Raw genomic sequence first — 115,343 nt, 5'->3', positions numbered from 1 at the left:
TGAGCGTGGCGACCATGTCGCCGTCCGCGTCGAGGCCGCCCGCCCGGGCGGTGACCCCCAGCGGATCCAGGCTCTTGTTCAGCGTGGCGACGTAACCGGAGACGTCGGTGCCCGACGTGAGCGCGATGTGATGGCTCGTCTCCGTCGGGTCGGGGTGTGCGGCGGCGAGGGTCGAGGCGTCGGTGAAGACCTGCATGCCGTTGTTGCGGGGGTCGAGGACCTCGCCGACGATCCGGACCGTGACCGGTTCGGCCAGGCCGTCGAGGGTGATGGTGTCGCCGACGCGGGTGCCGGTGGCGGCCAGGAAAGGAGTGGGGACCACGGCCTCGCCGGTCCCGTCGAGCCAGCGGCCCGAGACCAGGGTGAAGCCGCCCCAGGAGGCGTCGCCGGTGAAGGCGACCGCGTCGACGGTGCCGGTCAGGCCGGACACGGTCGTCCGGACCTTCGTCGCGCTGTAGTACTTCCCCGTCCCCTCGGCGGACTTGACGGCCACGGCCACCTCGGCGGGGTCAGGACCCGGCCGCTGCTTCTCGGCGCCGGGGGCTCGGGGGCCGAAGTCCGGCATGGGCGCGGGTACGACGACATCGGCGGCGTCGTGGGCCTTGGCCTTCATCACCTCGCCGAGCGTGGCGCCCATCCCCACGGTGAACGTGACGGCGATGGCGCCGAACAGGATCGCCGCGCCCATGCCCAGTGCGCGGGCGGGCCGCGCGAACGGCCTTGCCAGGCCCAGGGCGACCGGCTGCGGCAGCGGCAGCCGTCCGGCCAGGCGGGCCGCCCGTCGGCCGCGCCCCGCCGACGCGGAGCGCCCGACGGCGAGCGCGTCGACCGTCCGGAGCCGCCCGGCCCGCAAGGCGCTCGCCCACGCGGTCGCCGCGACCAGTCCGAGCACTCCGGCGATCACCGTCAGATCGACCCAGGGGGCGATGCCCAGGGACGAGGTGCCGTAGACCTCCCCTGCCTCGGCCAGTACGGGGACGGCGAGCAGGTGGCCCGCGAAGAGGCCGAGGACCGCCCCGGCGGCGGCGGGGATCAGCGCCTGGCCCACGTAGGCCCGCACGACCAGGGCCGGGGTGAAGCCGACGGCCTTGAGGATGCCGATGCGGCGCGTGCCCGCGCCGACGGCCGACGCGACGACATTGCCGACGATCAGCACCGACATGACGAGGCTCAGGGCGCCGAACGCGATGAGGAAGGGGACGTAGACGGCGGTGTCGCGCTCGGCGGTCTTCTTGACGGTGAGCCAGGACTGTTCGCCGACGGCCGCTCCCGCGGGCAGGGACCGCGTCACGGCCTTGCGGCCCGCGGTGATCCGCGCGGCGGTGTCCGCATCGGTGAAGCGGTAGAGCATCTGGTAGCCGCCGCTGCCGGGCGCGGTGAGCGCCGCCATCTGGGACGGCACCACCCAGGCGTCGGCGGTCCCCGTGACCGAGCGGGCCACGCCCACCACCGTCAGCGCCGGATCGCCGGGCAGTTGGGCGAAGGTGACCTCGCTGCCCATGGTCGGGATGCGCGCGGAGTCGGTGGACAGCACGATCTCGCCGGAGCGCGCGGGCCATCGCCCGTCGAGCAGCTTCACCTCGTCCACGGCTCGTCCTGGATCGCCCCGGCCGACTACGGTCATCGGCCACCCGGGGCCCGACTCGTCCGCCCGCGGGGAGAGCGTCGCCGTACGGAACGGTCCGGCCGAACCGCTCACCCCCTCGGCGTCCTTGGACTTCGACAGCTGTCCGGCACGCACCTCGGACGCGTCGAACGCCACGGACAGATGCGCGCCGTGCTGCTCGGCGAAGGCGTCCTCGAAGGGCGCACCGGACACCACGAGCAGCGAGCCGCCGAGGACGGACGCGGCCACCGCCATCATCGTGGCGAGCCCGATCACCAAGGTCTGCACCCGGCGGCGGCCCACCCCCGAGCGCACCACGTTGCCGAGCGCGCTCATCGGACGGACTCCGGGGCGGGGGCCTGCGTCCTGACGTCTTCGGTGATCCGGCCGTCGGCGATCCTGACCGTGCGGTTCGTGCAGGATCGGGCCAGCGCCAGGTCGTGGGTGACCACCAGGATGGTCTGGCCCTCGGCATTGAGGTCCCTGAGCAGCCCGCTGACGTCGTCCCCGGCGGCGGTGTCCAGCGCACCGGTCGGCTCGTCGGCGAGGAGCAGCGGCGGCCGGTTCATCAACGCCCGTGCCACCGCGACCCGTTGGCGCTCGCCGCCGGAAAGGCACCCCGGGTAGGCGCGGGCGTGCCGGTCGATGCCCAGGCCTTCCAAGAGCTCGGCGGCCCGACGGGCGGCCTCGGCGCGTGCCATGCCCGCGAGCCTGGCGGGCAGGACGACGTTGTCGGTGACGGTCAGATCGTCGAGCAGGTTGAAGAACTGGAAGATCATGCCGATCCTCGACCGCCGGTAGAGCGCCGATCCGGCCTCGCCCAGCTGGTCCACCCGCACCCCGGCCACGGTGACGGTCCCCGTGTCGGGCCGGTCCAGGCCCGCGATCAGATGGAGCAGCGTGGACTTGCCGCTGCCTGAGGGGCCGAGGATCGCGACGGCCTCGCCTGCCCGCACGGTCAGCGATGCCTCGTGCAGGGCGGGCGGCCCTTCGTCGTATCGGCGGCTCACCTCGCGCAGTTCGATCACCGGCATGGTCATGAAGGGCTCCTCGGTCATGGGTGGCTGACGGCGTGAACGCTAGGAGCGGGTCCGGCCCGTACGCGTCGGCCGCGCGGACCCCTTGTCGTACCGCGCTTCGATCAGCGCCGGGAAGGTCATCCCTACGATGTAGGCGGCCGATGTAGGCGTGCGGTGCGGATGACCGCCGAGACGGATTCCGCCGGTCCGCGCGGCGGCGACAATGACCTGGTGATGAACGTTCGTACGACGCTGGAGTGGCTGCGGGGAGCCGCGCGCCGGGCGGTCCGCGACGCCAGGTACCCGAGCGGGCCATCGCCGCAACCCACGCGGCGCGCCTGGCAGTTCGACGTTCTGGTGGCCCTGGTCCTGGGCATCGCGACCGTCTACTACGGCATCGACAACGCGGGGAACATCGTCAGGCGGGAGATCGCACCCGGCGTGGAGGTCGTGGTTCCGCGCCCGTCAGGACCCGGCGGTCTGGCCTTCATGGTGACCCTCGCGGTCATCGCCTCCGGCGCGCTGGCGCTGCGCCGCCGGTACCCGCTCGCGGTGCTGTGCGTCGTGACGGCCGCGACGCTGGCGACCCCGCACAGCGTCATGCGGCTGACCTTCTACGCGTTCGTCATCGCCGTGTACAGCGCCGCCGTGTACAGCCCCTCCCGGGTGGTGACCCTGGCGGCGCTGCCGGTGGCGGTCGTCCTGGTCGGCACCTCGGGGAACTCGGTGACGCCGATCGTCCCCAACGAGTACATCGCCCTGCTGATCCTGGTCCCGATGGCCGTGGCCGCCGTCGGCCTGCGCACCTGGAAACTCCGCACCGACGAGGGCCGCACCCGGCTCTCCGCCCTGGAACGCGAACAGGCAGAGGCGCTGCGCGGGGCCGTCGAGCACGAGCGGGCCAGGATCGCCCGCGAACTGCACGACGTCGTCACGCACAACGTCAGCGTGATGATCATCCAGGCGGGCGCCGCACGCAAGATCATGGAGTCCTCCCCCGGGCAGGCGAGCGAGGCGCTGCTCGCGGTCGAGGCGGGCGGACGGGCGGCCATGACCGAGCTGCGCCACGTCATGGGCCTGCTCACCATGGCCGACGAGGGCCCGGCGGCGGACGACGGCGCGGACCCGGCCGACGCGGCGGTGGACCTCACCCCGCAACCCGGCCTGGACCAGCTCGAATCGCTGGTCGGACGGGTCCGGGACGCCGGGCTCCGCGTCGGCCTGACCGTGACGGGCTCGCCCAGGCCGCTGCCGCCCGGCCTCGAACTCGCCGCCTACCGCGTGGTCCAGGAAGCCCTGACCAACACCGTGAAGCACGCGGTCGGCGCCAGCGCAGCCGTGACCGTCGACTACGGCCCTGAACTGCTCCGGGTGGAGGTCATCGACACCGGCGGGCCGCCGGGCGCGGGCACCGGCGGCGGCCGGGGCCTGATCGGCCTGCGCGAGCGCCTCGCCGTCCACGACGGGACCCTGCACTCCGGCCGCCGCTTGACCGGCGGCTACCGTGTGGAGGCCCGCATCCCCTTGGAGACACCGTGACCGAGCCCCTGCGTGTGCTCCTCGCCGACGACCAGACCCTGGTCCGCACCGGATTCCGGATGATCCTCGGTGCCGACGGCATCGACGTCGTCGCCGAGGCGACGAACGGAGTCGAAGCGGTCGAAGCGGCCCGGCGCACCCGCCCCGACGTGGTCCTGATGGATGTCCGCATGCCCGAGATGGACGGCCTGGAGGCCACCCGCCGCATCCTCGCCGCTCCCGAAGCTCCCCGCTCCGTTCCCGAAGTTCCCTGCTCCGTTCCCGAGGCTCCTCACTCCGTTCCCGAGGCTCCCCACTCCGTTCGAGCAGCTGAGACTCCGCTGCCCGACGCGCCCCGCGTCCTCATCCTGACCACCTTCGACCTCGACCGGTACGTCTACGCCGCGCTGTCCGCCGGGGCCAGCGGCTTCCTCCTCAAGGACGTCACCCCCGAGCAGCTGACCGCGTCCGTCCGCACGGTCCGCACCGGCGACGCCCTCCTCGCGCCCGCCATCACCCGCCGCCTCGTGCGGCGCTTCGCCGGCGGCGAGCACCGGCACGGCACCCAGGGCGGCAGCGACGCCGCCGCCCTCCACCGCGACCTCGCCCCGCTCACCCCGCGCGAGTTGGAGGTCCTCGGCCTGCTGGCCCGCGGACTGAGCAACGCCGAACTCGCCGCCCGCCTCCACCTGGCGGAGGCGACCGTCAAGACGCACGTCGCCCGCATCCTCGCCAAGCTCGGACTCCGTGATCGCGTCCAGGCCGTCATCGTCGCCTACGAGACGGGGCTGATCAGCGCGGGCGAACACGAGGACGCGCAGGCGTAGGGCCGAAGGGCGGCAGCCGGGCCCGGCCCTACCCCTCAGCGGCGGCGTCCCGGCCCGCGGCCGAGTCGTCGACGTCCGTCACGCTGGACACCGTCATCGCGACGGGGAGGGCTCCAGCCGTGAGGAGCGCGGCCAGTTCACGGGCGGACGAGCGCGTGAAGCTGCCCGAGATCTGGACCTTCCCGTCGGGGATCGTCGCCTGCACCGCGGGGGCGGAGAGCACCGATCCGTCCAGGACGATCGCGACTTCGTTCGCGGGGACCTGCCGCCTGGACAGGTCGGTGGTGAGGTCGGCGAAGCGCTTCGCGCCGCGGGACGTGAAGGTGAGGTCCACGAGCCAGCCGCTCGCGGACTGTTTGTCGAAGTGGGCGCGGGCCGCGGAGACTTCGGTGCCCCGGACGGCCGCGGGGCCCAGGTCGTACCGGTTGGCCGGGGTGTTGGTGGTGCTCGTGGAGCAGGCGGTGAGCGGCTGGGTGGGCGGTGCGGTGGTCGCCGGACACCGGTCCGCGGTCGCGGCGCTCTCGCCGCGGACCGGCCGGAACTCGAGCCGGGCCTGTTCGCCCAGTGCCGTGAGCTTCTTCTCGGCCTTGCCGGGCGCTGTCGCCGTGATGCCTCCGCCGAAGACCGCGACATGCGCTTTCTTCAGGCCCAGCAGGTCGGCCCGGTGGCGCATGAGGTCGGCCGTGGTCTCAAGTACGGCTTGTTTCTGTGGAGTCGCCGGGGTGAACACCACACTGGTCCTGGTGGACCGGGTGGCGGAGGACGCCGACGGCCGGGGAACGGGGGCGGCCGAGCCGTCGGGTTCCGCCGTCGAACTCCCCATGCCCTGCGCGGTGTCCTGCGCACTCTTCGTGCTTCGCGCACTCCCCGTACTCTCGGTGTCCCCCGACGAACCACCGCACGCGGCCAGTCCCACGATCGCCGCCCCCGCCACGGCGGCGCACCGCACCGCTCGTAATCGGACCGCTATCGGCCCAACCCTCTTCGCCACGGCCTCTCCCTGCTGTAGTCACCGCGTCATCCTCAGTAACTTATGCCCAACCCCGTCCGCGGAGTCGCGTATCCGGCCATACAGCGGCGCTGAAGGGCCTTCGGTCAGGCGCAGCAGTTCGTGCCCCGGCTCTATGCCGAGTTCGGCACGGAGCGTCCTGCGGTAGCGGTCCAGCGCGCGGCGCGCCTCGTGCCAGTTGCGCTCCGCGATGTGCGCCTCGATCAGCAGGCGCTGCGCGGTCTCCCGCAGCGGTTCGGCGCTGACCACGGTCAGCGCCACGTCGACCGCCTCCGCGCACCGGCCCCTGACGAGGAGCGCGCGGCTCAGGGCCTCAAGGGCGTGCAGCAGGCGCTGGCGCACCCGTTCGCGCTCCATCAGGGCCCAGTCGTCGTAGCAGCCGGGCAGGAAGTCCAGGTCGTCGAGGCGCCAGGGCAGCGGCGCGAGGTCGCAGGGGCGCAGTTCGTCGCGGATCAGCCGCTGGGCCCAGTTGCAGACGAGACCCACGTCGACGGAGACACCGGGGTCCAGGCGCAGGAAGGTCTTGTCCGCGTCGATGAGGTTCAGGCGCATCTGGCGCAGCCGCCACAGGGCCGACCGCAGATTGCCGCAGGCGCGCGCTTCGTCCCCCAGCGGCCACAACGACGCGGCGACGTAACGGCGTTCCACCTGTCCGGACTGCAGGGCGACGAACACCAGCAGTCGCTTGCTGCCCTCGGGCACCTCGATGTGCTCCCCCGCGAGCGTGACGAAAGGCCCCCCGAAGAGATGGACCATGTTGTCGCAGCCGCTTTCGGCCCGTGCCAGCGATTCGACCAGTGAAGAGACCACTGCGACCCCCCGTAGGGCGGAGCGGATGACAGTTCCACATCATGCCCGCAGTTGGCGTCACCGCCTCGTCACGGGACGGGGTGAACGCCGGGGGACGCCGTCACCACGTCGAGTGGGGCTTCTCCTCGCGGTCGGCGCTCTGCCCGGTCTCGGCACGGGGCTCCCCGACGCTCCCCTTCTCTTCCTTTTCCCCCTCGGACTCGTTCTCCACTTCCTCCCTTTCTCCCTTACCTCCCCCTTCGGGGTGGCACGCCCGTGCGCACGCCTCGAGGATCTCCTCCACCACATGCGCCCGCAGCATCGCGCAGCGCTGGTCCGCCGCGTCCTTGCGGCACGTGAGTACGCCGAGCCTGCCGGTCAGGATGCCGAGCACACGGCGGCCGGTGACCGAGCACGTCAGCGCCTGGCAGAGGCAGTTATGGAAGTCGTGCACGCGCGGGAAGCCCCACCAGATGTCGTCGTACCGGTGCCAGAGCCACCGCAGGGTCGCGTAGGCGTGCCTGAGGTCGGCCGTCGTGGGGTCCGAGACCGCCGCGAGCAGGGCGGTGACGGCGGCCTTGAGGTCGGCGACCCGCTGGGTCAGCGCGCCGGGTTCGCCCGCCAGCACAGTGAAGCAGGCTTCGGCGGCGGTCACGATCCGGTCGACGCGGGCGATCCTGGCCGTCAGTTCGTCGAGGTCGTCGTCCTCGCAGCTCTCGCGCTCGTCGTCGAAGTCGCACTCCTCGACACAACAGCCGGTGCGCGGTTCCCCGCAGTGTTCGAGGCGCTCGGCGACGTCGTGCCACGCCTCGTCCAGACACTCGACCGTGTGCCGGTCGAGTTGGCAGCGCAACTGCTCACGGAGCTGGTGCAATTCCTTGCGGATGTTCGCCACATCCGCCGTAACCGCGGTACGCGCCGTCGTGTAGGCCGCCCGCGCCGTGTCGTACGCGGCCCGGCGCTCCTTCAGCGCGTCCGCGTACCGGGCGAGGTAGGCGGCCCGGTCCGCGACCCCCTTGGACTCGCAGGCGAGGTCGTCCATGCCGCTCAGGTCGCACTGCTCGCACGGTGGGGCGTGGTGCTCGCGGCGCTCCCGCCGGGACTGTCCCGGGTAGCTGCTGTCCATCGTGTCTCCTCGGTCGGTGCCCGCCGCCGTCCTGTTGCCGTTGCGGAGTGCGGTGCGGCCGCAGTATCGAAGGCGTGCTGTCACCGGGGCGTCGCCGCCGATGGCGTGACCTCCGGCGGCACAACGCCGCGGTGACGCGCCGGGGCCCACCATCGCCGCCATGGCCGGATACCGGGCCCTGGCCGCCGTCGGGCGCAGCATCGTCGACCTGCTGAACCGCAGGTTCGACGAGACGCTGCCGGGTCCCATCCGGCCCACCGCCGTGCTGGCCACGACCCGCGACTTCGACGAGGTCAACAGCAGCCCGAACGCGGTGATCCAGTTTCCCGCCGTGTCGGTGTACTGCTACCGGCTCTCGGTCGACCGGGAGACGCGGCCGGGACTCGCCGGTGCGGCGAACCAGGACGGTGTCGCCCGGCTGCCGCTGCGCATGCATCTGCTGATCGCCGCCTGGGACACCTTCGCCGAGAGCGAGTTGGAGTGGCTCGGTCTGGTCGGGCAGGTGCTCGAGTCGGAAGGGCTTCTCGCGGGTCCGCTGCTGCATCCTTCCGGCGACTGGGACCCCTCCGATCTGGTCTCCGTGGTGCCCGACGACGTGGCGCTCGACTCGATGAGTGAGGCGTTCCAGGCGCTGACCACCGACTACCGCGTCTGCCTGCCCTACTTGGCGCGGGTGATCCGCATCGACGGCAGGCGCTCGGACGTCGCCGAGCGGGTCACCACCGTGGCCGCCGGGCTCGGACCGAGGTCGGCACGGCCCGGGCCGGTGGCACCGTGAGCGCCCTTCCCGGCGGGCAGCGGGTCCTGCACCGCCTGGCACTCGCCCTTGAGGTGCGGGACGCCCTCACCTCGCGCCCGGTCACCACTCCGCTGGTGGTGCGCGGGGAAGGGGTGGGCCGCCGGTTCGTCGGCGATGACGGATCCGGATCCCGTGGCAGCGACGGACGCTTCCTCCTTCTCTTCGGCCCGCACATCGGGGACCTCGCGGACCTGCGGATCACGGACGCCGCCCGGCGCCTCGTACCCCGTCGGCTGCGGATCCCGCTGTGGAGCCAGGACGACGCCGCGGCCGATGAGCAGGTGCCGCCGGGGCCGCATCTCCCGGCGCTGTCACGGACGTTGAGGGTCTGGCTCGCGCCGGGGAGCGCCGGTGGTCCCGGGCCGGGGTTCACCGTGATCCGGGGCCGCGTCGCGCACGGTTCGGTGCCGGTCCGCTGGCCGCGGATCGCGGCGCTCGGCCCCGGCGGGATCGTCGTCGGCCGTGCGCACGGCGACGAGCGGGGCGAGTTCCTGCTGCCCGTCACGGGCGTGGGCACGATGCCGCCGCCCGTCCTCTCCCGCATCCGGGTCGATCTCCTGGTGCACGCGCGCGGCCCCGGCGGTCCGCCACCGCCCACCGAGCGGGAGCTGGCCCTTGATCCCCTCGCGGATCTTCCCCAGGAGAGCGTCCCGCGCTCCTCGTCCCCGCCGCTGCCCGCCGACCTCGACAACCCGCTGCTGCGAGGCGCCGCGCCACCCCCGGGCTACGTGCCGTCGACCGCACCCGTCTCCTCGGTGGACGTGCCCGTCGGTGACCTCCTGCTGCTGCGGAGCCCCCTGCAGTTCAGCCCCTGAACGCCCGCGACCCGCATCGGCCCGAAGGAGCCCGCACATGCCCGAGTACCTGACTCCCGGCGTCTACGTCGAGGAGACGAGCTTCCGGTCCAAGTCGATCGAGGGCGTGCCTACCAGCACCTTCGGCATGGCGGGCCTGACCCGCTACGGGCCGCTCCCCTACGCCCTGCCGGACACCCCGCCGGTGCCCGTGCGGCCGGTCCTCGTGACCTCGTACAGCGAGTTCGAGCGGGCCTTCGGCGATCTGTCGTCCCCTTCGGACGACGGCAAGGCCAACTACCTGGCGCACGCCGCCCGCGCTTTCTTCGCCAACGGCGGCCGACGGCTCTACGTAGCCCGGGTCTTCCCCTGGGCACGTGATGACCAGAGCGGCGAGATCGACATGGCGCAGGTGGACGCCGCGTTCGCCCGGCGTGCCGTGACCGCTCCCGGGGCCGCCGGTGCGGGCGCGCCCGTGGCGATGCCGACGTGGCGGGCCCGCTGGCCGGGGTCCGCCGGGCGCCGGATCAGGGTCGCGGTGGCGCGCAGGCTGAGCAGGGACCGGATCGTCGTCGACCCGGTCCTGGGGCGGGCCCGCCTCGTGGGGGTCAGCGAGCTGGCCGCCGTCGTCGTGCTGCCGCGCGGCACCGTGCCGAAGCGGGGTGAGCCCATCGATCCGGCGACCGTGTTCGTCGCGCGCCGCGGCGCCGACCGGGTGCTCGGCCTGGACGACGGACACGGCGGCGTCACGGCGATCGACCCCCAGACGTCGGGCTATCAGCTGGAGTTGGACGTCATGGTGGCTTCCGCCGACGGCCGCACGGACACCTACACCCAGCTGGCCCCGCACCCGGACCATCCGCGTTCGGTGTCTCGCGTGCTGCGCGCCGTGGACCCCGCCGACGAGCTGGCGCAGGTCTACCTGCTGCCGGGGTCCACCGAGCCGCCGCCCCCGCCCGCCCCCGCCCCGGTCGAGCCGACGGCCGGGCAGCTCGCGGCGGCGCTGCTCGCCGCGGGCAGCCAGGGTTATCTGACGGACGGGACCGAGGGCAATGACGGCGTCCCCCTCGCCCCCGAGGACCTGCTCGGCGCGGAACCGGACGACGAGGACCCCGCCCGCCCCGGAACCGGTCTGAACGCCCTCGCGGAGCTCGACGACATCGCGCTGGTCGCCACGCCCGACGTCGTCCGGATGACCGACGTCGCCTCGGTCAAGACCGCAACGGACAACCTCATCGGACACTGCGAGCGGCTCCGCTACCGCATGGCCGTCGTCGACCCGCCCGCCGAGAGCAGTCTGTCCCAAGTGCGGGCGTTCCGGGCCGCGTTCGACACGTCGTACGCCGCGCTCTACTACCCGTGGATGCAGATCATCGATCCGACGCAGCGGCCCGATCCGGGCTCCGCGCCCGCCACGCTGATGCTGCCGCCCTCGGGATTCGTCGCGGGCGTCTACGCACGCAGCGACGGCAACCGCGGTGTGCACAAGGCGCCCGCCAACGAGGTGGTGCTCGGGCTCACCAAGTTCGAGACGGCGGTCAACAGCGGGCGGCAGGCCGTGCTCAACCCCGAGGGCATCAACGCGCTGCGGTTCTTCCCCGGCCGCAGCAACCGGGTCTGGGGCGCACGGACGATGAGCTCGGATCCGGAGTGGCGCTATGTGAACGTGCGCCGCCTGTTCATCTATCTGGAGCACTCCATCGACCACTCCACCCAGTGGGCGGTGTTCGAGCCGAACAACGAGCGTCTCTGGCGCGATCTGCGGCAGACCATCGAGGACTTCCTGCTCGTCGTGTGGCGGACCGGGGCGCTGATGGGCGGCAAGCCGGAGGAGGCGTTCTTCGTGCGCTGCGACCGTTCGACGATGAGTCAGAACGACCTGGACAACGGCCGGTTGATCTGTGAGATCGGTGTCGCCCCGACGTATCCGGCCGAGTTCGTGATCTTCCGCATCGGCCAGTGGACGGCCGACGCGCGTCGCCCCTAGCCAGCCACTGTCCGCCCCCGCCACTTCCACCCGGAGGAGACCATGCCCACCAGGGACAATCCGTACGGCGCGTTCAAGTACCGGGTGAAGCTCGGCGACGACACCGACGAGGGGTTCGCCGCCGGTTTCTCCGAAGTCAGCGGCATCGCCTCCGAGGTGAAGTTCTCCGAGTACCGCAACGGCAACGACCTGGAGAACCACGTCCGCAAGATCGCCAACGTCAACAGCACCGAGGACGTGACGCTCAAGCGCGGCGTCATCGGCGATCTCCGCCTGTTCCAGTGGCTCGACGCCACCCGGGACGGCGACTTCGATCCCCGCACGGTGGTGATCGTGCTGATGGACGAGCGCAACGTCGACGCCTGCTCGTGGACGCTGCACAACGCCCAGCCGAAGAAGTGGGTGGGCCCCACGCTCACCGGCAAGGGCGGCGGCGACGTGGCCATGGAGGAACTGCACCTGGTCGCCGAGTCCATCGACTTCCGGAACACCTGACCGCGATGACGGCGGGCATGGGCACGGGTCCCCCGCTCGGCGCCCCCGGCGTCTACCACGTCCCGCCGGGCGCCGAGCGCACGGAGCCGCGCCCGGTAGCGCTGGACGCGGCGGGATTCGCCGGGGTGGCGCCGCGCGGCCCGGTCGACGAGCCGCTGGCCGTGGGCAGTTGGCCGGAGTACCTGGCGCGCTTCGGCCTCGGTCCCGGACTGCTGCCGCTGGCGGTCTCGGCGTTCTTCGCCCAGGGGGGCCGCCGGGCCTACGTGCTCCGGGTCGGGCCCCCACCGTCCACCGAGGCACACACGCTGTTGGGACAGGGCGCGTACGACACGGGCGCCCACTGGATCCCGCTGTGCGCGACCGGGAACGGCCGTGCGCTGCCCGTTCGTTGGCAGGCCCGCGACGAGGGCGCCTGGGCGAACGGACTGACGGTCACCCTCACGGCGGTCCCCGGCCGCCGCTTCGCCGTCGAGTCGACGGCGCCGTCCCCCCGCACGCTCGCGGCGGCCTCCGGCGCCGACGCGGACCGCCTGGTGCTGCCTCCGGCGGGTGTGCGAGCACCCGCCGGTTCACTGCTGCACGTACGTACCGCCCGCGGGCACGGCGGGATCCGTTGGATCGAAGCGACGTCCGACATCGAAGTGCCCAATGGAGTACGCCGATTGGCCTGGACCCTGGACGCTCCCCTGCCCGAAGCGGCCCGCTCACTGGTCCTCGTGCACGCCTCGGTCACCGTGGACGACCACGCTCCCGAGGGGCCGACGGTCGAATCCTTCGACGTCGGCCTCAGCCCGCGCCATCCGCGCTGGCTCGCGACGGCGGTGGCGGACGGCTCACTGCTGATCGCACCGGACCCCGCCTGGGCCGAGGACGCGGCCGCCGGCGACCTGCGCATCGCCCTCACCGACCCCCTGCCGTCGCCGGTCGGTTCCCGTGTCGAGCGGCACGGCGAAGACCGGTACGGCGACATCGGTGAAGAGGACCTGCTGGGACGCCCGTTGAGCGAACCCCCGGACGACGACGACCCGGCAGGAGAGCGGGAGTACCGCGGCGTCGAACGGCTCGCCCAGGTGGCGGACCTCGGCCTGCTCACCGTCCCCGACCTGGCCTGGAACGGCGTCGTACCCGCCCGGGAGACCGAGGAGCCGCCCGACCCGCCGCCCGAGGGCTTCGCACCGTGCGTCCCGCTGCCGCGGCCCGCCCTGCTGCGCACCGCAGGTGCGGACGCCGCCTACCTCGACGCGCGCGTTCCTGACGAGCTCGCCACGCTGCGGGCCCGACAGCAGCGGGTGGTCCAACTGGCCGACGCCGCACAGCGGTTCATCGCCCTGACCGATGTCCCTCAAGGGCTGAGCGCGCAGGCCGCCGCCAACTGGCGGTCCGGTTTCGACAGTGGCTACGCCGCCGCCTACCACCCCTGGCTCGGCCTGCTGCCGCCGTCCCCGGGGCTGCCGCCGACCGCCAGGCTCAGCCCGCCTTCGGCCTTCGCGGCGGGCATCATCGCGGCCCGCGAGATCGCCGCGGGGCTGCCCGCGGGGCCCGCGAACGAGCTCGCCGCGGGCGCGGTGACGATCGCCGACCGGATCAGCGCGGCCGAGCACGACCTCCTGCATCCGCTGGGGATCAACGTCTTCCTGCCCGAGCGCGACGGTTTCCGGCTGACCGCGGCGCGGACCCTGTCCCATGACCCCGCCTACCGGCAGCTCACCGTGCGGCGGCTGATGACGATGCTGCGCCTCACCCTCGACCGGGAGAGCCAGTGGGTGGTGTTCGAACCCCACACGGTCGCGCTGCGGGCCGTCCTCGTGCTCCACGTCGAGGACCTGCTGCGCGGCCAGTTCCGGGCGGGCGCGTTCTCCGGCGCGACCGAGGCCGAGTCCTTCTTCGTACGGGCCGACGCGGACCTCAACCCGCCCGAGTCACTCGCGCTGGGCCGGATCGTCCTTGAGGTCGGTGTGGCGCCGAGCAGCCCGCTGGAGTTCCTCGTGCTGCGGCTCACGCGCGGCGACGATTCCCTCGACATCCAGGAGGCAGCCCGTGGTTAGCACGCCCCAGGCCAGGCCGCACGCGCGCGACGTCCTGCAGACCTTCCGCTTCGAGGTGACCCTGACCGACAGTCCCGGCACCCGGGCGCCCGCCGCCACCGACGTACGCAACGGCAGCACCCTGGGCAACGGCTCCTTCCAGGAATGCGGCGGACTCGACCTCCAGGCCGACGTGCGCGAGTACCTGGAGGGCGGCCGCAACGACGGCGTGATCCGCCGCGTCGGCAGGGTGAAGCTGGAGCCTCTCGTGCTCAAGCGCGGCATGTTCGCCAGGAGTCCCGGCGAGCGGATCGACCCGGCCCTGTGGACGTGGCTGCAGGACATGGTCGCCGGGAACCTTCCCGTACGGCGGATCGACGGGACCGTCCACGTCTTCGCGTCGCTCCACGAAGCACGGCAAGCCCCCCTGGCCACCTGGCGGTTCGTCCGCGGGCTCCCTTCGCGGATCACCGGGCCCTCGCTGAACGCCCGCACCGGCGAGATCGCCGTCGAGGAGCTGCACATCGTGCACGAGGGTCTGAGGCTGGTGTCCTGATGGCGCAGTTCGCGAAGGCCTCGCTGGCCGTCATCACCCTGCTCGCCGCGGCGGGACCGCGCGAGAAGGCCCGGTTCTCCGAGCCCAAGGACGTGCTCGACGTCCAGTTCAATCCGACGTCGCTGAAGATCCAGTACTCGAACAACGCGGACGCGGGCGGCGTCACGGCCAGGGCGCAGCCCCGCCAGAACGCGTCCGTGCAGCCCGCGGTCCTCTCCTTCGACCTCGAGTACGACACCGCGGAGGAGACCGGCGTCGACGTCCGGACCCTCACCGCGGCCGTACGCCGGTTCGTGCGGCCGCCCAGGAACGAGCCGAAGAGCCCTGCCCCACTGGTGCGGTTCCACTGGGGCACCTTCCTCTTCGACGGCCGGGTCACCCAAGTCACCGAGGACATCGACTACTTCAGCCCGGAAGGGCGCGCGCTGCGGGCCAGGCTCAGTCTCAGCATCACCGAGCAGGACCCGGCCCTGGAGGCCAACGCGATCGGTCCCGGCGCCCGCACCGACGACCGGGCCGCCGACACGGGCGGCGCGGCCCCGGTCAGCCCTTCGCCCCGGCCGCTCGCCCCGCCGCCGGGACCCGCCCCCGGCCAGCGCGGCACCGCCGCCCCGCAGCGGGTGGTACCGGCGCTCGAAGGGGAGAGTCTGCAGGGCCTCGCCGCCCGCGTCGGCGGCAGCCCGGCGGCGTGGCGGGCCCTGGCCGACGGCATCGACGACCCGCTGAATCTGACGGCCGGGCTCGCCGTGCGGGCCGGTGCGGAGATCGAGGCGTCGGCGGGGCTCGGCACCAGCGCGGGGTTCGCCGCGGGTGCCACCGTGGACGCGCGGTCCGGCGACGCCGAAGCGACCGCCACCGCGAGCGGGTCCGCGGCGGCGCTGCTCCCCGCGGGGATCCGGTTGACCGCGGCGGGCGGGGTGGCCGCGGCGGCCGCACGGCTCGCGAGCGCGCGGGCGCGCGCCGACGACGAGGCGGCGCGGACCTCGTTCGCCGTGCCGCAGGCACCACTGGGTCCGCCGTCCGACCCCGTGGATCCGCGGTCCCTCGCGTACGGCCGTGCGCTGCCGCTGCGGGCCCGCCCCCAGGTGTCCACCGCCGCCGCGAGCCGGGCCGGTGGCGCGACCGGCCTCACCGCGCGGGCCAGGCCGCGCGAGGCACCGGTGTCGGCGCGGACCGGTGCCCCCTGGGAGCAGCTCACCCCCGGCGCGCCGGGGCGGGCGGCGGCGGACGCCGCACAACGCGCCCGTGACGCCCGCCCCAGCACGATGCGGTGGCGACCAGGAGGTGACTGCCGGTGAACTCCATGAGCACCGCGGCGAGCACGGTCAGCGTGGACGAGGTGCGCACCCAGGTGAGCACGGTCGGTGCCCCGGGCGCCGGTGCCACGCGGCCGCCCGGCATCGTCCCCGGCGCGGCCGAGGCGGGCTGGTGCGAGCTGCGGGGCAGGCTCGCCTGGGTCGAGGCACGCACGCACGCCGACGGCTTCGACGACTGAGACCGCCATGCCTGATACCGCAGCGCCCGGGACCTCCGTGCCCGGGGCCGCCACGCCCGGGACCTCGACAGCCGAGATCACACCGGCGATCGCCACGCCGGTGTTCCGGGTGCGCGGCGCCCTCGTGCCGGACCTGGCCCGCGACTGCGTACGCCTGGAGGTCACCGAGAGCACGGAGGGCCTGCGCACCCTGCGCGTCCACCTCGTCGCCACCGACTCCGGCGCGCCGGGTCCCCCGGGGCGGCTGCGCCACCTCGACGGCCGGGACGTCGACCTCGGCCGGGACATCCAGGTCGCTCTCGGCCCCGACCAGCGCCAGCGGCACGTCTTCGACGGGACGGTCTCCGCCGTCGAGGCCGAGTTCCGCGACGGCAGCGCGCCCGTGGTGGTCCTGTACGCCGAGGACCCGTTGATGCGGCTGCGCATGACCCGTCGTATGCGCACCTACGAACGGACCACGGACGCGGACATCGCCCGCTACCTGGCCCGCGCGCACGGCCTGGACGCGGACGTCGACGCCGCGGGGGCGCGCTACGACGTCGTCCAGCAGTTCAACCAGAGCGACTTGGCGTTCCTCAGGGAGCGGGCCCGGCTGATCCAGGCGGAGTTGTGGTGCACGGGCGGCACGCTGCACTTCCGCACCCGCGACAAGCGCGAGGGCACCAAGGTCGTCGCCGTCCAGGGAAACCACCTCCTGTCCGCGCGGATCGGCGCCGACCTGGCACACCAGCGCGGCAGCGTGACGGTCACCGGCTACGACGCGCACACGCAGCGGACGATCGAGGCGCAGGCGGGCCCCGAGGTCGTCGACGCGGAGATCTCCGGCGGGCGCACGGGGCCGCGCCTGGTCCGCGAAGCGCTTGCGGAGAGCGCCAGTTACCGGGTCCGCGAGGCGGCCCTCACGGTCGGGGAGGCCAGGTCGTACGCGCGGGCCGAGATGCTCCGCAGGGCGCGGCGCTTCGTCACCGTGAGCGGCGTGCTGCGCGGCAACGCCGACCTTTCCGTGGGCAGCCGTGTCGAACTGACCGATGTCGGCGGGCCGTTCGAGGGCGGCGGCTACTACGTGACGTACGTACGGCACTCCTTCGACCAGGTCGCCGGTTTCCGCACCTGCTTCCACGCGGAGCGGGCGACCGTGAACGAGGTGGTGTGATGGCCGGTGCGACGGCAGCGCACACGTCCGCGGACGGATCGGCGCCGGGCTACTTCGGGGTCTACCCGGCCGTGGTCACCGACCTCGTGGATCCCGAGCGGCTCGGCAGGATCCAGGTCCGATTCCCGTGGCTCGGGGCCGCGGGCGACCGGGACGTACGCGCCTGGGCCACGCTCTGCTCCCCCTACGCCGACGGCGACCAAGGCCTGCAGATCCTGCCGGAGAAGGAGAGCCAGGTCGTGGTGGCGTTCGAGGCGGGCCACCTGCGCAGGCCCTACATCGTCGGCTGCGCCTGGAACGGCACGGCCCCGCTGCCCACACCGGCGACCCGCGCGAACGACCTGCGCACGTGGAAGACGAGATCGGGCAGCCGCATCGAATTCGACGACGGGTCGCCGCCCAAGGTCACGGTGCGCACCGCGAGGGGCCACCAGGTGACGCTCGACGACGCGGGCACGGGCACGGTGACCGTACAGATCGCGGGCGGCGCGTCGGTCCGTGTCACGGCGACGTCCGTGGACATCAGCGGGATGACGTCGGTCTCGGTGAAGGCGGCCAAGGTGGACGTGACCACGCCGGTCGCCACGTTCAGCGGGGTCGTCCGGTGCGAGGTGCTGCAGGCGAACGCGGCCGTGGCCTCCCCGGTGTACTCCCCCGGGGTCTGCAACCTGCTCTGAGCTCGCAAGGCCCCCTCCGAGACGACCACTGGCAGGTGATCGGCATGGACCACGCGTACGCGCTGCGCGCCCCCTGGTACGTACGCGCCAGGGAGGGCCTCACCCCCTTCGACGCCGCCGCGCGCCGTCCCGCCCTGCAGAAGTACGGCGGCACGGACTTCGTGGACCGGCTCCTCGCGGACCCGCGCGACAGCCTCGCCTTCGTGGCGGAGGACCGGTGGGGCTTCCCGGTCCCGGTGTCCATGGGTGGCAAGGGCAGCGGACGGCTGCGGTTCGTGGACCGGGCGATGGTCCGCTCCCCGCTGCGCAAGCTGTACCAGCCGCTGCACGAGCGGTTCTACACCGTCGTGGTCGAGCTCTTCTGCGACGAGCCGGGGCTGCCGAGGGCGGGTGGGACCGAGGGCGTGGACCTGTCGTTCGTGATCAGGCGCGAGCGGACCCTGGTGCACGACACGCGGGCGCTGCGCGAGCTGGCCCGCGGCCTGGCCCTCGCGCTGTACACGGCGCAGACCAACTCCACGGCACCGCCACCGACCGTTCCGGAGAGCGACGACCTCGACGACGTGGCGTTCGTCGGCCAGGCGGCGCAGCTGCCGCTCACCCCAGCGCAACAGGCTCTGCTGGCCAAGGTGCGTCCCCGGCGCGTGGTCGAGGCCTGGGTGCCGGGTCCGGTCGGCACGGGGCTGTGGCGCCGCGTGGACGAGAGCGCGCCCGCGGCACTCCTGGACGGCGAACTGGAACTGCCGATGTGGCAACTGCCCCCGAACGAACGGGACTGCGCCGCCGCACGCACCCGCTCGCTGTGGTTCGGCGTCGTCCCCACGCACTCGGCGGACATCGACGAACTCGGCCTGCCGCGGCTCGACGACCGGACGATCTACCGCGTGCGGTGCCTGGCGCGACAGCATCCGGGCGCGGGCCACGAACAGTGCCCCGACCGGCTGTCCTGGAGCGAGCCGACCGCGCCCTACCGCCTGGCCCCGCACGCCGACCCGGAAGGGACCAAGAACCACCGGGTGACGATCACCATGCCGGACCTGCGGGCGGTGGCCGCGCGTGCGGCGCGCCCGCCGGGGCCCGGTGGCGTGGAGATCGTCCAGCCCCCCGGCTCACAGCTGCGGATGAACCCCGGCTCGTTCCCGCCGACGCCCGGACCACCCGACCACGGGTCCGTGACCAGTCGCTGCACGTTCGCCATCGAACTCTTCATGATCGTCTCGATGTTCGTGTTCAGCCTGTTCCTGCCGGTGGTCGTCTTCGTCTTCCAGCTGTGGTGGCTGTTGCTGCTGCGGTTCTGCCTGCCGAGTGAGGCGACAGCGCTGGAGACGCTCGAGAGCTACCTCGACGGCGGGGGCACGCTGGGCGATCTGCTCATCCCCAAGGCCGACAAGGAGGCCGAGGAGAAACGTCGGGCCCAACTGGCCACCCTGGACGACGTGTTCGAGACCACGGACGCGGCGACCCAGCTCAATGCGGTGCCGACGTTCAGGGACGATCCCTCCCAGGTCGGCGACTTGGTCGCGGGGCTCGATCCGGCGGGCGCGGCGCTGCCGGGGACGGACCTCCCCGAGACGAAACCGGACGATCCGCTGTGTCCGCGATGAGTGCCCTGGCCACCCGTGACAGGAGTCCGGGCAGGCGGCCACAGAGCGAGGGGCCATCCAGGGAGCTGGCCACCGGCATCGCCGGAACGCGCGAGTCGGGCGCGCCCTCCGATCACTCGGCGAAGTCCCCTTCCCCTTCCCGGTCCTCTTCTTCGGATCTCGCCTACGAACTGGCGCACGTCGTCCAGGGACCTGCCACCCCTGCCGCGCAGAAGCCCGCCGTCGGCCTCCCCCACCTGTTCGGCCTGTTGGGCTCGGGCCTGTACGGCGGATTCGACAGCACCTGCGCCGTGCTGCGAACACTCGGACTGCTCCCCGCACAGCGCGGCGTCTACTGGAAGGGCCATCCCGCGCCGCGGCATCCGACGCCGTGCAACACCCATCCCACCGCGCCGCACTTGATGGACCCGATGATCGCCAGCGGCGCCAAGTGCCGCGGCGTCTGTGGTCCCGACTGCGCGCAGAGCTGCCGCGCCGAGCCCGACGAACACCGCTGCGTCCCCGACTCCACCGGGCTCCGCCATCACATCTGTGTCTACCAGGGAGTTCAGAACTGCGGCACGCACCGCGGCTGCCGGGACCACGACGCCTGCTACGACTGGTGCTCCGAGAAGGGGCACAACTCCCTCGCCGACGGCTGTCACCGGTGGTGCGACCTCGGCTGCGTCTGCGACTTCGGCACGCTCCAGTGCATCGGCTGGGCATTGGGGAAAGGCCCCTTCGACGGCCGCCTGAGGTTCTACGACGAAAGCGTCTCGCAGATCATCGGGCCCTTCCCCGGGACGTGCCCGACGGCCGCGCTCGTGGTCACCGCCCGATTGCGGCAGTACCTCGACCTCAAGGACCCGACGGCGATGCTCGACATGCTCGCCCGGGCCCCGGCGGACGAACGGCTGCACCTGTCGGCCGCTCCGGCGGAACGCGATCAACTCCTGGCCACGATCGGCCTCCCGCACCGGCAGACCGCCCTCGCGATCCTGGCGGACGCGCCTTCCTGGGCGGTTCCCTCCCTCGACGCCGCGACGGTCCACCTCGCCGACCGGGCGATACAGGACCAGCACCGGGACGTCGCGCTCTCGACGCTCCTGGTGGCCCTGCGGCGCCGCGGCACCGTCGATCCGCGCCTGGCCGGTTTCCTGTACGTGGGCGGCGCGCACGCGGAGGACGCGCTGACGTCGTTCCGCCTCGTCCAGGACCCGGTCACCCGAGCGCGACGGGCCGTTCCGCCCGTGCGCGTCGAGATCTACGACAAGGCCTTCGTCGACACCGGATGGCTGTTCAGCACCGTGATGCACGAGCACGTCCATGTGCTGCAGGTGCTGCACGGCTACCCCGCCCGTGAGTTCCGCCAGGGTCAGCAGCGGAGCCGCTTCGTCGAGCGTGACGAGGTCGAGTCGTATCTGTGGGAGGTGGAGCACGCGGTCGGCACCGGGCTGATCCGGCACGCCGCGCAGCTGACCGATATCGGCAGGCGCTTGACCACGCACTTCACTGCGATGCCGGGGAGCCTTCAGGCCCGCTACCGGGTTCGCGTCCGGGCGGCGCTGGCCCTCGTCGCCCAGGTGGCGGCCGGTGTGCCGCAGCTCGGCATCGACGACGCCCGGCGGGAGTTGGTGAGGACGAGCCGCGCGATCGCCGAGCTGCTGAGCCGGCGTCGGGGCCGGGACGACGCCGTCGACGCGCAGATCGAGGAGCTGCGCCACAGGCGCGCCAAGGCCTTGGTCACGGTGGCGCTGGTGGACAATCCGGCGCTCCAGGTGGTGGGTCCCGGCGACCCCGGCACGTACCGGGTGGCGACCCCTGACGCGGCGGGCGGCATCCGCTATCTGTACGGCGGGATCTCCGTCGGGTGGCACCTTGCCGCGGCGTCGACGTCCGCCCACACCCTCGGGGGTGCGCTGCGGGTCGGCGGGCAGATGGCGGTCGCCGGGACCGCCATCCAGGGGCGGGTGCACCCCTTCCCGCCCGACATCGACTTCGACGAGCACGTGCACGTCGTGGCCGACGACAAGGAGGAGGCGGCGCGGCGGGCCGCGCGGCGGATCGTCGCCGGAGTCTTCCGGATCAGTACGGGCCCCCGCCCGGGCCGCGACGACCTGGAGTTCCGGCATCTGGTGGCCTATCCGGTCGGCCGGGGCAGCACCGCGATGAGCCTCGGGCAGTTGCAGCGGCCCGACGGGGTGTCGAAGCTCGCGAAGCTGATAGCCACCCTCGACGGCGGCAACCTCAACACCTTCTGGCGGGGGTTCCTGGCCGACGGCCGGTTCATCAACCTCACCCGTGTGGTGTTCGTGACCGCCCGGCGCCCGGACGGCTCTCCGCTGCTCACGGCGCGGGGAAGCGCCGATTTCAACCTGGCCCAGCTGGCGGATCCAGGAGCGATCCCGGCGACGCCCCTGGCCCGGTTCGCGTGGGACATGTGCTGCGACGCCCGCCGCCGGGCCCGTCAGGGAAACTGGCTGAAGGCCGCCAAGCGCGCCTACAACTACTTCTCGACCATCGGCGACACCCCTCATATGGCGGCGCTGGAACCGGTGTTCAGCCGACCCGAGGCGGAGATGGAGATGTACGCGAGCGTCGTCGAGGCCCTCCGGTACGCGCTGCTCGAGTGGGACAGGGACACACCGGAACCACGTACCCGGATCCTCTCCGCGACGATGGCCCGCAAGCAGGCGGAGAACGTGGCCCAGAAGGTTCTGGAGCTGCTCCCGGACGCCGGTGGCGGCCGTGGCCCGCACGCCATCGCCGAGGAACTGCGCGCGATCGCCGGGCAGTTCCGGGGCAGGGACCGCTGGGACAACCTGGAACAGGCGCCTTGGCTCGCGCAACGATTGCAGGCCGTGCTGAAGGACATCCGGCGCCACGTCTCCGCGAGCCTGGAGTACCGGGTGCGCCCGGTCATCGAGGCGCCGCTCGCCGCGGCGTGCCGTCACTGCGGCAGCCGATCCGGGGGTGGCGGGCCATGAGCGGACCGTTCGAGGAGGCCAACCGGCTGTGGTTCGAGGAGGGCAGGACGGCCCGCGCGCTGCGGCTGTACGAGTCGGCGCTGCGGGAGCGGCCGGACGACCCGGCGGTGCTGCTCCAGTACGGCATCGCGCTGTGGTCGGTGGACCGGTTCGACGAGGCCACGGCACTGCTGGAACGGGCCAGTGACCTGCGAGAGCCGCTCGCCGAGCCCGGTCGGCTCACCCTTGAGGCCTGGATCCCTCAGTTCGTCGGCGCCCCTGCTCCCCGGCACTACCCGGAGTTCACGCCGGAGGAGCTGGACCGCGACGGCTTCGGGGCGGTCCCGGCGGGCGCCGACTGGCGGCTGATCGCGGACTGCGCGGCGGAGCGCCGGATGTTCGGCGTGGCCGAACACGCCCTGCGGCGCTGGGGCGGAGTGCCCCTCGACGGGGCGGACGCCCGCGAACTGGACGAGATCCGCACCGACCACGAAGCCCAGCTGGGGGCCGTCCGCCTCGTCCAGCGCTCGGCGCACGGGACAGCGGGACCGATGGCCGGGCAGGACGCGACCTTGCGTCTCGAGGTCCGTGTGACCCCGGCCGAGGCGCCGGTCGGCACCCCCACCACGCTCGACGTGCGCCTCGGCAACACCGGCCCGGGCACCGCCACGGTGAACACGCGCCTGCTGCTCGTTCCGGCCGGAACGGTCGGCGGCGAGCTCCACCTGGTCGTCGTAGGACCGCCCGGGTACCGAAACGACGCGGGCTTCCGGGTACGGGCGGGTCCTCCCGAGCCGGAGCACTTCGTCGAGCTGTCCCCGGGCGAGCGGGCGGCCCGCAGCTGGACTCTGGAGAACTACCAGAGCCTGCACCTGCCCGGCGACTACCGGCTGACGCTCACCTACCGCAACGAAGTGGCGCGGGCCCCGGACGGACGGCCCGTCGCCGTCGCGAACCTGTCGGCCGGGACCGTCTTCCATCGCAGCGCGCCGGAATCCGCCGAGGAGACGACATGAGCGACGAGATGCCCATCGACGCGTGGATCGGGCAAGGGCCCGCCTTCCCCTTCCGCCCCGGGCCCGAAGGCCGCCTCGCCTACGCGACCGGTGACGCAGTCATCCGGCAGTCCGTCGAGACCGTCCTGGACACCGAGCCCGGTGAGCGGGTCATGCTGCCGACCTTCGGCTGCGGGTTGCGGCGCTTCCTGATGCGGCCCAACACGCCTGCCACCAGGGCCTCCATGCAACAGGAGATCAGCGGCTCGCTGGCCCGCTGGGAACCCCGCATCCAGGTCACCGACGTCTCGGTGTCGCCGGGCGACGATCCCGCCCTGGTCTGGATCACCATCCGGTACACCCAGCTGGCGGACCGGCGCGAGGACGATCTGGTCTATCCGTTCTACCTGCGCTAGTACCGGTGACGTAGGACAACGCCCCCGTGACGCCCGCGCCCGACGATCGCCCCATGCAGAATCGCCTCCCGCACGCCCCGGACGGCAGGCCATGAGCCTCATCGGACCCGTACTCGACGACCGCGACTTCGAGCAGCTGCGCGCCGAGCTGATCCAGCGCATTCCCACGTACGCACCGGAGTGGACGGACCACAACGCCAGTGATCCGGGCATCGCGCTCCTCGACCTGTTCGCGTTCCTCGGTGAGTCCGTGCTGTTCCGGTTCAATCAGATTCCGGATGCCACCAAGGTCGCGTTCCTGAGCCTGCTCGGTGTTCCCGCGCTGCCCGCACGGCCCGCCCATGTGCTGTCGGCGTTGCGCACCGAGAACCCCGCAGGGGTGCGGGTACCGCGCGGTGGTGAACTGCGGGCCGGTGACGTGTCGTTCGAGACCGAGGGCGAGGTGTCCGTCTGGCCGGTCGAGGCGCTCGGGGTGGTCAAGCAGGGCGTGCCGCCCGCGGCCGAGGACGACGCCGCGGAGCAGGCCCGCAGGTGCGACGCCCTGCTCCGGCTCGGTCTCGGCAGTGGCGGACGGGTGCGGTTCTTCCGGTCGCGCCTGCTGCCGCCCGATCCGGCGGCGCCCGGCGCGGAGCCCGCCGATGTCGCCGACGCGGTGGACCGCGCGCTGTGGATCGCGGTCCTGCACGGGGAAGGCATCGAACGAGACGTACTGGCACGGGAGTTGAGCGGGCGCAGCCTGTTCATCGGCGTCGCCTTCGACGAGAGCGTGGACCGGCCGTTCCTGCTCTCGAAGCTCGACGCGGCGGGCGCGGACCGCTACCGGTCGGCGAGCCTGGACCGTACCGTGCCGCCGACGCTGTGGCGGCTGTGGAGCGCGGACCGCACACCGCCGCTCTCGCTCGCCGTGGCGGGCGACACCACCGAGGGTCTGACCACGACGGGGGTCGTGGAGCTCACGCTGCCCGACCCGCTGCCGCTGCCCGACCCTTCGGCGCCGCCGTCCGGCGGCAAGGACAGCCCGCCCCCGCTGGACGATCCCGGGCAGGCCGCCCGGGTGATCGCCTGGCTGCAGGCGACCCGTCCGGAACCGGCCGCCGACGGCGCGGCGGCGAGCGGCGATCCGATCCACCGCGTCCGCTGGGTGGGGGCCAACGCCGTGCGCGCGGTACAGGCCCGTTCGATCGTCGCGCCCGAGCTGCTCGGTACGGGGACCGGTGGCGCCGGGCAGACGTATCCGCTGGTGCACAGCGGCGTCCTCGCCCGCACGCTCGTCCTGGACGTCGAGGAGGCGGGGCGCTGGCGGCAGTGGAGCGAGGTCGACGGCTTCACGACGTCCCGCACCGGCGATCGGCACTACACGGTGGATCTCGCGGCGGGCGAAGTGCGGTTCGGCGACGGCGGGCAGGGGCCGCGGGTCCCGCAGCTCGGGGAGCGGATCCGGGTGCGCACCTACCGGTACGGCGGCGGGGCGGCCGGGAACGTGGCGGCCGGTGCGATCACCCAGGTCGCCGACGCCACCGGCGTCGACGTCGGCAACCCGCTGCCCGCCACGGGCGGCCGCGACGCGGAGCCGCTCGACGCGGCCCTGGAGCGGATCCCCGGCGAGGTGCACCGCCGCGACCGCGCCGTCACCGCCGACGACTTCCGTGAACTGGCCCTGCGGGTACCGGGAGTGGCCCGCGCCGAGACGCTGCGGTTGCTGCACCCCGCCGTCCCCGACGTGCCCGCGGCGGGCGTGGTCAGCGTGCTCGTGCTGCCCGCCGACGACATCCGCGATCCCGCGGCGCCGCTGCCGGACCGCGCCCTGTTGCGCGAGGTCACCCGCTATCTCGACCCGCGTCGGCTGATCACCACCGAGCTGTACGTGATCCCTCCGGAGTACCGGCCGATCGGCCTCGCCGCGGGCATCGTCGTCCGTGCGGGGTTCCAGGTCGACGCCGTACGTCGCTGGGTCGAGTTGATCCTGCGTCAGTTCCTGGCTCCGCTGCCCCCGTTCGGGCCCGAGGGGCAGGGGTGGCCGCTCGGCCGTACGGTACGAAGGGCCGAACTGGAGGCCGTGGCCGTCCAGGTCGACGGTGTCGAGTACCTGGAAGGACTGCTGCTCGCCGTGCCCGATCCGGTGGCACCCGGCGGCATGCGTGCGGTGCCCGTGGTCGAGCTGGCACGCCATCAACTCCCGCAGGTCGTCGGCCTGACCGTCGTGTCGGGTGCTCCGCTGGCCCCCGGCAGCGACTACCGGCCGCTGCCGCCCGACGCCCCGGACGTGGTGATCGCGCCGCTTCCCCGAGACGTCTGCTGAGCGCGCCCGCCATGGACACCGCCGCGTACAGCCTGCTGGCCCATCCCGATCAGTGGGCACGCTGCCGCCACGAGAACACCGCCCTGGTACCGGCCGGGGGCGTGCAGTTGAACTGGCTGGACGCCGAACCGCCGGACGCCGCGCGGCCACCGCTGCCCGCCCTGCCGCCCGGCCTCGCCTTCGACCGGTGGGGCAACGCCTACCGGAGTTGGCCCGACCAGGACCGGGTGAGCGTCAGGGCGCCGGACGCGGGCCCGTCGGCCACGACCGACCTCGACTGGGCCGGGACGTTCACGCGGCCCTCGGCGCTGGCGGTCGACGCCGATCAGCGGCTCTACGCGGTCCAGGACGGCGGCGCCCGTGTCGCGGTCGTCGACCTGTGGGCGCACGGGGTGCTGCGCCGGATCACGGTCGCGACGCGGCGCCACCCGCGCCGCGCGGCGGTGGACGTCGCGGCGCGCTGCCGCGAGGCCCTGGTCCTGACCCGGCGGCCCGCCCGGCTGATTGCTCTGACAGGATGTCAAGGTGTGGTGTCTGGACCTCCGTTGGTACGACCACGGTGTCGCGGCGCCGTGGCGGCGGTGCGGGTCACGGTCGCACCGGACGGGACGGTCCTCGTCCTGTGGGACCGCGCGGAGCTGCCCTCGCTGATCGCCGACTCCGACGGGCACCCGGTGGTCGAGGTGCCGGGCGCGGTGGACCTGGTGGCCCGCGCCGACGGCACGCTGGCCGTGGCCTGCCGACCGGGCATGTCGCTGCGCCGTTTCGCACCGCTAGACGGCGCGCCCCTCGGCGCCGGGCTGCTCGAACTCGACCCGCTGGCACAGCCGGGCTTCGACGGCGGCTCGGTGGCGGAGTCGTACGGACGCCTCTCGTACACGACGGACACGACGGACACCACGCGCGCCACGGACACCACAGTCGTCGCAAACACCACGGACCCCGGTAACGCCTGGACCGGTGGCCCCAGCATCCGTCACCTGCCCGCGGGCCGCGTCGTCACCTACCGCCTGGACAGCGGCGCCTACCGCACCCGTTGGGGCCGCGTCTTCCTCGACGCGTGCCTGCCTCCTGGCACCGACGTCACCGTGCGCGGCCTCACGACGGACGACGACGAGGTCGCCGATCCCGTCGCCCCCGCTCCCCCGGCCCACGGCGACGTCACCGTCCGACGGCCCGACCTGACGCCGCCGCTGCCCGGCGTGGCCGCGCTCGCCGCCGTGAGCGCGACGGCCGCCGCGCCCTTGTTCCGGCGGCCGACGGGACGGGAGCGGCCGTGGACGCAGATCCCGGCCGACGACCGGTTCGAGACCTACGAGATCCCGGTGACCGCCGCCCCCGGCCGTTATCTGTGGCTGGTCATCGACCTCGCAGGGACGACCGGACTCACCCCGTGCGTACGGGAGTTGCGCGTCGAGCACCCCGGACACCGCCTGCTCCAGCACCTCCCCAGGGCCTGGTCGCGGAACGACGCCGACGCCGACTTCCTGCAGCGCTTCCTCGCTCCGCTGGAGGGGCTGTTGCGCGAGCTGGACGGCCGCGCCGTGCGCCGCGCGCTGCTCGTCGACCCGTCGGCCACCCCGCAGGAGGCGCTGGCCTGGCTCGCCGGGTTCGCCGGGCTCGCCCTTGACCGGCGCTGGCCCGAGGCGGCCCGTCGGGAACTCATCGCGCAGGCGTACGTCCTCTTCGCCCGGCGCGGCACGCTGACCGCCCTGACCCGGATCCTGGCGATCTACCTCGGGCATCCGCCGGTCCTCGTGGAGAGCTGGCGGCTGCGCGGCGTCCCCGGCGCCGTGCTCGGCGCCGGGCCCGGGAGCGGCGCGCCCGCCCGACTCGGCGCGACCATCAGGACCGGCGGGGCACTCGGCGACGGCACCGCGCTCGGGGCGATGGGCTCGCCCGATGGATACGCCACCGCGGCCCACCGGTTCAGTGTGCTGATCCCTGCCGACCTGAGCCGCGAACAGCGGGACGTCGTGGAGCGGATCCTCGCGGATCAGCGGCCCGCCCACACCAAGGTCGAGATCTGCGAACTCGGCTTCGGCATGCGGATCGGCCGCCATCTCCACCTCGGACTCACGTCGCTGGTCGGGGCGGGTGCGCGGTGGGGGCCCGCCGTGGTGGGGAGGGTCGCGGTGGGCGGGGACGGCGTGGTGGGCGTGGCGCCGGTACGGGAAGAGGGACGTGTCGCCGCCGGTACTGATGCGTGGGTTCCTGCCCCGGCGAGGGAAGGCTGAGGCGTGGGCACGCGGTTGTCGATCGGCCGCTTCGTCGCGGAGGCACCGCTCGCCGACGAGCGCCGCGTCGCCCGGCTCGCGGAGTCGGTCGTACGACATGACCTCGCGCGGGCCCTCGACTCCGCCGACGTCCCGGCCGGGATCTGGTGCCTGCGCCGCCTCGACGTCCAGGTCACGCTCGACGGCGACGCCACGGACGCCGCGCTCCGCCGGGCCTGGGCCACGGCCCTGGCCACCCGCCTTGTCGAGACTCTGACCAGCCCTGGCCCCGACGTCGTCCACTACGACGGCCCCGTGCAGGCGGTCGCCGACCTGATCGCCTCGACGTCGCTCGGGCGGATTGAGCGCGCCTGGGCCTGGGAGAAGGCAGGCGTGCGGGGCCGGGGTGACCCGGACCCGGTAAGGGCGCCCGGCGCGGCGATCGTCGCGGCGCTGCGGCGGCTGTGCACGCAGAGTCCCGGCGCCGGTCTCGCGGCGCTGCTCGACGCGGTGCGTCAGGTGGGGCTGGCCGCGCCCCACCAAGCCCTGGGCGGGCCGCACTCGCGCGCCCGCTGCGGTGGCTGGCCCGCGATCGCGGCGCTGCTCGCCCCGGTGCCCGGTCCGCCGGGCGGCCTGCCGTCTCCCGTGGCCGGGCCCGGGAGCCGGAGCACCCCGCGCGGCGACGCCGAGCATGGGAACGGCAACACCTTGCCTGCCGACGCCGACCGCAGGAGCGGTAACACTCCGCCCACCGACACCGAGCCCGGGATCGTCACCACCCCGCCCGCCAACGCCATGCCCACGAACGGCACCACCCCGCCCCCCGGCGCCGAGACGCCAACCGGCCAACAGCAGAGTTCACCGCATCGCACCGCAGCCGCAGCTCCCCCAGACAGCCCCGTGCCGACCGGGCCGACCGGCCACCAGGTGCTGACCCAGGCCCTGTTCAGCCGCTCGGTGCTGGCCAGGGCGGTCGGTGGGTCGCGGCTGCGTCCGGACGCGAGCGACGCCATGGCCTGGGCGGCGCTGATCGTGGCCGAGACCGACCCCGCCGCGCTCGCCCGCCCCGACGCCGACGAACTACTGCGTGCGGTGGCCGCGCTGGGGGACGCGTCGTTTCCCGCTGCCCGCGCCGACCGTGCGTACGCCTCCACGACCGCCGAGCCGCGCTCGGCGCACCAGGAACCAGCGGGAACCACACCGGATGACACCAGCACCGGCAGGGAACCAGCCCCCGCCGCCCCCGGTCTGCCCACCCGGTGGGCCGGGCTCCTCTTCCTGCTCTCCCTCGCCCCCGCGGTCGGTCTTCCCCACGCCGTGCTCGCCGACGCCGACCTCGCCCGCCACCCCCTGCCCTGGGTCCTGCGGGCGGTGGCCGTCTCCCTCCTTCCGCTGGCCGATGACGACCCTGCCCTGGCGGCCTTCTCCGGTCTCGATCCCGTAAAGCCCCTGCCCTGGCCGCACGTTGACCACCCGACGGCCGAGGAGACGCGGGCCGTCCTTCGGCTCGGTGAGCGCTGGTCGCGGGCGGCGGCGCAGGCGCTCGGGCAGCCCGAGCGCGAGAAGGCGGCGGTGGTGCGGGGGCTGGCCGCGCGCCGGGGCACCGTCTTCCTCTCCCCCGGCTGGATCGAGGTGGTGCTCGCCTTGGACGAGGTGGACGTCGGCGTACGGGTCGCGGGTCTGGACCTCGACCCCGGCTGGATCCCCTGGCTCGGCCGCGTCATCTGCTTCCGCTACGTATGAGGCCCGCATCACGCACGGGTGACGGCCGACGGCCAGTCTTGCGGTCATGACGATCCTGGAGAGCGCGTACTCGGTGGCACCGGGTACGGAGCTGTCGCAGGAGCGCGCGAGCCTGCGCCTGTCGGCGCGCGCCGCGCGGGTCGCCCTGCGCGTCGCCGACCTGGTCGAGGCCCACTGCACGGCGGAATCCGCAGGCCCCGCCGTGGCGTTCCTGCGGTCCTGGGCCGAGCACGCCCGGCAGGCCGGTGGTACGGAGGCGCTCGACCCCGCCGAGCCTGCCGACCCCGCCGACCCGCTGGAGCGCATCCGCGCGCGGTACCGGCTGAGCCCACTGGCCACGGACCTGCTTCTCCTCGCGGGGCTCCCCGAGGAACACGAGGGCCTCGCCGCCACCTTCCGCGCGCTGCACCCGCGGGACGAGCCGCGCCCGACGCTCGGCCTGGCCGCGCTCCTGGTGGGCCCGGACGGCGAAGGGCGCCTGCTGGTCCGCCGTCAGTGCGCCCCGTGCGGAGTGATCGGCGAGGGCCTCGTGCGGCTGGGCGAAGGCCCGCTGTTCGAGCGTTCCTTCACCCTGGCCCCGGAGCTGTGGCAAGCCCTGCACGGCGTGGACACCTGGCCCGCCGAACCCGCCCGCGTGGCCGTCGACGCCCCGCCGCCCGGCCTCGACGGCTGGCTCGAACTGCCCGCCGTACGACGGGCGGTGACCGCGCTCACCTCGCCGGTGGCACGGACGGTCGTCCTCACCGACGAGGACGAGAACGTCGCCCTGAGCCGGTGTGCCGCCCTGGCGGACGCCGCCGACGTGCGCCTGGTCGCCGCGCGGGTCGCCCCCGATGCCACCGCGGCCGCGCGGCTCTTCGCGGCGCACGCGGCGGCGCGCGGTGCCGTCCCGGTGTTCTGCGGAGCGGCCACCGCACCGAACGACGCGGCGGCCGCCCCTCCTTCGCTGGATCTGGGCTGGTTGCCCGGCCCCGCCCTGGTACCCGGCCGACCGGGCGCGCTGCGGCCGACGGGGCTGCGTCCCGTCCTGACGGTCCCGTTGGGGCCGCTCACCCTCGCCGACCATCGCCGCGCCTGGTCGCGGAGCCTGCCGCGGCTGCGGCCCGTCGCGGCCGCGCTCGCCGCGCGACATCCGCTGGACCCGTCGCTCACCGCCATGGTCGCCGCCGATCTGCACAGCGGCCACCGGCTCGGTGCGCGGCCGGAGCCCGCGGACGTGTCGGCGGCCGTCCGCCACCGCGCCGGGATCAGCCTGCCGCCCGGCGTGCGCCTCAGCTCCCCGGCCGTCACCTGGGACCAGCTGGTGCTTCCGCCCGAGCCCGCGCAGCAGCTGAGGGACGCGGTCTCCCGGCTCGAACAGCGCCAACTCGTCCTGGAGGAGTGGGGGTTCGGGGAACAGGTGCGCGCCGGTCGCGGTGTCCGGCTGCTGTTCACCGGGCCGCCCGGCACCGGCAAGTCCCTCGCGGCCGCGGCACTGGCCGGGGCCGCGCGCACCGATCTGCTCGTGGTCGACATGGCCCGCCTCGTCTCGAAGTGGATCGGCGAGACGGAGAAGAACCTGGCGGGCGCCTTCGACGTCGCCGAGCGCACCCAGGCCGTACTGCTGCTCGACGAGGCGGACGTGCTGTTCGGGACGCGTACCCAGATCAAGGACGCCAACGACCGCTACGCGAACCTGGAGACCGCGTACCTGCTGCAGCGCATGGACGGCTTCGACGGGCTCGTCGTCCTCACCTCCAACCTGCGCCAGAACATCGACGCGGCGTTCCTGCGGCGCGTCGACTTCCTGGTCGAGTTCGGCATGCCCGACGCGGCGCACCGGGCCCGGCTGTGGCGACTGCACCTGCCCGAGCGAGCACGGCTCGCCGCCGACGTGGACCTGGCCGTGCTGGCCCGGATGTACCCGGTGCCCGGCGCCTGGATCCGCAACGCGGCCCTGGGCGCCGCCTATCTCGCCGCGCCGGACGGCGGGCCCATCGCGCGCGGGCACCTGCTGTGCGCACTGCGCCGTGAGTACGCGAAGGCGATGCGGCCCTATCCGGGCGACCCTCCGTCGGGCCACGGGGAGGAGAGGCCATGAGCACCTGTGCGGGGTGTGCCGCCGTGCACGACGGGCACCGGGACGGCGACCTGCCGGTCAACCCCTTCCTGGCGCTGCGCGCCCGGTACGGGATGCTGCTGGGCGAGGACGACTTCATGACCCTCATCGGCCACGGCCGCGGCAAGCTGATGCTGCACAACGCCTGGCTGCACGGCCCCGGCATCGTCCACGGCTATCACGTCACCGTGACCGTCGACGCAGAGGCACACACCCTGCGGGTCTCCGCCGGGCTCGCGGTCGACGGTCTGGGCCGTGAGCTGCACCTCGACGGCGACTGGTGCGGCGACCTGGCCGCGCTGGTCAGGGCCTTCGCGGGCGAGGGCACGGTCGGGGGCAGCGGGCAGGAGCGGACGGTCGACGCCTGGCTGAGTGCCCGCATCGACCCGTACGAGACGGCCCCGGTGCCCGCGCTCGCCGACCCGTGCGACCTGTCCCGGCAGCACACCGCCAACTCCCGTGTGGTGGAACGGGTCCGGCTGACGCTGCGCCCAGGACCGTGCCCCGCCCCGCCGCCCGCGCCCTACCACCGCGTACGCGTCCTGCTCGGTCTCGACGAGGCGGCACCCGGCGACCTGGCGGGTCACGAAGCCGCCGAGGCCGCGGCGCGCGTCGCCGAACTGCCCGAGGAGCGGCGGACCGCCGCCCTGCTCGACGCCTTTCACCGGCTGGCCGCCGCGGACGCCGCCGACCTGACCCCGTTCACCCCCGACGACGGCTCCCCCTCGCTGTTCCCTCACGACGAGCCGGGCGCCGTACCGCTGGCCGCGCTGCGGCTCCGCGTACACGGGTACGGCAAGGAGCTGCGCCTGCTCGACCACCACATCGACCTGGGCGGCCGCCCGACGCTGCTGCCGACGGCCACCGTCGCGGACCTCGTCTGCGGTCTGGCCCCCGCGCTGCTCGCCGCCCACACCGCCGTGGACGCCGGGGGGCCGCGCGTCGCACGCACGGTCGAGTGGCCGCACCCGCACGTACTGCGCCTGCGCGTCACGGCGCCCCTGCTGCGCGGTTCCCTCACGGGCCGTCCGGTGACGGTGACGTCCCTGTCGGCGCACGGCTGGGTGCACGAGGACATCGCCCGGATCGCGTACGGTCCCGACGAGCTGACCTTGAGCGTCTTCCTGCACGATCCGCCCGTCTACGACCTGGTCCGGGTCACGGTCCGGGGCACCGGCCCCACACCGGTGTTCGGCGCGCGGCCCCGGGTGCCGCTCGCGGGTCTGGTCGGCGGCCCGCCGGGCAGCGAGCACGACGGCCACGACGCGGTCCTGACGCTGCGTTCGGGGAGCGCCGCGACCGACACCGGCGACGAAGGGGACGAGGGGGACGCGCCATGAACAATCCCGAGATCAGCCGGCTGAAGCCGTTCGACGGGATGTTCCTGCGCGCGGTGCACCTGCAGCAGATCCAGCTCTACACCCAGGCCCTCTCCCGCGCGCTCGGTCTTGCGGGCGGCCCCGGCGTGGTGCACGGCTACGGCCTCGCGCTGGCCGGTGACCCGGGCAAGCCGCCGACCAGGCTCGACGTACGGCCCGGTCTCGCCGTCGACGGCGACGGCAAGGTCCTGCTCTCCTCGTCGACCATCGACAAGCCGCTGCCCGCCGCCGGGGAGGTCCTCGCCTGGCGGGTCGAACTGTTCGCGCTGGAGGAGCCGTTCGGCCACGAGAAGAGCTACGGGGACCTCTGCGTCGACCCGTGCAAGGGCGACGGCGGCGCGGCTCCCTTCGTCGGCGAGGGTGTCGGCGTGCGGCTCTCCCCGCTGGCCGTGCCCACCGGTCTCGACCAGCGCTCGGCGGCCTTCCGCAACCGCGTGGTGTCCTGGCACTTCGAACAGGAACGGCGCGCGGGCGCCCCTCTCCTCGCGGCATCCGACCGGGACCGCGCCGACGAGCAGGGCCGCCCCCTCACCGGCATCGACTGGGCGTCGCCGACCGGACCCGCGCCGGGGCCCGTGAGCATCGCGCTGCTGCTGCGTACCGCCGACGGATTCGTGGTGGACGTCTGGGCGGGCCGCCGCGACCGGGTGGGAACCGCGCCGGAGACCGGCTGGATGGGGCGGCTCGCGATGCGGCCCTGGCCGGTGTTCACCGCCCAGCTCCTGCAGTTCCAGGACCAGCTCGGCGCGGCGTGGCCCGCGACGCGCCAGGCGGCGGACCCGGCCCCCGCCGACACGCCTCCCGTCGACGTGTCCGCCCAGCTCAACAACGCCCTGGAACTGATGCGTTCGCACAAGACGCGGGAGCCGATCGACCTGGTGCGGGAGGCCCTCGACGTACTCCGCGGAGACCGGGCGGACGCGCCCAGGGTCAGCCTGGTGGATCTCGGCTTCGAGGAACTGCCGCCCGCCGGGTACCTCCCCGCCGACAGGGCGAACATCTACGACGGGATCCGTCGGCTCTTCCCCGAGCGCGCGGGCGTCGTCTTCAACGCCTACCGCGCGGACACCATCGTGGAGTTGGTGGCACGCGCCCAGCACGCGGACCGGATCCCGCTCACCCCGGGCCAGGAGGCGCCGCCGCCCAGGATCGAGATCATGGTGCCGGTCCCCGAGCCGTACACGGACGGGCACGATCTCCAGAGCACGCGCGCGTGGGTCGCCTTCCGCCGGTCCTGCCACCTGCCCCTCTACACCGAGGACCCGCTGAACAGCGACGACCGCTGACGCCGCCCGCGCACGTCTACAGCACGTCTACAGCCGCTCGGCGATCTCCCTGAGCAGCAGGAAGAGTTCCTCAGCGTCGACGGTCCTGAACGTCTGCTCGGCCGACGCCGACGACAACGTCAGGTGGTAGCGCATCTGATAGAGCAGGTGCCCGTCGTTGCGCCGGATCGTCAGCACGCCCACGAACGTGTCCCGCCCCCGCTGCGACGTCTCGGGCGGCCTGGAATGTCCTGCGGGAGTCATCACCCCGCCATCGTTCCTCCCGGCACGTCACGGGGGCGTGACGCGCGCGGCGGCAGCTCCGCGCCGTCTGCGCCTGGGCGTAGAGAGGGGTGGGTCTGGACCCACTTCTGCCCTGGTCGGGCGGGGATCGGGCGCCGAACGGTGCAGAGTGAGGAGGTACCGAGCCGTACAGCGAGGAAGTGAGAAGGAATGAAGACGCGACAGGTGACGTCGTGGGCGGCGAGCGCCGGTACGGGGTTCGCGCGGGCCTGCGTCGTGCTGGTCCTCAGCATGATCGTCCCGGCCGTCTGGGCCGCCGCGGTGGCGCTCGCGATCCGGTGGGGCGCGGGAAACCCGTGGTCGTGGCTGCCCGTCGCCCTCGTGGCCCCGGTCGCCACGCTCGCCCTGTCCCGCCCCGTCTGCCGGATGTTCCGCTCGCTCATCGCGCGGTGGACGGACACCGTCATCGCCCCCGGATACCGGCAGGCACCCCCGGTGGTGCTGATGTCCACGGGATACTGGTGGAACGGCTTCTCGTACGAGCGGACCAGTCGCGACGCCCGGCTCGACCAGCGGTGGCGGCTCCGCTGGAACGACCCCGCCAACTGGCGCGACCTGCGGTTCACGGCGGTGGTCCCGCTCACGGCGGGACTGCTCGCGGCGATCCCGCCCGCCGGTGTCGCGGCGGCGGCCCTCGGCATGGCCCAACCCGCCGTCCCCGCACGCCTCATCGGTCTCGCCGGTCTTGCCCTGGCCGTCGGCTCCGCCCCGTACGCCTGGCGGTGCGTCGAGCCGGTGGCCGTCCGGTTCCTGCGGGCCTCTCCCGCGATGGAGCTCGCGGAGCGCGTGGACGAGCTGACCGCGCAGCGCGCCGACGCGACGATCGCGCAGGCCGCCGAGATCCGCCGGATCGAACGGGACCTGCACGACGGAGCGCAGGCCCGTCTGGTCGGGCTCGGACTCTCCCTCGCGACCGCCGAGAAGCTGATGGAGACCGACCCCGAGGCGGCACGGGCGCTGATGCGCGAGGCACGGGCCGGCGCGGCCACGTCGCTGACCGAGCTCCGCGAACTGGTCAAGGGCATCAACCCGCCGGTGCTCAACGACCGCGGACTCGTCGACGCCGTCCGCGCGCTCGCCCTGGACAGCCCCCTGGAAGTGACCGTCAGCGCCCACGAACGACTCCGCCTGGACCCGCCGATCGAGTCCGCCGCGTACTTCGGAACCGCCGAGCTGCTCACCAACGCGGTCAAGCACGCCCACGCGACCCGGGCGCGCGTCTACGTCGCGCGGGACGACACCGGCATCGTCGTCACCGTCGAGGACGACGGCAGGGGCGGGGCCGACGAGCGTCCTGGCGGCGGCCTCGCGGGGCTGCGCCGCCGCCTCGCGGTCTTCGACGGCACCCTGGACATCACCAGCCCCGCGGGCGGTCCGACCTGTGTGAGGATGGCGGTCCCATGCGCATCGTCGTAGCCGAAGACCTCTACCTCCTGCGCGACGGGATGGTCCGCCTGATCGAGGCGTACGGCCACGAGGTGGTGGCGACCGCGACCACCGGGCCCGAGACGCTCGAAGCGCTCCTTGCCTGGCGGCCCGATGTCGCCGTCGTCGACGTCCGGATGCCGCCGACCCAGTCGGACGAAGGCCTGCGCGCGGCGCTCGCGGCCCGCGCCGAACTGCCCGGCCTGCCGGTCCTGATTCTCTCCCAGTACGTCGAACAGCTCTATGCGCGCGAGCTGTTGGCCGACGGGACCGGGGCCGTCGGCTATCTCCTCAAGGAGAGCGTGTTCGACGCCGACCAGTTCATCGACGCGCTGGAACGCGTCGCGGCGGGCGGCACCGCCATGGACCCCGCCGTCATCGCCAAACTGCTCTCCAGCGGATCGTCAACGCGGCGCCTCGACCGTCTCACCGAACGCGAACACTCGGTGCTGAGCCTGATGGCCGAGGGCCTCTCCAACCAGGCCATCGCCGGGCGGCTCTTCCTCAGCGACAGCGCGATCAGCAAGTACACGACGTCGCTGTTCGGCAAACTCGCCCTCACCGACGACGACAACAGCAACCGCCGCGTCCTGGCCGTCCTCGCCTACCTGAACGAGCCCTGACCCCGCCCCTCACTCTCGCCGTGCTGTGCACGGCGGTGCTCCGGGCGCGGCACCGCCCCGTCCAGCGGCGCGTCGAGGACCTCCGTCACCCAGATTCGCCCAACTGCTTGTTGCCGCTGCGGAGTTGAGCGATCCGGCCTTTGCTCGGCAGACTGTTGAAGCGCCCCGCCGCCACGACCGCCGTGACGCTCCTCAACGCCTCCAGATCCCTCAACGGGTCACCGTCCACGAGAAGGAGATCGGCCCGCAGCCCGGGGGCGATCCGGCCCGTCAGGTCGCCGACGCCGAGCGCTTGGGCACAGCCGCGCGTGGCCATGTCGAGGATCCGGTCGTTCGGGACGCCGAGGTGCGCGTAGAAGGGCAGGGCGCCGGGCAGGCCGTCGAATCCGGTGCGCTGGACTCCCGCGTCGGTGCCGACGATGACGTTCGCCCCTGCCTCGATCATCTGCCGGACCTGGTCGAACATGACGGCCGCGCGCTCCTCGCCGAAGACCTGCGGCAGCATGCGCCAGTGCGGGCTCACGGTCAGGCTGACCGCGATGTTCTCGTCGATGATGCGCCGCAGGACGTCGGGGCGCAGGTCGAAGCCGGTCTCGGTCATCCAGGTGCAGTGCTCCAGGGTGTCCACCCCCGCGCCGACCGCTTCGGCGATCGCGTCGGCTCCGTGGGCGTGCGCGGCGACCGGCAGCCCCGCGGCGTGCGCCGCGTCGACCAGGGCCGTCAGCTCCGCGGCGGAGAACTGGCTCTGCCAACTGCTCGGGCCGTCCTTGGTCAGGCCTCCCCCGCTGGTCATCACCTTGATGACGGCGGCACCCGCCTCGACGTTGCGCCGGACCAGGTCGCGTACCGCCGTCTCGCCCGAGACCTCGCCGCCCAGGAAGTGGCAGTGCCCGCCGGGCGGTGTCGCCGGAGTCCCGGCCGCGAGGACGCGCGGGCCCGCCAGGCGTCCGGCCTCGACGTCGGCGGCGACGCGGAAGGCGAGTCCGCCCCGGTCCCCGAGGTCTCGCGCGGTGGTGACCCCGGCCCGGAGCAGCTGCTCGGCGCGGCGGCACATCCGGTCGTAGAGGACCTCGTCGGCCTCCCCAAGGCCGGCGACGGGGTCGGTGCCGCCGTCGAAGATCAGGTGGACGTGGGAGTCGATGAGTCCGGGCAACACCGTTCCGGAGTGGGCGAGTCGCGGGACGTCAGGGCCCGCCTGCCGGACGATCTCCGCCTTGGGTCCGACGGCGGCGATCGCATCGCCGTCGAGGAGGACGGCGCCGCCCTCCAGGTAGGTGCCGGTGTCCGTCAGGATGCGGTCCGCGGTGATGAGCATCGGCCCATTCTCGTCGCCCGGCCGCTCCGATCAACCCGGCCGAGCCGCGACAGGGCAATCCGCGGGGCCGTCGGCGACGAATCACAGATGCGCGAAGGGCCGTGAGGGGTCTTCGCGGTGGAGGCGCGGCGGGGATCGGTCATCCCGGCGGAGTGCGGGGCCCGGTGCGGCCCCCTCCGCACGGACGCCGCCGACCACGCCTCCTGCGGGGGAAGCTGCCGCACGCCGACGGGCGTGCGGCAGCTTCATGAACCGCGTGGGACCAGCCGTCAGGCGAGGTCGAACCGGTCGAGGTTCATGACCTTGTCCCAGGCCGCGACGAAGTCCTTCACGAACTTCTCCTTCGCGTCGTCGCTCGCGTAGACCTCCGCGACCGCCCGCAGCTCGGAGTTCGAGCCGAAGACGAGGTCGGCACGGGTGCCGGTCCACTTGACCGCGCCGGTGGCCGCGTCACGGCCCTCGAACGTGGTCGCGTCCTCGGAGGTCGACGTCCACGTCGTCCCCAGGTCGAGCAGGTTGACGAAGAAGTCGTTCGTCAGGGTCCCGGGGCTCGTGGTCAGCACGCCGTGCTTGGACTGCTGGTGGTTGGCGCCCAGGACGCGGAGTCCGCCGACGAGGACGGTCAGCTCGGGGGCGCTCAGGTTCAGCAGGTTCGCCTTGTCGACGAGGAGGTACTCGGCGGGCAGGCGGTTGCCCTTGCCGACGTAGTTGCGGAACCCGTCGGCGGCGGGCTCCATCGCGGCGAAGGACTCCACGTCCGTCTGCTCCTGCGACGCGTCCGCGCGGCCGGGCGTGAAGGGGACCTGGACGTCGTGTCCCGCGTCCTTGGCGGCCTGCTCCACGGCGGCGGCGCCCGCGAGCACGATCAGGTCGGCGAGGGAGACCTGCTTGCCGCCGCTCTGGGCGGAGTTGAAGGACTCCTGGACGCCTTCCAGGGTGCGCAGGACGGTCGCCAGCTGGTCGGGCTGGTTGACCTCCCAGCCGCTCTGCGGCTGCAGGCGCACGCGCGCGCCGTTGGCGCCGCCGCGCTTGTCGCTGCCGCGGAAGGACGAGGCCGAGGCCCACGCGGCGGAGACCAGCTGGGAGACCGTGAGGTCCGTGGCGAGCACCTGGGCCTTGAGGGACGCGATGTCCGCGGCGTCGACCAGCGCGTGCGTCACCGCTGGGACCGGGTCCTGCCAGAGCAGCGTCTCGGAGGGGACCTCCGGGCCGAGGTAGCGCACGACCGGGCCCATGTCACGGTGGGTCAGCTTGTACCAGGCGCGGGCGAACGCGTCCGCGAACTCGGCGGGGTTCTCGTGGAAGCGCCGCGAGATCTGCTCGTACGCCGGGTCGAACCGGAGCGAGAGGTCGGTCGTCAGCATCGTCGGGGCGTGCTTCTTCGACGCGTCGAAGGCGTCGGGCACCGTGCCCGCGCCCCCGCCGTCCTTGGGCCGCCACTGGTGCGCGCCCGCGGGGCTCTTGAAGAGCTCCCACTCGTAGCCGAAGAGGATGTCGAAGAAGCTGTTGTCCCACGTGGTGGGGGTGTCGGTCCAGATGCCTTCGAGGCCACTGGTGATCGCGTCGGCGCCGACGCCGGTGCCGTGCGAGCTCTTCCAGCCCAGGCCCTGCTGCTCGAGCGGGGCGGCCTCGGGGTCGTCGCCGACGGCGTCGGCCGGGCCCGCGCCGTGGGTCTTGCCGAAGGTGTGACCGCCCGCGACCAGGGCGACCGTCTCCTCGTCGTTCATCGCCATCCGGCGGAACGTCTCACGGATGTCGCGGGCCGCGGCGATCGGGTCCGGGGTGCCGTTCGGGCCCTCGGGGTTGACGTAGATGAGGCCCATCTGGACCGCGCCGAGCGGGTTCTCCAGCTCGCGGTCGCCGGTGTAGCGCTCGTCGCCGAGCCAGGTGGTCTCGGGGCCCCAGTACACGTCCTCGTCGGGCTCCCAGGCGTCGGCGCGGCCGCCGCCGAAGCCGAAGGTCTCGAAGCCCATCTGCTCCAGGGCGACGTTGCCGGTGAGGACGAGCAGGTCGGCCCAGGAGAGGTTCTTGCCGTACTTCTTCTTGACCGGCCACAGCAGGCGGCGGGCCTTGTCGAGGCTGGCGTTGTCCGGCCAGCTGTTGAGGGGCGCGAAGCGCTGCTGGCCCGTCCCCGCGCCGCCGCGGCCGTCGCTGATGCGGTAGGTGCCCGCGCTGTGCCACGCCATCCGGATCATCAGGGGGCCGTAGTTGCCGAAGTCGGCGGGCCACCAGTCCTGCGAGGTCGTCAGGACCTCGGCGATGTCCCGTTTCACGCTCGGCAGGTCGAGGCTCTTGAACGCCTCGGCGTAGTCGAACTCCTCGCCGAGCGGGTTCGCCACGGCGGGGTTCTTGGCGAGGATCTTCAAGTTGAGCCGCTCGGGCCACCATTGGCGGTTTCCGCCGCCCTGCGTCGGGTGCGGCGCGCGACCGTGCGCGACCGGGCAGCCGGTCGCTTCCTCCGGCTTCGGGTCGGTGACGATCGCGTCGTGGTTCTCAGTCATGCGAATCCTTCCGGACGGGGCGGATCACGGTGCTCAGAAACTGCGGGGCGGTTGACTCACTCGGGGCGCGGACCCCGTGGACGGCCTCGGGCCCCGCCGACCGGGAGGACACGGTCGACGGACGCGGTCGGGCGAAGGGGGGAGCGGGAGGGAAACGGGTGGGGAACGCGGTCGGACCGACGGCACGCCGTCGTGCGGCTCGCCGTCCGGCGGCTCGCCGTCCGGATGGCCCGCGAGCGGGACACCGGATGCCGTGGCGAGCGGACCCGCCTCCTGAAGTCACGCGTCTTCCCCTGCTGTTGCTCTGTCCCTCGTGCACTGACCCTTGGCTGTTGGCCGGAACCGATCCTACGATGGACCAAGTCCAAGTCAATACGCCAGACAGGGCTGTACGGAAACATTCGTCTGACGATGCACAGTGAGGCTGGTGCGCATGAGTGACCTGCTCGAACGGCTCCGCGGGCGAGGCTGGCGGATGACCGCTCAGCGCCGGGTGGTCGCCGAGGTGCTCGACGGCGAACACGTCCACCTCACCGCCGACGAAGTCCTCGCGCGCGCCACGGCCCGACTGCCGGAGATCTCCCGCGCCACGGTCTACAACACCCTCGGCGAACTCGTCACGCTCGGCGAGGTGATCGAGGTGGCCACGATCGGCCGCGCCAAACGGTACGACCCGAACGCCCACCGCCCCCACCAGCACCTGACGTGCTCGGGCTGCGGCGCGATCCGTGACGTCCACCCCGTCGGCGACCCCCTGGACGAGCTGCCCGCCACGGAGCGCTTCGGCTTCAGCGTCTCCGGAGCGGAGGTCACCTACTGGGGGCGGTGCCCGGACTGCGCGCGTACGTCCACTCAGCCGACGCCGCACTGAACCGCAGGCTGCTGCGGCGCCGGTCGGGCCGGTCCCGACGGCCCCCGACCGGCCCTGTCCCCGCTCCCCCGGCATGCCGGAAAGCGCGTCCTGGCCCAGGCTGGACGGGCGGCCGCATCCCGGGGCCGCGCCGCAGCGTAGGGAGCAGAGCGCCATGGCAGCCGAGGTGTTCCGGTCGGAGGTGCCGCTGACGGTGAACGGCGAGCGCCGCTCCCCCGTCGTCGACCACCGCTCGACGCTCCTTGACGTACTCCGCGAGCAGCTGGACCTGACCGGCGCCAAGAAGGGCTGCGATCACGGGCAGTGCGGCGCCTGCACCGTTCTCGTCGACGGGCGCCGCGCCAACAGCTGCCTGCTCCTTGCCGTGGCCTGCGAGGGATGCGAGATCACCACCGTGGAGGGGCTGCGCGGCGCCGACGGCGAGGCGCCGCACCCCCTGCAGCGGGCCTTCGTGGAGCGTGACGCCTTCCAGTGCGGGTACTGCACCCCCGGCCAGCTGTGCTCGGCCGTCGGCATGCTCGCGGAAGCCGCGGCGGGCCACCCGTCGCACGTCACGAAGCCGGGCGCGGCGGTCCCTGTCGCGCTGGACAGGGACGAGATCCGCGAGCGGCTCAGCGGGAACCTGTGCCGCTGCGGCGCCTATCCGCACATCGTCGAGGCCGTCGAGGACGTGGCCCTGTGAAGCCCTTCATGTACGTCCGCGCGCACAGCGTCGACGAGGCGACCGCGGCCCACGCGGGCCGCCCCACCTCCCGCTATCTGGGCGGCGGCACCAATCTCGTGGACCTGATGAAGCTGGGCGTGGAACGGCCGGGCACCCTGATCGACGTCAGCGGCCTGCCGCTGGACTCGGTCGAGGAGCTCCCCGACGGTTCGGTCCGGGTCGGCGCGACGGTGCGCAACAGCAACCTCGCCGCCCACCCCCTGATCCGCGACCGCTACCCCGTGCTGTCCCAGGCGTTGCTCGCGGGCGCGTCGGGACAGCTGCGCAACGTGGCCACGACCGGTGGCAACCTGCTCCAGCGCACCCGCTGCCCGTACTTCCAGGACCTGGCCAAGCCGTGCAACAAGCGGGAGCCCGGCACCGGTTGCGGGGCCCTGGACGGCGTCCACCGCGACCACGCGGTGCTCGGCCACTCCCCGCAGTGCGTCGCCACCCACCCCTCCGACATGGCGGTGGCGCTCGCCGCCCTGGACGCCCGGGTCGAGCTGCACGGCGCGCGCGGCCAGCGGGCCCTGCCCGTCGCCGAGTTCCACCGGCTGCCCGGCGACAGGCCCGACCTGGACACCGAGATCACGCACGGCGAGCTCGTCACCGGCGTGCTGCTGCCGCCCACGACCGCGGGTGTGCCGTGCGCCTATCGCAAGGTGCGCGACCGCGCCTCGTTCGCCTTCGCGCTGGTGTCCGTGGCCGTGCTCCTGGACGTCGAGGACTCCGTCGTACGCCAGGTGCGGATCGCGTTCGGCGGTCTGGCCCACCGGCCGTGGCGGGCGACGCGTGCCGAGGGGGCGCTGCTCGGCGCCGCACCGTCCGGTGCCGCGTTCGAGCGGGCCCTCGACGCGGAGCTGTCCGCCGCGGAGCCGCTGCGGGAGAACGCGTTCAAGGTGCGCCTGGCCCGCGATCTTGCGTGCGACGTGCTGCGCCGCCTGTCACCATCACCCCAGCCACCGCTGTCCCCTCAGGGCTGACCGCACGACGTCGACCCGCCCTCCGCGAGCAGGGAGAACACCATGTCGGACACCGCGAGCGCGCTCGGGGCGGCGGCCGAGCGCAGGGAGGGCCCGGACAAGGTGACCGGGTCCGCCCGTTACGCCGCCGAGCACACTCCCGAGGGCTGCGCCTACGCCTGGCCGGTCCCTGCCACCGTGGCGCGCGGCGAGGTCACCGGCATCGACGACGCGGCGGCGCTCGCGCTGCCCGGCGTCGTCGGTGTCCTCAGCCATCTGAACGCGCCGCGCCTGGCCGAGCCCGATGACGCGACCCTCGCCGTGCTGCGGGACGCGCGCGTGCCGCACCGGGGCTGGTACGTCGCGCTCGTCGTCGCCGACAGCCTGGAGGCGGCGCGCGAGGGCGCCGGTGCCGTCCGCGTCACGTACGCCGAGGAGCCGCACGACGTCACGCTGCGGGCCGGTCATCCCGACGCCTACGTCCCGGAGGACACCGACGGCACCTCGGGAGAGCACGTGCGCGGCGATGCCGAAGGAGCGTTCGCCCGCGCGCCCGCCCACGTCGACGCCACCTACCGGGTGCCCCCGCTGCACAACCACCCCATGGAGCCGCACGCGGCCACCGCCCGCTGGCAGGACGGGCACCTGACCGTGCACGACAGCAGCCAGGGCACCACCACCGTCCGCAACGTCCTGGCGGGCCTCTTCGCGCTGCCCAGGGACCACGTCACCGTCATCTCCGAGCACGTCGGCGGCGGCTTCGGCTGCAAGGGCACGCCCCGGCCGCACGTGGTGCTCGCCGCCCTGGCCGCCCGCGTCACCGGGCGTCCTGTCAAACTCGTGCTGCCCCGGCGCCAGTTGGCGACCGTGGTGGGCCACCGGTCGCCGACGCTGCACCGCGTGCGCCTCGGGGCCGAGGCCGACGGCACGCTGACCTCCGTGATCCACGAGGTGACCGCGCACACCTCGCGCGTCAAGGAGTTCGTCGAGACGGCCACGGCCGCCACCCGCGTCATGTACGCCTCACCGCACGGGCGCACCACCCAGAGGGTTCTCGCGCTCGACGTGCCGAGCCCCTCCTGGATGCGGGCGCCCGGCGAGGCACCGGGGATGTACGCGCTGGAGTCGGCGATGGACGAACTCGCGTCGTCCCTCGGCATCGACCCCGTCGAACTGCGGCTGCGCAACGACACCCGGACCGAGCCCGACAGCTCCCTGCCCTTCAGCAGCCGTCACCTCGCCGAGTGCCTGCGCGAAGGAGCCCGCCGCTTCGGCTGGTCCGCGCGCGACCCGCGGCCCCGCTCACACGCCGAAGGTCCCGTCCTGGTGGGCAGCGGCGTCGCTTCGGCGACCTACCCGGTGCTCGTCTCGCCGTCCCGGGCGAGCGCCCACGCCCTGCCCGACGGCAGCTTCGTGGTGCGGATCAACGCCACCGACATCGGCACGGGCGCCCGCACCGTGCTCGCCCAGATCGCCGCCGACACCCTCGGCGCCCCGCTGGAGCGCGTGCGCACCGACATCGGCAGCAGCGACCTGCCCGCCGCGCCGCTCGCGGGCGGCTCCTCCGGCACGGCCTCCTGGGGCTGGGCGGTCCACGAAGCCTGTACGGAACTGGCGGCGCTCCTGTCCGCGCGGCGAGGCGCGCCGCTCCCGCCCGAGGGCCTGTCCGCCACGGCGGACACGGCGGGCACGGCCGACGCGGACAGCGACTTCTCCCGGCACTCCTTCGGCGCCCACTTCGCCGAGGTCGGCGTCGACACGGTCACCGGAGAGGTGCGCGTACGCCGACTGCTCGGCGTCTACGCGGCCGGGCGGATCCTCAACCCGCACACCGCGCGCTCGCAGTTCATCGGCGGGATGACCATGGGCTTGGGAATGGCACTGACGGAGGGCAGCACGATGGACGCGGCCTTCGGTGACTTCGCGGAGTGCGACCTGGCCGCGTACCACGTACCGGCGCACGCGGACGTCCCCGCGATCGAGGCGCACTGGATCGACGAGGAGGATCCCCACCTCAACCCCATGGGGAGCAAGGGCATCGGCGAGATCGGCATCGTCGGAACGGCGGCCGCGATCGGCAACGCGGTGCACCACGCCACCGGGGTGCGGCTGCGGGAGCTGCCCCTCACGCCGGACCGTGTGCTGGATGCCCGGCCGGGCTCTTGAGGCTGTCCGTGGTGGGGGCCGTCAGACCTGGCCGACCTGGCCGACCTGGGAGATCGTGTGGTCGCCGACGCGGGACTGCACGTCCTGGAGCAAGGTGCGCAGCAGGTCCGACAGCTGGGTCCGCTGTTCGGGGGTGAGTGCGTCGATGAGCTCGGCCTCCCGGTGGAGGACCTGGTCCACGGACGCATCGACGAGCTCGTGACCGGCCTCGGTGAGGGTGACGAGGATGGTGCGCGTGCGGCCCGGTGCGGGCTCCCTGGTGACGAGGCCCTCGCCCTCTGCGCGGCCGACGCGCTGCGAGACGGCGCCAGCCGTGACCATCGAACGCCGTGCCAGCTCCCGGGTGCTGAGGGCGTACGGGGAACCGCTGCGGCGCAGCGTGCTGAGCAGGTCGAGGGTGGCGGTGTCGACCCCGGCGCGGGTCAGGACGCGGCGCCGGTCGTCGCCGAAGAGCTTGGCCAGCTGCCAGATCGGGGTGACGATCGTGATCGAGTCGACGGGGGTGCCGGGGCGTTCCCGCTGCCATGCGTCGGCGATGTCCTGGGCTGACGACGGGGCTGATTCCGACTGGGACTGGCTTGCCATGGGCGGGCTCCCGAGTGTTACGTTCAGCTCTACATTTAGAGCTAAACGACTCTGATTCGGAGCTCAGCATATGGCACGCAGCATCCTTGTCACCGGTGGCGGCACGGGCATCGGCCGCGCCGTCGCGCTCCTCTTCGCCGAGCAGGGCGAGCACGTGACGATCACAGGGCGCAGGGCCGCGCCGATCGAGGAACTCGCACGGATCAGCGGCGTGCGGGCCCTCGTGTGCGACCACACCGACCCTGCGGCGCTGACCCGGCTCCTCGACGAACTGCCGGAGCGCGTCGACGTGTTGGTCAACAACGCGGGCGGCAACACCGCCTTCGACGCCGACGGCGGCACCGACCTGGCTTCGTACGCCCGGGACTTCCGCGCCAACATCGAGGCGAATCTGGTCACTGCGGCGCTGACCACGAAGGCACTCGACGAGCGTCTCGCCGAGGGCGGTGCCGTCGTGCACATCGGGTCGATCGCCGCCGACCAGGGCGCCGGTTCGTACGGCGCGTCCAAGGCCGGGCTCGCCACCTGGAACATCAGCCTGGCGCACGAGCTCGGCGCACGCGGCATCACCGCCAACGTCGTCGCGCCCGGCTACATCGCCGACACCGAGTTCTTCCGGGACAAGCTCACGGACGAACGGCGCGGGCAGCTGGTGGCCAACACCGCGACCGGCCGTCCCGGCTCCCCCGAGGACGTCGCCGGTGCGGTCGCCTTCCTCGCCTCGCCCGCGGCCCGCCACGTCACCGGGCAGGTCCTGCACGTCAACGGGGGCGCGCACACCACGCGTTGAGCACGCACGCGTGCGCCGTGCACCGGAGGACGACAGCTCCGGTGCACGGACCGAGGAACGACGGTGCGGGGGCAGTCCGCTACACGGCGCGCCACAGCGAGGGCGCGTTGGGCGGTTCCCAGCCTCGCTGGGCGGTGTGTGCCTGAAGACACTGATAGGTGCGACCGTCATAGGTGACACGGGCTCCGCTGCTGTAGGCGGTGCCCGCGGCCCATGTGCCGCCGCCGGGCGGCTGGGTGGGCGGCTCCCCGATGTTCAGGACGAAGTCGAAGTCGGCCTGCTTCGCGTTCCCGACGTCGCGCACGTTCATCAGCAGGCGGGGGTCGAAGAGCGAGTCGGTGTTGTTGCGGGGTTCGCCGGGGAAGTACAGCTGGGTGGTCAGGATCGGGCGGCCGGGGGCCTGGACCTTCACGTGCAAGTGCCTGGTGCGGCCCGGGTAGAGGCCCGGCACGATCGTGGTGAGGGTGAAGGCGCCGCCCGCGTCGGTGAACTGGTGGCCGCGGAACTTGAAGCCCGTGTTGTCGTAGTTGCCGTTGGTGTCGGCCTGCCAGAAGTCGAGCAGCGCGTGCGCCACCGGCTTGCAGGTGCGGGTGAAGACGTAGCCGGTCACGGTCAGCCGGACCCCGACGGTGCCGGGCTCGAGGAGCGAGGAGCGCTCCGGGGAGTTGGGTTTGAAGTAGGGGCCCTCCATCTGCGGGATCGTCGGGTCGTCGCCGTCGTCACAGGTCGGGGTCGCGTCGAGGACCCGGCCCTGTCCGTCGGCGGTGCGGGCCAGAGCGGGTATGCCCATCATGGCCACCGGCACGGACATGCCGACGGCGGCCGCGGCCCTCAGGACCGTCTTGCGGCTGGGGCCGCCGCGGGTCCCACGGGAGTCCTCCGCGGCGGGCGCGCCATCGGGGGTACGAGAGCTGTCGGCGGTACGAGGGTCGGGCTCGTGGTCCATCGCTCCTCCTTCGCAACAGGGGTCCGACCCCGCGCTTTCGGCGCGGGCTCGGCCCGGATCGGCTACGAAGCTAAGCGGAAGGATCGGGGCGGGCGATGGACTCAAGTCGGTGGTCGTGGTGAATATCGCCGGACCCGCGGCGGTAGTCGCCGGGGCTCGTGCCGGTCTCCCTGCGGAAGAACCGGCAGAAATAGGCAGGGTCGCCGACGCCGACCCGCTCGGCGATCTGACGCACCGACAACTCCGTACGAAGCAAGAGCCGTTGAGCCTCCCGGATGCGTGCCTGCCGGATCAGCTCGCCGGGCGTACGGCCCGTGAACACCTTGACCGCCTCGCTGAGGTAGCTCACCGAGACGCCGAGTCTTCGCGCGCCCTCACGCACCGAGAGCGGGCAGCTGTCGGGGGTGCCGAGCAGGCCCACGAAGTCCGTGGCCACCAGGCCCGGGCGGGAGGAGCCCGCGCTGTGCGTCCGCTCGGGCCCGGCGGGTTCCTGGTGCGGCCGGGCCGCCGGTGAGGCGTCCAGGCGGACGGCGCGCACCACGAGGATGTGCAGCAGGGAGCGCAGCACGCTCGCGAAGCCGTCGGCTCCCGCCCGGTACTCGGCGTCCATCTCGTCGATGAGGCGCGCGGTCACCTCCGCTTCCCGCGGCGGCAGTTCGAGCCAGGAACGCCGCCCGAGCGCGCGCAGGACGGACTGGTCGCCGGGGTGGTCGACGAGGAACTCGTCGGTGAACAGGACCACCCGGCCCTCCAGACCGGTGACCGCGTCCCAGTGGTGGACCTGCCCGGGCGCCAGGAAGCAGAGGTTCGGCGGGCGAAGCGCGAACCGGGACAGGTCGACGACGTGATGACCGCTGCCGCCGGTCACCTGCACGATCTCGTGGAAGGTGTGGCGGTGCGGGAAGGTGGCGCGGGACATCGCGCCGATGGTGTCGAAGGTGCCCATCGCGAACGGCAGGCCGTTGGGCATCGGCACTTCGAGCCGGTGCATGGGCATGCCCTCACCGCACGGCTCTCCGTTGCGCCCGTGACCGGGCAAGACCGTCGTGCCACGCATCCGCACCCTCCCCATCCCGGAGCGGCTCCGTCCAGAGACCGCTCGTCCAGGAACGACCTACCCGCAGAATCCCGCCGGTCCCATCACACCGCCACCGCCCCCCGGACACGATGCCGAGCGGGTTCCTGGATCGGCCGGTGACGGGCGAGGCCGCCGGGACCCTGTGATTGGATCTTCGGCATGACCGATGTCGAGATTGTGCGCGTGTTCGTGACCGCAGACGGGACCGGCGGCAGTCCGTTGGGGGTGGTGACCGACGGCGCCTCGGTCACGGGCATGACGGATCGTCAGGAGATGGCGCGGCGGCTGGGGTTCAGCGAGACCGTGTTCGTGGACGACGCCGCGCGGGGCGAGGTGGACATCTACACGCCCAGCGCCCGGCTGCCGTTCGCGGGCTATCCGCTGATCGGCGCCGCGTCGGTGCTGCGGCAGCACGGCACGCCCGTGGACGTGCTGAGGACCGTGGCCGGTGATGTGGCGACCTGGATCGAGGGCGATGTCACCTGGATCCGTGGACGTGCGGAATGGGTGTCGGGCAAGCGTACGCAGCGGTACGCCTCCGCCGCCGAGGTCGACGCGCTGCCCGCGCCGCCCCCGGGCGAGGGCTGGCTGTACGCGTGGGCGTGGGAGGACGAGGCCGCGGGCACCATTCGCGCGCGTGGTTTTCCGCGGCGCGGGGACGCCATCACCGAGGACGAGGCGACCGGCGCGGCCGCGATGCTCCTCGCGGCCGAGCTGGGCCGCGATGTGCGCATCCGGCAGGGAGTGGGGTCCGAGATCGTGGCCCGGGTCCGCGACGAGGGGTGGACGGAGATCGGCGGGCGCGCCGCGGCCGCCGAGAGCCGCCCGCTCCGTCAGGTGACCGAAGCGTCCTGAGCCTCGACGAGGCGGCCCATGCCCAGGCAGTGCAGGGTCGCCGCGGACCGGGGGCGGACACCGCGCATCACCAGGGATCCCTCGACGTCCTTGAGCGCCCGGAGCGTGCCGAAGAAGACGCCCGCGCCGTCCCGCGCGAGGTAGGTGACCTCGGACAGGTCGACGATCAGGTGGCGGCAGCCGTCCTGTACGAGGCGGTGCAGGTGCGCTGCCAGGGAGTCGGCCTGGCGCGCGGTGATCTCGCCCCGCAGCGTGACGCGGACCAGGCACCCGGCGACGAGCACCCGCGCGATGCCCGCACGCCGCAGGTGCCGGGCGGCCCCGGCGCCGCCCGGCAGCAGGGGCGCCCTGCGGGCATGCCGCACCGTCGCGGCAGGGGGTGTGTGATCGGGATCGCGCACGGGGACAGGCCTTCCGGCGGTGCGGTGACTACTTCCACATGTCTATACCATGCTCGACGCTCGCGCAGCGAGGGGTCGTCACGTGTACGACCCGTTACCAGGCGTGGCCAGGAGCGGGATGCCCGCAGGTGAGACTGTGCCTCGCCGGGCCTTCCCCCGCACAGGCGGGCGCCGAAACTCTTTCAGTGGTCTAGTCCAAGTACGGCCACTATCGATCCCGCCGACAAAAAGGGACGGATCGTAAAGATCAGGTACAAGTTACCTCTTGGTATGCAGTGACTTCCCACACGGGCGGCAGTAGAACTCGTTCCCATTCGACCCAGAGTGAGGAACATCACATGAGTGGTAATGCCATGCACAACAAGGCTTCTGACGGGGTGTCACGGCGAAGATTCATCACTGGAACGAGTTCTATTCTTGGTGGCGCGATCCTCGCGGGTCACGCTTCGGCCGCGCACGCCGCCCCGGCCCAGGCCCAGACCGCACCGATCGCCGACGCCGCGCGCGTGCCCGCCCTGGTGATCGGCACCGGGTACGGCGGCTCCGTCGCCGCCCTCCGCCTCGCCCAGGCGGGCGTCGACGTCCACATGATCGAGATGGGCATGGCCTGGGACACCCCGGGTCCCGACGGCAAGATCTTCGCCAACACCACCAAGCCCGATCAGCGTTCGTACTGGCTGCGCACCCGCACGAAGCAGCCCCTCAGCAACTTCCTCGGCTTCCCCATCGACAAGGACATCCCCCGCTACACCGGGATCCTGGACGCCGAGGAGATGGGCGGCATCATCGTCTACCAGGGCCGTGGCGTCGGCGGCGGCTCCCTGGTCAACGGCGGCATGGCCGTCACGCCCCGGCGGGAGAACTTCGGCGCCGTCCTGCCGTCCGTGAACGCCGACGAGATGTACGACGTCTACTATCCGCGCGCCAACTCCGGGCTCGGCGTCGCCACCGTCGACCCCGCCTGGTTCGACTCCGTCGACTGCTACCAGTACGCCCGGGTGGGCCGCAAGCACGCCCAGCGCTCCGGATTCCCCTTCGTCTTCGTGCCCGACGTCTACGACTGGGACTACATGAAGAAGGAGGCGGCGGGGACGGTACCCAAGTCGGCCCTCGACGGGGAGATCCTCTACGGGAACAACTACGGGAAGAAGTCGCTGCAGAAGACCTACATCGCTCAGGCCAGGGACACCGGGCGGGTCACCATCTCCCCGCTGCACAAAGTGACTTCGGTCTCCCCCGCGTCGGGCGGCGGCTACACGGTCGTCATCGACCAGCTCAACACCAGCGGCGACACGACGGCCACCAAGAGCGTCACCGCGGACAGGGTCTTCTTCGCGGCGGGCAGCGTCGGCACCAGCAAACTCCTCACCAGGTTGAAGGCCACCGGCGCCCTGCCCGGCCTCAACGGCGAGATCGGCAAGGGCTGGGGCGACAACGGCAACGTGATGTGCGGCCGCGCCAACCACCTGTGGGACCCGACCGGCAAGGTCCAGTCGTCCATCCCGTGCGGCGGCATCGACAACTGGGCGGCCGGGGGCGCGTTCGCCGAGGTGGCTCCGCTGCCGACCGGGATCGAGACGTACGCCTCGTTCTACCTGTCGATCACCAAGACCCCGCACCGCGCCGAGTTCTCCTGGAACGCCGGGGCGGGACGCGTCGACCTGAACTGGCAGACCGCCTGGAAACAGACCTCCATCGACGCCGCCAAGACGATCTTCGACAAGATCAACGCCAAGGAGGGGACGATCTACCGGACCGACCTCTTCGGCACCTACAAGATCTGGGGCGACCACCTGACGTACCACCCGCTGGGCGGCGCCGTACTGGACAAGGCCACCGACAATTACGGCCGCCTGCACGGCTATTCGGGCCTCTACGTCATCGACGGCGCGCTGATCCCCGGCAACACCAGCGTCAATCCGTTCGTCACCATCACCGCGCTCGCCGAGCGGAACATCGAGAAGATCATCGCCACCGATCTGTAGCCAGGAAGCCGCGTACTCCTTGGGACACCGTGTCGTCGCCGAGCAGGTCGTTGTGGGCCAGGCAGCCTGCCGCGTGGTTGGTGGCGCCGTCCAGCGGGACGCTGTCGTCCGGGTTGATCACCTCGTCGCAGTTCGACCACCACGTCGCGTACGACACCGTGCCCGGCGTCTCGTCCCCCTCGGCGAGCTTCTTCACCACGTACGATCCGGGCGTCATGTCACGGCAGGCCTGCGACCACAGCGCGCAGGCCCAGGCGGTGCTGGTGCCGTGGTTGGGTCCGGCGAGCGAGACCCAGTGGTCGACCCTGGCGGCGCCGCCGCCGAACTTCACGTACCACCGCGTGACGAGGCTTCCGAAGGAGTGCGCCACGAGGTCGACGCGTGCGGCGCCCGTGCGCGCCCGCACCTCCTCGACGTAGGCGGCGAGCCTGCCGGAGAGCGTCTCGTTCACGGACTGACTGGTGTCGTAGCCCCAGGAGTACAGCTCGTCGTCGGTGTATCCGGAGGCCAACAGGTCGTCGCGCAGTGCTCCCCAGACGCCCGGGTCCGCGTTGTAGCCGTGGACGAAGACGACCGGCACGTGCGCCGCACGCGGGGCCGCGCCCGCCGAGGCCGGGGTCGGTGCCACCACCGCGGCGGACGTGAGCAGTGCGGCGAGCAACAGGACGAGCCCACGGGCTCGCTCGGCCAACGACACGGTGCCTCCCACGGTGCGAGATTCATGGCTACGCACGAGTACGGGAGGATTGTGGGGCCAGGAAGGCGAGTTGACCAGAGGTGAACGCCTCGGTCGTCGGATCCCTGCCGCCGACGTCGGCCAGCGCGGAGCCCGTACGGATACGCGTACGGGCTCCGCGGCCGCGGGTCAGCGCAGCGCGCTGCCGAAGAGCGCGGCGGCGTCCGGGGCCCCGAGGTCCTTGGGGGCCATGGCCACGGAGTTCGTGGCGGTCAGGCCCGTGGTCGTGCCGGGCAGGGACCAGACGGCGCCGGTGTCGGCGTTCTCGTGGATGGCGGCGGCCGCGAGGTCACGGTGGCCGTCGCCATTGACGTCGAGCAGCGCCGTGGCCTCGCCGAACCGGTCGCCGCCCTCGGCGGCGCCGGGGACGCCCGCGGTGTCCTGGTGGAAGGCCTGCGCGCCGGTGCCGGTCACGCCGGAGGCGCTGCCCCGGACGAGGACGACGGAGCCCGCGTCGGCGAGGTCGCGGACGTCCTCGCCGGGGGTGCCGAGCGCGATGTCGGCGAAGCCGTCGCCGTCGACGTCACTCACCGCGACGGAGGCACCGAACTCGTCGCCCTCCTCCTCGGCGCCGGGCACGCCGGGCAGGTCCTGGTCGAAGGACTGGGTGTCCGTCTTGAGGCCGTCCTTCGAGCCGTAGGCGACCTTCACCTTGGCGTCGTCGTTGCTGGTGCCCGCCACCAGGTCGTCGTAGTGGTCGCCGTTGATGTCGCCGACGGCGAGCGCGCCCTCGTAGCCGGGCGCCCACTCCGTCGTGAAACCGGTGGGGCTGCCGTACAGGACCCGGTTCTGATACTGGCCGTCGCCGTTGTGCTGGTTGAGCGCGATGTCGGAGCGGCCGTCGCCGTTGAAGTCGCCGACCGCCTGGGGCACGACCGGGCCCATCACCGACTGCGGTCCGTCGACGCAGGTCTGGGGGCGGTCCGCGCAGCCGAGGTCGGGGCGCTCGTCGGTCTCGTAGCTCCACCACTGCGACTTGTCCATGAAGTCGCCCGTGCCCGCGGGGGTGCCGGTGCGGGCGATGGGGCCCTTCCAGAGGCGGGCGTTCTGGCCGACCGGGTCGTCGCCGTGGGAGCCCTGCTTGGCGAAGAGCGCCAGGTCGGTCTTGCCGTCGCCGTCGAAGTCGCCTGCCTGCGGGGCGTATCCGAAGGTGGCTATCTTCGTGCCGCCGGTGAGGCCGGTCGCGGAGCCCCACAGGATGACGGCGCCCGCGTCGGCGCCGTTGCCGTCGTACCCGTCACCGTCGGCACCGATGACGAGGTCGGTGAAGCCGTCCCCGTCCAGGTCGCCCTTGGTGACGGACTTGCCGAACTCCTGCTTGGCGGCGGCCGCGCCGGGCACACCCGCGGTCGACCGGCTGATGAGCTGCTTGCTCGCGGGCTTCAGGCCCTCCTTGGAGCCGTACGTCACCGCGACGTACCCGGCCTTCTTCTGGCCGGAAATCGTGCCGCCGGGGGCGCCGACGACGAGGTCCGCGTAGCCGTCGCCGTTGAAGTCGTCGGACGCCTTGGCAGCGGCCGCCGCGCTGCCCTTGTCCGCCGCGGGGGTGGCGGCCCGGGCCTGGTCGAGCCCGAGCGACCAGATCGTGAGTCCGCCCGCCAGCAAGGAGGCTGCGATCAGGGGCGTGGTGAGACGGGCGCTGCGAAGTGCTCGCGACATGTGGCTTCCCTTGGTTCCTGTGGCTCTTGTGTCATCGGTCGGTCGGCCGGTTCTCGGGGAGGGCCTCCGCGCGTCGGCGCCGCCCGTCCCCCCGGATGTCCGGCGGAGTTCACCGCCGGTTTACTCCGACTGCCCGCAACGACGCACCACATGTCCCGGTGCTTGCACTACACCGCTAGTTTCACGCCGTCCTCCGCGCGCCCGCTCACGCCGTCCCCGCACACCCGCTCACGCGGGCCGCAGCCGCCCGATGATGCCGTCGAGGTCACGCCGGAAGAGGTGTTCGCGGACGAAGTGGCCGCCCGGCTCCTCGTACCACTCGTGCGGGATGCCCGCATTGCCGAGCAGGCCGCGGAACTCCCGCTGCCCCGCGAGCACTTGGGTCTCGTTGACCGTGTCGAACCAGTTGACCGGGTCGGGGCTGGTGCCCGCGACGAGGAAGATCCGCTTGTTACGGTAGCTCTCGACGCGCTGGACCGGGTTGTCGGCGTTGACCCGGGCCTCGTCCCACGGCACTCCGTAGACCGTCCCGCCGCCCAGGTCCAGGGCCGCGGACGAGGCGTTGGCCCAGTGGGTGACGAGCCCTCCGTCGCGCCGCATGCTCGCCGGTCCCGAGTGGGCGCTCACCGAGGCGAAGTGGCCGTAGTACTTGGCCGCGTACTTCAGCGCGCCGAAGCCGCCCATCGAGAAGCCGGAGACGGCGCGGCCGTCGTATTCGGCGTACGCGCGGAAGTTCGCCTCGACCCAGCGCAGGAGCTGCTCGACGTGGAAGGTCTCCCAGTCACGGCGTCCGACGTTGGAGGTGACCGGATTGGAGTACCAGCCCGCGTGTCCGCCGTCGGGCATCACGACGATGATCGGCTTGCCCGCGGTCCAGGCGCGGATGCCGAGCCGGTCGAAGGTGATGAAGTCCTGGTCGGTGCCGCCGCCGTGGAAGAGGTAGAGGACCGGGTACGTGCGCCCGCTCGTGTGGTAGTCGTCCGGGAGCAGGACGTTGACCCCGGGGTTCCAGCCGATCGCGCCGGTCGCGAACCGGTAGTACCACATGCGGGGATCGCTCTCGTTGCGGTCCACGATCCGCAGGCCGAAGCCGTCGTCGGCCGCGCTCGCCGACGACGCGGCCGCGACGACGCCCGCGCCGCCGACGGCGAGCGCGGCGGAGAGCCCGCCGACGGCTCGCAGGACACCTCTGCGTGTGGGGGGTTGCTCGCTCAACGTGACCTCCTGGTCGGGCGGACGGCGGCCGTGATCACACAGCACCCGCCATACGGCGTCAATCCCCGTGCCCGCCGGAAGGCTCGAAAGCATCGGTCGCGCGCCGATGAGTTCCGCCGGCCCGAGCGGTCCTACCTTTGACCGCCACTACTGGCACCACTGGCACCACCGGCACAGGAGGAAACACGTGGCTCAGCTGCTGCGAGTGCAGAACTTCAACGTCTCGCGGGACGGATTCGGTGCGGGCGAGCACCAGAGCCTGGAGAGGCCCTTCGGCGACGCCGATCCCGGTGACATGTTCGCCTGGGCCGGGGCGACGGCCAGCTGGCCCAACCGCACCGACCCGGGAGGCAGCCGCGGACTCGACGACTACCTCACGCGGGACTTCACCAACAACATCGGCGCCGAGATCATGGGCCGGAACAAGTTCGGCCCCCAGCGCGGCCCTTGGCAGGATCACGAATGGCAGGGCTGGTGGGGCGACGAACCGCCGTTCCACACGCCGGTGTTCGTGATGACGCACCACCTGCGCCCCTCGTTCACGCTGGGCGAGACCACGTTCCACTTCGTCGACGACGACCCGGCCGCGGTCCTCGAGCAGGCGCGCGAGGCCGCGCAGGGCAAGGACGTCCGGCTCGGTGGCGGCGCCACCGTCGTCCGGCAGTTCCTCGAAGCCGATCTGGTCGACACCCTGCATGTGGCGGTCTCCTCGCTGAAGATCGGCTCCGGCTCGCGCCTGTGGGAGTCGCCCGACGACCTGCTCGACCGGTTCCACCGGGACGTCGTGCCGAGTCCGAGCGGAGTGACGCACCACCTGTTCTGGCGCAAGTGACGCGGGGACCCCGCCCGGGCGCGGGCGGGGTCGGTCCGTCATGACATAGGTCCGTCATGACATAGGTCGTCATGACCTCGGTCCTCATGACCTCCCGCGCCCGTTCGCGCCACGGCGACGCGCGGGCGCCGGGTCAGCCACACGACGAGCGCGGCGCCCGCCAGGCACAGGGCTCCCGCGGTGAGGGCCAGCGTGTTGTGCCCGGTGGCGAAGGCCTCGCGCAGGGTGTGGTCGAGGCCGGGGCGCAGGTCATCGGGCGCGGTCGAGAGCAGGGTGTCGGCGCCGCCGCCGGAGAGGGTCCCCGCGGTGCCGGAGGCGTCGGTGACCTTTCCGTCGAGGGACGCGGTCATCGCCGAGACGGCCAGGGTCCCGAAGGCCGCGACCCCGAAGGCGTACCCGAGCTGTTCGAAGGTGCTGTAGGTGCCGCTCGCCATGCCCGCGCGCTCCGGAGGAGCCGAGCCGAGCGCCAGGGAGGCGGCGACCTGGAAGACCAGGCCCATGCCGACCCCGCTCAGCGCCAGGCCGCCCACCAGGGCGGGCCAGCCCGATTCCGGGCCGAGGAAGCCCTCCGCGCCCACGCCGAGCCCGGCGAGGAGAAGACCGAGGCAGGCTCCCAGACGCGGCGACGGCGTGGGCATCCACCGCCCGCACACCACCGCCACCAACGCCGCGGCCACCGCGTGCGGCAGGACGACGAGGCCCGCGCCGATCGGCGAGAGGTGCCGCACGGACTGCAGCCACAGCGAGGTGTAGGGCAGGATCCCGTACACGGCGCCCTCGCCGACCGCGATGGTGATCATCGCCGCGCCGAACGCGGGCCTGCGGAACAGCGACAGGTCGAGCAGGGGATGCGTCCGGCGGTGCTGTACGCGGACGAAGGCCACGAACGCGGCGATGGCGACGCCCAGCGGTACGAGCGTGGCGGCCGACGCCCACCCCTGGGTGTGCGCCTCGGTCACGGCGTACACGCATCCGCCCGCGCCGAGCGCGAACAGCAGCACTCCGGGTACGTCGAGGCGTCGTGCGGCGTCCCGCTTCGACGGTGCGGAGCGCGGGATGTGACGGAAGGTCAGCGCCAGCGCGAGCGCTGTGACCGGCACGTTGACGAAGAAGATCCACCGCCAGTCGAGGGCCTGGGTGAGCAGGCCGCCGAGGACCGGTCCCAGGGCGGACGCGCTGGCGGCGACCGCCGCCCAGGCGCCGAAGGCAAGGCCCAGCCGACGGCCCGTGTACAACGTGCTGATCAGCGACAGGGTGGTGGTGAACATCGCCGCGGCGCCCAGGCCCTGGACGACGCGGGCGCCGATGAGGACCGGCATGTCCGGTGCCAGGGCGCAGGCCACCGACGCCAGGGCGAAGACGACGAGCCCGCCGACGTACATCCGGCGCCTGCCGTGCAGATCCGCCAGCATTCCGGCGCCCAGCAGGGCGGCGGCCACCGCGAGCGCGTAGCCGTCGGCGACCCACTGCAGCTGGGACAGTGACGCGCCGAGTGAATCCGACATGGCCGGCAGGGCGACCAGAACGATGGTGACGTCCACGAGCAGCATGAACGTGCCCAGACAGATGGCGACCAACGGCCCCCAGATACGCATGATTTCCCACTCTCCGGCAGGGCTGACGAGGTGACCGCGCCACCATCGGGGCCGGGACCGCGAGGCCCCAAGCCATACCCTGGAGAGCGGCAGGATCCGGCATCGAATGGGCGGTCAGCGGTGGATCACGACAGTCTCGACGAACTCGACCAACGCCTGCTCCAGGCGCTGCAGCTGGACGGCCGGGCCCCCTTCAGCCGCATCGCGCGCGACCTGGGCGTCTCCGAACGCACCGTCGCCCGGCGCTATCAGCGGATGCGGCCCCGCGGGCTGCGCATCGTCGGCCAGCCCGTGGTGTCCCGCCTCGGCCTGACCCGCTGGCTGCTGCGGGTGCACTGCACGCCGGACGCGGCGGGCACGATCGCCGACGCCCTCGCCCGCAGGCCCGACACCAGCTGGGTCACGCTCGCCTCCGGCGGCACCGAGCTGTACTGCGCGCTCAACGCGAGGACGGCCGACGAACGCAACGCGCTGCTCCTCGACCGGCTCCCCCGCACCCCGCACGTCCTCTCGGTCAGCGCGCACTGCATGATGCGGATCTTCATCGGCGCCACCAGCACCTGGCACTCCACCCGGTTCCGGCCCCAGGACGCACCGGCGGCGGTGGGTTCCGGCGCGGACAGCGCCCCTCCGCTCTCCCTCGACGCCACCGACCGCGTCCTGTTCACCGAGCTCGCCAGGGACGGCCGCGCCACCCTGCCCGAACTCGCCGCCGCCACCGGCCGCTCGCCCTCCAGCGTCCAGCGCCACCTCGACCGGCTGCGCGGCGAGGGCGCCCTGGTCCTCGCCGTCGACTTCGACCCGCGGCTCCTCGGTTTCCACATGGCGACGCGGATCTGGCTGAACGTGACGCCCCGGCATCTGCGTACGGTCGGCGAGGCCCTCGCCACGCATCCGCAGATCGCCTTCGCCGCCGCGATCACGGGCGCCTCCAACCTCGTCGCCAGCGGCATCTTCCGCGGTCCCGCCGATCTCTACGACTACGTGGACCGCCGCATCGGCCGGCTCCCCGGCATCCAGGGCATCGAGACCGCCCCGACACTGCGCGAGGTCAAGCGCCTCGCGCCCGCGGTGCCGTGAGCCACCCGTCGGCGCCGCGGGCCCCTCACCCGAGCGAAGGCCATCGGTCGGCGGCCCACTCCGGCCATCCCGGCCACCCCTGGGGCGGCCCGTCCGGCTCGCCCCCGTCGAGCTCCGCCTCGTTTGGCTCCTCGAACAGCGCCCGCCAGCGCACCAGGTCCGCTTCCGTGACGGGGAAGGTCTCGCCTGGAGTGAGCGCCTGGCGCCTGGCGATCCTCGCGCGTTGCGTCTCGCGGTCCACCGGCACGTACACGAGGCGGCAGGACGCGCCCTCGGACGCCACGAGGCAGCGGATCGCGGACCGCTCAGCGCGGGACCAGCACCCGAAGTCCAGGACGACGTTCGTGCCGATCCGCAGCGCCTCCAGGGCGAGCCGGAGCAGCCGCCCTTCGAGCACATCGCGCTTCCCGTCCGCCTCCGGCGCGTGGAACAGCGGAATCATCCATTCGTCCGGCGTCAGCCGCAACGCGCGGTGTTCCTCGGCGAGTTGCCGGGCCCACGTGGTCTTTCCGGCCCCGGGCAGACCGACGGTCAGGAAGAGTGTCGTCACCTCTCGATCATGGCACGCCGTCGTACCCCCTCCTCTAGGCTCACACCGGAACCGACCGCGACGAGGGGGACACCGTGAGTGACGGACAGAGGCAGGTGCCGGACAGCACCGCGGTGCGGGTCGCGCTCTGGCGGGCGATGCACGTGCGGGTCGACGCGCCGCCCCATGTGCTCCAGGACGAGGTCGGACTGCGGCTCGCGGCGCCCGACGAGGGGTGGCAGGAGCGGCCCGACATGGATCCGCGGGGCAGCAGCGGGTTCCGGGCGGCCATCGTGGGGCGGGCCAGGTTCGTCGAGGACCTGGTCGCCGAGGAGAGTGCCCGCGGCGTCGGCCAGTACGTCGTCCTGGGGGCGGGGCTCGACACGTTCGCGCAGCGCAGGCCCGACATCGCCGCCCGGTTACGGATGTTCGAGATCGACCACCCCGACACCCAGGAGTGGAAGCGCCGACGGCTGATCGAGCTGGGCCTCGGGGTCCCCGACTGGCTGCGCCTGGTGCCGGTCGACTTCGAGGCGGGCGCCGACTGGTGGGAGCGGCTCTCCGCGGCCGGATTCGATCCCGGACAACCGGCCCTCGTCGTCTGTACGGGCGTCAGCATGTACCTCACCAAGGACGCCAACGAGGCGACCCTGCGCCGGGTGGCCGGGCTCGCGCCCGGCTCGACGTTCGCCCTGTCCTTCATGCTGACGCCCGCGTTCATCGCGCCGTCCGACCGCTCGGCGGTCGAGGCGTTCAGGCCCCTGACGCGGGCCGAGGGGACGCCGTTCCGCAGCGCCTACGGCCCGCCCGAGATGCTGGCCCTCGCCGACGACGCCGGTTTCGCGCGAGCCAGGCACGTACCGGGGACCGCCCTCGCCGAACGCTACTTCGCGGGCCGGAGCGACGGTCTCTACCCGTCCACCGGAGAGGATCTGCTGGTGGCCACCACCTGACGTACGCGGTGGCCACCACGGGTCCGGTCAGGAACTCCTGAGGACGACCAGTCGCTGCGTGGCGCGGGTCATCGCGACATAGCGGTCGACCGCCCCTTCGATGCCCGCACCGAACTCCTCCGGGTCGACGAGGACGACCAGGTCGAACTCCAGTCCCTTCGTCAGCTCCGGGGGCAGCGACCTGACCCGGGGCGTCGCCCGGAACGTGGGGTCGCCGATCACACAGGCGATCCCGTCGTCGTTCGCGGCGAGCCAGTTCTTCAGGACCGCGTCCCGTTCCGCGACGGATCCGTGCACGACGGGGATGCCGCTGCCGCGGATCGAGGTCGGCACGTTGGCGTCGGGGAGCACGGCCCGGATGGCCGGTTCGGCCTCCGCCATGACCTCTTGCGGCGTGCGGTAGTTGATGCTCAGGGACGCCATCTCGACCCGGTCGAGCCCGATCCGCTCCAGGCGTTCCCGCCAGGATTCGGTGAACCCGTGCCTGGCCTGTGCCCGGTCCCCGACGATCGTGAAGCTCCGGGACGGGCAGCGCAGCAGCAGCATCTGCCACTCCGCGTCGGTCAGTTCCTGCGCCTCGTCCACGACGATGTGCGCGAAGGGCCCGGCGAGCAGATCGGGGTCCGCGGGCGGCAGTTCGGACTCGTCCACCAGGCTCACCCCGGCGTCCTGCCCGCGCAACATCCTCACCAGGCCCTCGCCGTCGTCCCCGTCGGCACCGGATGCGGACGCGGCGTCGATCAGGTTGTCGACGACCTGCGCCATGCGTTCGCGCTGCGCGGCGAGGATGGCCGCCTGCCGCCGCTTCAGCCGGGCGGCCTCCGGGTCGCCGAGCCGCTGGCGCGCCGCGTCCAGGAGCGGCAGGTCGGACACCGTCCAGGCCTGCGGAGCCGCCTTGCGCCCCAGCTTGCGCACCTCGTCCCGGTCGAGCCAGGGGGCGCACATCCGCAGGTAGGCGGGGACCGTCCACAGGTCGGAGACCAGGTCGGCCGCTTCGAGCAGCGGCCATGCGCGGTGCAGCGCCGTGACGAGCTCCTCGTCGTGCCGCAGCGACCGCTCGAAGAGTTCGGCGGGCACGTCGTCGTCGACCTTGGCCAGGAGGATCGCGACCAGTTCCTCCCAGACCTGCTCGCGCCCCTCGTTGTGCGGGGTGCCGGGGCCCGGCGCGTCGAACGCCTCGGCCCAGTCCGCGGCACTCAGCCGGACGTCGGCCCAGTCGGTCGAGACCGTCATCGCCTCCGTCGGCGGCTCCTCGTAGAACCTGACGGCCTTCTCGATCGCGTGCACCATGCCCGCGCCCGACTTCAGCCGTGCCACCTCCGGGTCGGCCTCCTCCGGAGCCGTGGCCCCCTCGGCGACGAGGTCCCGCACCGTGCAGGTCTGCACGCCCTCCTCGCCGAGGCTGGGCAGGACGTCCTCGACGTACGACAGGTAGGGCTGGTGCGGTCCGACGAACAGCACGCCGCCCTTGCGGTGGCCCAGGCGCGGGTCGGAGTACAGCAGGTGGGCGGTCCTGTGCAGCGCGACGACCGTCTTGCCCGTGCCCGGACCGCCGTCGACGACGAGCGCGCCGCGCGATCCGGCGCGGATGATGGCGTCCTGGTCGGCCTGGATGGTGCCGAGCACGTCCCGCATGCGGTCGGAGCGGTTGCCGCCGAGGCTCGCGATGAACGCGGACTGGTCGTCGAGCGCGGCATGCCCTTCGAGTCCTTCGGCGGTGAAGACCTCGTCCCAGTAGTCGCCGATCCGGCCCCGGGTCCAGCGGTACCTGCGGCGGCTCACGAGCCCCATCGGGTTGGCGTGCGTCGCGGCGAAGAACGGCTCGGCGGCGGGCGAGCGCCAGTCGATCAGGAGGCGGCGCCCGGAGCTGTCGGTGAGGCCGAGGCGCCCGATGTAGACGGGCTCGGGATCGTCCGCGCCGACGAAGTGGCCGAGACAGAGGTCGAGCCCGAAGCGGCGCAGGGCGCGCAGCCTGCCGGTCAGCCGGTGGATCTCGGTGTCCCGGTCCATCGCCGCCCTGCCGGTGCCGCCGGGCGCCCTGCGTACGGTCTCCAGGGCGTCGGACACCTCGGCGATCGTCTGCTCCAGGCTCTCCGCGACGGCGGCGAAGTGCCGCTCGTCGGCGTCGATGAGCTTCGGGTCGGCCTTGGGCGAGAGGTGGTCGGGCAGGTCGAACGCGCTGGTGCTCAGGGGGGTCATGGAATCAGCTCCGATCCGAGGTCGTACCCGCGAAGTCCGGCGTCACGCACGCCCCGAAGACCGACAAAAACACATGCACTGAATGAATCTCCCATTTCCGCAAGTTCTGGCCTCGGCGAGAGATTCTGCGGCATCACGGGGGCCTTGCCGCAAGCCCCCCTGTGCGCTATAAGTTGAGAGTGGAAAGGAGTGGGTGTTCCTCCTTTCCCTTTTTCTTTGTCCCGGCGCGTTAGGTCAGTGTCACGGCGCGTTGGATCGGTCCTCGGATCAGCCCTCGTCGTCGGGCAACCCCTGGGAGTCGTCGCCGAGGGCCAGCGCGAGGCCCGTGCCGGTGTCGCTCTCGCCTAGGCGCAGTGCCCGTGCGTACGCCTTCGAGCCGATGCCCGCGCGGGCCAGCTGTTCCGTCCTGGCGCGCAGCGGCGCCAACTCCGGTGTGCCGCGCTGGGGATGGCCGACACTGCGCCAGTACGCGTGACCGGTGCCGGAGAGCAGTGCCGCCTGCTCGGCCCGGCCCTGCGCCGCCGATGCCGCGGCGAGCAGATCGAGGCCCACGGCGATGCCGAAGCTGTCGCCGATGCGCTGCTTGCCCAGGAGCATGGCACGGGCGTGGTCGGCCGCCTCGCGCGGCCGGTCCTGGAAGAGCGCGATCAGGGACAGCTGGTAGTCCAGATAGGACCGGGTCCAGTGCTCGTCGATCCGCTCGCAGGCGGCACGCAGCTCGCGCGCCGACTCCATCGCCTCGTCGAAGGCGCCGAGCGCCGTGAGCGCGAAGACGTCGACCAGGCGGCAGCGCAGCCGGGAGGCCGAGGCGAAGTCCTCGCCGGGCACCTCCTCCAGGGCGCGCAGCACCAGCGTACGGGCGACCAGGGGGCGCCCGGTGAGCAGATAGGTGATGCCCCGCAGGTATCCGGCCGCGAGCACGCCCTGTCCGTCGCCGTCCCGCGCGGCCTCGCGCGCGCAGATCTCGCCGAGCCGTTCGGCGGTCTCGTGCTGGCCCTGCAGGAGCGCGGCGACCCCGAGCGCCAGCTGGGCGCGGGTGTGGACGGGGCCAGGATCGTGGTGGAGGGCGAGGCCGCGCTCCAAGTAGGTGCGCGCCTCGTGGAGATGGCCGCAGCAGCTCCAGAAGAACGCCACGCGGCTGACCAGTTCGAGGCCGTCGGCAGGGGCGCGGTCGAGCAGGCGGTGCAGGGCCGCGCACAGGTCGGGGTGGGCCTCGCTGACGCGCCGGTACCAATGCGTCTGCCGGGGGCCGAGCCACTCGGCGTCGGCGCGCCGCGCGAGATTGAGGAAACACTCCGCGTGGCGGTCGGCGAGGAGTTCCTCCTCGCCGAGCTCCGCCAGCCACATGCGGCCGTACTCCTTGAGGGTGTCGAGCATGTGGTAGCGGGGCCCGTCCCGCCCGACCACCGACTGCCGCACCAGGCCGGTGAGCGCCCACGTGACCCCTCTGCTCGTCAAAGGGCCGCCCACGCCCACCGCTTGGGCGATGCCGAGGTCGAACGGGCCCCGCAGCACCGAGAGCCGCGCCCACAGCAGCCGCTCCCCCGGCGTGCACAGTTCGTGGCTCCAGCCGATCGTCGTGCGCAGGCTCTGGTGCCGGGGCGGTCGCACCCGCGGGGTGCCGGTGAGCTCGACGAGCCGGGAGCCGAGTCCGTCGGCGAGGCTGCGTACGCTGCGGTGGCGCAGTTGCCCGCCCGCCAGCTCCAGGGCGAGCGGAATGCCTTCGAGGCGCTCGCACACCTCGGCGGCGTCGGCCGCCCAGTCAGGGGATTCGAGGGTTTGCCGGGGGACGAAACGGGCGGCCCGGTCGGTGAAGAGGCGTAGTGCGTCGGATTCGATGCCCGTCGGCCCGTCGCCCGGCTGCCGGTACGCCGCCGGTCCGACCGGCAGGGGCTCCACGTCCAGGACGCGTTCGGCGGACAGGAGCAGCGGTTGCCTGCTGGTCGCGAGGACGGTCAGGCCGGGGGCGGCGGAGAGCAGCTCGCCGATCAACCCGCGGCACTGGTCGGTCAGATGCTCGCAGGAGTCCAGGACGAGGAGCAGTTGCTTGCCGCGCAGCCAGGACCGCAGCGCGTCCACCGGCATGCGGGGGGTGTGGTCGGCGAGGCCCACGGCGTCGCACACGGTCGCGGTCAGCAGGTGGTCGTCCATGAGCGGGGACAGGTCGGCCCAGCACACCCCGTCGCGGTACCCGGCCCCGGCCCGGAGGGCGCCCCGTACGGCGAGGCGGGTCTTGCCGACGCCGCCCATGCCGGTCAGGGTCACCAGGCGGTGCGCCGCGAGCGATTCGCTCAGCCGTCGCAGATCCGCCTCGCGCCCCACGAAACTGGTCTTCTCCTCAGGAACCTTTCCTTCCATGGGCAGCAGTCTGGTGTACCGGCGGGGGCGTCGGAGCGGACGCCGGGCAAGCCGCCCGGTATACGGGAGGCTCTCTAATTGGCGGCCGGCGGCGTCAAGTTGACGTCGGGGGCGGCAGCGGCGCCGCGGCCCCCGACGATGACGGCGTGGATCAGCAGCAGCCGTCCTTGCGCATCAGCTCACCGACCGCCAGCCAGTCGTCCCGCTCGGGCGTGCCGCCGCCGGGGACCGCGGCACGCCGTTCGCCCGGGCGCCGGGAGGACGGCTCGAACTCGGCCACCAGGTCCTTCGTGGTGTACGGCGTTCCGCCGCGCATCACCGCGACCGTGCGCACCATGGTGCGGAAGTCCGTGAACGGGTCGCCGTCGACCATGGTGAGGTCGGCGAGTTTGCCGGGCTCCACGGTGCCGAGGTCGCGGTCGACGCCGAACAGCCGGGCGGGGAGCACGGTCGCGGTGCGCAGCGTCTGCGCCGGGCTCAGGCCGCCGCGGTGCAGAGCGCGCAGCGCGAGGTGCAGCGCGAGGCCGACCGCGACGATGGGCTGGTCGGTGCCGAGCGCCACGAGGCCGCCCGCCGCGAGGACCCTGCGGTAGATGTCGGTCTCGGTGCGCAGCGTGGCCAGTTGGGCCTCGGTGGGCGGTGCCTGCGCGGACTTCTTCACCAGCTCGGCGTCCCACGGTGCCATGACGGCGGTGACCCTCGGGTCGTCGGCGAGGCCCGGGTCGTCGCCGATCAGCGGCGCCGAGGTGAACGGCGTGGCGATCAGGGAGAAGCGGGCGCCGGGCGCGCTGTAGATCTCCTCCACGTCGTCGTAGGCCCGGCCGGAAGCGGTGATCGCATGGCCGAACTCGGCTCGCTGGGTGGCCTGCAGATGACTCGTCAGGTCCTGGCCCAGCTGGATGCCCGGCGAGAGGAGGTGGCCGCCGGTGCGCACCCCGAGCCGTTCGTGCGCGAACCGGGCGGCCTCCTCCATGATCCAGCCCGGTGCGCGGACGTAGGTCTTGACGAAGTCCCAGTCGAGGGCGGCGGCCCGGTCCAGCGAGCGGCGCAGGCCCGCGCGGGTGGTGTGGGCCCGGCCCATGCTGTACGCGACCCGGGCGCCGTCGAGGAGTTCGCCGGTGGTCAGCAGCCGTGGTCCGGCGAGCTGCCCGGCCGCCACCGCCTCGCGGATGCGCGCCTGTTCGTGGGCGAAGCCGCCGAGGGAGACCGCCGTGGTGATGCCGTAGGTGAGCTGGCCCACGGTCTGGCGTCCGCCGTAGGTGCTCTGCCAGGGGTGGGTGTGGGTGTCCCAGAGCCCGGGGACGACGGTGCGGTCCGAGGCGTCGACGCTGTGCTTCGCGGCCGCGTGGCGGGCGGCCTTGTGGGGTTCGACGGCGCTGACGCGTCCGGCGTGGACCACGATGTCGACGTCGTCGCGCACGCTCTCACCGGTGCCGTCCCAGAGCCGTCCGGCGTGCACGACCGTGTCGGCGGGTGTGGGCCTGCGCGCGTCGAGGGGGACGCGGACGGTGCGGGCCGCGCCGCCGTCGACGCCGATGAGGCGCAGCCGGGTGCCGGAAAGGTAGAGGAGCGTCTGGGAGTCCCCGGACCAGGAGGGGTGGTCGGCGGCTTCGCGGGTGAGCGTGCGCAGGGCGCCGCGCGGGGTGCCGTCGGGCGTGACGGGCAGCAGACAGAGCGCGGACTCGACGATCACGGCGAGCCACCGGCCGTCCGGCGACCAGAGGGGCCCCGAGTCGTACCGGTCGGAGATCGAGGTGTGGGGCGCGACGGCGTGCAGCCGGTCGGCGCCGGTGGTGGCGTCGACGACGCGGATGAGGTTGTAGCCCTCGCGGAAGCGGAGGTTGAGCCGGTTGCGGTCGCAGAGCACGAGATGGCGGCCGTCGGGCGACCAGCTGGGCCTGCCGGGCAGTCCGCCGCCGCCGAGCGGGGTCACCAGGACGCGTTCGGTGCCGGCCGCCAGGTCGCGCACGACGAGTCCGCCGGTGAGGTCGAGGCAGGCGAGCCGCTTGCCGTCGGGCGAGAGCGCGGGGTGCACGCGGCCGCCCGTCGCGAGGGAGCTCTCCTCGCCGGTGGCCAGCTCGTGGCGGCGCACGCCGAGCAGTCCGTCGCGGTCGTCGGCGTAGACGAGCGACTTCCCGTCGCGGGCCCAGACGGGGCCGAGGAGGTAGTGGGTGGCGGCCGCCTTGCGCAGCCGCCGGGGCGGTCGGCCGCCCGAGGTGTCGGCCAGCCAGAGCGAGTTGAGGGCCGCGAAGGCGATCTGCCGCCCGTCGGGCGAGAGCGCGGGCAGGTGGATGCCCCGCACGGGACGCGCACTGCCCTGGCCGAGGTCGTACTCCTTGACGCGGTAGCGGGGCCGGTCCACGGGGAGGGTGGCGTCGAACGCGATGATCTCCGTGGTCTTGGGGCTGTCCGGCCGTACGAGCGTGAAGCGGCCGTCCACGGTGAGCAGCAGGCGTCCGTCCGGGGCCCAGCGCGGGGGCACGGGCGCGATGTCCCCGTCGACGGCTACGGGCTCGCCGTCGACGACCAGGGTGCAGGAGCCGCTCGGGGACGCGGTGGTGCGCAGGTAGGCGAGGCGGCCGCCGTCCGCTTTCCCGTCGCCCGCCTTGCCGTCGCCGACGACCTCGCCCTTGCTCTCGCCCCCGGACAGGGCAGGGGTCATCACCTGCGCGGCGCCGGTGTCGGTGTGGACGACGGTGACGGGGCCCGTGCCCGTGGCGTCGACCGCGGCGACGGTGCGGGAGTTGAGGCTCGTGCCCTGGGGCGTGGTGACGGGTGTCCCCCGGACGAACAGGATCCGCTTCCCGTCGGGCGACCAGGTGGGGTCGAAGTCCTCCCACGCCCCGTCCTGCAGCGGCCCGTCCTGTCCGGGCAGGCCGGTGACGCGGGTCGTCCTGCCGCTGTCGAGGTCCAGGACGTGGATGCGATAAGGGCTGCCCTCGACGGGGTCGCCGCCGCGTTCGGAGGCGAAGGCGATGCGGGTGCCGTCGGGCGACCAGGCGGGGCCCCGGTCGTCCCAGGGTCCATCGGTACGTTGCCGCAGCCGCGTGCCGTCCGGACGTACGGTCCAGATGTGGAAGCCGCCTCCCTGGTAGGCGCAGAACGCCACGAGTTCGCCGTCCGGGGCGTGCACGGGCCGGTTCGGTTCGAGCCCCGCGGGGGTGAGCGGCACGGCCTTCCCGCCGGTGCGCGGCAGGGACCAGAGCGTGGCCTGTGCCTCCGCGACGAGCCGGTCCCCGGCAGGCGCGAGCGTCGCCGCCGCGTTGGTGCCCCGGGTGAAGGAGAGGGCGATTTCGGTGTCCGGCGCGGCGAGGGCCGGTGTGGCGCCCAGTGCGGTGATCGCTCCCGCGGCGCCGGTGGCGCCCGCGGCGAGGAGGAGTTGACGACGGGAGAGAGGCAACGCGGCATGGTTCCGCTCACAGTCCATGACAGAGCACACTCGCGCATCGTCCGCGCCATGGGCAACACCGCAGGGGCGACGGCGCGCCACCCGGTGACCGGCGGCCCTGGCGCGGCCCGGCTCGGCCCCGGCCCCGGCCCGCTGTCAGCGGTGCCGCTCGATGAGAGCCCTCGCCATCGCCTGTGCCCGGTGGGCCGCTTCGGCGTCACCCTCCGCCGCCGAGATGATCGAACCCTTCATCAAGATGTGCCAGGACCTGGCGAATGCGTCGACGTCGCGCAACTCTGCCTCCTCGGCCATGCCGCGCACCAGGCAGCGGATCGTCTCCAGGTGGGCGATGCTCGCTTGCCCCAGCGGATGCTCGCTGCCCATTTCCAGCAGGACGTTGATGAACGCGCAGGCGTCGAAGTCGGCGCTGCGGAACCACTCGTCGAACACGTCGAAGACGGCGAGGAGGCGCTCCTCCGGCGTACGACCGCGCCGCCGGGCCCCCGCCACGACCATGCCCAGCGTCCACTCCCGTTCCCTGCGGGCGAGGAAGGCGAGCACCAGGTGGTCCTTCGAAGGGAAGTGCCGGTACAGCGTCGCCTTGGCGACCCCGGAGCGCGCGACGATCTCGTCCACGCCCACGTCGCGGACGCCGCGCCGCGAGAAGAGTGCGTACGCGGCGCTCAATATCCTTTCGCGGGGCGGGAGTCGAGGCGCCCCGGGCCTCGGGTCGTTGTCCACAATTCGTCAGATTAGTCCTGGACAGGGCACCCTTCCGCTGCCATCGTGAGGGAACAGGACAGGAAGACAGACCAGTCTCTCTCCCCGTCCCGGCTCGTGACTTCCACCGCGCGGACCACTCCAGGCTCCCGGTGTGCAGCACCAACCGTCAGGGCGGCCACCGCGGGAGACACCGGCCGCCCGGCCATCGCCGAGAGCCGCCCGGCGGGTGGGCGGCGGGCTCCCTGGCGTGCCCCTCCCACCAGGTGAGCCACCACCCGCTCGCCGGTTCAGGATCGGGGCGTGCCCGCGCTCTCCAGGTCCTTCTTGAGGTTGCCCAGGGTCCTGTCGATGTTCCCGGCCTGGAACACCGCGAAGGTCTGTCCGCCGGTGGCGATCCGGTCGAAGGCGTTGGCCACGAGATCCGGCCAGCGGCGGCGGTCGTCCGTCCAGGTCTCGGTCACCCGCGTCGCCCGCGCCTCCCCCGGTCCCGCCTCTTCGGGTCCCGCGTCCTCGAAGCGGTACTCCCAGGTCGCGATGGGAGCGCGCAGCCGCGGCCGCTTGAGCCCGATCGCGTGCACGCGGAAGGCGAAGCTCCTGCCGGGCTCCGACGCGGTCACCGTGCAGCGCGTGGTCCAGCGGAACGCCCCGCGCTTGTTGTGCCCCTCGAAGACCAGGCCGACGCGGGCCGGTTCGTCGAGACCCTCGACGGTGGCGCCCAGGTTCTCCGGGCTCCATCTGCCCATCAGGGCGGGGCGGCTGACCTGCTCGTACACGGCCGCGGGCGATGCCTGGACCACGATGCTGCGGGACACGGTGACCGTACGGGCCATGGAATGCTCCGTTCCTCGGAGGCCATGACCCTACCCGCCGGTAAGGTCGGCGGGAAGTCCGCTCAGCGCCCGCGCGGAGCGGGGCCCCGGGGCGCGGGACCACTCGACGTACGGAGGTTTCCGACCGTCTTCAGGAGCCGGTCCGCCCGCTCGCGCAGGGCGGGATGGGCGAGGACCGTGTTGCGCAGGCCGCGAACGGGTCTGCGCCACATCCTGTGCGCGGTCGCCACCGGGTGGGGCCGGGTCGCGAACCCCTCGCCCACCCGCAGCTCACGGGTTTTGAGCCAGTCCTTGTACTCCTTGTCGCCGCGCCCCATGTCCATCACGCGCACCCCGTCCCTGCCCGCGGCCTCGGCCATCCGCAGGTGCATCATCAGGCCGGGCGAGTAGTAGCTCAACTCGGGGTCGTACGCGGTGAACCAGGCGGCGAAGACCGTGCGCGAGACCGGGCCGAAGTGTGCGGCGACCGGCCGGTCCCCGGCGTACACCACCGAGAGGACGCCGGTGAAGTGCTCCTCGCGGACGTGGAACAGATCGTCCACCAGGTCGACTATCCACGGCTTGGCGAACCGGTCCATCCGGCCCGTCCTGCGGTACTGGGCGGACTTCCACCGCATGAGGGTGCGCAGGGCCCGCGGGTCCCGCTCGTCGTAGACGAACCGCACCTCACCGTGGTCGCGGCCCAGGCGGCGTTCCTTCTTCAGCGTCGTCTTGGCAAGCCCCGGGTAGGCGCCCCGCAGCCACTCCGGGTAGCTCTCCTCGCCGACCTTGAGGTCGAGCACCGGGGAGGCGAAGGTGCCGGTGACGGAACCGGCGAACGGCTCCTGCTCCTCGACCAGGTGGTCGAACTCGAAGACCGCGAGGCCGCAGGCGCGCAGCAGCTCCCCGGTGTCCCACACGACCCCCGGGCGGTGCACGAGCGCCTGGCAGTCGGAGAGGCCGAGCCCTATCGCCCGGCCGACGCCGAACGCGTTGCGCTCGAAGGGGAGGAAGCCGACGGGCTCGCCGTTCTCGCGCAGGACCGCCACCCGTGCCCCGCCGCGGTGCCTGGCCACACCGGCCGCGAACTCCGGCGTCAGGAACGGGTTGGCGTACACCGGCGACAGGTCCGTCGCCCGATGCCAGGCCAGACGGAGCGCGGGGCTCAGCTCGTCGGGTCCGTGCAGAGTGATGTCCATCTCAGCTCGACCGCCTTCCCGTGACGCGTCGGCCGCGTCCAGCCTCTTCTTCGGGTACCTGCCGAGTCAGGCCGTTCATATGTGTCAAGGAAGACGACAGGCCATAAGTGGCGGGTTCCCCGTTCCGCGCCACTCACGGCCTTGACTTTCCGTACGGCTCAGGCGGCATAGCCCTTCGGCGGGATCAGGCTGGCGAGTTGGTCGAAGGAGAGCCAGTAGATCTGGTTCCCGCCGAAGGAGGCCGGGTCGGCGATGAGGACCGTCCGGTTCGCGTCGTCGTAGCCGATCACCGTGAAGTAGTGGTAGATCGTCTGGTCCGACGGGTAGCCGGGCGGCTGGTTGCCGGGCGGGGCGACGATGTTGGCGACGATCGGGTAGTTGTTGTCGATGTCCAGGACGACGTCGTGCCAGAGCAGGTCCTTCTGGGCCTGGGTGGGCGGATCGTTCGGCATCTCCTTGGTCTCGTACCAGCCGGTGCCGAGGTTGGCGTTGAGGACGCCGGTCACCTGGCCGATGTGGTCGGTGCCCGCTTCGGTGGTGCCGAGCTGTGCGGCCAACGCGCCCTGGCCTGGCGGGGCGATGCGGGCGGACAGCGCGATGCGGGTGGCGGCAGGGCCGCACCAGTAGCCGGTCTCCTGGACCTGGTAGTCGACCTCCAGCGTGTGGGCGCTCCTGGTCCGCACGCCGTCGACGCGCAGCCGGGTGCCCGGCTCGTTCTGTCCACTGACGACGGCGGTCCCGGCCTTCGAGCCGTGGCCGAGCACGGCCGCCGCGTGCGGGGGCGTGGGCGTGGGGGCGGCCTGGGCGGCGGCGGCCGGGGTGACGAGGGCGCCGACGGCGACCGCGGCGACCGCCGTGGAGCGAAGTCTCTTGCGCATACGGGCTCCTAGGGAGATGGGGGGGGTGGGGTGTGGGAGACGAGGTGGGTCGGCTCAGGGGATGGGCGGGACCGAGGGTCCCTCCTGGGCGAGCAGGTCGCGGGCGAACTGCTCCCACTGCGCGTAGCGGTCGGGGTAGGCCGAGACCTGGACCGCCTGGCAGACCTCGCCGGGCGGCATCGTCTGCCAGCCGTCGATCTGGATCAGGCCCGGGTTGCTGCCGAAGGGGGCCACTCCGTAGAAGGACTTGGACGAGGTGGGCACGTCGGTGATCTGTTCGGGCGTGCCCCATCCGGTGCTGGGGCGCTGCTGGAAGATGCCGAGCGAGTCGTGGTCCACCGGGGTGAGGTAGTTGACGAACTTCGACTCCTGCATGGCGGTCATCAGCGCGATGACCTGTCCCTGCTCGGGGATCTGGGCGCCCTTGCCGACACCGATGACGGTGCGGGCGTTGGCGAGTTCCTCCGGGCCGAGGTCGGCGGCGGTCCGGAAGGTCCTGTGCAGTTCGGCGTCGGAGGCGGTCCGCAGGGCTCTGGCGGTCGCGGGGTCGACGGAGCCGGTCCTCGGCAGTCCGTGCCGGGCCTGGAACTGCTCCAGGCCGTGCCCGGAGGCCGTCGCCGAGGCCGCGGCGGCGTCGGGTGCGGTACCGGCGTGGGCCGCGCCGGGCATGGCGAACAGGGCGCCGACGGCGGCCAGGGTGACGGCAACTGCCGCCGGTCGCAGCGAAGTTCGAGCCCGGGTTCGGGTGCGGGTTCGGGTTCCGGTTCGGTCTGTACGCATCGCCACTCCTACGTCGGATCGTCGATGCGTCCCCGGCCGCGCGTGGGAGAACCGCTCATGGCCCTGCCGCCAGGCGCGCGCGCCAACCGCGCGCCTGGCAGGGGCTGTTGATACACGGACGGTGGGGGACGCGCGTGTCACAGCCCGGACAGCTTCCTTGCATGCTCATGCCATGCGCAACCGATGAAAGCCCAGGCTTACGGCCGCGCCCAAGGCCATGCGACTGGCCAGCGCCGCCACACCCACAGCCGTGCGGCTAGCCGTCGTCGCCGCGCTCGCAACTGCGCAGCAGCGCACGCCCTTCCGCAGTCGCCACGTGCAGGGCCCTGCCGGCCCTGCGCACCGTCGTCACCAGACCGGCCGCGCGCAGCACCTTCATGTGCTGACTCACCGCGGGATGGGTCACGTCCAGGTGGCGGGCGAGCTCGACCGTGCTCGAACCGGTGCGGACCGCCTTGAGGACGGCCGCGCGGGTGTGTCCGACGAGCGCGCCGAGCGCGCTGTCGTCCGGGCGGCCATCAGCCGTCGCGCGCGTCCAGTCCATGGCGTGGTCGATGGGGTACACCAGGACGGGCGGCAGCTCCGCGTCGGCGAGCGTGATGGGCGTGGGCCAGCAGAAGAACGACGGCTGGAGGGTGAGTCCGCGACCGTCCAGGCGCAGCTCGTGGTCCACCGGGTAGTCGACCTCCAACACCGGTGAATGCCAGCGGAAATGAGGCCCGAGACCGGCCAACAACCCCTCCGTGCCGCCTTCCATGAGGCTGCGCACGCGCAGCACCCGGTCGGCGTCGACGTGCGCGTGCACCCGCCGCCAGAAGGGCGCGAGCGCCTCCAGGTGATACGTCTGGATCGCCTTCCCCAGCCGCTTCAGAGTGACCCCGTCGCCGCCCGCCAGGGACTCCGTCCAGCCGGGCAGCCTGCGCGAGGCGGCCACCCGCCGCAGATCGGCACGGAGCCGCGGCCGGGGCGTGCGCACCAGCGCGTCCACCGCGGCCTCCAGCGTCGTACTGCCCCCGTGCGAAGGGGTGAGGAAGTCCGGCGAATTGCCGTGCGGCGGCAGGAGGGGCGAGAGGAGCCGGGAACTCTCCGAGAGGCGGGGTCTCGCCCATCTGCGCCACTCGCCGAACTCCCGTGCGCCGTCCCGTCGTTGCAGGGTCTGCACGCTGTTGCTGATCTCCCACAGGTGGTCGGGACCCGACGCGATGCGTACCCGTGTCAGATCCTCGGACGTGAAGTGCACCCGAAGCATGGTCCCTCGCTCCCCCGTGCCCGCGCTCGGCGCCATGGCGGCCGTGGCCCGTCGCCACGGCGGGTTCCAGGCGATCGCCGAGGGGCGGGTGCTGTCAAGACGGCGGGGCGGGCGCCGTCAGGACCGCCGGGGCGGAGTCAGTACTCGCTTCGACCGAGATCCGTGTAACGGAGAGATCAAGTGGCGACCCAGGCCCGAGGCGCGCGGCAGGCACGGGAGATCCCCCGCGGTTTTTCCCGGCCTCACCGGCTTTCCCGCTTTCCCGCCCTCCCCGGATTTCACCGCACCTTTCCTCGCGCGCCGCATAGCAGGTCATCTCAAATGGCAATGCCCGCCACTCCGCTTGCCCTTTCGTACCTTTCTTCCTGCCCGTTCGGACAGGTCGCACGTCCTGGGGCCAGGAGTGTTGCGGCTCGTACGACTGGCCATTGACAGGTTCCGAGGCATTGATCAATCATCGCGTTTGAAGGTCGGCACGTGCATTACGGGACCGCAATGAAGCGTTGAGGGGCAGCTTTTGAGCTCGGCAGACCCTGCCGGGCGATATCCCGTCACCACCGTGAATAGGGTTCCCTCGGAGTGGAGAGTCAGCCTTGCCCGCGAACCAAGAGTTCCGCAATTCCCCCACCGCATTGTCCTACGCGCAGCAGCGGTTGTGGTTCCTGGCGCAGATGCGGACCCCGAGCGAGGCGCACCACCTGCCCCTGGCGGTCGAGCTGACGGGCTCCCTCGACCGCGCGGCACTGGGCCGCGCCCTGGACGCGCTGAGCTCCCGTCACGAGGTGCTGCGGACCCGTTTCACGACGGTGGCGGGCACGCCGTTCCAGGAGATCGGTCCGGCCGACGCGGGCTTCCCGCTCACTTTTGAGGACCTGACCGGCCAGCCGGACGCGGAAGAACAACTCGTCGCGCTCCAGCGGGCTGAGGCCACCACGCCGTTCGACCTGGCACGCGGTCCGCTGGCCCGCGGCCGCCTGACAGCGCTCGGCGCCGACCGCCACGTCCTGCTTCTGACGCTCCACCACAGCATCGCCGACGACTGGTCGCTGGACGTCCTGACCCGGGAACTCGGCACGCTCTACGCCGCGTTCACCGAGGGCGCGGCCAACCCGCTGCCGCCGCTGGCGGTGCAGTACGCCGACTACGCGGCCCGGCAGCGCCAGTGGCTGACCGAGGGTGCCGCCGAACAGCAGCGCGCCTACTGGCAGCGGGCCCTCGCGGACGCCCCAGCGCTTCTCGAGCTGACGACCGACCGGCCGCGCCCCGCCGAGCAGGACGTCCGCGGCGGTCGGGTGCCGCTCGCCTTCGACGAGGAACTCACCGCGGCGCTGGAGGAGCTCGCGCGACGCCACGACTGCACGGTGTCCACGGTCGTCCTCGCTGGCTGGGCGCTGGCCCTCTCCCGTCTTTCGGGGCAGACCGACGTGGTGATCGGCACGCCCACGGCCCAGCGCGGGAGTACCGAATTCGACGGCCTGATCGGCCTTTTCGCCAACACGCTGGCCCTGCGGGTCGACCTCTCGGCCGAGCCGACGGTGGCCGAACTCCTGAGCCGCGTACGGGACGTGTCGCTCGCGGCGCGCGAGCACGCGGAGCTGCCGTTCGAGCAGGTCGTCGACGTGGTGAATCCGGAGCGGAGCCTCGCCCACACACCGCTGTTCCAGGTGTTCTTCGACTGGCGGAGCGCCGAGCGGGACGAACTGACGCTGCCGGGCGTGGCGGTCACGCCGCTCCCCTCGTCGTACACCGTCGCGAAGTTCGACCTGACGCTGTCCCTCACGCCGGACGACGGCCGCGTCGTGGGCTCTCTGGAGTACGCCGCCGCGGTCTTCGACGCGTCGACCGCTGAACGCTTCGGCCACCAACTCGGCCTGGTCCTGCGCCAGATGACCGAAGACCCGGAGCGGCCCGCCGCCGCCCTCACGCTGCTCGACGCGCAGGAGCGCCGGCGGATCCTGACGGGCTTCAACGACACCCGGCGGCCCGGCGACCCGGCCGGTCTCGTCGAGCGGTTCGAGACGCAGGTGCGCGAGCGGCCCGATCAGGCCGCGGTGGTCCACGAGGGCGAGCAGCTCGACTTCGCCACCCTGGAGCGGCGCGCCAACCGCCTGGCCCACGCCCTGATCGCGCGCGGTGTACGCACCGATGACGTGGTCGGTCTGCACCTGAACCTCTCGGTGGACCTCGTGGTGGCCATGCTGGGCATCCTCAAGGCGGGCGGCGCCTATCTGCCGCTCGATCCCGCGCTGCCCCAGGAACGGCTCGCGGGCATGGTCGCGGACGCCGGGGCCGCGCTGGTCCTGACCGATGCCGCGGCGCCGCCGGACGGCTGGCCGACCCTCACCGAGGTGACGGCCGAGGGGCTCCGCGAGGACGCGCCCGGCATCGGCTACCGACCGGACAACCTGGCGTACGTCATCTACACCTCGGGCTCGACCGGCCGCCCCAAGGGGGTGGCCGCCACGCACCGGGGCATCCTCAATGTCCTCGACAACTGGATCGCCACGTTCGGCACGACGCCCGGGCTGCCCTCCGCGATGTGGCCGAGCTTCGCCTTCGACGCCTCGATCCAGGAGTTCCTGCTGCCCCTCACCAGCGGCGGCACCCTGGATCTCGTGCCCGGCGATGTGCGCCACGACCCCGAGCTCCTGACGGGCTGGCTGCGCGAGCGGCACATCGTGGAGGTGTTCCTGCCGCCCGCCTACGTCAAGTGGTTCTGCGAGGCGCCCGAGGAGCGCCTGGCCGGTCTCGCGCTGCGCTTCATCCACACCGGCCTCGAATCCCTGCCCGAGGACGGCCTGCACCGCCTCGAACAGACGCTGCCAGGACTGCGCATCCTCTACGGCTACGGGCCCACCGAGACCGCGCTGTACTGCACCGCGTACCCCGACATCCGGCCGATCGCGCGCCAGTCCCCGATCGGCTCGCCGATCGCCAACATGCGCACCTACGTGCTCGACGAGCGGCTGCAGCCGGTGCCGGTGGGCGTCGTCGGCGAGCTGTACGTCGCGGGCGCGGGTACGGCCCGCGGCTATCTCAGCCGGACCGCGGCGACCGCGGAGCGCTTCGTCGCCGACCCCTTCGTACCCGGTGAGCGCATGTACCGCAGCGGCGACCAGGCGCGCTGGCTGCCCGAAGGCCACCTCGTGTACGCCGGTCGCAACGACCACCAGGTGAAGCTGCGGGGCTTCCGCATCGAACCGGGTGAGATCGAGGTGACGCTGCTCGACCAGCCGGGCGTCGTGGAGGCCGCGGTCCTCGCCGACCGGGACGACGCGGGCGACCAGTTCCTGGTGGCGGCCGTCGGCGTGGGAGACGCCGCGCCGCGGTCCTACGCCGCGTGGCGCGCCGCGCTCGGGCAGCGCCTGCCCGCCTACATGATCCCGGCGTACTTCGTCGAACTGCCGCAGCTGCCACTGACCACCAACGGCAAGCTCGACCGCGCGGCACTGCTCGCCAAGGCGCGGGCCGACCGCCCCGTGCAGGTCAACCAGGCGAGTCCGCGCGACCACGTCGAGCTGGCGCTGTACCGGATATGGCAGCGGCTGCTGCTGCAGTCCGAGATCGGCATCAGCGACAGCTTCTTCGACGTCGGGGGCACCTCGATCTCCGCCATCAAGCTGGCGCACGCCGTCCGCGAGGAGTTCGGCGAGACGCTGCCGGTCCGCGACATCCTGCAGCACCCGACCATCGAGGCGCTGGGCGAGCGGCTGCGCAGGGGCGCGTCGGGTCCGCCGCCGAGCAACCTCCTGGAGTTCCGCGCGGGCGAGGGGCGGGCCCGGGTGGTCTGCGTCCATCCGGCGGGCGGCACCGCGTTCTGCTATCTGTCGCTCGCCAAGGCCCTGCCGGAATCCGTCGGCGTCCAGGGCATCCAGTCGCCCGGCGTCAACCCCGGCGAGGACTTCCTGCCCTCGGTCGAGGCCATGGCCGAGGCGTATCTGAAGCTCATCGAGCCCTTGCCGGACGGGCCGCTGGTCCTCACCGGCCTCTCCTACGGCGGCCTGGTCGCCCACGAGATGGGCCGCCGCCTCGCCGCGGCGGGACGCGAGCGGCTGAGCGTCGTGCTGCTCGACACGCAGGCCACGGACGACCCGGCGCTGCGCGTGGCCACCGAACCGGTGGGCATGGCGGAGTTCCGCGACAAGCTCATCAAGTTCAACGGCATGTACCCCGGCATCGACGACCGGCAGATCGAGCAGTACCACCACATCTACAACCACAACCTGCACACCTCGCGCGACCACGTCCCCGCGTCGACCACGGCGCGCACGGTCCTGTTGGAGGCCGTCGAGGGCACGACGGACGAGATGCTAGGTGCCGTACGGGAGTTCTGGCGCCGCCGCGCCGAAGGCGAGCACGTGGTCGAGTCGGTCAAGTGCGACCACTGGGAGATGCTGGAGTCCTCGGAGGTCCTGCGGGTGGCGGCGACGATCGAAGCCGAGTTGGAGCGGCTCGCGGGGGCCGGGTCGGGATCCGTCTCCGGGAGTGGCCCGGATTCCGTCTCCGGCAGCGGTTCGGACCAGGCGCGGGAGAGCTGATGGATTCCGCGGCGCGTCCGTCCGCCCACGCCCCGGCCGACGGTCTCCCTCCGGTCGGCGACCTCGCCTTGGCCGTGCTCCAGCGGGCGCGCCGCCATCCGTCCGCCCTCGCGGTCGTCGACGGCGCGCACCGCCTGGACTACGCGGACCTCGATGCCGCGAGCGCGTCCGTCGCCGCCGCGCTGCGCGCCCACGGCGTACGTCCCGGCCAGGCCGTCGCGGTCTGTCTGCCGCGCTCCTGGCAGCTGGTGCCCGCCATGCTCGGCATCCTGCGCGCCGGTGCGGTGGTGGTGCCGCTCGACGCCCAGAGCCCGCCCGACCGGCGACGGCACATCCTCACCGACTCGGCCTGCGTGGCGGTCCTGCACGCGGGCACGGAACCGGACGCCCTGCCGCCCGGCGTCCGGCCGCTGCCGGTCGCGGAGCTGCTCGCGTACGCCGACGACGCGTACGCCGGCGACGTGAGCGCCACCGCCGCCGAGGGCGCCCTCCCCGCGCGGCAGGAAGGTGCCGCGCCGGTCTCCTTCGTCTTCTACACCTCGGGCACCACCGGCCGCCCCAAGGGCGTCGAGGTGCTCGACGCGGGGATCCTGCGCCTGGCACGGCCCGGCTACCTCCGCATCGACGAGGGCGCGCGGTACTCGTGCCTGTCCAACCCCGCCTTCGACGCGCTCAGTTTCGAGGTCTGGGTGCCGCTGCTCACCGGCGGCTGCTGCGTGATCCTCGGCGACGAGACGGCGCAGACGCCTGACGTGCTCGCGGCGGAGCTCGCGCGGCTGCGCGTCGACGTCCTTTTCATGACCGTGGCGCTGTTCAACGCGGTCGTCGACAAGGCGCCGCACTGCTTCTCGACGATCGGCCAAGTACTTGTCGGCGGCGAGCAGTTGAATGCCCGGCTGATCCGCCGCTGGTACCGCGACAACCCCGAAAGCACCACGCAGCTGCACAACGTCTACGGCCCCACCGAGACCACCACCTTCGCTCTCTGCCACCCGATCCCCCGGGACTTCGACGGCGAGGTGGTGCCGATCGGGCGCGCGCTGCCGGGCACCGACCTGCTGGTGACGGCGGACGGCGACCGGATCGCGGACCCCGGCGAGGTGGGCGAACTCTGCCTCGCGGGCGAGGCGTTGGCGGCCGGTTACCGCAATCTCCCCGAGGAGACCGAGCGGCGCTTCGTCACCCTGCGAGGTCCGGACGGCGGCTCCGCCCGCCACTACCGCACCGGCGACCTGGTGCGGCTCGACGAGGCGGGCGACGTCGAGTACGTCGGGCGGGCCGACCGACAGGTCAAGGTCCGCGGCTTCCGCGTCGAACCGGGCGAGCTGGAACGGCAGATCGTGACCCATCCGGCGGTGCGCCAGGCATACGTGTGCACCCGCCGCGACACGAGCGGCGTCAACGAGCTGCTGGCCTACCTGGTGCTCGGCGCCGAGCTGTCCTTCGACGACTTCGACCGGCACGTGGCCGCCGCGCTGCCCGCCTACATGCGCCCGCACCGGGCCTACCTGGTCGACGAGTTGCCGCTCAACGCCAACGGCAAGGTCGACATGGCCGCGCTCCTCGCCCGGGACGACGCCCCCTGGCGGCGCGACGGGACGGGGGACGCGGACCTCACCCCCTGGCAGCGCGAGGTGCTCGACCTGGCCGAGCAGGTACTCGGCGTGGACGGGCTGCGTCTCGCCGACCGCTGGATCGCGGTCGGCGGCGACTCCCTCAAGGCGCTGCGGCTGCGTTTCGAGGCCCGGCGGCGCTGGGGCTGCGAGGTGCCCCAGGCGCTGATCCTGCGGGGCGACTTCGCGCAGCTGGCCGCGGCGGCGGCCGAGGGGAGCTCGCCGTATCCGGCCCCGGTCGCACCGACGGGCGCGCTCTCGGCACCCGCGACGGCCGAGCAGGAACGGCTGTGGCTCCTCCAGCAGCAGGACCCCGCTTCCCGCGCGTACGACGTACCGATGGTCTTCCGCATCGACGGCGAGGTCGACACCGCCGTGCTCCGGCACGCGCTGCGCCGCCTCGTGGCACGCCATCCGGCGCTGCGCACCGCCTACGAGGCGACGCCGGGCGGACTGCGGCAGGTGGTGGCCGAGCCGTACGACCCTTGGACCGAGCTGCCTGAGACGCCTGAGCTGACCGAGGCGCCAGAGGCGTCAGAGGCCACCGACGCCTTCTTCGCCGAACCCTTCGACCTGGCCGACCCCCGCCTCTTCCGCGCGGGCTGGCTGCCGCACCCCGACGGCAGCGGCGGCGAGTTGCTGCTGCGCCTGCACCACATCGCCGTCGACGGCTGGTCGCTCAACGTGCTGTTCGGCGAGGTCTCCGCCGACTACGCCGCCGCCGCACAGGGCGAGATCGAGGAACAGCACACGGCGCCCGTCCCGACCCCCCTCGACTTCGCCGCCTGGCAGGCCGAGTGGTTCACCCACGAGGGGTACCGCACTCAACGCACCGAACTGACCGACCATTACCGGACGTTGGAGGGCAGGGACGAGCCCCTCGACCAAGCCCACCCGGTGGACGGCGCCGCGGGGCGGCTGCTGCGCGACTCGCTCGACCAGGGCCGCCGCTCCGGCCTCGACCGGCTCTGCGCCGAACTCGGCCTCACCCGCTTCCAGTTGCTCCTGAGCGTCTACGCCTGGAGCCTCTACGGAGTCACGGGCGGGACCCGGCCGCGCATCGCGAGCCCCGTGGCCAACCGTCCCGTGCAGGAATTCGAGTCCGGTGTCGGCATGTTCGCCAACACCGTGCTGCTCCCGCTCGACGTGACGCCGCGCGACGCCCTGCGCGACCAGCTTCGGCGGCACGGCGCCGCCGTGCAGTCGGTGCTCGACCGGCAGGACGTGTCACTCGCCGACGTGCTGGCCGACCGCGTGGACCACGGCGCCCCGTTCGACTTCCTGTTCGTCCTGGAGAACACCGACTTCGACGCGCTGGAGCTGCCCGGCTGCGCCGTCCGCCCCCAGTGGCGGCCACCGGCCGACGCGAAGTGCCCGCTGACCCTTTCGGTGGTCGAGCGCGGCACGGGCTTCGACTGCCTCTGGGAGTACGACGCCCGTCACTTCGAGGCCGCCGACGTGGCGGCCCTCGCCGGACTGTTCCGGCGCGGCCTCGATCTGCTGGCCGAGGGCGTGGACGGCACGCCCGCCGAGCTGGTGGCGCCCTACCGGCGCGGGCTGCCCGAGCCGGGCCGGGCCGCCGAGGTGCCGCCCGCCTTCCGGACGATCGCCGAGGGCTTCGCCCGCACCGTACGCCGTACGCCCGGCGCACCGGCGGTCGTGACGGCCGAGGGGCGCACCCTCACGTACGCCGAACTGAACGCACACGCCGCCCAGTTGGCGGGCGAGCTGCGACAGCTGTACCCGTCGCTCCCCGGCGACGAGGGGCCGCGCAGTGTGGCGCTGTACTTCCAGCCGTCGGCCGAGCACGTGGTGGCGCTGCTCGCGCTGGCCCGACTGAACCTGACGATCGTGCCGCTCGACCCCTCCTACCCGCCCGAGCTGCTGCGGCAGATCCTGGCGCAGGCGGAGCCGCTGTGCGTCCTGGTGCCGCAGGACGAGGAAGCTCCCGGCCTGCTCGACGCGATCGCCCCGGAAGGACCGCCGCGCCACCCGGTCGCCCTGTCGGCCCGCCCGCCGCTCCCCGCCGACACTCCCGGGCCGGCGCCGCACGACGGACGGCGACCGCTGTACACGCTGTTCACCTCGGGTTCCACCGGCACGCCCAAGGGGGTGCGGGTGCCCGACCGTACGCTGTGCAACCTGCTCCAGTGGCAGGCCGAGTCCGGCGGCCTCGCGTCGGCCGCGGTCACCCAGCAGTTCTCCATGCTCTCCTTCGACGTCTCCTTCCAGGAGATCTTCGGCACGCTGTGCGGCGGCGGACGGCTGCATCTGGTGCGCCCCGAGTGGCGCCATGACGTGCCCGCGCTGCTCGACCGGCTCGAAGCCGGGGGCGTCGAGCGCCTGTTCCTGCCGTACGTCGCGCTGCAACTGCTCGCCGAGCACGGCGTACGCCTCGGCCGTCATCCCTCGCGGTTGCGTGAAGTGGTCACCGCGGGTGAGCAGTTGCTGTGCACCGACGCCATCCGCCGCTGGTTCGCCGGGCTGCCCGGCGCACGTCTGTTCAACCACTACGGCCCGACCGAGACCCATGTGGTCAGCGCGCTCCGCCTCGACGGCGACCCGGCCGACTGGCCGGAGCGCCCCGCCATCGGCGCTCCGGTGGCGGGCGCCTGGCTGCGGGTGGTCGACGAGGCCGACGAGCCGCTGCCGCCAGGCCGCACGGGGCGGCTGCTCATCGGCGGCCCGATGGCTGCGCCCTGCTACCTGGGCGATCCCTCCCTCAACGCGGACCGGTTCGTCGACCTCCCCGGCCTCGGCACCTTCTACCGCAGCGGTGACCTGGCGCGCTTCGACGGGGACGGCCTGCTGCACTTCCGCGGCCGGGACGACCAGCAGATCAAGCTGAGCGGTCACCGTCTCGAACTGGGCCAGGTCGAGGCGGCCCTGCTGCGGCACCCGGACCTCGTGAACGCGGTGGTCGTACGCGACGGCGCGCGCCTGGTGGCCTGCCTGCAGTGCCGCGACGACGCCCCCGACCCGGACCCGGCGGACCTGGCACGCCATCTGGCGCCGCTGCTGCCGCCGTACGTGCGGATCGACCGCTTCCGGCGCGTGGCGCGGCTGCCGCTCACGCCGAGCGGCAAGCTGGACCGGCGCGCGGCCGTGACCGTACCGGGCGAGGAACTGTCGGAGCGGTCTTCCGCCGGGCCTGAGCGTGCGGCGCGTCCCGCCCGCTCCGCGCGCGAGGCACTGCTCACCGAGCTGTTCGAGTCGGTGGTCGGCCGGAGCATCGGCCCCGAACAGCGCTTCTTCGACGCGGGCGCGACCAGCCTCGACCTGATGCGCTTCCATCTGCGCTGCACCGCCGAGCCCGGACTGACCTTCACCATCCCCGATCTGTTCGAGCACGTGACCATCCGCAGCCTTGCCGGATTCCTGGACGGCCGGGACGTACCGGGCAGGCGAACAGCGGACGCCGAAGAACCGGACCGGGTGGCGCCAGGACCCGCCGACGAGCCCATCGCCGTCATCGGCATGGCGGTCCGGCTGCCCGGCGCCGACGATCTGGCCGCGTTCTGGGAGATGGTGCGCGACGGCGGCCGTGGCGTGGAGCACTTCGAAGCGGCCGAGGGCCTGGTCGGCGCCCGCAGTCAGATGTCGGGGCTCCTCTCCTTCGACCCGGAGCACTTCGGCATCAGCCGCCAGGAGGCGCGGCTGATGGACCCGCAGCAGCGGCATCTGCTGATGAGCTCCGTACAGGCGCTCGCGCACGCCGGAATCGCCGACGCGTCGGGACAGCGCATCGGGCTCGTCGCGGGCTGCGGCGAGAACACCTACTTCCAGTCGATGCTGCGCAACGTCGACCCGGAGCGGCTGCCCGACGGCTTCCAGCTCGCCCTCCACCACGAGAAGGACTTCCTCACCACCAAGGTCGCCTACCACCTCGACCTCTCGGGCCCCGCCTTCACCGTCCAGGCGGCCTGCGCCAGTTCGCTGGTCGCGGTGCACGTCGCGGCCGGGCTGCTGCGGCAGGGCGACGCCGAGGTGATGCTGGCGGGCGGGGTCCTCGTCGACAGGCTGCTGACCGACGGCTACGCGTACCGGCCGCAGCACATCTTCTCCGACGACGGACACTGCAGGCCGTTCAGCGACGACGCCGGGGGCACCGTCGGCGCCAGCGGCGTGGGCGTGGTGGTGCTCAAGCCGCTGCGCCTGGCACGGCGCGACGGCGACACCGTGTACGCCGTGGTGACCGGTTCGGCCCTCAACAACGACGGTGCGGGCAAGCTCAGTTATAGCGCGCCCTCGCTGCCGGGGCAGCGCGAGGTGATCCGCGCCGCGCTGCGCCGCAGCGGCCGTGACGGCGCCGACCTCGGCTACGTCGAGGCGCACGGCACCGGCACCCGGCTCGGCGACCCGGTCGAGGTCGGTGCGCTGCGCCAGGCCTTCGGCCTCGACCACGACCTCGACGGATCGCGGCAGTGCGCCCTGGCCTCGGTGAAGAGCCAGATCGGGCACCTGGGCGCGGCGGCGGGCGTGGTCGGCCTGGTCCGGGCAGCACTGGCGGTCCACCACGGCGTGATCCCGCCCAATGTCGACTTCCGTCGGCTCAATCCGCAGATCGGTACCGACGCGGGGCCGTTCTACCTCCCCACGGAGGCCCTGCCCTGGCCGGACGGGCGCCCGCGCGTCGCCGCCGTGAGCAGCTTCGGCATCGGCGGCACGAACGCGCACCTGCTGCTCGAAGCGGACGGTCCCGAGCTCTCGCCGATCCCGCCGACCCCTCAACTCGACGTATCAGCCTGCCTGTTGCTCTCCAGCAGCAGCGAGCAGGCCCTGCGCGCCGACGCCGCACGGATCGCCGACTACCTCCAGGCCAGGCCGGAGGCGTACGGCCAGGTGCTGCGTCATCTGCAGGCAGGAAGGACGCCGGGCCGCTGGCGCGCGGCCGAGGCCTGCGCCGACGCGGCATCGGCCGTGGCCTGGCTGTGTACGGTGTCGGGCGTCGAGGTGGCACCGGGCGACGCGGCCCCTGCCGCCCTGTCCGCCGAGGGCCGCACGGCCGATGAGGTGGCCGACGCCTGGCTGTCCGGCCGGGCGGTCCACTGGCCCGCCGGTCCCGCCCAGGCCCCTTGGGACTTCCCGCCGCCCGCCTTCGCCCTGGCCGAGTACGACATCGAGCAGACCGCGTCGGCGAGCGCCCGCAGCGGCGCCGACGGCGGCCGCCCGCAACGCCTCCCCGAGTCCGACTGGCTGCATCAGCCGCACTGGGTGCGGCTGAGCCGTGCCACCGCCGACGCGCCGCGCGTGCCCGGGCTGCTGGTCGCGATGACGGCCGGGCCGCTCGACGCCGACGCGGTCCGCCCCTTCGAGGCCGTGTACGACCGGGTCGTACGTGTCACCGCCGCCGACGCGTTCGCCCGGCTCGCGGACGACGTCTACGAAGTGGACCCCGCCGACCCGGACTCGCTGCGGAAGCTCATCGCCGAGCTGGCCGACGCGGGCCCTGCCGGGATCGACTGGCTGCACGCGCTGCCGCTCGCCGTGACGGGCCCCGTCGGCGACGACTCGCTCGAACTCGCCCGCTGGGCCTGCCTGGACACCCCGTCCGCGCTGCTGCGGGCGGCGGCAGGGCTGCCGCCGTCGGTACGGCTGCGGCCCTGGTGGATCTCGTACGGGGCGCAGCCGGTCGAAGGCACTGTCCAGCGGCCCGAGTCGGGGCTTCTCGCGGGCGCGGGCGAGGTCGCGCCGCAGGAGTGCGGCATCGACGGACACTGGCTGGACCTGCCCACCGCGGACCCGGCCGACTGGGCACCGTCCGTGGCGGCCCTGCTCGCGGGGAGCGACCACGCCGCGGCGCTGCCGCGGCGGATCGCGCTGCGCCAGGGCTACTGGTGGCGCCAAGCGCTGCTCCCGGTGGCCGCTCCCGCCCCGACCGCGCCGTCCGCGCTGCCCGCGGGCCCAGCGACGTACCTGGTACTCGGCGGCACCGGCGGCATCGGCTGCGCCATCGCGGCCTGGCTCCTCGCCGAGACCGACTGCCGGGTCCTCCTGATGTCCCGGCAGCCGCGGCTGCCCGCCGATCTCGCGCAGTGGGCGGACCGCGTCGACCTGGTGCGGGCCGACCTCGCCGAGCAGACGGCGGACGAGGTCCTGGCCAGGGTCGAGGAGATCACCGACCGCGTCGACGGCGTGGTGCACGCGGCGGGCGTGGCGGGCGGCGCCCTGCTCGCCCGTCGGGACGCCGCCGCGCTGCGCCGGGTCACGGACGCCAAGGCGGGCGGCGCCCTGCTCGTCGAGCGGCTGATCGCGCGGCACCGGCCCGCGTTCGCGGTGTACTGCTCGTCGATGGCGGCGCTGTTCGGCGGGGTCGGCCAGTTCGACTACGCCGCGGCGAACGGCCTCCTGGACGGCTTCGCCCGGTACCGCTCGGGCCCCGCGGAGACGACCCTGCGCATCGCCGTCGACTGGGACGTGTGGAGCGAGGTCGGCATGGCGCGCAACGCCCTCCACGCGGACGCCCGCCACCAGGCGCATCTCGCGGTCGGGCTCGCGGTGAAGGAGGGCCGCACCCTCTTCTCGCGGGCGCTCCGCCTCCAGCTGCCGCAGCTGATGGTCTCCACCACGGACATCGAGGAGGCGCGGACGTTCTACGCGCCGCAGGGCGACGCACCGTCCTTCGAGACGGGACGGGAGAGTATCGCCCCGGCCTCGGCCCGTGCCCCCGCGACGGTCTCGGACCGGTCCGCCGAGGCACGGCTCACCGACCTGCTGTGCGGGCTGCTCGGCATCGACGAGCTCGACCCCGACGCCTCCCTGTACGACCACGGCGCCGACTCCCTGACCCTGCTCGACCTGATCGCCGAGGTCGAGCAGCACCACGGCGTCTCCGTCGAACTCTCCCGGCTCAGCCACCGGGTGAGCCTCAACGAAGTCCTCGCACGCGTCGAGGAGGCGGCCCCCGGGGCCGCTGACCCGTCCGAAGAGCCGGTCACCCTGGAGGTGTGGCAGGAAGGCACGGGACGCGACCTGGTGTGCCTGATCCACCCGGTCGGCGGCGACATCCAGGCGTACCGCGCGCTCGTGTCGGGGCTCGATCCCCGCCTCACGGTCTGTCTGATCCCCGACCCCGCGCTGCGGCGGCCCGACCTCCCCGCCTGGTCGACCACCGAGCGGGCGCGCCGCTACCAGGACGCGCTGCGGGCCCGGTTCCCGCACGGCGAGTGGCGCACACACCTGGTGGGCTGGTCGTTCGGCGCCTGGGTGGCACAGGCCATGGCGGCAGGGGCGCGGGACGCGGGCCGTCCCTTCGACGGACTGCACCTGCTCGACCCGCCCCCGCCGGACGCCGCACCGCGCTTCCAGGAGTACGACGAGAGCCGGATCGAGGCGGTCTTCGCCCACGAGCTGAGCCAGTCGGGCTCCGGGGCACCCGCGGGCCCCCAGGCGCAGGCGTACGCCGAGCGTCTCGCGCACTGCTGCCGCGCCAACCTGAGGGGCATGGCGGAGCACGAACCGCCGCGCCTGACCGGCACGCCGACCTGGCTGTGGCTGGCGTGCCGCCCGGTGCCCGAACTCCCGGCCCACGGCTCACCGGAGCACCAACAGGGCCTGTGGCAGGAGCGGTTGGACGACCTCAAGGACTGCCGAAAGATCGACGTCACGCACTACGACATCGTCAGGGCGCCGTGGGCGGGGACGGTGGCCGACGCCGTCAACGCGGCGTTCCCGTCACCGGTCGAGGCTCGCTGACCGTGTCGATCGGGGCTGCGTCCACCGGGACTGCGTCCACCGGGTCAGCGTCTGTCGGCTCCGCCCGGGAGTTCGCCGCCGCAGCGTTCGCAGCGGCGTGCCCCGGCCGTCTCGTTCAGACGGCCGCACTCCGGGCACACCCGGTCGAGGGCGCAGGGAGGTTCGCCTCCCTCGTCCGACGGCTCCCGCGGGGTCTCAGGGCACTGGGGGGACAACGGACCTCCTGGTGACGAGTGGCGACGAGTGGTGGCAGGCGCGCCACCGTGGCCGTATCGAGTCTCCTACCAGAAGCTGACGCGCGCATACCTCCAGGGTCTGGTGCGGGTCAGACCGCGGGGCGACGTGTGACCCTGCCGCCACGCCTAGCGTCGTGTGTCATGACCGGAACCCGAACTGCCCTGCGTGGGCGTGCCGTTGTCACCGTTCTCGCCTTCGCGCTGACCCTGCCCGCCGTGAGTGCCGCCGTCGCCCACGCCACACCCGCGTCGGCGGACCGGCAGGCAGACCAGGCGGCCGCGCCCCTCCATCTCCCCCGCCCCACAGGACCGTTCGCGGTGGGCCGCGACACCCTGCACCTCGTCGACAAGAGCCGTCGGGACCCGTGGGTGCCCTCGGCGGGCGCGCGGGAGCTGATGACGTCCGTGTACTACCCCGCGCGGCACGGCGGCGGGCGCCCCACCGCCTACACCTCCGAAGCGGAGGCCCGCCTCCTGCTCGAGTCGGGCGGTCTGGACGAGCGGATCTCCGCCGCCGCGTACAGCGCCACCCGCACCTTCGCCCGTGCCGGTGCGCGGCCCGCGTCAGGACGGTTCCCGCTGGTCGTGCTCTCCCCCGGGTTCACCGCTCCCCGGGCCACGCTGACGCACCTCGCGGAGGACCTCGCGAGCCGGGGGTTCGTCGTCGCCACCGTCGACCACGCCTACGAGTCGGTCGGCACGGCGTTCCCCGGCGGCCGGATCCTCACCTGCCAGGCGTGCGGGCCCGCCGAGAAGCCGGGGATGGGCAAGGTCATCACCGAGGGGCGGGCCAAGGACATCTCGTACGTCATCGACCGCCTGACCGGACGCGAGGCGACCTGGCGGCACGCCGGGATGATCGACCCCGGGCGCGTCGGGGCGGGCGGGCACTCCATCGGCGGGGCCGCGGCGCTCGCCGCCATGAGCGCCGACCCCCGGGTGCGCGCGGGCATGAACATGGACGGTCACTTCCACACGGAGCCGGTCGGTCTCGGCACGCGCCCCTTCCTGATGCTGGGCACCGAGCTCGATCACACCCCGGGGCAGGGGGACGGCGAGAACTGGGACAGCACGTGGCAGGGGCTGCACGGCTGGAAGCGCTGGTTCACGGTCAAGGGGTCCGGGCACTTCACCTTCACCGACCTGCCCGTCCTGACCGGACAGGCCGGGGTGGTCGACCCCGAGGTGCCGCTCTCCGGTGAGCGCTCCGAGCAGATCACCCGCGCCTACATCGGCGCCTTCTTCGAGCAGGAGCTGCGGGGCCGTCCTCAGCCGCTGCTCGACGGCCCCTCACCGGCTCATCCCGAGGTCACGCCGCGGACGCCTGGTCGGCGATGACCCGCTCCTCACCCGCGGGATGCGTCACCCGGTGCACGAGCGCCGCGATCACGCCGCCCACCAGCGGGGCCACGATGAACAGCCACAGCTGGGAGAGCGCCGCTCCCCCGGCGAACAGGGCGGGGCCCAGGCTCCGCGCGGGGTTGACCGAGGTGCCGGTCAGCGGGATGCCGACCAGGTGGATGACGGCCAGCGCGATGCCGATCGGCAGCCCGTCGAAGCCCGTCACGGCCACCCGGTGCGTCACGCCGAGGACGACGAAGACGAGCAGGAAGGTCAGGACGACCTCCGCCAGGAAGGCACCGCCCAGGTTGATGCCGACCGCGGACCGGTCGTCGTAGCCGTTGCTGCCGAAGGCTCCGCTCGTCTTCAGCCCCGGTACCTGCTTGGCCAGCAGGAAGAGCAGGGCCGCGCCGACGATGCCGCCGAGGAACTGCGCGACCCAGTAGGTCACGGCGGTGCGGACGTCGATCCTGCGCGCGCAGAGCATGCCCAGGGTCACCGCCGGATTGACGTGACAGCCGGAGATCGGGCCGAGGGTGTACGCCAGGGCGAGCAGCGTGAAGCCGAAGGCCAGCGCGATGCCGAGGGTGCCGATGTACTCGGCGCCGAGCACCGCCGATCCCACGGCGAAGAAGACGAGGAGCAACGTCCCGAGGAACTCGGATACCACCGCTCTGATCTGCACAGCAACCACCTCGCAGGATCTGCAGGACTGTCCGGCCATCGTCTGCCGAGATGCGCGTCCGCGCCTGTTCTGCCGGGTCCGGACCCCGCGGCGTACGCCCGTTCGAGTGAAGGGGTGGGGTCGCCACCCCTCGCGAGCGCCGGATCCGCGGCACGGCATAGTGGACCGCCGCCGACGGAATCCGACGGGTTTCTGTTATCGGGGCGGGCGGGGGGCGTCTCCCCTATGTCGGAGCAGACGGACCCCCCACAGAGGAAGTGGACACAGCGTGAGCAGCGAACGCCAAGCCGCGATGGTCAGGGCAGCGCAGGACGGGAACCAGCAGGCGCAGGACGCGCTCGTGGCGGAGTATCTTCCGCTGGTCTACAACATCGTCGGGCGCGCCCTGAACGGGCACGCCGACGTGGACGACGTGGTGCAGGAGACCATGCTCCGCGTGCTCGGCGGCCTGGACGGCCTGCGCAGTCCCGAGACGTTCCGCAGCTGGCTCGTCGCCATCACCATGAACCAGATACGCGGCCACTGGCGGGAGCGCGCCACCGGTGAGATACCCACCGGCGGCCAGCTCGGTGACGGGTACGACGTGGTGGATCCCGGCGCGGACTTCGTGGACCTGACCATCACCCGCCTCGGGCTCTCGGGGCAGCGCCGCGAGACCGCGGAGGCCACCCGGTGGCTCGACGAGGACGACCGGGCGCTGCTGTCCCTGTGGTGGCTGGAGTCGGCGGGCGAGCTGACGCGCACGGAGGTCGCCGCCGCGCTCGAACTCGCGCCGCAGCACGCGGCCGTGCGGGTGCAGCGGATGAAGGCGCAGCTGGAGACGGCGCGCGTGGTGGTCCGCGCCCTGTCGGCCGAGCCGCGCTGCGCGGGCCTCCAGCAGGTGACGGACTCCTGGGACGGGGCGCCGTCGGCGCTGTGGCGCAAGCGGATCGCGCGGCACGCGCGCGGCTGCCAGATCTGTGAGAGCCACTGGTCGAACCTGGTCCCCGCCGAGGGGCTCCTGGTGGCGCTGGGGCTCGTGCCGGTGGGGGCCGTCCTGGCGAGCAGACTGCTGCCGCCCGCCGACCTGGTCAGTGTCGGCGCCACCGCTGCCCTGCCCGGTCAGGCTCCGCTGTCCGCGCGTGCCCTTGCCCGTCGGGAGCGGGCCAGGCGCCAGCGCCGTACGGCGGCGGTGGCGGCCGCGGTCGCCGCTCTCGTCGCCGGTGGCGCCGCGGTGCATCTGCTCACCGAGCCGGACGCGGACGAGAGCGCGCCGTCGACCGCCGCCGCGCCCGCGTCCGGGACCGGTGAGCCCTCGGCGTCGAAGAGCCCGTCGCCCTCGCACTCCCCCTCGCCCTCCGCGTCACCGAGCCCGAGCAAGACGAAGGCGAAGCCGAAGAAGAAGCCGTCGCCCACGCCCACGCCCACGAAGACCAAGTCCGCGCCAGCGCCGAAGCCGAAGCCCGACAAGCCCGATCCGGCGCCCCAGCAGCCGAGCGGCACCGCCGAGCAGGTCGTCGCCCTGGTCAACACCGAGCGTTCCAAGGCGGGTTGCGGCCCGGTCCGCTCCAACGGCAAGCTCGCCACCGCCGCGTCGAAGCACTCCGCCGACATGGCGGCCCGCGACTACTTCGACCACACGAGCCCGGACGGCACCGACCCCGGCGACCGCATCACGGCGGCCGGGTACCGCTGGAGCACGTACGGCGAGAACATCGCGCGCGGCCAGCAGACCCCCGCCTCGGTGATGGACTCGTGGATGAACAGCCCCGGCCACCGCGCCAACATCCTCAACTGCGACTTCAAGGAGCTGGGCGTGGGCATCCACAACGGCTCCGGCGGCCCGTGGTGGACGCAGGCGTTCGGCACGGCGCTCTGAGCTGAGGGGCGCGGGCCCGCCCCGCGCCGCCTCCGCGGCGCGGGCGTCCCGTCAGCCGACCTGCTGGGTGTGGAACTGTTCGAGCCGCCGCTGGGCGAGCGACAGCGTGCCGCGCTGGCGTCCCGGCACCTGGCGGCGCAGGGCGACCAGGGCGGGGCCGAGCGCGCGGACGGCCTCGGGGTCGCGCACCCGGTCCCACAGGTGGTGGGCCCGGTCCGCCGCGGCCTCCACCTCGGCGGAGTCGCGCGCCTGGCCCGCGGAGAGCCGGGCGGCGGCGACCGCGAGCCAGGTCTCGCAACTGCGCGCCGGTTCCCCGGCGAACCGCGCGAGGTCCGCACGGACCTCCATCCAGTGGATGACCTCGATGGAGCCCGGGCCGTGCATGCGCAGCGCCGTCTGCTCCCAGGCCGCGGCCAGGGACGCGGCCTCGCCGTGCCGTCCGGCCTCGACGGCCGCGGTGATCGCCGCGTGCGGATCCATGTCCGACGGCGTCGGCGGCTGCCGGTAGGGGCTCTGCGGCACCGGGGCGGCGCCGGTCGACGCGATCAGGAGGTCCTGCGCGTCGTCGGCGAGGGACTGGGCGACGGCCTGCTCGTGGAGTTCGGGCAGCGGCGGGCGGTGGCCGCTGCGCAGGACGGTGGCGAGCGCCTTCATGTACGCCGGCGTCTCGATGCCGCGGCGCCGCGCGGGCGGGGCGATCCGTCCGTACAGGGCGACGCCGGGTCCCGCGTCGAGCGGGTGCTGGGTGAGGGTCCCCCAGCTCTCCTGGTCGGTGTGCAGGTCGACGACGATCGTGGTGCCGCCCGCGGGGCGCAGGCGGAGCTCCTGGGTGATCCAGTGCCAGGGCAGCCCGGTGTAGCGCATGGTCGCGGGGGTGGACCTGGCGAGCGCGAGGTGCAACTGCCGCTGGCGCCGGTCGAGGTGGACCTGTCCGACCAGGTAGATCGTCAGGGGGCCCGGCGCCATGGCGGCGGCCCGCAGCCGGGTCAGGACCGTCTGCGGGTCCAGCGGGTCGGCGAGTTCCACGACGCTCGCGGTCGGGGTTCCGGCGAGGGCCGCCGGTGACACCGCCGCGAGCACGGGAAGTACGGAAGCCGCGTCCACGATGCGGCCCTTGCCCACCGGGGCCGCCGCGACGAGCAGCGCAGTTCCTGGCACCGGCCCCTCCCTCTCGATCACCACGGCAGCACCGTATCCGCTGTTTGCGCCGGGCACGACAACCGGTCAGACCGTCTGTACGAACAACCGGTGCCCCGCTGTCGGGGACGATCACTTCGGCAGGAGCGTCCGGCGGGGCCCGTCCGCACATCGTACGGAGTGAACTGGCCTTAGGCGTCCTGCAGTTGGCGGACGGTTCCGGCGTGTCGCGCTTACCGGGCGCGGGTCGGGACACCGGACGGCCGCGGGCGGCTCACGGCGGGGAAGATTTGCCGGAACTTCTCCCGACGGGCCTCTCGGAAGTCCCCTTGGAGGTCCCCTCGGTCTCACCGGCCGGGTACACCGGATGGCCCAGTCGGCGTGCGGTCCGCCGCCCCGACCGGTCTGCTGACTGAAATGGGCTACCACATAGACGTCCCGCCTCGGGCGGGCAGCACACGACGTGACGCGCTGGGCATGGCCGCGGCGCTCCTGGCAGGCGGCGCCCTCTCCTTCCGGGCGGCCGCACCGGCATCGGCCGAGGAGTCCGAGGACTCCTGTTCGGCCCACTACGACGCCGAGTTCGAGTCGGCGCTGGCCAGCGCCGACGAGCGGATACCCGAGGACGACGACCGCGGCATCGCGCGGTTCGGGCCTCCCGGCCGGTGTGCGCTGCCGCTGCGGCGGCGCTACCGGATCACGGCGCAGTACGGCGTGCGCGGCGACTGGCTCGCCGGGCACCACACCGGCATCGACCTCGCGGTGCCGCGCGGCACTCCCGTCTACGCGGTGGGCGGTGGCGTCGTGGTCCTCGCCCGCTGGTCAGGGGCGTACGGCAATGCCGTCACCGTGCGGATGCCGGACGGGCACTACGCGGTGTACGCGCACCTCTCCCGCATCGGCGTACGCCAGGGCGCCCGCATCCGCACCGGCGCCGGACTCGGCAGCAGCGGCGCCACCGGGCGCGCCACGGGCCCCCATCTCCATCTGGAGATCCGGGCCCGGCGGCACTACGGCTCGGACGTGAGCCCGTCCAAGTACCTGGCGCGACGCGGCGCACGCCTCTGGTGAGCACGCCTCAGGGCGTCAGGGACTTGAAGGCCCGGGTCTGCTCGACGATGGCCCGCTCGGTGGGCAGCCGTTCGATCGACGAGGCGCCGAAGAAGCCGACGACGCCCTCGGTGTGTTCGAGGACGTACCGCGCGTCCTCGGGCTCGGCGATGGGGCCGCCGTGGCACAGCACGAGCAGGTCCGGATTGACGCGCTTGGCGGCGTCGTGCATCTCCTGGACGGCGGCCGCCGCCCGGTCGAGGGTGAGCGCGGTGCCCGCGCCGATCGAGCCCTTCGTCGTGAGGCCCACGTGCGGCACCAGGACGTCCGCGCCCGCGCGTGCCATGTCCGCGGCCTGCTCGGGGTCGAAGACGTAGGGCGCGGTGAGCAGATCGCGTGCGTGGGCGGTGCGGACCATGTCGACCTCGAGGCCGTAACCCATGCCGGTCTCTTCGAGGTTGACGCGGAAAGTGCCGTCGTACAGGCCCACCGTCGGGAAGTTCTGCACGCCGCTGAACCCCATGGCCTTCAGCTGGTCGAGGAAGAGGTCCATGCGGCGGAACGGGTCCGTGCCGCACACACCCGCGAGGACCGGGGTGTCCTTGACGACGGGCAGGACCTCGCGGGCCATGTCGGTGACGATCTCGTTGGCGTCGCCGTAGGGCAGGAGTCCGGCGAGCGAGCCGCGGCCCGCCATCCGGTAGCGGCCGGAGTTGTAGATGATCAGCAGGTCGACGCCACCGGCCTCGGCGCACTTGGCGGAGAGGCCGGTGCCCGCGCCCGCCCCGATCACGGGCTTGCCCGCGGCGACCTGGGCGCGCAGCCGGGCGAGTGCTTCCTCGCGGTTCATGGTGTTCTCCTCACGGTTCTGAGCGGGTCAGCGGCGGGCCGGGGCCGCGGAGCGCTCGGTGATCAGTTCGTGCAGGCGGTCGGCCATGGCGATGGCGAACGACGCGTCGTTGATGTGGGCGTCGATCTCCCGCAGCCGTACGCCGCTGCCGCGCACGGTGGCGCGCAGCGCCTCCAGGCCCGCGGTGTCGGCCACGCCGTCGTCGAAGGGGCCGCCCGCCACGTCCACGGCGGACAGACCGCGCAGCGGCCAGAAGAGTTCGGCGGGGCCGCGGGCGGCGGCGAGCTTGTGGCCGAGCACGGTGCCGAGTTCGGTCATCTCGTCGGCGGTCGTCCGCATCAGCGTCACCGTCGAGTTGTGCACCAGGAGGCGCCGGTCGGCGAACCGCTCGGGCACGCTCGCCGCGGGGCCGAAGTTGACCATGTCGAGAGCGCCGGGCGCGACGACCTGGGGGACGGCGGCCGCGCCCGCCGCGGTGAGCCGGTCGGGGCCCGCGCTGAGCACTCCCCCGACCAGTTCGTCGGCGAGTTCGGTGGTGGTCAGGTCGAGCACGCCGTCCAGCATGCCGTCGGCGGCGAGCTTCTCCACGGCCCGGCCACCGGCGCCCGTGGCGTGGAAGACGAGGACCTCGTAGCCGAGTTCGGAGAGGCGGCCGCGGGCCGTGTCGACCGCGGGCGTGGTCACGCCGAACATGGTGGCGGCGACGACCTTGCGGCGCGGTCCCGCGAGCTGCTCGTGGTTGCGCTCCCTGCGGCGCGCCATCCCGGCCGCGGCGGCGGCCGCGTTGCCGAGCACCTGGCGCGAGACCGAGTTGATGCCGGAGATGTCGACGACGCTGTACATCATCGTGAGGTCGCTGCTGTCGACGTACGGCGCCACGTCGCCGCCCGCCATGGTGCTGACCAGGACCTTCGGTACGCCGATGGGCAGTGCCCGCATGGCCTGCGCGGCGATCGCCGAGCCGCCGCTGCCCGCCGCGGCGAGCACCGCGTGCAGCCGTCCCTCGCGGTGCAGGTCGAGGACGACGCGGGTGAGGCCCTCGGCCATCGCGGCGACCGCCGCGCCCCGCTCCCCCGCGCCGCGGAGCTTGGTCAGGCTGTGCCCGGCGGCCCGCGCCACGACGTCGGCCGGTACGTCGGGGACAGGGGCGTGGGCGGGCGGCGGCTGGATGCCGGTGTCGACGAGGAGGACATCGCTGCCGTACTCCCTGAGGCGCTCGCGCAGCCAGGCGTACTCCTCGCCCTTGGTGTCCAGGGTTCCGACCAGCACGACGGTCGCCATGTCCTTCACACTCCTTCTTGTGCGCGGTGCTGCCGATCCTGCGTCCCGCACGTGGCGCTGGCAACGACCAGTCGGGCCCGATTGGCCTGCGCGTCCTGCCTGGTCATGGGGCGTGCGCGGCGAACGGTGGCCCGTGTGGAGGAAGATGGGCGCATGGCGAAGATTGCGACGGCCAGGTTGTCCAGGCTGCTCACCGGCTGGGCCTCGGAGGGGGCGGGGCCGCTGCCCAGGCGGCTCGCGGACGCCCTGCGGGAGCTCGCCGAGCGCGCCGACGTACCGGCGGGTTCGACGCTGCCCTCGCAGCGTGAGCTGGCCCTGGTGCTCGGCGTGAGCCGCTCCACGGTGACCGCCGCGTTCAGCATCCTGGAGGAGGCGGGCTGGCTGGAGAGCCGACGCGGCAGCGGATCGCGGCTGCGCGGTTCGGGGTCCCTGGAACAGGGTGCGGGCGAGGGCAGGCTCGCCAGTTTCGACGCGCGGACGGGCACGGTGGACCTGTCCAGCGGCGCCCTGGACGGGCTCGGCACGGTGGGCGACGTGGTGGGCGCCCTGACGGCGGACGATCTCGCGCCGCTGCTCGGCGCCGACGGCTATCTGCCGTACGGGCTTCCCGAGCTGCGCGAGGGCATCGCCGCGTACTACCGGGCGGCCGGGGTGCCGACCGCGCCCGAGCAGATCCTGGTCACCTCGGGCTCGCAGCAGGCGGTGTGGCTGGTGGCGCAGGCGCTGGTCGACCCGGGCGACACCGTGGTGGTCGAGAACCCCACCTACCGGGGCGCCCTGGAGGCGCTGCGCTCGCGCGGCGCGCGCCTGGTGCCGGTCGGCGGCGACCGGCCCGGCGCGGACCGGGACGGCGCCGATCCCGGCGCCCTCGGGCGGTTCGGCGCGACGGTGCGGCCGCGGCTCGTCTACCTCCAGCCGACCGTGCACAATCCGACGGGCCGCAGCCTGGACGGGGCGGCGCTGCGGGCGTGGGCCGCCGCGCTGGCCGAGCGGGAGGTGTTCACGGTCGAGGACACCTCGTGCGCGGAGCTCGCGCTGGACGGCGACGGGCCCCCTGTGCCCCTTGCCGCCCGGCTCCCCGAGGCCTCCACGATCGTCGTGGGGACGCTGTCGAAGCTGTTCTGGGGCGGGCTGCGGGTCGGCTGGGTGCGCTCTTCGCCGCAGCTCGTGACCCGTCTCGCGAAGATCAAGACGTCGGTGGACCTGTCCTGTCCCGTGGTGGAGCAGCTGGTGGCGGTGCGGCTGCTCGGCCGTCTTCCGCAGGCGCGTACGACGCGGCGTACGGTGCTGCGCGAGCAACGGGCGGGCGCGGAGAAGCTGTTGCGCGCCCGGGCCCCGCACTGGGAGTGGGACCGCCCCGCCGGGGGCGCCGCGCTGTGGGTGCGCGTGCCCGGCACCGACACGGAGGCGATGGCGCAGTGGGCGCGGCGCCGGGGCGTGTCCGTGGTGCCGGGGTCCGCGTTCTCGGCGGTGGACGGCTTCAGGGACCGGCTGCGACTGCCGTACGCGCATGGAGTGGACGCGCTGGAACGGGCGCTGCCGACGCTCCTGGAGTCCGCGGAGCGCAGCCGGTCGGAGAAGGGGTAGGGCGGATTGTCGGAGGTCTCAGCCCTCCGGGTAGAAGACGAACAAGGTGCAGCCGGTGGTGGTCTGCGGGATGTGCCAGGAGCCCGCGGGGGCGTGGATGAACGAGCCCGCCGGGTAGTCGCGTTCGCCGTCGTTGAAGACTCCGGAGACCACGAAGACCTCTTCGGGGCCCGGTTCGTGCACGTCGATCCCCTCCCAGCAGGTGTGCGGATCCATTTCGAGCACCTGGGCGCTCGCGCCGTCGGCGCCGCGCCACAGCGGGCGCAGGCGAATGCCGGGGAAGAGTTCACGGACCGGGGCGTCGTCCACGGCCGACCACACATAGCCGGCCATGGCGCTCCCGCTCCGGTCCGTCGCTTCTGTCGTCATGTCCGTCGCTTCTGTCGTCATGTCCGTCGCTTCTGTCGTCATGTCCGTCCGTTCTGTCGTCATGGCTCCAGCGTGTCCGGCGGCGGCCGCCCCACCCAGTGTCAGGAAAGTCATGCCGAGGTACTTTTCTGCCATGCATCGTGTCGTCGCCCTGGTCCACGAACCCCAGTCGACCTTCGAACTCGCCTGCGCGGCGGAGGTGTTCGGGATCGAACGGCGCGGCCTCGCGACGCGGTACACCTTCGGCGTGTGCACCGAACGCCCCGGCCCGGTGGCGACGCGCGCCGGGTACGACATGGTCGTGCGCGAAGGTCTTGACGCCCTGGAGCGGGCGGACACCGTCGTCGTCCCCGGCTGGCTGCCCCCTCAGGAGCCGCCGTCCGACGAGGTCGTGGACGCGCTGCGCCGGGCCCACCGCCAGGGCGCGCGGGTGCTCAGCATCTGTTCCGGCGCGTTCGCCCTCGCGCACGCGGGCCTGCTCGACGGGCGGCGGGCGACCACGCACTGGGCGCTCGCGGAGGAACTGGCCGCGCTCTTCCCGGCCGTTCGTGTCGATCCGGACGTGTTGTACGTGGATCACGGTGACGTGGCGACCAGCGCGGGATCGGGCGCGGGCGTCGACCTCTGTCTGCATCTGGTCCGCGCGGACCAGGGCGCCGGGTACGCCGCGCACGTCGCGCGGAACATGGTCATGCCGCCGCACCGCGAAGGCGGGCAGCTGCAGTACGCGGCGCCCGCCCACCCCGTCCAGTTCGACGGCTCGCTCGCGCCGCTGCTCGCCTGGGCGGGGGAACGGCTCGCCGAGCCGATCGGCATCGAGGACCTGGCCGCCCGGGCGGGCGTCTCCGCGCGCACGCTGGCCAGGCGCTTCGCCGACCAGCTCGGCGTCAGCCCCGGCCAGTGGCTGCTCGCCCAACGGATCGGCGCGGCCAGGGAGTTGCTGGAGTCCACGGACCTGCCGCTGGAGGCCGTCGCCCGGCGCTCCGGGCTCTCCTCCGCCACCAATCTGCGCCGCCGCTTCCTGCGCGCCATCGGCACGACACCGGGCGGCTACCGCAGGGCGTTTCGCGCGACACCGCGCTGACCCCGGGCCGGGCACCGGGACCACGGAAGCCCGGACATCAAAACATTCAACTACTCTACGTAATCGTGTACTTGAGGCCTGATCATCCGCACTCGATCCTCATTGCCCTACCCATACAAGGGTACGAATGGCCCTGAGCGGGCACGATGCAGATAGGACTTCGGTGCCGCCCAGGACTCGATGGCGTCCGGCGCCGGTCCACGAACGCCACGCCATCGCCACATTCGATTACTCTCTGTAAGGAGACAGGAAACTGCTGGACTGGGAATCGGGCACCGCCGACTTCACCTTCGGCCTGCATCACCATGTGGTGAACGGCACTGATGTCCTTGCGTTTAGGGGCGAACTGGATGCCTGGGCCGACCAGGAACTCGCTCCACGTGTGACGGCACTCCTCGACCACGCCGGCCACCAGGTCGTCGCGGACCTTCGGCGGGTGACCTTCCTGGACGCCGGCGGCCTGCGCCTTCTCGTGCGGATCCGGCGTCAAGTGGCGGACAACGAGGGCATGTTGTGGCTCGTGCCCGGCAGCCCCCGCAACTGGCGGGTGCTGCGCATCACCCGCCTCGACCAGGCCTTCGTGGTCCCCTCCTGCGACCCGGTCGCGGGCGCGCGACCGTGGGCGAGAAGCGGATTCCGCTGACCGCGGCGGGCATGGGCCGCACCGGCCTGGGCACTTGGGAGCCATGCGACTTACCGGTGCGACAGGAAGCGGGACCGTACAGGCGCGGCGGGTGGCCAAGGGCCGCACCGTCGCCGCTGTGGCGCGCGCCGGATTCGTCGGCCGCGGTGTGCTCTACCTCTTGGTCGGCGCGCTGGCGCTGCGGGTCGCCTTCTCCGACGGCGGCGACCGCCGGCAGGCGGACCGCGGAGGCGCGGTGGCGGAACTCGCCGACCGGCCCTTCGGCCACGCCCTGCTCTGGCTGCTCGGCGCCGCCCTCGCGGGCATGGCGCTGTGGCGCCTCTCCGAACTCTTCTTCGGCCAGGCGGGTCCCGACGGCGGCACGGCGCGCAAGCGGGCCCTGTCCGGCGGGCGAGCCGTCTTCTACGGCTTCGTGTCCTACTCCGTCCTGGCCTACGCGGCGGGCGACAAGGGCAGCGGCAGCGGGTCGAGCGACCGGCAGACCCAGGACATCACGGCCAAGGCCCTCGACTGGCCCGGCGGGCAGTGGATCGTCTCCCTCGGGGGCGCCGCGGTCCTTGCCGCGGGCCTGTGGATCGCCGGACGCGCCCTGCTGCGCAAGTTCCGCGACCGGCTGCGCCTGGGCGAGATGTCGGCGCGCGTCCGCCGCGGCAGCGACGTCCTCGGCGTGACCGGTGGTGCGGCGCGCGGCGTGCTCTTCGCCACGGCGGGCGGCTTCGCCGTCGCCGCGGCGCTGCGGCACGAGCCGGGCAAGGCCAAGGGCATGGACGACACGCTGCGGTCCTTCACCGACACGGCCGCCGGGCCCTGGCTGCTCGCCCTGATCGCCGTCGGCCTCGCCGCGTTCGGCCTCTTCTCGTGGGTCAACGCGCGCTGGCGCAGGATCTGACGCGGCGGCGGCGCGGGGCCGACGCACACGGCGGGCGGCCGCTCCCCTGCCCGGGGAACGGCCGCCCGCCACACGAATCGGACTCGGAATCAGACTCAGACGACCGCCCCCGTCCCGCGCTCCTTCTTCCTGCGTGCCTCCAACGGGCTGTATCCGTCCGGCACTTCGCGCTTGCGCCCCGGTCGCGCGGGCGGCGGCGCCGGATTGCGGTGTTCCAGCACGACCGCGAGGGGCACCGCGGTGAAGACCGTCGACGCGATACCGACCAGGACACCGGCGATCAGCGCCAGCGAGAAGTCGGCCAGCGAGTCGCCGCCGAGCACGGCGAGCGCGGCCAGGATGAACAGCGCGCCCATGCCCGTGTTCACGGTGCGCGGCAGCGTCTGCACGACGGCCCGGTTGGCCGTGGACTCCAGGTCGCCGCGCGGGTTGCGGCGGCGCCCCTCACGCACCCGGTCGAAGACGACGACCGTGTCGTTGACCGAGTAGCCGATCACGGTGAGCACCGCGGCGAGGAAGACGCTGTCGACCGGCTTGCCGAGCCAGGCGAAGAGGCCGACGACGAGGAGCACGTCGTGGACCATCGCCGTCACCGCGGCGGTCGCCAGGGTCCAGCGGAACCGTACGCTCAGATAGATCAGCTGGGCGGCGACCGCGATGCCGAGCGCGATGAGGGCCTTCTGCCGCAGTTCGCTGCCGAGGCTCGGCCCGATCAGTTCGTCGCGTTCGACGGTGACGGTGCCGCCCGGCTTCTCCAGCGCTTCCTTGACGCGCTGCTGTTCTTCGTTGGTGAGCTTCTCGGTGCGTACGGTGATGTCACCGTCGCCCGATTCCTGCACCACCGCGCGGGGGAACCCGGCGTCGGACACGGCGCCGCGGGCGGTGTCCGCGTCGACGGGCCTGCTGGTGCTGTACTCGACGAGTCGGCCGCCGGTGAACTCGACGCCGAACTCCAGGCCGCGCAGGACGATGCCGGAGACCGCGACCACGACCAGGAGCGCGCTCGCGCCGAGCCAGCGCCGCCGGTGGCGCAGCAGGTTCGGGTCACGGCGGGAGAGCCAGCCGCGGACGCGGCCCGTGGTGGCGATGCCCGTGAGGCCAGGGCGCTTGCGCACGAAGCGCCGGGCGACGGCGAAGTCGGCGAGGACGCGGGTGATGACGAGCGCGGTGACCATCGAGGCGAGGACGCCGATGCACAGGGTCACGCCGAAGCCCTTGACCGGTCCCGTGGCGAAGAAGAAGAGCAGCCCGGCGGCGAGCAGCGTCGTCACGTTCGAGTCGACGACCGCGCTCCACGCCTTGGCGAAGCCGGTGCGGACAGGCTTGGCCAGCTCCGTGGAGCGGGCGCCGAGATACTCCTCTCTGGCCCGTTCGAAGACGAGGACGTTCGCGTCGACGGCCATGCCGATGGCCAGGACGAACCCGGCGAGTCCGGGCAGGGTGAGGGTGGCGCCGAGTGCCACCAGGGCGGCGTACGAGATGAGGCCGTACAGCGCGAGGGCGAGCGAGGCGAGGGCGCCCATGAGCCGGTAGACGACGGTGATGAACAGCGCGGTCAGCGCGATGCCGATGATCGCGGCCTGGGTGCTCGCGTCGATGGCGTCGGCGCCGAGCGTCGGGCCGACCGTGCGCTGCTCGACGACGTCGACGGGCACCGGAAGGGCGCCGCCCTTGACGAGGGCGGCGAGGTCACGGGCCTCGGACTGGTCGAAGCCCCCGGTGATCTGGGTGGAGCCGCCGGTGATGCCGGTGCCGCAGGCCACGCCTTCGTTGACGCCGGGCGCCGAGATGACCTTGCCGTCCAGGACGATGGCGACGCGGCGTTCGGGCGCGCCCTGCGGTGCGCAGGCCGCCTCGCCGGTGACGCGGGCCCAGCTGTCGCCCGCCGCCTTGCGGAAGTCGAGCGAGACGAGCCAGCCCGCCATGGACTGCTGGTCGAGGACCGCCTCCGCGTCCTTGACGCCCTCGCCGGTCAGCGCGGTGGGGCCGAGGACGAGGTGGCTGCCCGGCCGGTCCGGGTCGGGCAGGGTGCGGGACCCGTCGGCGGCGGGCTTCGCCGTGCCCTTGGCCGCCGACTCCCCCGTCACCGGGTGGACCGTCAGCTGGGCGGTGCGGCCGATGACCTCGGCGGCCTCGCGCGGGTCCTGCACTCCCGGCAGTTCGACGATGATCCGCTTCTCGCCGGAGCGGGCGATGCTCGGCTCGGCGACGCCGAGCGCGTCGACGCGCTGCCGCAGCACCTCCAGGGCCCGGTCGGTGGAGGCCGCGTCGGCCTTGACGGTGGGTGAGTTCTTGGTCTCCAGGACGATCTGGGTGCCGCCGCGCAGATCGAGGCCGAGGCGGGCGGACTGGGTGAGGGCGACGTACAAGGACAGGGCGACGACGGCGAGCGCGACGATCGCCCGCCACAAGGGCGCGCGTTTCATGGGGTCTCCACGATGAGGGCAGGACGGAAGGACACCCGGCCGGGCGCGGTGCGCTCCTGGTCAGGCGTCGGGGACGGTCTGCGTGCTCATCGGTGGGGCGGGCCGCGCGGCGCGGCGGCCGCGCGGGCGGGACACGGCGGCGGCAGGACACCCGTGGTGCGGGCGTCGGGACCGGCTGCGGCGCGGTGCGGTGCCGCGTCGAAGGCCCTGCCGGCCGGGCCCGCGGGCTGTGGTCCTGGGATGTGGGCGTCGACGCGGTGCGCGGCGGCGACCCGGAGCGCGGGAACGTCGTCGGGGGCGACCGAGCTGCGGTCGTGCACGACGGTCAGCTGGTGGGTGCTCGGCGCGTCGCCCGGTGCCCCGTACGCGGCGGTGGCCGCGGGGACGAAGAAGGCGAGGACGGTGACGACGAGGGCCAGCGCGGACGCGGTGAGGCGCGCGGAACGGGTCTGCTGCGCCACGCCTGCCCCCGTCCCCTTCAGCTTCCTCCGACCGGTCGACCGGTCCCGTTCGCCCCCTCAACGTACGGGCATCCCGGTCCGTTCCTCACCCCCCGTACTCCACCAGGCTGGTCGGCACCACGATCTGCCGGGGCGGCCGGGGTTCGGCCCTCTCGTCGGCCGCGCCGGTCCCTCGGTCGTGCAGGCGGTCGAGGAGGAGGCGGCCCGCCGCGCGGCCGAGTTCGTCGCTGTCGTACGCGACGAGGGTGAGCGCGAGGCCGAGCGCGTCGGCGAGTTCGAAGTCGTCGAAGCCCGCGAGGGCGACACCCGCGCCGGACGCGCGGATGGCGCGGAACGCGCCGATGGTGTTGCGGTTGTTGGAGCAGAACAGCGCGGTGGGCGGCTCGGGCAGGGCGAGCAGTTCGGCGGCGGCGCGGGTGGCCTGGTCCGGTTCGGTCTGGCCCTGGCGTATGTGGCGCGCGTCGGCGGCCAGACCCGCCGCCGCCAGGGCCGCGTGGAAGCCGCGCAGGCGTTCGGTGCCGGTGTGCACGGCGGGCGGCGAGCCGAGGAATCCGATGCGGCGGTGGCCCCGCTCCAGGAGACGGACGGTGGCGTCGCGGGCGCCGCCGAAGTCGTCGACCAGGACGCAGTCCGCCGCGAAGCCCTCGGGCGGCCTGCTGGCGAGGACCACCGGCACGCCGTCGGCCGCGGCCCCCGCGAGGTGGCGCTGGTCGGCGCCCGCGGGCACCGCGATGATCCCGTCGACGCGGCGGGCCACCAGGTCGGCCACCAGCTCCCGCTCGGCCGCCGGGTCCTGCCCGGTGTTGCCGATGACGGTCTTGAGGCCGTCGCGGGCCACGACGGAGTCGACGCCGAGGGCGAGGCGCGAGTAGAAGGGGTTGGCCAGGTTCGTGACGACGAGCCCGACCAGGCCGGTGCCACGGCCCAGGCGCAGGCTGCGGGCGACCTCGTTGGGCCGGTAGCCGAGCGCGGTGGCCGCGGCGCGCACCCGCTCGCGCGTGGCGGGGAGCACCTGCGGATCGTCGCGCAGGACCCGCGACACGGTCATCGCACTGACCCCGGCCCGCTCCGCGACGTCGCGGAGGGTGGGCTGCCCGCCTTTGGGGTGCGGTCCGGGCATGGTGAGGGTGTCCCTTCCGTTCCGTCCGGTGCTCTTCCGGTGCTCTTTCCGGTGCTCGGGCTCGCGTCCGCTGTCGCCGGTCAGCTCTCCGCGGCCGCGTACGCCGCCGCTCCGACGAGTGCCGCGTGCTCGCCGAGCCCCGCGGCGCGCAGCGTGACGGGAGTATCCCCCAGTCCCGCGCGCAGAGCGGGCCGCAGCAGGTCCCAGGATCCGGCCATGGCGCCGCCCGCGACGAGCACGGTGGCGGCGAAGTCGCGCAGGTGCGGGGCGAGGACCGCGCCGAGCGTGCGGAACGTCCCGTCCAGGACGTCGCGCGCGTGCCGCTCCCCCGCCCGTGCGCGCTCCGCGATGTCGCTGACGTCCGCGGCGCCGTCGCCGCCGCCGTCTCCGTAGCGCGCGAGGACGGCCCGGCGCGACACCGAGTCCTCCAGGGGCCGCCCGGCCACCCTGACCAGGTCGATGCGGCCCTGGGGCGGGATCCCGGGACCCTGCCTGCGGAGGTCGCCGTCGACGAGGAAGGCCGACCCCACGCCCGTGCCCAGGGTGATGCCCGCGCAACGTTCGTGTCCGCGCGCGGCGCCCGCGCGCCACTCGCCGAGCAGGAAGGCGTGCGCGTCGTTGAGGAACACGGCGTGGGCGGGCCGCGGCCGCACGCCGTCAAGGAGTACCGCGCGTACGTCGATGCCGTACAGGTCGTCGAACTTGCCGACCCCTTCGAAGCGGGCGATGCCCTTGTCGTGGTCGAAGGGTCCCGGTACGGCGACGCCCCACACCAGGCCCTCGGGGGCGGCCAGCTCTGTGGCGCAGCGGACCACCGCGCCGAGGATGTGGTCGGCGCGGCCCCGGGCGTCCAGCGGGCGCCGGACGGTGCGGGCGACGGTTGCCGTCCCGGGGTCGGCGAGGGCCGCGGTGACATGGGTGCCACCGAGCTCGATGACCGCCCGCAGGTGCCCCGGGGCCGCGCTGCTCATGCGCCGGTGCGGGGTCGCGGTGCGTCGGTCTGGGTCCTGACCAGCGCCTTGACGACCTTGACGGGGGCGTCGCCGATCGCCGTGAGCCGGTAGGCGCCGACCGCGGCGGGCACCGTCAGCGTCTCCGCGTACGCGAGGGTGAGCCGCTCCCCCGCCGCCGTGCGCAGCAGCACGCCCTCGCCCTCGACGACGTTCAGGACGTGGAAGCGGCCCGCCGTGTCGTCGGGGATCTCCGCGTCCACGTCCAGGACGTGCCTGCGCACCTCGTAGAACATCTCGTCCAGGGCTCCGATGAGCTCCTCGCGCCAGCCCGCGCCGTGGCGCAGGGTGCGCGGTTCCTGGACGAGGTCGCGGGCGACGGCGTCGCCGCGCCGCCCGGTCTCCAGGTTCGCCAGGCCGTGTTCGTAAGGGAGTTGACGGGGTCTGCCGTCGGCGTCGGGGCGCAGCCAGTCGTAGAAGCGCAGGCTGTAGAGGTAGGGGGTGGCGCTGATCTCCAGGACGAGGTTGCCCGCCCCGCTGGCGTGTGGGGTGCCCGCCGGGATCATGAAGAGTCCGCCCTGTTCGGCGGGGAAGGTCAGGACGTGGTCGGCGGGGTCCATCGGCACGCCGTCGTGCGCGGCCTCCTCGATCTCCTTGCGGAAGAGGTCGATGTCGGCGTCCTCGCGCAGGCCGAGGAAGACACGTGTGTCCGGGGAGCCGAGGGTCATGTAGTACGTCTCGTGCTGGGTGTAGGGCCAGCCGAACCGTTCCCGCATGTACGGCTCCTTGGGGTGGCAGTGCACCGAGAGGTCGCCGCCGCCCACCGTGTCCAGGTAGTCGAAGCGGATCGGGAAGGAGGTGCCGAAGCGGGCGCGCACCTGGGGGCCGAGCAGGGCGTCGGGGTGCAGGACGCACAGCAACTGGAAGGGGATTTCTGCCTGTTGGCTCGCGTGTGGGCCGATGAGGACGCCCACCTCGGGGGCGATGAGTTCGTAGCCGAGGGCGGTGTTGCGTGCGCCGGGGCCGAAGCCTAGTTGCCGCTGCGCCCAATGGCCGCCCCAGGGCGTGGAGTTGAAGTAGGGCCTGGTGCGCACCGGTCGGCGGGCGAGGGCGGCGAGGGTGGCGCGCAGGCCGTCCCCGTCGATCCAGGTGGGCCGGTCGGGGTCCTGCACGTCGAGCCAGCCGTCGACGCCGGGGGCGAGGGTGTCGCGGTGCCGGTCCAGGACGGGCCAGTCGATGTAGAACAGCCGCCTCAAGTCACCGCCGTCGCAGGGCAGTCCGAGGTTGTGTCCGGTGCCCGCGGCGACCGCCGCCTCGGCGTACCGCTTGGGCAGGTCGGCGTACCAGAGCACGTCGTGCTCCAGCAGCGCGGCACCGGGCCCGTACACGAGGACCAGCTCGCGGGCGCGGGGGCGCGGTGGTCTCGGCAGGTCGTCGAAGAGTTCCCGCAGGGTGTTCTCGGCGAGTCGGCAGTAGTAGGGGTCATCGGTGTCGTCGGTGCGGCGGCGCACCTCGGCGGGCGGGGCATGGTGGGCGCGCAGGTCGAGCGGGACGACCGTGCCGCCGTGTGCGCCCAGTTCGCCGGTGAGCCGGGCGGCCAGGCCGTCCCAGTCCACCGTCGGCGGGCCGTCCACGGCGACGGTCGCGGACCCTCGGGGCAGTCGGGCGGCCACGGCGGGCCAGCCGGTGGCAAGGACGGTCCCCGGTGCCGGGGCGTGGCGCGGGTCGAGCCGGTACACACGTTCTCCTTCGCGCGGTCATGGCGTACGGAGGGGCAAAGGGCGCTTCAGGGACGCACGAAGAGGACGGCGGTGGTGCCGAGGGCCGGGATGTGGACCGTCACCTCGCCGTCCGCGCAGGGCAGTTCGTCCCCGGCGGCGCCCAGGAAGGTCGCGCGGTGGGCGGCGGCGACCGGGAAGCGGGCGCGGACCCGGCAGGCCACCGGTTCCTCGGCGAACGACTGCAGGCGCAGCAGGACGTCACCGGAGGCGGGCGTGGTGGCTCCCACCAGGCGCACGCGCGGGTCGCCCAGCTCGGCGAAGGCGTGCTCCTTCGGCGCCTCGCCCACCGGGCCGCGGGCCCGCACGGCCCGCAGCGGACGGCTCCAGGCCGCTGCCGTGCGCGGGCCGAGGCCGTCGTCCTTCGGCGCGCAGGCGAGACTGTAGCGGTAGGTGAACTCGAAGCCCTGCGCGCTGGGGAAGTTGGTGTCCCAGAGGTTGTTGTGGATCCAGGAGAAGACGGTGGCGGGCTCGTCGTGGCCCAGGGTCTTGGGGAACGGCGCGTACGGCAGGGCGATGTTGCCGAACTGTACGAGCGGGGCGTCCTGGGTGGACCAGGCCACCGCGAGTCCCTCGTCGCGCAGGGTCACCCAGCGCCGCACGGCCCGCATGTGCAGCGCGGAGCCCGGCACCACCGGCAGGCCGCTGCCGGTCGCGCCGCCGGTGGCCTCCATGCGGACGGCCGGGTCCTCGAAGGAGAAGGGGAAGGCGAAGTAGGCGCTCTCCTTGCCCGGCGTGGCGTCCTTGTCGAGGCGGTTCTCGATGTCGAGGCGCGCGACGCCGTGCGGCAGGGTGAGCGTGGTCCGCAGCCGGTTGGCACCCGCGGGACGCGTCTCGTAGGTGAGCGATGCGGCGGTGGGCGTGGAGCGGCGGGCGATCAGTGCGGCGGGCGGGGCCACCGCGCGGGCCCCGAGGTGTTCGAGGCGCTCGGATCCCGTCGTACGGCTGGAGTTGTGGTTGAAGGCCCCTGCGGTGGTGTAGCTGTCGTGGAGGTAGCCGTTGAAGCCCACGACGGCGTCCTCGCGGACGAGTTCGCGCCCTGTCGCCTTGTCGACGATCGAGGCGATGCAGGCGTGGGCGAGGTCGACGCGGACGGCGAGGTGCTCGTTCTCCAGGAGGGTCGGGTCGGGGTGGGCGAGCGCCTCGGCTGCGGTCTCGGCAGGGTCCTCGCGTTCGGTGCCGCCGGTCGGGTTCCAGCCGGTGGCGGCCTTGACGGTGGTGGCCTCGTCGTCCGTGCCGGTCCGCGCGGCGACGGCGGTGATGTCCAGGCGCACCGAGCCCGCGGGCGGTACGTCGTCGACGCGGACGAGGAGGAAGCGGCCCGCGTCGCGGTGGTCGTCGTTGGTCTGCGGCCGCTCCTCGTGGACGAGTCGGCGCCCGTCGCGGGCGTCGGTCACGGTGACCTGCTGTGCCAGCGCCACCGTGCTCTCCGGCAGGAAGACGGGGACGACGTCGGTGCGCGGCCAGGAGCAGGTGTTGACGACGTGGTAGGCCGCCGCCGCGCCGGGCGGGGCGGTGAGCCGCTGCCCGAGGCGGGCGCTCGCCTTGGCGAGCAGGGCGTTGCCGTCGTCGTGGGCGCGCACGGCCTGGCCGTACTTCCAGTGCCACTGGTGCTCGCCGGAGTGGCCGCCCTCGTCGCCGTGGGTCCACGGGTCGCCGGCGCCCCAGGTGTGCTCGTCGAAGAGCGACACCGCCTCGTAGACCCCGGCGGCGTCCTTGCCGTCGTCCTCGGCCCCCGTGGCGCCGAGGAGGGCGGCGAACGTGCCGATGGTCTGGGCGTCGGCGACCACGGACTGGGCGGTCCTGGCCAGGGACAGCGGGCGTGCCCCCGACCCGACCCCGTCGACCCACCAGTCGGTCCAGTCGCCCTCGAAGGTGCGGATCTCGTCGCCGAGCCTGGCCTCGGCGTCGGTGAAGAAGTCCTCGTTGCGGGAGAGCCGCAGCTGGGGGTAGGCCCAGGTCTCGTTCCAGCGGCGGACGGTGTCGGCGATGATCCGGCGGGGCGGCGCGTTGTCGCCGAACTTGCCCTGGACGCGCAGGTGGAGGACGTCCCACGGGTAGGGCTCGCGTTTGATCTCGGTGTGGTCCATGGCCCAGCCGAAGATGCCGCCGCGGTAGGGGTAGGGGTGGGTGGCCAGTGAGGTCAGGTAGGCGGGCAGCAGGTCGTCGACGTCGGCGTAGTCCGTGTCGAAGCCGAGCAGCGGGCCCTCCATGTAGGCGAGGCCGTGCGGGGTGTCGGTGACCCACACCAGGACGCTGTTGCCGCTGGGCGCGCGCCAGCGGAAGAGGCGGGGCAGCTTCTCGCCGCCGACCAGGTGGGGCACCGAGCGCCCGGCCCAGTTGTGTGCCACCGAGAGGTACTTGACGCCCGCCGCCGCGAGCGCGTCGACGAGTCCGACGACCGCGCCCGGCACGTCGGTCTGCATGGCGGAGGTGAACTCGACGCCGTGTTCGTCACGGATGTCGTGGGCCAGGCGCAGGAGTTCGTGGAGTTCGTCGGTGGAGCAGGTCTCGGTGTGCAGGTTGAACGGCAGCGCGGTCAGCTCGATGCGGCCTTCGCGGACCCGGCGTACGAACTCCTCGACCTGCTCGGCGGGGCGGGCGTCCGCCCACTGCCGAAAGGACCACAACGACTCGACGCACCAGCGGAATCGGGACTCGGCGGGCCAGTCGTCGGTGGCCCGGGTTAGCTCCAGGCAGGAGTCGAGGAACGAGAGGTGTTCGGCCAGGACGTGGCCCTGGGGTCGGTGTAGCCGATGTCGAGGTGCGAGTGGTGCACCAGGTGGAGGGTCCACCGGCGCTGCGGGGTCAGCTGGATCTCGATGCCGCCGTCCGGCGCCTCGGGGAGGCCGACGGTGACGCGGGTGGCCGTGTCGACGGCGGGCAGCAGGAGCCGTACGGAGCGGCCCGGTCCCGCGATGCGCTCAGCGCGCAGGACGGTGCCCGATTCCGTGCGTACGCTCAACTCCGCCGGAAGCACCGTGCCGTTGACCGGCTCCACGCGCAGGGACTGGAGCAGGGTGCCGTCGTCCGCGCGGCGCAGCAGGGGTTCCTCGGTGAGCCGCAGCGCGGTGCCGTCCGCCAGGCCGCCCTCGGCGCCGACCACGCTGGAGCGCAGGCTGGCGCGTATCCGGTCGTTGTCCCAGTCGGTGGTGCGGACCAGTGCCCGTGTCGTCATGCGGATCTCTCCCTGGGGTGCGTGGGTGGTCGGTCAGCGGGCGGATGCGGTGACGCCGCGCAGGAACAGGCCGCGGAACACCAGGAAGAGGACGAGGGTCGGCGCGGAGACGATGAGCGCGCCGGCCAGGATGACCGGCGGGCCCGCCGACGAGTAGGCGTTGTTGAGTGTGGTCAGGGCCGCCATGACGGGCTGGACGTCGGGGCTGCGGCTGAGGGTGATGCCGAGGAGCAGGTCGTTCCAGACGGCCGTGAACTGGAAGATGAAGGCGGCGCCGAGACCCGCCTTCATCAGCGGTACGTGGATGCGCCAGAAGATCCGCGGGAAGGACGCGCCGTCGATCAGCGCGGCCTCCGTCAACTCCGGCGGCATCGTCGTCATGTGATTGCGGATCAGGAAGAAGGCGAAGGGCACCGCCCACGCCGTGTAGACCAGCATCAGGCCGATCCTCGTGTCGTACAGGTTGGCGTCCGCGTACATCCCGAAGAGCGGCGCGAGGAACATCTGGAGCGGGAAGAGCGTGCCGGAGTAGATCAGCCAGAACCAGAAGGCGGGCCTGGGGATCGGCAGGACGACGACGGCGAACGCGGCCATGGCCGCGACGAGCACCGCGACCAGGCCGCAGACCACGGCGTAGAGCAGCGAGGACTGGAAGCTGTCGCCGATGCCCGCCACGTTCCACGCGGTGTCCAGGTTGTCGAGGAACGCGAAGCCCTGGAAGGTCCACTCGGGTTTGCCCGCGTACTCGGTCGCCGGGGTCAGGGCGTTGACCACGAGGAGGTAGAGCGGGATCAGCCAGAGCAGCACGCATCCGGCGACGAAGAGATGGCGCACTGTGCGTCCCACGAAGGTCCCTCCTCAACTCTGCGCGGCGGTACCGGAGACGTCGGGCATCTGACGGCGCAGGTACATCCAGGACGAGGCGACGACGATGACCGAGAGGACGAGCGCGATGGCCGAGCCGTAGCCGACGTGGAAGAGCCGGAAGGTCTCCCGGTACATGCTCAGGGCCAGGGTCTCCGAGGAGCGGGCCGGGCCGCCCTTGGTGAGGATCCAGATCATGTCGAACGCCTTGAGGCTGTTCACGATGGCCATGCCGACCACCACGACGGTCACCGCGCGCAGTTGGGGCAGGGTGACGTACCGGAACATCCGCCAGCCGCTCGCGCCGTCCAGCTCGGCGGCCTCGACGGTCTCGCGCGGGATGGCCCGCAGGCCGATCGCGAAGAGGACCACGTTCAGGCCCGTCGCCTGCCAGGTGCTGGCGACGATCATCGAGAGCGTGTTCTGCGGCCACTCCAGGAGCCAGGGCTGCGCCCAGCTGTCCAGGCCGACGCCGCGCAGCACCTGGTTGACCGCCCCTTCCGAGGTCAGCATGAAGTTCCACAGGACGGCGGTGGCGGCGCCGGAGATCGCGAAGGGCAGCACGATGACGAGCTGCGCGATCCCGCCGAACCGCATGCGGTGGGTGGCGACGGCGATCAGGAGCCCGGCGAGCACGGGAAGCAGCAGCGTCCCCGCCACCCACATCAGCGTGTTGAGCAGCGACCTGCCGAAGATCGGGTCGTCGGCGAGCCGCGTGTAGTTGTCGAGTCCCGTGAAGCTGCTGGTGAAGCCGTTCTCCTCGAAGAAGCTGCCGTACACGCTGCGGAAGAAGGGATAGACGAGCAGCACGCCGACGAAGGCGAAGGCGGGCAGCGCCCAGGGCAGGGCGGCGAGCGGACCGCCGAGCCTGCCGCCGCCGGCCTTCGCGGCCTGGTGCGGGGTGCGCACGGGCACCCCGCGTCGTACGTGCGTCGGCTTCGCCGCGCCGGGTGCCGGTGTCGTGGTCCCCGTCATGACCGCTCCGCCTCCCGCCACACCTTCCACGCCTCGTCCGCACGGCCCTGCATGGTGCGCAGCGTCGAGCGGTACGAGGAGGGGTTCAGGAGGAATCCCGCGAGGTCGTCGACGGTCGCCTCGACGAGTTCGGGCGGGCCCTGTTCCCAGAACCGGTTGAGCAGCCACAGCTTGTCGCCGCGCACTTTCTTCGCGAGGCCCGCGATGACGGGGTTGGCGGCCTTGACCTTCGGGTTGGGGCAGCCGTCCTGGAGGGCGCCGGAGAAGGCCCGCATGACCGCGGGGTGCAGCCAGGTCCCGGCGGCCTCGACGGCCTCGTCGTGGTCGGCGCCCTTGACGGTGGCGACGAGCGCGCTGGACTCGAAGATGACGCTGGGGCGGGCCTTCGGGTCTGCCATCGGAAGGACGAACGCGCCGACGCTGTCGCCCGGCTTGCCGCCCGCGCCCGCCAGCGTGGAGCCGAGCCAGGTGCCGCAGGCGACCATGCCGACCGTGCCGCGCACCAGGGCGGCGGCCGCGTCGGTGTGGCTCAGGTCCATGGGCGTGAACCAGTCCTTGTCGAAGAAGGAGGCGATGGTGCGCAGCGCGCGTTCGGCACGCGGGTCGGTGTAGCGCTCGCGGCCGTTCATCAGGTCCTGGTAGAAGCGCGGGTCCTGACGGCTGAGGATCTCCTGGAACCAGATGAAGGAGGGCCAGCGGTCGGCGGCGGTGCCGTGCAGCGGTGTGATGCCCGCCTTCTTCAGGCGGGCGCAGGCGGCGAGGAAGCCGTCCCAGGTCTCGGGGGTCTTGATGTCGTGCTCGCGGAAGACCTGGGGGTTGTAGAACATCACCCAGTACGCGAGGTTCATCGGCAGGCCGTAGACCCGTCGCCGGTGGGTGAACGCGCCCCGCAGCGAGGGGTCCACCCAGCCCTTGGCGACGGCGCCGTCCCACTGGTCCGTCAGGTCCTCGATGCCGCCGGTGCGGGCCAGGTCCCGCAGCCGGTAGCCCGACCAGTACTTGAGCATGTCCGGCGTCTTGTTGGTCCGCAGCGAGGACCGGACGATCTGCTCGAACGACTCCAGGGACGGATTGACCTCGGGTACCAGTTGGAGCGATGCGACCGTCTTCATGGCCGCGCCCGCGGCGGCCATGGGCTTCTCCCAGGGGAGGCTGTCGCCGAGCACGGCGACCTTGCCGGGGGGCTGTCCCGCCGCGGTGCCACACGCCGTGGCGAGCGCGCAGGACGCGGCGGCCACGAGCAGGGTGCGGCGGTCCATCGACGGGTGACGACTACCTGACATGGATGACTCCCTCAGGTGTGCCTCAGCCCGGTGTTAGCGTTACCACGGGCGTCTTGGAGCTTCACGGCGCCCGCGCGGGATGTCAATGGGGCGCGGGCGAACCGGCCTTACGCCGAGGCCCTCGACGCCTCCCGGTTCGCGCGGTGTCTGCGCACCGCGTCACGGTTGGCGCACCGCTGGGAGCAGTAGCGCTGCCGTCCGGTACGGGAGGTGTCGGCGAAGACCGTGGTGCACTCGGTGACGTCACAGCGCCGCAGGCGGTGCATTCCGCGCCCCGCGAGGTGGAGGGCGGTGCCGACGGCGATGAGCGAGAACAGCAGGGCGCCGAGCGGCTGTTGGTCGTCGCGGTAGTGCAGGTGCCAGCCGCTGCCCGCGTGGTCGGTCAGGCGCGGATAGGCGGCGGCAGCGGCCAGCATCGCATTGACCCGTTCGGCGCGCTCGCCCTCCTCGGTGGCGTCGACGACCTTCTCCCAGGCGTCGAGGGCGGTCCTGGTGCGGTCGAGGTCCCGGGCCGTGACGGGGTGTTCGAGCGCCAGGCCCGCCGCGCGGCAGCGGTCCGCGAGGTCGTCGGCGCTCTCCGGTGGCCGGTTGGTGAGGTCGGCTGCCAGGTTCACGGCATCTTCGCCGTAAGGGTTGAGGTGCATAAGACCATTACAGCAGGCTCATCCTCATGACACAGCACATCGCACGGCACCCCGCTCCGCGCACCGACCCTCACACCCCCGTACGACCGGCCGGTGAGCATGACATCGCGGAGCTCGTACGCCTTCGGGCGCTGCTCTTCGAGACGCTCGACGGGGACTTCTTCACCGCCTCGTCCACGGGCGACGACTGGCGGCACTCCCTCGCCACGGTCCTGAAGGAACAGCTCGCCACGGACACCGTGCGGATCCTCGTCGTCGACGGCGTCGACTCCCTCGCCGC

The 115,343-nt window shown here is 73.0% G+C and carries 84 protein-coding genes and 1 pseudogene (2 of these 85 only partly in view); 44 read left to right on the top strand and 41 right to left on the bottom strand.

Going from position 1 to position 115,343, the window contains the following annotated elements:
• Together CP970_RS41865 and CP970_RS41860 are read right to left on the bottom strand one after the other, a co-directional pair.
• Window positions 1–1,942, bottom strand: partial view of an ABC transporter permease gene (locus CP970_RS41865; protein WP_191095018.1) — the 5' portion only. The gene continues 410 nt to the left of window position 1, outside the view; only the first 1,942 of its 2,352 coding nucleotides appear in the window; its start codon is at window positions 1,940–1,942; its stop codon lies off the left edge, out of view.
• Window positions 1,939–2,646 (bottom strand): ABC transporter ATP-binding protein, encoded by a 708-nt coding sequence (locus CP970_RS41860; protein WP_055546006.1) that lies wholly within the window; start codon window positions 2,644–2,646, stop codon window positions 1,939–1,941. Before CP970_RS41860 ends, CP970_RS41865 begins: the two co-directional genes overlap by 4 nt.
• A 213-nt stretch (window positions 2,647–2,859) precedes the next feature.
• On the opposite strand from CP970_RS41860, the gene CP970_RS41855 reads away from it, so the two are divergent.
• Both CP970_RS41855 and CP970_RS41850 read left to right on the top strand, forming a co-directional pair.
• Complete coding sequence (locus CP970_RS41855) at window positions 2,860–4,164, top strand: sensor histidine kinase (protein WP_079043386.1); 1,305 nt, start codon at window positions 2,860–2,862, stop codon at window positions 4,162–4,164.
• Entirely contained in the window at window positions 4,161–4,970 is an 810-nt protein-coding gene (locus tag CP970_RS41850) for a response regulator (protein ID WP_055545987.1), read from the top strand. The genes CP970_RS41855 and CP970_RS41850 overlap by 4 nt, the downstream gene beginning before the upstream one ends.
• Before the next feature lie 28 nt (window positions 4,971–4,998).
• Here the strand turns inward: CP970_RS41850 and CP970_RS41845 are convergent, their stop codons facing one another.
• The 3 genes from CP970_RS41845 to CP970_RS41835 all read right to left on the bottom strand — a co-directional run bounded on the left by CP970_RS41845 (window position 4,999) and on the right by CP970_RS41835 (window position 7,894).
• Window positions 4,999–5,961, bottom strand: coding sequence for a SecDF P1 head subdomain-containing protein (locus CP970_RS41845; RefSeq protein ID WP_150494645.1), 963 nt, complete (start codon window positions 5,959–5,961; stop codon window positions 4,999–5,001).
• Window positions 5,962–5,979: 18 nt separating this feature from the next.
• Window positions 5,980–6,789, bottom strand: coding sequence for an AfsR/SARP family transcriptional regulator (locus CP970_RS41840; RefSeq protein ID WP_055545982.1), 810 nt, complete (start codon window positions 6,787–6,789; stop codon window positions 5,980–5,982).
• Window positions 6,790–6,889: 100 nt separating this feature from the next.
• Entirely contained in the window at window positions 6,890–7,894 is a 1,005-nt protein-coding gene (locus CP970_RS41835; RefSeq protein WP_055545980.1) for a hypothetical protein, read from the bottom strand.
• 160 nt (window positions 7,895–8,054) lie between these two features.
• Here CP970_RS41835 and CP970_RS41830 point away from each other — a divergent pair, with 160 nt between their 5' ends.
• The 20 genes from CP970_RS41830 (at window position 8,055) to CP970_RS41735 (ending at window position 34,855) form a co-directional block, all read left to right on the top strand.
• Window positions 8,055–8,672: a Pvc16 family protein gene (locus CP970_RS41830; RefSeq protein WP_055545978.1), complete on the top strand. Its 618-nt coding sequence runs from the start codon at window positions 8,055–8,057 to the stop codon at window positions 8,670–8,672.
• Complete coding sequence (locus CP970_RS41825; RefSeq protein WP_055545976.1) at window positions 8,669–9,508, top strand: hypothetical protein; 840 nt, start codon at window positions 8,669–8,671, stop codon at window positions 9,506–9,508. Before CP970_RS41830 ends, CP970_RS41825 begins: the two co-directional genes overlap by 4 nt.
• 37 nt (window positions 9,509–9,545) lie before the next feature.
• A complete protein-coding gene (locus CP970_RS41820; RefSeq protein WP_150494643.1) occupies window positions 9,546–11,474 on the top strand; it encodes a phage tail sheath family protein in 1,929 nt (642 codons plus the stop codon).
• Between the two features lie 42 nt (window positions 11,475–11,516).
• On the top strand, window positions 11,517–11,969 hold the full coding sequence (locus tag CP970_RS41815) for a phage tail protein (RefSeq protein ID WP_055552310.1): 453 nt from the start codon (window positions 11,517–11,519) through the stop codon (window positions 11,967–11,969).
• Between the two features lie 17 nt (window positions 11,970–11,986).
• Window positions 11,987–14,014 (top strand): phage tail sheath subtilisin-like domain-containing protein, encoded by a 2,028-nt coding sequence (locus CP970_RS41810; RefSeq protein ID WP_157877772.1) that lies wholly within the window; start codon window positions 11,987–11,989, stop codon window positions 14,012–14,014.
• Window positions 14,007–14,549: a phage tail protein gene (locus CP970_RS41805; protein WP_055552306.1), complete on the top strand. Its 543-nt coding sequence runs from the start codon at window positions 14,007–14,009 to the stop codon at window positions 14,547–14,549. Before CP970_RS41810 ends, CP970_RS41805 begins: the two co-directional genes overlap by 8 nt.
• Entirely contained in the window at window positions 14,549–15,847 is a 1,299-nt protein-coding gene (locus CP970_RS41800; RefSeq protein ID WP_150494641.1) for a CIS tube protein, read from the top strand. Before CP970_RS41805 ends, CP970_RS41800 begins: the two co-directional genes overlap by 1 nt.
• Window positions 15,844–16,044, top strand: a complete 201-nt coding sequence (locus CP970_RS41795) for a hypothetical protein (RefSeq protein WP_055552302.1) — start codon at window positions 15,844–15,846, stop codon at window positions 16,042–16,044. The genes CP970_RS41800 and CP970_RS41795 overlap by 4 nt, the downstream gene beginning before the upstream one ends.
• A gap of 7 nt (window positions 16,045–16,051) precedes the next feature.
• Window positions 16,052–17,197 carry a phage late control D family protein gene (locus tag CP970_RS41790; protein WP_079043809.1) on the top strand — a complete coding sequence of 382 codons (1,146 nt, stop codon included), beginning with the start codon at window positions 16,052–16,054 and terminating at the stop codon, window positions 17,195–17,197.
• On the top strand, window positions 17,197–17,874 hold the full coding sequence (locus CP970_RS41785; RefSeq protein ID WP_055552300.1) for a phage baseplate assembly protein V: 678 nt from the start codon (window positions 17,197–17,199) through the stop codon (window positions 17,872–17,874). The genes CP970_RS41790 and CP970_RS41785 overlap by 1 nt, the downstream gene beginning before the upstream one ends.
• Before the next feature lie 44 nt (window positions 17,875–17,918).
• On the top strand, window positions 17,919–19,478 hold the full coding sequence (locus tag CP970_RS41780) for a hypothetical protein (RefSeq protein ID WP_150494639.1): 1,560 nt from the start codon (window positions 17,919–17,921) through the stop codon (window positions 19,476–19,478).
• Complete coding sequence (locus tag CP970_RS41775; RefSeq protein ID WP_150494638.1) at window positions 19,475–22,444, top strand: hypothetical protein; 2,970 nt, start codon at window positions 19,475–19,477, stop codon at window positions 22,442–22,444. The genes CP970_RS41780 and CP970_RS41775 overlap by 4 nt, the downstream gene beginning before the upstream one ends.
• A complete protein-coding gene (locus CP970_RS41770; RefSeq protein WP_150494636.1) occupies window positions 22,441–23,439 on the top strand; it encodes a tetratricopeptide repeat protein in 999 nt (332 codons plus the stop codon). Before CP970_RS41775 ends, CP970_RS41770 begins: the two co-directional genes overlap by 4 nt.
• A complete protein-coding gene (locus tag CP970_RS41765) occupies window positions 23,436–23,834 on the top strand; it encodes a GPW/gp25 family protein (protein WP_055552291.1) in 399 nt (132 codons plus the stop codon). The genes CP970_RS41770 and CP970_RS41765 overlap by 4 nt, the downstream gene beginning before the upstream one ends.
• A 91-nt stretch (window positions 23,835–23,925) precedes the next feature.
• A complete protein-coding gene (locus CP970_RS41760) occupies window positions 23,926–26,133 on the top strand; it encodes a putative baseplate assembly protein (protein ID WP_055552289.1) in 2,208 nt (735 codons plus the stop codon).
• A gap of 11 nt (window positions 26,134–26,144) precedes the next feature.
• On the top strand, window positions 26,145–28,370 hold the full coding sequence (locus CP970_RS41755) for a phage tail protein (RefSeq protein ID WP_150494634.1): 2,226 nt from the start codon (window positions 26,145–26,147) through the stop codon (window positions 28,368–28,370).
• A gap of 3 nt (window positions 28,371–28,373) precedes the next feature.
• Entirely contained in the window at window positions 28,374–30,092 is a 1,719-nt protein-coding gene (locus CP970_RS41750; protein WP_150494632.1) for a hypothetical protein, read from the top strand.
• Window positions 30,093–30,138: 46 nt separating this feature from the next.
• Window positions 30,139–32,172: an ATP-binding protein gene (locus tag CP970_RS41745; protein ID WP_055557082.1), complete on the top strand. Its 2,034-nt coding sequence runs from the start codon at window positions 30,139–30,141 to the stop codon at window positions 32,170–32,172.
• Window positions 32,169–33,530, top strand: a complete 1,362-nt coding sequence (locus tag CP970_RS41740; RefSeq protein ID WP_055557080.1) for a hypothetical protein — start codon at window positions 32,169–32,171, stop codon at window positions 33,528–33,530. Before CP970_RS41745 ends, CP970_RS41740 begins: the two co-directional genes overlap by 4 nt.
• A complete protein-coding gene (locus CP970_RS41735; protein ID WP_150494631.1) occupies window positions 33,527–34,855 on the top strand; it encodes a hypothetical protein in 1,329 nt (442 codons plus the stop codon). The genes CP970_RS41740 and CP970_RS41735 overlap by 4 nt, the downstream gene beginning before the upstream one ends.
• Before the next feature lie 27 nt (window positions 34,856–34,882).
• Here CP970_RS41735 and CP970_RS44500 read toward each other — a convergent pair whose 3' ends face one another.
• On the bottom strand, window positions 34,883–35,098 hold the full coding sequence (locus CP970_RS44500; protein WP_191095017.1) for a hypothetical protein: 216 nt from the start codon (window positions 35,096–35,098) through the stop codon (window positions 34,883–34,885).
• Between the two features lie 189 nt (window positions 35,099–35,287).
• Between CP970_RS44500 and CP970_RS41730 the strand changes: the two genes are divergently transcribed.
• Both CP970_RS41730 and CP970_RS41725 read left to right on the top strand, forming a co-directional pair.
• Entirely contained in the window at window positions 35,288–36,553 is a 1,266-nt protein-coding gene (locus tag CP970_RS41730; RefSeq protein ID WP_055555258.1) for a sensor histidine kinase, read from the top strand.
• Window positions 36,538–37,185 (top strand): response regulator transcription factor, encoded by a 648-nt coding sequence (locus CP970_RS41725; RefSeq protein WP_055555261.1) that lies wholly within the window; start codon window positions 36,538–36,540, stop codon window positions 37,183–37,185. The genes CP970_RS41730 and CP970_RS41725 overlap by 16 nt, the downstream gene beginning before the upstream one ends.
• 85 nt (window positions 37,186–37,270) lie before the next feature.
• Here the strand turns inward: CP970_RS41725 and CP970_RS41720 are convergent, their stop codons facing one another.
• Window positions 37,271–38,500 carry an amidohydrolase family protein gene (locus CP970_RS41720; RefSeq protein ID WP_055555263.1) on the bottom strand — a complete coding sequence of 410 codons (1,230 nt, stop codon included), beginning with the start codon at window positions 38,498–38,500 and terminating at the stop codon, window positions 37,271–37,273.
• A 269-nt stretch (window positions 38,501–38,769) separates the two neighbouring features.
• Window positions 38,770–41,001: a catalase/peroxidase HPI gene (katG, locus tag CP970_RS41715; protein ID WP_055555266.1), complete on the bottom strand. Its 2,232-nt coding sequence runs from the start codon at window positions 40,999–41,001 to the stop codon at window positions 38,770–38,772.
• Window positions 41,002–41,434: 433 nt separating this feature from the next.
• Between katG and CP970_RS41710 the strand changes: the two genes are divergently transcribed.
• From CP970_RS41710 to CP970_RS41695, 4 genes are all read left to right on the top strand, one after another.
• On the top strand, window positions 41,435–41,872 hold the full coding sequence (locus tag CP970_RS41710) for a Fur family transcriptional regulator (protein ID WP_055555268.1): 438 nt from the start codon (window positions 41,435–41,437) through the stop codon (window positions 41,870–41,872).
• Between the two features lie 154 nt (window positions 41,873–42,026).
• Window positions 42,027–42,554: a (2Fe-2S)-binding protein gene (locus tag CP970_RS41705; RefSeq protein WP_055555270.1), complete on the top strand. Its 528-nt coding sequence runs from the start codon at window positions 42,027–42,029 to the stop codon at window positions 42,552–42,554.
• Window positions 42,551–43,561 carry an FAD binding domain-containing protein gene (locus CP970_RS41700; RefSeq protein WP_055555273.1) on the top strand — a complete coding sequence of 337 codons (1,011 nt, stop codon included), beginning with the start codon at window positions 42,551–42,553 and terminating at the stop codon, window positions 43,559–43,561. The genes CP970_RS41705 and CP970_RS41700 overlap by 4 nt, the downstream gene beginning before the upstream one ends.
• A gap of 42 nt (window positions 43,562–43,603) precedes the next feature.
• Window positions 43,604–45,706: a xanthine dehydrogenase family protein molybdopterin-binding subunit gene (locus tag CP970_RS41695; RefSeq protein ID WP_055555275.1), complete on the top strand. Its 2,103-nt coding sequence runs from the start codon at window positions 43,604–43,606 to the stop codon at window positions 45,704–45,706.
• Window positions 45,707–45,727: 21 nt separating this feature from the next.
• On the opposite strand, the gene CP970_RS41690 is transcribed toward CP970_RS41695, so the two are convergent.
• Entirely contained in the window at window positions 45,728–46,291 is a 564-nt protein-coding gene (locus tag CP970_RS41690) for a MarR family winged helix-turn-helix transcriptional regulator (RefSeq protein WP_055555277.1), read from the bottom strand.
• Window positions 46,292–46,361: 70 nt separating this feature from the next.
• On the opposite strand from CP970_RS41690, the gene CP970_RS41685 reads away from it, so the two are divergent.
• Entirely contained in the window at window positions 46,362–47,081 is a 720-nt protein-coding gene (locus tag CP970_RS41685) for an SDR family NAD(P)-dependent oxidoreductase (RefSeq protein WP_055555279.1), read from the top strand.
• A gap of 79 nt (window positions 47,082–47,160) precedes the next feature.
• On the opposite strand, the gene CP970_RS41680 is transcribed toward CP970_RS41685, so the two are convergent.
• Window positions 47,161–48,027 (bottom strand): dioxygenase family protein, encoded by an 867-nt coding sequence (locus CP970_RS41680; protein ID WP_079043986.1) that lies wholly within the window; start codon window positions 48,025–48,027, stop codon window positions 47,161–47,163.
• A gap of 70 nt (window positions 48,028–48,097) precedes the next feature.
• Window positions 48,098–49,024 carry a helix-turn-helix transcriptional regulator gene (locus tag CP970_RS41675; protein WP_224059021.1) on the bottom strand — a complete coding sequence of 309 codons (927 nt, stop codon included), beginning with the start codon at window positions 49,022–49,024 and terminating at the stop codon, window positions 48,098–48,100.
• 240 nt (window positions 49,025–49,264) lie between these two features.
• On the opposite strand from CP970_RS41675, the gene CP970_RS41670 reads away from it, so the two are divergent.
• Window positions 49,265–49,960 carry a PhzF family phenazine biosynthesis protein gene (locus CP970_RS41670; RefSeq protein WP_055555281.1) on the top strand — a complete coding sequence of 232 codons (696 nt, stop codon included), beginning with the start codon at window positions 49,265–49,267 and terminating at the stop codon, window positions 49,958–49,960.
• Here the strand turns inward: CP970_RS41670 and CP970_RS41665 are convergent.
• Window positions 49,939–50,361, bottom strand: coding sequence for an STAS domain-containing protein (locus CP970_RS41665; RefSeq protein ID WP_055555283.1), 423 nt, complete (start codon window positions 50,359–50,361; stop codon window positions 49,939–49,941). The two genes, CP970_RS41670 and CP970_RS41665, sit on opposite strands and share 22 nt — an antisense overlap.
• Before the next feature lie 338 nt (window positions 50,362–50,699).
• Between CP970_RS41665 and CP970_RS41660 the strand changes: the two genes are divergently transcribed.
• Complete coding sequence (locus CP970_RS41660; RefSeq protein ID WP_055555285.1) at window positions 50,700–52,346, top strand: GMC oxidoreductase; 1,647 nt, start codon at window positions 50,700–50,702, stop codon at window positions 52,344–52,346.
• On the opposite strand, the gene CP970_RS41655 is transcribed toward CP970_RS41660, so the two are convergent.
• The 3 genes from CP970_RS41655 to CP970_RS41645 all read right to left on the bottom strand — a co-directional run bounded on the left by CP970_RS41655 (window position 52,327) and on the right by CP970_RS41645 (window position 55,956).
• The gene (locus tag CP970_RS41655; protein ID WP_063806243.1) at window positions 52,327–53,037 is read right to left on the bottom strand and encodes a lipase family alpha/beta hydrolase; all 711 of its coding nucleotides are present in this window, start codon (window positions 53,035–53,037) and stop codon (window positions 52,327–52,329) included. The genes CP970_RS41660 and CP970_RS41655 overlap by 20 nt on opposite strands.
• Window positions 53,038–53,211: 174 nt before the next feature.
• Window positions 53,212–54,741: an FG-GAP and VCBS repeat-containing protein gene (locus tag CP970_RS41650; protein WP_055555287.1), complete on the bottom strand. Its 1,530-nt coding sequence runs from the start codon at window positions 54,739–54,741 to the stop codon at window positions 53,212–53,214.
• A gap of 228 nt (window positions 54,742–54,969) precedes the next feature.
• Complete coding sequence (locus tag CP970_RS41645; RefSeq protein WP_055555289.1) at window positions 54,970–55,956, bottom strand: alpha/beta hydrolase; 987 nt, start codon at window positions 55,954–55,956, stop codon at window positions 54,970–54,972.
• 187 nt (window positions 55,957–56,143) lie between these two features.
• On the opposite strand from CP970_RS41645, the gene CP970_RS41640 reads away from it, so the two are divergent.
• The gene (locus CP970_RS41640) at window positions 56,144–56,788 is read left to right on the top strand and encodes a dihydrofolate reductase family protein (RefSeq protein ID WP_055555291.1); all 645 of its coding nucleotides are present in this window, start codon (window positions 56,144–56,146) and stop codon (window positions 56,786–56,788) included.
• A gap of 38 nt (window positions 56,789–56,826) precedes the next feature.
• Here CP970_RS41640 and CP970_RS41635 read toward each other — a convergent pair whose 3' ends face one another.
• Complete coding sequence (locus tag CP970_RS41635) at window positions 56,827–58,383, bottom strand: MFS transporter (RefSeq protein WP_063806242.1); 1,557 nt, start codon at window positions 58,381–58,383, stop codon at window positions 56,827–56,829.
• Between the two features lie 120 nt (window positions 58,384–58,503).
• On the opposite strand from CP970_RS41635, the gene CP970_RS41630 reads away from it, so the two are divergent.
• Window positions 58,504–59,463, top strand: a complete 960-nt coding sequence (locus tag CP970_RS41630) for an Lrp/AsnC family transcriptional regulator (RefSeq protein WP_055555293.1) — start codon at window positions 58,504–58,506, stop codon at window positions 59,461–59,463.
• A gap of 25 nt (window positions 59,464–59,488) precedes the next feature.
• On the opposite strand, the gene CP970_RS41625 is transcribed toward CP970_RS41630, so the two are convergent.
• On the bottom strand, window positions 59,489–60,013 hold the full coding sequence (locus tag CP970_RS41625) for an AAA family ATPase (protein WP_055555295.1): 525 nt from the start codon (window positions 60,011–60,013) through the stop codon (window positions 59,489–59,491).
• 74 nt (window positions 60,014–60,087) lie between these two features.
• Between CP970_RS41625 and CP970_RS41620 the strand changes: the two genes are divergently transcribed.
• Window positions 60,088–60,945 carry a class I SAM-dependent methyltransferase gene (locus CP970_RS41620; RefSeq protein ID WP_055555297.1) on the top strand — a complete coding sequence of 286 codons (858 nt, stop codon included), beginning with the start codon at window positions 60,088–60,090 and terminating at the stop codon, window positions 60,943–60,945.
• A 27-nt stretch (window positions 60,946–60,972) separates the two neighbouring features.
• On the opposite strand, the gene helR is transcribed toward CP970_RS41620, so the two are convergent.
• From helR to CP970_RS41575, 9 genes are all read right to left on the bottom strand, one after another.
• Entirely contained in the window at window positions 60,973–63,144 is a 2,172-nt protein-coding gene (gene helR / locus CP970_RS41615) for an RNA polymerase recycling motor ATPase HelR (RefSeq protein WP_055555299.1), read from the bottom strand.
• Between the two features lie 267 nt (window positions 63,145–63,411).
• Window positions 63,412–65,502 (bottom strand): ATP-binding protein, encoded by a 2,091-nt coding sequence (locus CP970_RS41610; protein WP_055555301.1) that lies wholly within the window; start codon window positions 65,500–65,502, stop codon window positions 63,412–63,414.
• Between the two features lie 151 nt (window positions 65,503–65,653).
• Complete coding sequence (locus tag CP970_RS41605; protein ID WP_055555304.1) at window positions 65,654–68,929, bottom strand: amidohydrolase family protein; 3,276 nt, start codon at window positions 68,927–68,929, stop codon at window positions 65,654–65,656.
• A 117-nt stretch (window positions 68,930–69,046) separates the two neighbouring features.
• On the bottom strand, window positions 69,047–69,577 hold the full coding sequence (locus tag CP970_RS41600) for a TetR/AcrR family transcriptional regulator (RefSeq protein ID WP_240507555.1): 531 nt from the start codon (window positions 69,575–69,577) through the stop codon (window positions 69,047–69,049).
• 323 nt (window positions 69,578–69,900) lie between these two features.
• Window positions 69,901–70,443: an SRPBCC family protein gene (locus CP970_RS41595; protein ID WP_055555307.1), complete on the bottom strand. Its 543-nt coding sequence runs from the start codon at window positions 70,441–70,443 to the stop codon at window positions 69,901–69,903.
• 62 nt (window positions 70,444–70,505) lie between these two features.
• Window positions 70,506–71,621 carry a GNAT family N-acetyltransferase gene (locus CP970_RS41590; RefSeq protein ID WP_055555309.1) on the bottom strand — a complete coding sequence of 372 codons (1,116 nt, stop codon included), beginning with the start codon at window positions 71,619–71,621 and terminating at the stop codon, window positions 70,506–70,508.
• Between the two features lie 158 nt (window positions 71,622–71,779).
• The gene (locus CP970_RS41585; protein ID WP_150494629.1) at window positions 71,780–72,499 is read right to left on the bottom strand and encodes a C39 family peptidase; all 720 of its coding nucleotides are present in this window, start codon (window positions 72,497–72,499) and stop codon (window positions 71,780–71,782) included.
• A gap of 54 nt (window positions 72,500–72,553) precedes the next feature.
• Window positions 72,554–73,168 (bottom strand): peptidoglycan-binding domain-containing protein, encoded by a 615-nt coding sequence (locus tag CP970_RS41580; protein ID WP_420855556.1) that lies wholly within the window; start codon window positions 73,166–73,168, stop codon window positions 72,554–72,556.
• A gap of 367 nt (window positions 73,169–73,535) precedes the next feature.
• Window positions 73,536–74,528 carry an ArsR/SmtB family transcription factor gene (locus tag CP970_RS41575; protein ID WP_055546267.1) on the bottom strand — a complete coding sequence of 331 codons (993 nt, stop codon included), beginning with the start codon at window positions 74,526–74,528 and terminating at the stop codon, window positions 73,536–73,538.
• A gap of 593 nt (window positions 74,529–75,121) precedes the next feature.
• Between CP970_RS41575 and CP970_RS41570 the strand changes: the two genes are divergently transcribed.
• The 3 genes from CP970_RS41570 (at window position 75,122) to CP970_RS41560 (ending at window position 89,948) form a co-directional block, all read left to right on the top strand.
• Window positions 75,122–79,066 carry a non-ribosomal peptide synthetase gene (locus CP970_RS41570; RefSeq protein ID WP_224059008.1) on the top strand — a complete coding sequence of 1,315 codons (3,945 nt, stop codon included), beginning with the start codon at window positions 75,122–75,124 and terminating at the stop codon, window positions 79,064–79,066.
• Window positions 79,066–88,374, top strand: a complete 9,309-nt coding sequence (locus CP970_RS41565) for a non-ribosomal peptide synthetase (RefSeq protein ID WP_055546265.1) — start codon at window positions 79,066–79,068, stop codon at window positions 88,372–88,374. The genes CP970_RS41570 and CP970_RS41565 overlap by 1 nt, the downstream gene beginning before the upstream one ends.
• A gap of 377 nt (window positions 88,375–88,751) precedes the next feature.
• On the top strand, window positions 88,752–89,948 hold the full coding sequence (locus CP970_RS41560) for an alpha/beta hydrolase family protein (protein WP_055546263.1): 1,197 nt from the start codon (window positions 88,752–88,754) through the stop codon (window positions 89,946–89,948).
• Here the strand turns inward: CP970_RS41560 and CP970_RS41555 are convergent.
• A complete protein-coding gene (locus CP970_RS41555) occupies window positions 89,920–90,636 on the bottom strand; it encodes an MIP family channel protein (RefSeq protein WP_055546261.1) in 717 nt (238 codons plus the stop codon). The genes CP970_RS41560 and CP970_RS41555 overlap by 29 nt on opposite strands.
• 268 nt (window positions 90,637–90,904) lie before the next feature.
• Between CP970_RS41555 and CP970_RS41550 the strand changes: the two genes are divergently transcribed.
• Complete coding sequence (locus CP970_RS41550; RefSeq protein WP_107098903.1) at window positions 90,905–92,494, top strand: sigma-70 family RNA polymerase sigma factor; 1,590 nt, start codon at window positions 90,905–90,907, stop codon at window positions 92,492–92,494.
• Window positions 92,495–92,545: 51 nt separating this feature from the next.
• On the opposite strand, the gene CP970_RS41545 is transcribed toward CP970_RS41550, so the two are convergent.
• The gene (locus CP970_RS41545; protein ID WP_055546274.1) at window positions 92,546–93,652 is read right to left on the bottom strand and encodes a hypothetical protein; all 1,107 of its coding nucleotides are present in this window, start codon (window positions 93,650–93,652) and stop codon (window positions 92,546–92,548) included.
• A 396-nt stretch (window positions 93,653–94,048) separates the two neighbouring features.
• Between CP970_RS41545 and CP970_RS41540 the strand changes: the two genes are divergently transcribed.
• On the top strand, window positions 94,049–94,702 hold the full coding sequence (locus tag CP970_RS41540) for a M23 family metallopeptidase (protein ID WP_079043406.1): 654 nt from the start codon (window positions 94,049–94,051) through the stop codon (window positions 94,700–94,702).
• 7 nt (window positions 94,703–94,709) lie between these two features.
• Here the strand turns inward: CP970_RS41540 and CP970_RS41535 are convergent, their stop codons facing one another.
• Both CP970_RS41535 and CP970_RS41530 read right to left on the bottom strand, forming a co-directional pair.
• The gene (locus CP970_RS41535; protein ID WP_055546259.1) at window positions 94,710–95,531 is read right to left on the bottom strand and encodes a phosphoenolpyruvate hydrolase family protein; all 822 of its coding nucleotides are present in this window, start codon (window positions 95,529–95,531) and stop codon (window positions 94,710–94,712) included.
• Between the two features lie 27 nt (window positions 95,532–95,558).
• A complete protein-coding gene (locus tag CP970_RS41530; RefSeq protein WP_150494627.1) occupies window positions 95,559–96,812 on the bottom strand; it encodes a Tm-1-like ATP-binding domain-containing protein in 1,254 nt (417 codons plus the stop codon).
• A 153-nt stretch (window positions 96,813–96,965) separates the two neighbouring features.
• Here CP970_RS41530 and CP970_RS41525 point away from each other — a divergent pair, with 153 nt between their 5' ends.
• Window positions 96,966–98,399 carry an aminotransferase-like domain-containing protein gene (locus CP970_RS41525; RefSeq protein WP_055544038.1) on the top strand — a complete coding sequence of 478 codons (1,434 nt, stop codon included), beginning with the start codon at window positions 96,966–96,968 and terminating at the stop codon, window positions 98,397–98,399.
• A gap of 18 nt (window positions 98,400–98,417) precedes the next feature.
• Here the strand turns inward: CP970_RS41525 and CP970_RS41520 are convergent, their stop codons facing one another.
• Complete coding sequence (locus tag CP970_RS41520; protein WP_055544037.1) at window positions 98,418–98,732, bottom strand: cupin domain-containing protein; 315 nt, start codon at window positions 98,730–98,732, stop codon at window positions 98,418–98,420.
• 169 nt (window positions 98,733–98,901) lie between these two features.
• Between CP970_RS41520 and CP970_RS41515 the strand changes: the two genes are divergently transcribed.
• The 3 genes from CP970_RS41515 (at window position 98,902) to CP970_RS41505 (ending at window position 101,384) form a co-directional block, all read left to right on the top strand.
• A complete protein-coding gene (locus CP970_RS41515) occupies window positions 98,902–99,852 on the top strand; it encodes a GlxA family transcriptional regulator (protein ID WP_055544036.1) in 951 nt (316 codons plus the stop codon).
• A 310-nt stretch (window positions 99,853–100,162) separates the two neighbouring features.
• Window positions 100,163–100,495 (top strand): STAS domain-containing protein, encoded by a 333-nt coding sequence (locus tag CP970_RS41510; protein WP_157877644.1) that lies wholly within the window; start codon window positions 100,163–100,165, stop codon window positions 100,493–100,495.
• A gap of 43 nt (window positions 100,496–100,538) precedes the next feature.
• On the top strand, window positions 100,539–101,384 hold the full coding sequence (locus CP970_RS41505) for a DUF1206 domain-containing protein (RefSeq protein ID WP_079043161.1): 846 nt from the start codon (window positions 100,539–100,541) through the stop codon (window positions 101,382–101,384).
• A 95-nt stretch (window positions 101,385–101,479) separates the two neighbouring features.
• Here CP970_RS41505 and secD read toward each other — a convergent pair whose 3' ends face one another.
• The 10 genes and pseudogenes from secD to CP970_RS41455 all read right to left on the bottom strand — a co-directional run bounded on the left by secD (window position 101,480) and on the right by CP970_RS41455 (window position 115,063).
• Complete coding sequence (gene secD, locus CP970_RS41500; protein ID WP_055544033.1) at window positions 101,480–103,810, bottom strand: protein translocase subunit SecD; 2,331 nt, start codon at window positions 103,808–103,810, stop codon at window positions 101,480–101,482.
• Window positions 103,811–103,896: 86 nt separating this feature from the next.
• Window positions 103,897–104,271 carry a hypothetical protein gene (locus CP970_RS41495; protein ID WP_055544032.1) on the bottom strand — a complete coding sequence of 125 codons (375 nt, stop codon included), beginning with the start codon at window positions 104,269–104,271 and terminating at the stop codon, window positions 103,897–103,899.
• An 85-nt stretch (window positions 104,272–104,356) separates the two neighbouring features.
• A complete protein-coding gene (locus CP970_RS41490) occupies window positions 104,357–105,391 on the bottom strand; it encodes a LacI family DNA-binding transcriptional regulator (protein WP_055544031.1) in 1,035 nt (344 codons plus the stop codon).
• An 80-nt stretch (window positions 105,392–105,471) separates the two neighbouring features.
• Window positions 105,472–106,362, bottom strand: a complete 891-nt coding sequence (locus tag CP970_RS41485) for an ROK family protein (RefSeq protein WP_055544030.1) — start codon at window positions 106,360–106,362, stop codon at window positions 105,472–105,474.
• Window positions 106,359–108,080 (bottom strand): class I mannose-6-phosphate isomerase, encoded by a 1,722-nt coding sequence (locus CP970_RS41480; RefSeq protein ID WP_055544029.1) that lies wholly within the window; start codon window positions 108,078–108,080, stop codon window positions 106,359–106,361. The genes CP970_RS41485 and CP970_RS41480 overlap by 4 nt, the downstream gene beginning before the upstream one ends.
• Before the next feature lie 47 nt (window positions 108,081–108,127).
• Window positions 108,128–111,297 (bottom strand): annotated as a pseudogene (locus CP970_RS41475) (glycoside hydrolase family 38 N-terminal domain-containing protein).
• A gap of 33 nt (window positions 111,298–111,330) precedes the next feature.
• A complete protein-coding gene (locus CP970_RS41470) occupies window positions 111,331–112,143 on the bottom strand; it encodes a carbohydrate ABC transporter permease (protein WP_055544027.1) in 813 nt (270 codons plus the stop codon).
• Between the two features lie 12 nt (window positions 112,144–112,155).
• Window positions 112,156–113,136: a carbohydrate ABC transporter permease gene (locus CP970_RS41465; RefSeq protein WP_055544040.1), complete on the bottom strand. Its 981-nt coding sequence runs from the start codon at window positions 113,134–113,136 to the stop codon at window positions 112,156–112,158.
• The gene (locus CP970_RS41460; RefSeq protein ID WP_055544026.1) at window positions 113,133–114,419 is read right to left on the bottom strand and encodes an ABC transporter substrate-binding protein; all 1,287 of its coding nucleotides are present in this window, start codon (window positions 114,417–114,419) and stop codon (window positions 113,133–113,135) included. The genes CP970_RS41465 and CP970_RS41460 overlap by 4 nt, the downstream gene beginning before the upstream one ends.
• A 107-nt stretch (window positions 114,420–114,526) precedes the next feature.
• On the bottom strand, window positions 114,527–115,063 hold the full coding sequence (locus CP970_RS41455; protein ID WP_055544025.1) for a CGNR zinc finger domain-containing protein: 537 nt from the start codon (window positions 115,061–115,063) through the stop codon (window positions 114,527–114,529).
• Between the two features lie 26 nt (window positions 115,064–115,089).
• Between CP970_RS41455 and CP970_RS41450 the strand changes: the two genes are divergently transcribed.
• Window positions 115,090–115,343: the 5' end (the start) of a GNAT family N-acetyltransferase gene (locus CP970_RS41450; protein ID WP_055544024.1), read on the top strand. 262 nt of this gene lie beyond the right edge of the window; 254 of the gene's 516 nt are visible here — the first part of the coding sequence; the start codon lies at window positions 115,090–115,092; its stop codon lies off the right edge, out of view.

The sequence above is a fragment of the Streptomyces kanamyceticus genome (assembly GCF_008704495.1).
Taxonomy (GTDB): domain Bacteria; phylum Actinomycetota; class Actinomycetes; order Streptomycetales; family Streptomycetaceae; genus Streptomyces; species Streptomyces kanamyceticus.
Note: the sequence above shows the minus strand (reverse complement) of the source record. Positions and strands in the feature narration are given on the sequence as shown.

Excerpts from the sequence above, each read along its gene's own strand:
- CP970_RS41810 (WP_157877772.1), top strand. The coding sequence starts at position 11,987 with ATGGGCACGGGTCCCCCGCTCGGCGCCCCCGGCGTCTACCACGTCCCG.
- CP970_RS41730 (WP_055555258.1), top strand. The coding sequence starts at position 35,288 with ATGAAGACGCGACAGGTGACGTCGTGGGCGGCGAGCGCCGGTACGGGG.
- CP970_RS41635 (WP_063806242.1), bottom strand. The coding sequence starts at position 58,383 with ATGCGTATCTGGGGGCCGTTGGTCGCCATCTGTCTGGGCACGTTCATG.
- CP970_RS41575 (WP_055546267.1), bottom strand. The coding sequence starts at position 74,528 with ATGCTTCGGGTGCACTTCACGTCCGAGGATCTGACACGGGTACGCATC.
- CP970_RS41530 (WP_150494627.1), bottom strand. The coding sequence starts at position 96,812 with ATGGCGACCGTCGTGCTGGTCGGAACCCTGGACACCAAGGGCGAGGAG.
- CP970_RS41560 (WP_055546263.1), top strand. The coding sequence starts at position 88,752 with ATGACCGGAACCCGAACTGCCCTGCGTGGGCGTGCCGTTGTCACCGTT.
- CP970_RS41770 (WP_150494636.1), top strand. The coding sequence starts at position 22,441 with ATGAGCGGACCGTTCGAGGAGGCCAACCGGCTGTGGTTCGAGGAGGGC.
- CP970_RS41695 (WP_055555275.1), top strand. The coding sequence starts at position 43,604 with ATGTCGGACACCGCGAGCGCGCTCGGGGCGGCGGCCGAGCGCAGGGAG.
- CP970_RS41580 (WP_420855556.1), bottom strand. The coding sequence starts at position 73,168 with ATGCCCGGCGCGGCCCACGCCGGTACCGCACCCGACGCCGCCGCGGCC.
- CP970_RS41605 (WP_055555304.1), bottom strand. The coding sequence starts at position 68,929 with ATGGACTGTGAGCGGAACCATGCCGCGTTGCCTCTCTCCCGTCGTCAA.
- CP970_RS41800 (WP_150494641.1), top strand. The coding sequence starts at position 14,549 with ATGGCGCAGTTCGCGAAGGCCTCGCTGGCCGTCATCACCCTGCTCGCC.
- CP970_RS41670 (WP_055555281.1), top strand. The coding sequence starts at position 49,265 with ATGACCGATGTCGAGATTGTGCGCGTGTTCGTGACCGCAGACGGGACC.
- CP970_RS41595 (WP_055555307.1), bottom strand. The coding sequence starts at position 70,443 with ATGGCCCGTACGGTCACCGTGTCCCGCAGCATCGTGGTCCAGGCATCG.
- CP970_RS41525 (WP_055544038.1), top strand. The coding sequence starts at position 96,966 with ATGGCGAAGATTGCGACGGCCAGGTTGTCCAGGCTGCTCACCGGCTGG.
- CP970_RS41735 (WP_150494631.1), top strand. The coding sequence starts at position 33,527 with ATGAACAATCCCGAGATCAGCCGGCTGAAGCCGTTCGACGGGATGTTC.
- CP970_RS41745 (WP_055557082.1), top strand. The coding sequence starts at position 30,139 with ATGACGATCCTGGAGAGCGCGTACTCGGTGGCACCGGGTACGGAGCTG.
- CP970_RS44500 (WP_191095017.1), bottom strand. The coding sequence starts at position 35,098 with ATGACTCCCGCAGGACATTCCAGGCCGCCCGAGACGTCGCAGCGGGGG.
- CP970_RS41520 (WP_055544037.1), bottom strand. The coding sequence starts at position 98,732 with ATGGCCGGCTATGTGTGGTCGGCCGTGGACGACGCCCCGGTCCGTGAA.
- CP970_RS41835 (WP_055545980.1), bottom strand. The coding sequence starts at position 7,894 with ATGGACAGCAGCTACCCGGGACAGTCCCGGCGGGAGCGCCGCGAGCAC.
- CP970_RS41680 (WP_079043986.1), bottom strand. The coding sequence starts at position 48,027 with ATGGACCACGAGCCCGACCCTCGTACCGCCGACAGCTCTCGTACCCCC.
- CP970_RS41660 (WP_055555285.1), top strand. The coding sequence starts at position 50,700 with ATGAGTGGTAATGCCATGCACAACAAGGCTTCTGACGGGGTGTCACGG.
- CP970_RS41710 (WP_055555268.1), top strand. The coding sequence starts at position 41,435 with ATGAGTGACCTGCTCGAACGGCTCCGCGGGCGAGGCTGGCGGATGACC.
- CP970_RS41505 (WP_079043161.1), top strand. The coding sequence starts at position 100,539 with ATGCGACTTACCGGTGCGACAGGAAGCGGGACCGTACAGGCGCGGCGG.
- CP970_RS41490 (WP_055544031.1), bottom strand. The coding sequence starts at position 105,391 with ATGCCCGGACCGCACCCCAAAGGCGGGCAGCCCACCCTCCGCGACGTC.
- CP970_RS41455 (WP_055544025.1), bottom strand. The coding sequence starts at position 115,063 with ATGCACCTCAACCCTTACGGCGAAGATGCCGTGAACCTGGCAGCCGAC.
- CP970_RS41855 (WP_079043386.1), top strand. The coding sequence starts at position 2,860 with ATGAACGTTCGTACGACGCTGGAGTGGCTGCGGGGAGCCGCGCGCCGG.
- CP970_RS41725 (WP_055555261.1), top strand. The coding sequence starts at position 36,538 with ATGCGCATCGTCGTAGCCGAAGACCTCTACCTCCTGCGCGACGGGATG.
- CP970_RS41720 (WP_055555263.1), bottom strand. The coding sequence starts at position 38,500 with ATGCTCATCACCGCGGACCGCATCCTGACGGACACCGGCACCTACCTG.
- CP970_RS41460 (WP_055544026.1), bottom strand. The coding sequence starts at position 114,419 with ATGTCAGGTAGTCGTCACCCGTCGATGGACCGCCGCACCCTGCTCGTG.
- CP970_RS41780 (WP_150494639.1), top strand. The coding sequence starts at position 17,919 with ATGGACCACGCGTACGCGCTGCGCGCCCCCTGGTACGTACGCGCCAGG.
- CP970_RS41760 (WP_055552289.1), top strand. The coding sequence starts at position 23,926 with ATGAGCCTCATCGGACCCGTACTCGACGACCGCGACTTCGAGCAGCTG.
- CP970_RS41755 (WP_150494634.1), top strand. The coding sequence starts at position 26,145 with ATGGACACCGCCGCGTACAGCCTGCTGGCCCATCCCGATCAGTGGGCA.
- CP970_RS41485 (WP_055544030.1), bottom strand. The coding sequence starts at position 106,362 with ATGAGCAGCGCGGCCCCGGGGCACCTGCGGGCGGTCATCGAGCTCGGT.
- CP970_RS41765 (WP_055552291.1), top strand. The coding sequence starts at position 23,436 with ATGAGCGACGAGATGCCCATCGACGCGTGGATCGGGCAAGGGCCCGCC.
- CP970_RS41860 (WP_055546006.1), bottom strand. The coding sequence starts at position 2,646 with ATGACCATGCCGGTGATCGAACTGCGCGAGGTGAGCCGCCGATACGAC.
- CP970_RS41815 (WP_055552310.1), top strand. The coding sequence starts at position 11,517 with ATGCCCACCAGGGACAATCCGTACGGCGCGTTCAAGTACCGGGTGAAG.
- CP970_RS41690 (WP_055555277.1), bottom strand. The coding sequence starts at position 46,291 with ATGGCAAGCCAGTCCCAGTCGGAATCAGCCCCGTCGTCAGCCCAGGAC.
- CP970_RS41650 (WP_055555287.1), bottom strand. The coding sequence starts at position 54,741 with ATGTCGCGAGCACTTCGCAGCGCCCGTCTCACCACGCCCCTGATCGCA.
- CP970_RS41585 (WP_150494629.1), bottom strand. The coding sequence starts at position 72,499 with ATGCGCAAGAGACTTCGCTCCACGGCGGTCGCCGCGGTCGCCGTCGGC.
- CP970_RS41820 (WP_150494643.1), top strand. The coding sequence starts at position 9,546 with ATGCCCGAGTACCTGACTCCCGGCGTCTACGTCGAGGAGACGAGCTTC.
- CP970_RS41685 (WP_055555279.1), top strand. The coding sequence starts at position 46,362 with ATGGCACGCAGCATCCTTGTCACCGGTGGCGGCACGGGCATCGGCCGC.
- CP970_RS41830 (WP_055545978.1), top strand. The coding sequence starts at position 8,055 with ATGGCCGGATACCGGGCCCTGGCCGCCGTCGGGCGCAGCATCGTCGAC.
- CP970_RS41535 (WP_055546259.1), bottom strand. The coding sequence starts at position 95,531 with ATGAACCGCGAGGAAGCACTCGCCCGGCTGCGCGCCCAGGTCGCCGCG.
- CP970_RS41610 (WP_055555301.1), bottom strand. The coding sequence starts at position 65,502 with ATGGAAGGAAAGGTTCCTGAGGAGAAGACCAGTTTCGTGGGGCGCGAG.
- helR (WP_055555299.1), bottom strand. The coding sequence starts at position 63,144 with ATGACCCCCCTGAGCACCAGCGCGTTCGACCTGCCCGACCACCTCTCG.
- CP970_RS41675 (WP_224059021.1), bottom strand. The coding sequence starts at position 49,024 with ATGCCCATGCACCGGCTCGAAGTGCCGATGCCCAACGGCCTGCCGTTC.
- CP970_RS41775 (WP_150494638.1), top strand. The coding sequence starts at position 19,475 with ATGAGTGCCCTGGCCACCCGTGACAGGAGTCCGGGCAGGCGGCCACAG.
- CP970_RS41740 (WP_055557080.1), top strand. The coding sequence starts at position 32,169 with ATGAGCACCTGTGCGGGGTGTGCCGCCGTGCACGACGGGCACCGGGAC.
- CP970_RS41540 (WP_079043406.1), top strand. The coding sequence starts at position 94,049 with ATGGGCTACCACATAGACGTCCCGCCTCGGGCGGGCAGCACACGACGT.
- CP970_RS41465 (WP_055544040.1), bottom strand. The coding sequence starts at position 113,136 with ATGACGGGGACCACGACACCGGCACCCGGCGCGGCGAAGCCGACGCAC.
- CP970_RS41790 (WP_079043809.1), top strand. The coding sequence starts at position 16,052 with ATGCCTGATACCGCAGCGCCCGGGACCTCCGTGCCCGGGGCCGCCACG.
- CP970_RS41705 (WP_055555270.1), top strand. The coding sequence starts at position 42,027 with ATGGCAGCCGAGGTGTTCCGGTCGGAGGTGCCGCTGACGGTGAACGGC.
- secD (WP_055544033.1), bottom strand. The coding sequence starts at position 103,810 with ATGAAACGCGCGCCCTTGTGGCGGGCGATCGTCGCGCTCGCCGTCGTC.
- CP970_RS41785 (WP_055552300.1), top strand. The coding sequence starts at position 17,197 with ATGGCCGGTGCGACGGCAGCGCACACGTCCGCGGACGGATCGGCGCCG.
- CP970_RS41515 (WP_055544036.1), top strand. The coding sequence starts at position 98,902 with ATGCATCGTGTCGTCGCCCTGGTCCACGAACCCCAGTCGACCTTCGAA.
- CP970_RS41590 (WP_055555309.1), bottom strand. The coding sequence starts at position 71,621 with ATGGACATCACTCTGCACGGACCCGACGAGCTGAGCCCCGCGCTCCGT.
- katG (WP_055555266.1), bottom strand. The coding sequence starts at position 41,001 with ATGACTGAGAACCACGACGCGATCGTCACCGACCCGAAGCCGGAGGAA.
- CP970_RS41565 (WP_055546265.1), top strand. The coding sequence starts at position 79,066 with ATGGATTCCGCGGCGCGTCCGTCCGCCCACGCCCCGGCCGACGGTCTC.